This window comes from Dethiosulfovibrio salsuginis, assembly GCF_900177735.1.
GTDB lineage: Bacteria > Synergistota > Synergistia > Synergistales > Dethiosulfovibrionaceae > Dethiosulfovibrio > Dethiosulfovibrio salsuginis.
In genome coordinates, this window is sequence record NZ_FXBB01000002.1 from 1 (window position 1) to 115343 (window position 115343).

Sequence of the window (115343 nt, forward strand, 5' to 3'; positions counted from 1 at the left end):
AGATTATGATGCTCTAGAATAGAAAAGAACGCTAGCAATTTTAATTGATCTTTGACTGGCTAGAGGTTAAATCTACTAAGTTACCAGCTATGAGAGCTGGCCATGATCAACTACGGAGGAATCCTGAGCCCCTTCAACGCCTGGCTCATAGCCAGAGGGCTGGTGACAGTCCCGATCCGAATGGCCCAGCACTCTCGAACCTCCATTGAGGTCGCCCGGTTTCTGGAGGGGAGCCCTGCGGTCCGCTTCATCTGGTATCCCGGCCTTGAGAGCCACCCACAGCACGAAAGGGCGAAGGCGATCATGAGGAACGGATATTCCGGCATGATCGCCTTCGATATAAAAGGGGACGAGGAAACCCACTGTCGCTTTTTGGACCAGCTTAAGCTGATCACCCACGCGGTGTCTCTAGGCGACAGCGAGAGCCTCATGGTCTACTACGACAAAAACAGCGACAAGCTACCCCACTATCCCGACGTATTCCACCAGGACTTCTTCCGGTTCAGCGTCGGCCTTGAGGACCCGGAGGACCTTATAGACGACCTCAGCCAGGCATTTAAGACCTGCGGGTTGGGCTAGATTCCCTCCAGGGCAACAGAGTCTTGACCGAAGGAAGATAGCATTATATCCTCTTACAAAGGCTTAACGACAGAAGATTCTGAATCAGCCTGAGAGCCTATCGAGGAGGTGTTTTTATGAGGCTGGAGTTCGTAGATTGGACCATCATAGTGGGATATTTTGTGGTTGCTCTTGGGATAGGCCTGGCGTTTCGGAAGAAGGCAGGGGGAAGTATGGTTGAGTACTTCGTATCAGGTAGGTCTCTCCCCTGGTGGATAGCTGGGACATCTATGGTGGCAACGACCTTCGCCGCCGACACTCCTCTTGCGGTAACCGGCCTGGTTGCTAAATTTGGGCTTGCGGGAAACTGGTTCTGGTGGGCCTTTGCCCTTGGTGGAATGGTTACGGTGTTCGTCTACGCTCGGCTATGGAGAAGGACCGAGGTGCTTACAGACGTAGAGCTGGTGGAACTCCGATACGGTGGAAAGCCTGCGGCATTTCTCAGGGGATTCAGGGCACTTTACATAGCCCTGCTGATAAACCCCATTATCATAGGGTGGGTAACAGGAGCGATGCTTAAGGTGTTAAAACATACGGTCCTGTCAGGAGGGGAAGGCTCTGGCCCCGGCGACTGGTCCATCATAATAGCGATGCTGGTGGTTGTCGGAGTCTACAGCACCGTTTCCGGTATGTGGGGGGTCGCTGTCACCGACTTTTTCCAGTTTATACTGGCCATGGCGGGATGTATCGCATTGGCGGTGGTCTCCGTGTCCTCCCTAGGCGGCATCGGCGGCATGCGTCACTCTATCGTCACCAACATAGCCGGAGGAGAACAGATGTTTCGATTCCTGCCCGACTTCCGTGGCAGCGACCCATGGATGCCTATAGGGGTTCTTTTGGTCATGCTGTTCGTCCAGTGGTGGGCATCCTGGTATCCCGGTGCCGAACCGGGAGGAGGGGGCTTCATAGTCCAGCGAATGGCCTCCTGCAAGAACGAACGGCACGCCGTATGGGCGACTCTGTGGTTTCAGATAGCCCACTACTGTATTCGTCCCTGGCCCTGGCTGCTGGTCTCCTTTGTAGCGGTGGCCCATTATCCAGGGCTCAGAGAGATGGCCGATCCTGGCGTAGGCTTCCCTATGGTCATACGGGACTTTGCCCCGGCAGGTCTGAGAGGCCTTATGATAGTGGCGTTTTTTTCCGCCTATATGTCCACGATGAGCACCCAAATCAACTGGGGAGCTTCCTACCTCGCCAGCGACTTCTACAAAAGATTTATAAACCCCAACGCGTCGGACTCCCGTCTGACAGAGGTATCTAGGATGTCCTCCATTTTCATCCTGATTACCGGCGGCGTGGCGGCCTGGATCATGAAAGACGTATCGGTGGACCAGGCATGGAGATTTCTCGCCAGTCTAGGCGCAGGGACGGGGGCGGTTTTCATGCTTAGATGGTTCTGGTGGAGGATAAACGCCTGGACGGAGATCTCGGCGATGATATCGTCGGTGGCCTTCTACACCGTGATCAGCCGTCTTTTTCCCATGGACGAGGAATACCGCTTAGCTCTGGTGGCGGTTCTGACGATAGCGGTCTGGCTCGTGGTGACGTGGATCACTCCGGCGGAGGACGAGGAAACCCTTTGCCGTTTCTACCGAAAGGTTCGCCCCGCTGGCAAAGGATGGCAACCTATCGCCAAGATCTGCCCCGACGTTATCTGTGACTCCGATCTCGCCCTTTCCGTAACAGGGGCGATAGCGTCAGGGATGGTGGTTTATCTGCTGTTGCCTGGTGTTGGCTTCGTCATTTTTAGGGATTTCTCAAGGGCCGCCCTGTGCGTCTCTGGAGCCCTTGCCTGTGCGACTTTGGTCTGGTTCGTGCTGTTGAGGATGTACCCTGCGGAGCGGTGAAATTTATAGCCAGTGGAAATATCCAAAAACATATCCTAATCGATGAAGAGGTGAATTTGGTGGATCAAAGGGAAAGGATGCTCGCGGGGCTACCCTACAAGGCTTGGATGGACGGACTTGCGGAGGAAAGGCTTAAGGCGAGGAAGCTGGTTCAGCAGTTCAACACGTCCGAGCCGAAGGATTTCGCCAAAAGGACGGAGCTTATCGGCAGGATCCTGGGCAAGGTCGGGAAAAACGCCTATATCGAGCCGCCCTTCAGGTGCGACTACGGCAGCAACATAGAGATAGGAGACGATTTCTACGCCAACTACAACTGCATCATACTGGACGTGGCAAAGGTGACGATAGGAAACAACGTGATGCTGGCCCCTAACGTGGCGATCTACACCGCCGGACACCCGATCCACCCGGATTCCAGAAAATCGGGCTACGAGTACGGTATCCCCATAACGATAGGAAACAACGTGTGGATCGGCGGCAACGTGGTGGTCAATCCAGGGGTCAGCATAGGACACAACGCAGTCATCGGCGCCGGTAGCGTCGTCACAAGAGACATACCGGACAACGCCATAGCCGTGGGCAATCCCTGCCGGGTGGTCCGGTACATCACCGAGGAGGACAGAAAATACTATTTTAAGGATCTAGAGTTCGACGTGGAGGATTACCGCTGATCCAGGAAGGGGAAAAGGCCAAAATATGAAGGAGCTCGCCAATATATCGGTCTACCCTTTCGACATAGAACCCTTCGGAGGCTGGGAGAACGTCGTCCAGTTTCACCGTTCACTTGGGCTGGACGGCCTGGAGGTTCTGACGGCCTTCGACGGGACGAATGGAACCCCACCGGAGGCTGTGACAGCGGTCCATTTTCCCTTCTCCATGGACTGGATGGTCCCCTGGCTTGGGGGAAACCTGGAGGGGTCTTTCTCCCGAGAGGAGATACTCTTTTTCTACGGCGGTTCCTGCCCTGACGACCTTATCGATAACCTCCGAGGCTATATACGTGACGCAGCAACCTTGAAACCGGCCTACGGGGTCTTCCACGTCACGAACAGCTCGGTGGAGGAGGTCCTGACCGGCCGCCGGGTCAACGGCTCTAAGCTGGTCCTGGAGCAGGCCGCAAAGATGCTGAACGAGGCGGTCTCGGTCTTTCCCGGAGGAGAGCCTCCGGTGAGGATGTTTTTCGAGAACTCCTGGTGGGAGGGGCTCACCTTCACCGACCCGGAGGAAACGTCGTCCTTCGCGAGCTCCCTTTCCTTCTCGAACTGGGCCTTTCTCCTGGACACGGGACATCTTCTGAACACCACCACGTCCTGCCGGTCGGAGGAGGAGGGGGTGGACTATATTTTGGACGTGGTTGGAAAGCTGCCCTCGGAGGTTCGAAGAAGGATAGAGGGCATCCACCTCAACCTCAGCCTGTCCGGCGAGGCGAGGGAGGCCCAGGGGTTGCCCGGATACGCTTCTGGAGATTTTCAGGCCAATCTGACCAGAGCCTGGGAGAGGATTTCCATGACGGACCAACACCGGCCCTTCACAACGCCCCATTGCTCTCGACTGCTGGACCTCCTTGAGCCCGACTACGTCACCCACGAGTTCATCTTCGACAACCTCGAGGACCGAAGGGCAAAGATAGCGACCCAGAGGCGAGCGCTGGGAACATGAGGGCTGGCTAAGAGATCGGAAGCCTTGAGCCTACTCACATCAGAGGAGATTTTGTCTGTCAGCCTCCGCCCATAGAAATGGAGCGTGGCTTTTTAGATAGTCCGAAGAGATATCTTCGTTTAGGTAGTCGTCGTAGTACTTTGTCCTTACTTTTCTGCTCCAATTTTCATCGAGACCAAGGCGATCGATGGTTCTTTGGACCTTTTTTTTGATTCGATCCTCTAGGTTCGGTTTTGGATATATCCGTCCGGTGGTCAGCTCAAGACGGAACCAGTCGTTCTCTACCTCAAAGGGGTCGAGAACATCGTCGCAATCGCCTTTACGACTGTTTATCCTTGCGCACGCCAGCCTGTAATTGCTCCACTCGTAGGCCAGGTCTGGGCGCTTCCTTTTGGATACGAAATGATCCACCGAATTGGCTCCTGTGATCCTTTCCACGTATATCGCCAGATAGGCGCAGATGCCTCCATAGAGAAAATGAAGGTCATCGAGGCAATTTCGCCAATACGGGGGCAGCGTTTTTTCTTTCGGTCGTGGGACATGGGAATTGATTTCGTTTTTCTTCATAAAATTAATCCCCTTTTGCCTCACCTTTTTGTCGAAGCTTTCCGGTTCCGGTTTAGGGTTCACCTGGATCATCAAGACCATCCTTTTCTCTCAGCCACGAAGTTCCAACGAATCCAGAAGGGATCGGTGTCTGACAGAACTGCTCTGAGACGGTCGTATAGCTCTACTACCTTCTCTTTGTCCGCCGTCTCGTCGCTCAAAACCTGAGATGCCTCTTCCATAACACGTTCCGCTTCAAGGGAATAGCTCGATTTTAGGTCGAAGGCCTCGCTCGTGAGCCAATCCGATATATCTCCTTGACGCACGAAATCCCTTTTCAGCAAGGATACTTCGCCCTTCACCATATCCAGATCGAACCATCCGTCTTTTTCGGGGTCGAACAGGGTTTCCGCCGATGCCATTATTAGGGGAGAGTGGGTCACGGCTATGAGCTGGGTCTTCGCTTCGGAGTTGAGCTTCTCCATAACATCCATTATGGACCTTAAAATGGTCCTCTGCCATTTAGGATGAAGGTGAGACTCTACCTCGTCCACTAGAAAAATGGCATTGAGCTCCGGCTCTTCGCCTAGAAGCTCTTTCGCCTTGAGGTGCTCTTCCCAGCACCATACAAGGAAATAGGCCAGGGCGATGATCCTCTTCATCCCGGAAGAACAGTGTACTACAGGGACGTCCTGACCGTAGGGCATCTTTATGGTCGGCATGTCCCGAACATCGTCCAGGCTTATCCTGGTAAGTTTCCCCGGTTCAAGCTTTTCGTCGGAAGGGGGGGATAGTACCTCCAATACGGAGCTCAATATGTCGAAAGGTCGTCCTTTTTCTTTCTGCCATCCTGCCCAATCCCTTATCAGCCCGTTGCAAAGCCAGGTTCCGTCCTCTCTTTCAAGTCCGTCCCATACGTCTTTGGGGCTGAAGATGTAGGCCGATGGACGCTCCTTTTCCTGCTGCTGTCCTTTCTCCTTCCAGTAGTTCCTGGCGGGATCCCACACGGCGAAGCTGCCGTCCACCATGGCGTAGAAAACCAGTCCCGGCATTCCCGGTCTGCCCCGTAGAACTCTCCAGCTTTCCAACTGGGCACTATATTCGAAGTTTGTAGCGATATCCTTGGTCTTCCCTGAAAACGAACATTTTATTATTGCCTTTTCCTTTTTTTTCGTAGGGAGGGCGATTTTTCCTATCGACAACTTAGAATTCAGCTCGGCCGGCCAGCTTCGAGTCATCGCCCACCAAGCGATATCCAAAAGAAAGCTTTTGCCGAGGCCGTTATCTCCGGTGATCAGGTTCAGCCTCTCCCCGAACTCTAGCTCCATGGATGGAGACGGGCCTATGTTTTTCGTGGAGATCTTTTTTATCACAGCGTATCCTCTCCTAACGGCGTACAAGGGAAATATGATCTAAAGCACAGGTTACCACTATACACCAACTCACCTCTTCATTCCGTACAGCTCGCTATCGTCTATTTCAATCCCTCTCCCGTCCTTTTCCCGATTCTAAACCATTGGCGAGGACCGAACAAGGAGAACACAGGGGAGCCGGATCGTTCCAGCTCCCCTGTGTCTCCTACCGCCCGGTATCGGGAAAGGTCATCGTGGTAAATCCCGTCTTTCGAGTGAGTTACCCGGTCGCCTCTAAAGCTCGACCGTCGTACCTAAGTTTTCCCTCTCCGCCTTGGAGAGAGCCAAAGCGGCACAGGCCAGGTCCTGTAGGGCTATGCCCGTCGAGTCGAAAACGGTGATCTCGTCCCTATCGGTTCTTCCTGGCGCTCTGCCATCTATTATCTGTTCCTGTGCTCCCTCGCGGAAAGAGGCGGCTCCCTCGATATCTCCGTAGGTCAGACGTCTTGAACATATCTCATCCAGAAAGGCCGCCCTGTCCTTTCCCGTCAAATGAAACAGCTCGTCGATCGAGATAGAATCGACGCAGGTCTCGGCGATGTTGTATTTCGCTCCGACCTCGTATGAGTTCATCCACTCCTCGACCTTAAAAGGCTCGATCCTCACGTAAACTCCTCCTCAGTGGTTTGGTCTAACCCTAAAACAAAAAGGCGTTCACAGCCTGCCTTGTAGCACACCTCTCGGAGTGCCGTACCTACGGCAAAGCTATGAACGCCTTTAAAATCCTCACCCGGTGATGAGGACAGGGTCGCATATTACATTGTAGACCATAATAGCACGTAAATCGCCCTTGATAAAGGGGGGACGAACGCCCTCAGCGACAATCTCATCACTTCCGTTGGCCCCAGCTATGAGTCTCCATGGGGAGAGGGGGCGGCAAAAATAGTTAGCTTGAGCTCGCTGTCGTCTATGAGGGCAAACTCCGGTCGCCTACCTGAGAGGGCTTCGCTTTCGGTGATTATAATAGGAACTCCCTCTCCCCTTTTGTCCATAATAAAACTCCTCTGGCTGTTAGGGGCGTCGACGTTCATAGGACAGCGAGCCAGCAGGGAACTTATGAGCTCGTTTCGAGCGGACTGTCTCTCCGAGATGCTTTCGATGGTCATGGTGTTAGGTATAGAGCCAGGGGAGAACAGCTCCAATCGATCGGAAAAAACGTGCAGACGAATTTTAGAGCCGTAGATAGAGTAATCCCTGTGGGCTACGGCGTTCACGATAGCTTCGAAGACGGCGTTCATGGAGAACTGGGGAGTCTCTATTCTGTTGGGGGCCTTTATCGCAAAGACCTTCATGTTGCTCTCAACAAACTTACAGCCCTCCCTTATCTGGACGTCCAGGGGACCGGTTATGTCCTTTGCATCGAGCTGGCGAGCCTCCCCTCGGGAGGTTCCTCTGTAACAGACCGCCTGGATGAAGGCGCTGGACATGTAGATGTGAGGTGATTTTGAGGCCATCAAAAGCCCTCCTACCGTAGCCCTAGGCGCGCCATCTTCGTCCTCGGAGATCATCTTCATCTTCTCCAGAAAGCTCCGATCCTCTTTGGGCGACAGAGCCGTCCTAAAGCGGTTCCAGAGATCGGGCTCCAGGTCGCTCAGAGAGGTTCCAGGAACGACCTGCTCGTCGAAGCGAATCAGCCTCGCCTGGCTACGTTGCTGAAAAAGTCGAGCCAGTACGTCAGGACGCATTTCCCTCTTAGAGCTTCCTATACGACGAAAATAGCCGTTAGGGCTTTTATGTACGAACAGGCTACGGGGAACATCTATCCTGAGGATGGCGACCTCATCGCCTTTGCCGTCGGCTATGGCTACCTTTCTGATCACACAGTCCAGAGGTGGGTCGATAGAGTCGTTGCAGATAGACCGAATCCAATCCTCCAGGAGATCCAGTTTTTCCAGAGGTATACCCTCTATCTCCCTGGTCCTGTCGTCCACCCCCAACACCACCACGCCGGAGACGGTGTTCGCCATCGCCGCCAGCTCGTCGGCCATTCCATCTCTATGAGGACCGCTTACCCTGTTTCCGCTGAACTCCACCTTCTTAAGTTCCAAAACAGAATCCTCTCCTAGAGCTATTCTGCTTAGCAGTTCTTCCGCTCTATCGGTGATCATTTTCAATCCCTCCTCCACGCTTTATACGCCAAATCACCGCTATCGGTTTGGCCTCCCCTATTGTAAACTCACATCGTGATATGACAAGAAGATCCCACAGGAGGCATACATGGACGAGCAGACCATTCATTTCTACGACAGAAACGCAGAAGACCTCCGGCGAAGCTACGACTCAGCGGACCTAACCGACCTCCACGACCTCCTCGGTTATCGGCTGCGCCCAGGGTGGGACGTCCTGGAGATAGGCTGTGGAACCGGAAGGGACGGCCTGTTTATGGCTTCCCTAGGGTGCAGGATAACGGCGGTGGACGGAAGCTCCTCCATGGTTGACCTGACAAGACAGACATTCTTGAAAGCTGGAGAGACCTGCTGCGCCATGGAGGCCGCCCTTCCCCTGCCGCCTGGGCACGCCCTGTTGGGTAAAGCCTTCGACGCCGTCGTCTCCATAGCCATGCTGATGCACGTCCCAGAGGGAGACATGGTACTCCTGGCCGAACAGATAGGGTCCCTCCTGAAACAGAAAGGCCTGTTTATCTGCTCCTTCTGCTCCGGCGAGAGGCAAGGAGACGATAGGCTCTACGTGAATCGGGATCCCGATCAGGTCAGAGGGCTGTTCGAGCCGACCGGCTTCAGGCTCCTCAGCCAGGGGCAAAACCGAGACGGCATGGGCCGGGACCTGCTCTGGCACACCATAGTGTTCGAGAGGATCAGCCATCTGAACGCCTAACGTATAGCACAGGGGGAGCCGGATCGTTCCGGCTCCCCCTGTCTCTATCGGCAAAAAAGTTCCCTCTCCATGACCTCTATTATCATCTTGGCCGCCATGGTTGGAGGTGTCTCGCCGCTCTCGACGAGCCTCTGTATCTCCGACCGCTTGGCCGATATGGCCTGGTCCTGGGCCACCCTGTGATGAAGATATTCTTTCACCATGGTGTCCATCCACTCCATGGCCTGTCTGGAACGCCTGGTTCGGAAGTAGCCAGACCGCCCCATCTTCTCCTTGAACCGGAGGACCACGTTCCACACGTCCTCGATTCCCTCTTTGGTTATGGCGGAACAGGTGTAGGCACCGGTGGTCCAGCCCTCGGTGGCGGGCCTGAGGTAGTGGAGGATCTGCTCGTAGTCCGCTCTGGTGACGAGGGCCTTCCGGCGGTTGTCGCCGTCGGCCTTGTTGACCACTATGGCGTCCGCCAGCTCGATGATGCCCTTCTTTATCCCCTGGAGATCGTCTCCCGCCCCTGTGAGGACCAGGACCATGAAGAAGTCCACCATGGACCGGACGGTGGTCTCGCTCTGGCCCACCCCTACCGTCTCGACCAGTATGACGTCGTAGCCCGCCGCCTCGCAGAGCAGCAGGGTCTCCCGGCTCTTTCTGGTGACCCCTCCTAGGGTTCCGCTGGAGGGAGAGGGCCGGATGAAGGCCCTTGGCTCCCTGGTAAGGTACTCCATCCTGGTTTTATCCCCCAGGATGGACCCTCCGGACACCGAGCTGCTTGGGTCGACCGCAAGGACCGCCACCTTATGCCCCGCCTCACAGAGGGTACAGCCCAGGGCCTCTATGAAGGTGCTCTTTCCAACCCCTGGCACTCCGGTTATCCCGACCCTAATGGCTCCTCCTGTGTGGGGCAGGACCCTCTGGACCAGTTCCTGGGCGGGATCGAAGTGTTTGGGGGCGTTGCTCTCTATGAGGGTTATGGCCCTGGAGAGGATCATCCTGTTCCCCTCCAGTATCCCCCTCTCGTAGTCGTCCAGGGTGAGCTTTTGCCTGGCGGGAGCCTTCGCCGTCCCGGTGGTTCCGGCTCCGTCTTTTACTCCCTCTACCCCGGTCATCACCCGGCAGGAAAACTGGGAGTCCCCGTCTTCAGGGACCCAGTCGGGCCTGTAGGTGTCGTAGGCCATATCTAGGGGAGATCCTGTTCCGCCAGACGACGATTGAGGATCTCCAGCATTTCCTTGGCCGCCGCCGGTATTATCGTTCCGGGACCGTAGATAGCCGCTGCTCCGTTTTCTCTCAGATATTCGTAGTCCTGAGCCGGTATAACCCCTCCGGCTATGACCATTATGTCCTCCCGTCCTCTTTTCGCCAGCTCCTCCATGAGCTGAGGAAGGAGTGTCTTGTGTCCCGCCGCCAGGGAGCTCATTCCGACTATGTGGACGTCGTTGTCCACAGCCTCCTGAGCTGTCTCCTCGGGGGTCTGGAAGAGTGCGCCGACGTCCACGTCGAAGCCCATGTCGGCGTAGGCGGTGGCCACCACCTTGGCCCCTCGGTCGTGTCCGTCCTGGCCCATTTTGGCCACCATTATCCTGGGACGTCGTCCCTCCCGTACCTCGAAATCGGCGGTCATCTCCCGGACCTCTTTTATTATGTCCTCGTCGGCGAACTCGGTGCTGTATACGCCCGAGATGGACCGAATGATAGCCTTGTGTCTGCCCGAGACCTTCTCAATAGCGTCGGATATCTCTCCCAGGCTTGCCCTTGCCCTGGCGGCGTTCACCGCCAGATCGAGGAGGTTGCCCTCGCCGGTCTCCATGGAGTAGGTTATGGCGTTGAGGGCCTGTACCACCTTGTCGTTGTCCCTCTCGGATCGAAGCTTCTCAAGCCTTCGGATCTGGGACAGTCGGACGGCAGTGTTGTCCACCTCCAGTATGTCGATAGGGTCCTCCTGTTCAAGCTGGTGGAAGTTTACCCCGAGGATCTTCTCCTTGCCCGAGTCGATGTGGGCCTGCCGTCTGGCGGAGGCTTCCTCTATCCTCATCTTGGGAAGGCCGGTCTCTATGGCCTTGGACATTCCCCCAAGCTCCTCGACCTCCTGGATGTGTCCCCAGGCCCGGCGGATAAGCTCGTCGGTCAGGGCCTCCACGTAGTAGGACCCTCCCCAGGGGTCTATGACCTTACAGACGCTGGTCTCGTCCTGGATGTAGAGCTGGGTGTTTCTGGCTATACGGGCGGAGAAGTCGGTGGGCAGCGCTATGGCCTCGTCCAGTGCGTTGGTGTGGAGCGACTGGGTGTGTCCCAGGGCCGCCGCCATGGCCTCCACGCAGGTCCTGGCTATGTTGTTGAAGGGGTCCTGGGCGGTCAGGCTCCATCCCGAGGTCTGAGAGTGGGTCCTGAGGGCCATGGACTTGGCCTTCTTGGGATCGAACTGCTTGACTATCTTCGCCCAGAGCATCCTGGCGGCCCTCATCTTGGCGACCTCCATGAAGTAGTTCTTCCCTATGGCCCAGAAGAACGAGAGCCTCGGAGCGAAGTTGTCCACGTCGAGCCCCGCCTCTATGCCGGTGCGGATGTACTCCAGACCGTCGGCAAGGGTGTAGCCGAGCTCTATGTCGGCGGTGGCCCCGGCCTCCTGCATGTGATAGCCCGATATGCTTATGCTGTTGAACTTAGGCATATGCTGGGAGGTGTAGGAGAATATGTCCCCTATGATCCTCATAGACGCCGCGGGGGGGTATATGTAGGTGTTTCGGACCATGAACTCCTTGAGTATGTCGTTTTGGATGGTTCCGCTCAACAGGGAGCGGTCCACTCCCTGTTCCTCCGCCGCGAGGATGTAAAAGGCCATGACAGGAAGAACGGCGCCGTTCATGGTCATGGAAACCGACATCTGACCGAGAGGTATGCCGGAGAAAAGTATCTCCATGTCCAGGATGGAGTCCACCGCCACCCCCGCCTTCCCCACGTCTCCCACCACTCTGGGGTGATCCGAGTCGTAGCCTCTGTGGGTCGCCAGGTCGAAGGCTATGGAGAGCCCCTTCTGTCCTGCCGCCAGGTTTCTGCGGTAGAAGGCGTTGCTCTCCTCGGCGGTTGAGAACCCGGCGTACTGCCGGACGGTCCAGGGCCGAGTGACGTACATGGTGGAGTAAGGGCCCCTCAGGAAAGGGGGCAGTCCAGCCAGGGAGTTCATGTGTCCAAGGCCCTCCACGTCCTCCCTGCGATACAGGGGTTTGAGGTCTATCTGCTCCATGGTCTTGGCGACGATGGAGTCGTAGTCCCTGCCGGTGGACCTCTCCAGATCCTCCCTCCAGGCGGCGAGGTCCGAGGGATCGAACCCCTTGGGGTTGCATTTTATCTTCGTAAAATCCGGTTTTATCGACATTATGCTATTCCTCCTGCCCTCTGGAGGGACTCCAGAACGGCGTAACAGTTGGCCTTCACGTGGATAAAGTCGTCCACTCCAGCCTGGACGTAGCTCTCCTTGAACTCCGGCGCGGGCGCTCCCGCCAGGAGGACCGTCATGGTTGGAGCTCCCTCCTTTATGGCCTTGGCCAGAGGGGGAACAAGCTCGGGATAGGTGTCGTCGGTGGAGCATATGACCGTGGCTGTCGCCCCGGATGCTACCGCCGCCTCTGCGGCGGCCTCCACCGAGTCGAAGCCGTCGCTCCTGATCACGTCGAAGTCGGCGACCTCCATGAAGGACGTGCTGAAGTCCGCCCTGCCCTTGTGCTGTTTGAGCGGTCCCATGTTTGCCAGGAAGACTGTGACCTTCCTGCCAGCCAGGGCCCCTTCCTCGGTCTTCTTCCTCAGTGCCTCAAACCTCTCGGTCCATCGGTGAGGCGATATAGGCTCAACGGTGAGGTCTCCGGAAAATCCGTCGTTAAGGACCTGCCGAACCTCGTACAACGTGGCCCCAGCCATGAAGGTCTCCATGAGGTTTTCCATAAAGCCCTCGGGGTCTCCTGCCATAGAGTCCAGCACCTTGTCGAGCTTGTCTTTCCTGTGGACCTCGTCGGTGAGCTCTCTGTAGCCCTCCACCGAGGCGGCTCTCTTGGCGGCTATCTCTTTGAGGTCCGGGGTCGTCCCCTCAAGGGGCTTTTCGGTGACGTTGGGGTACATGTTCGTCCCAACCGCACGGTCGGACCTCACGTCCAGCTTTTTGAGCCTCGACTGAAGAACCCCGTCGATCTCCCTCTGGACGTAGCCAGACTGAAGGGCCTTTATCATGCCCCCCTCGGCCTCTATGGCCTGCATGGCCTCCCAGCTGCTTTCAAGAAGCTGGGAGGTGAGCTTCTCGACGTAGTAGGAGCCCCCTGCCGGGTCTATGGGCTGGGTGAGGTTGAACTCGCTCTGGAGAAGTATCTGGATGTTTCTGGATATTCTCCTGGACTGTTCGGTCCCTGGCCTTATGGCCTCGTCGAACCGCCTCACCCAAAGGGTGTCGGTCCCACCTACGACGCCGGAGAATGCCTGGGACGTGGCCCGAAGGACGTTTACGTAAGGGTCGTAGACCGTCTGGGTGAACCTGGAGGTAGAGGCGAAGATGTCCATCTTGGCCGAGTCTCCACTGCCGCCGAAGGCCCTGACAACCTGGGACCAGAACACCCTGGCCGCCCTGAGCTTTGCTATCTCCATGAAGTAGTTGGCCCCTAAGGAGAAACTGAACCTCATGGCGGAGGCCGCCGAATCCACGTCCAGGCCCCTTATCTCCATGGCCCTGAGGTACTCTATGGCGGTAGCCATGGAGCAGGCCAGCTCCTGCACCCCGTTGGCCCCTCCGTCGTGGTAGACGTCCCCTCTAATAAGGACGGTCTTCAGGCCGGGGGCGGCCTTCCTGGACCAATGGATCGTCAGGGCTGCCTCGTCCATCAGCTGGTCCATAGGACAGGGGATGGATCCGTCCTGGGCCAGAGATCCGATAGGGTCGGCTCCGACGCATCCGCTCCACAGGGCGAGGTTCGAGGCCCTTCCCTGAGATCTGGCCCTACCGGCGAGGAGAGCGAGAAGGGGGGCGGAGGAGGGACCGGCGTAAACGTGGATCCCGTTCTTGGACAGGTCCAGGTCCGCCATTAGGTCGTCCACGTCCTTCAGGGTCGAGAGGGACAGGCCCCTAGGCTCCGACTCACCGTCCGCCCAGGCCGGGGACGTTCCGTAGGTGGTGGCACGGTCCAGTATGAGGTGGAGGGAATTGGACCCTCCGGCGAGCTCCTTTTTCACCGCCTGGTTTGAATCTTCCGGCAGGACCTCGTCGCAGCTTTGGGCGATAGCCCAGGGCCTTTGGATATAACCCGCCGCCGAGGTTCCCCTCAGATAGTCCTCTCGGCCTGGAAGGGTGTCCAGCGTCAGTCCCTCCAGGGAGGACTCCATATAGAGTGGCTCCAGGGTTATCCCTTCGTAGGTCTTAGTTAAGAGTTTTTTCTCGAAGGGAGCTCCTTTCAGCGCCGCCTCAGCCTCGGCCTTCCACTCCTCGTACGACGTAGGAGGAAACTCGTCGAAGGACACAGGAGGAAAAGGTCGCGGTTTTGCCTGTGCTTCCAGATCCATAGAAATCAACCTTCCTGAAATAGAGATAGTTACAGCCAACAAGCCTGGGCCTGGGGATAAAAAAAGAGACCACCTATACGGGCGGTCTCTGGGTACGACACTACGCAGGAAGGAACGGTCCTTCCCCATCTCAACTCGGTCCGCCCGCGCAGACTACGGTTGCTCCTGTAGACCGGTCTCCTGACTTCCGTTCATCCTACTTCCCTATCTTCCCGGATCGCTCCAGTGATACAGAGGATTTCGTCACGGTTACAGTGGCGGGGCCGCCCCGGAATCTCACCGGGTTCCCGATCATCTACAGGCACAGTTTCAATTGGCACCTTATATTAGCCCTAAGCCTTGAAGGCTGTCAAGGATCAGTTTCAAGATAATCTATTTTCGTTACAGGAGTTCGGCGACCTGACTTTAGAAAATATGTTATATTATAATGTGCAGACTTGTGATGTGCCCATCTTTGGGCCTGGACGTCCTCTCCACAGGGGAGGCTTTTTTAGATAAGGAGTGGATACATGCGAAACCTGAAAACGATCTTCGCCGTTATTCTGACGACCATAGCGATCTTTCCGTCGGCCCGTCTGGAGGCTGTAGGCAACGAGGTCATCTTCACCGACTTCAGCTGGGACAGCGCCCAGTTTCACAACCGGGTCGCGGGCTATATTCTGGAGAAGGGGTTCGACCGGAAGGTCCGGTATTCTTTCACAGAGGAGATGCCCGGCTTTTTGGGCCTCGAGAGAGGCGACCTCCATCTAGCCATGGAGACCTGGGTGGATAACTCTATATCCTTCTGGGACAAGGCTAAGGAGCGAGGGAGGATAGTCGACCTGGGCAAAAACTACCCCGACGCGCCTCAGGGCTGGTACGTGCCGGCCTACGTGGTTAAAGGGGACCCTAAAAGAGGTATAGAGCCCCTGGCGCCGGACCTTAAGTCGGTGTCGGACCTGCCAAAATACTGGGAGGTATTCAAGGATCCCGAGGATAAAGGCAAAGGACGTTTTCTCAACGGTCCGACCGGATGGCCTGTGAGCGTCAAAAACGCCTCCAAGCTGGAGGCCTACGGCCTGGACGAGACCTACTCCAACTTCTACGCCGGATCCGGCGCGGCCCTGGCGGTAGGCATAGCAGGAGCCTACGAAAAGGGACAGCCAGTCCTGGCCTACTACTGGGAGCCAACCCCTCTGCTTGGCAAATACGATATGATAAAGCTGGAGGAGCCCCCTTACGATCCTGAGGTATGGAAGGGATCAGGAGCCTGTGCCTTCCCAGCCTGCCGGGTGCTGAAGACCGGCAACGCCGCTTTTTTAGAGAGCGAGCCGGAGATAAAGGCCTTCGTAGAGGCCTACGCAACCTCTTTGGAGCTCACCAGCACCGCACTGGCTAAGATGGACGCCGAAGGTATGACCCACGACGAAGCGGCCAGGTGGTTTTTGAGGGAACACCCCGATCTGTGGGCATCCTGGGTCGACGAAGAGGTCAGGGTAAAGGTCCTCGCCGCCCTGAAGGCCGACGGTTAGAGCCATGTACTCAACCAGATTCGATCCCCTGCCCCCTCCGCCGTTTTGCGACCTAAAGGGCAGCCTTGATAAACTGATCCACTGGTCCAGCCCTCTCCTGTCGGAAGGGGAGATAGAGGCGTCAAAGAATGCCGCCGACTCCTTTGGCGAGGGAGATGGCCCAGCCCTCCAGGCAAAACTGGACGGCCTGAGGACCGACGGCGACGCCGTACTGGACCTTGTCCCCTACTGGAAGGGCTGGTACCTCAGACAGAGGGACGCCCTTCCGGTAAACGTAAACCCTTTCTACCTCTTCGACGCAGACTCGGTTCCCAAGGAGGAGGATTTCTGTCGCTTAGCCGCCAGGCTCACACTAGGGGCGGCGTCCTTCTGTCTCGACCTGGACGAAGGCCGAGTTCCACAGGAGAGCCTAAAGGGCTTTCCCCTCTGTATGAGAGGCTACGACCAAATGTTTAGATCCTCAAGGGGGGCCTTTAGGGGAACCGACAAAATCGTAACCGGAGACCCCGACTCCCTGGAGGGCAGGAGCGTCTTGGTGATGGTGAAAGGACGGTTGCACCTGCTGCCGGTCATATCCTCCGGTGGCTCACTCCGAGGACTGGACGACCTCACCGAGGCCCTCAGATCCCTTGTGGAACGGTCCACCGAGGACGAACTGCCTATAGGGCTGATGACCTGCCCTCAAAGGGACGAGGCCGCCGACATAAGGTCCGCCCTCACCGAGGACGAGGCCAACGGAAAAACCTTGAGACAGGTCGAGGGAGCCCTGTTCGCCCTCTGTCTCGACGGAGAGTGCGGCACCGGAACGGAGAGGGCCGCCAGGCATTTTCTATTCGACCAAGGTGAAAACCGGTGGTTCGAGAAGTCCTTCCAGCTCATAGTCACCTCCGACGGCCTAAGCGGCATAAACTTCGAGCACTCCAGCAGGGACGGAACCCACATGGGCCCCCTTGTCCGGGAGATCCAGAGCAGATCTCACAGGCCCTTTCCTCAGGAGGACAGGCCGGAAAAGGGCCTTGACCTACACTTCGACCTGTCCCAGGAACTGCTGGACCGGCTTAAATCGGTCAAGGAGGGCTGTATGGCCCTCAGGGAATCGCTGATCCAACGGCCTTTCCTGTTCGAGCGCTACGGAAGGGAGCACATGAAGGCGGCGGGAGTGAGCCCCGACTGTTTCGTTCAGATGGCCATGATGATCGCCCAGAGGAAGCTCTGGCCCTCCTGGATGAGCGTCTACGAATCGGTCCAGATGCGCCGATTCCAGGGGGGCAGGACCGAGGGAACCAGGCCAATAACCGCCGAGGCGGTGGCCTTCGTCCGTGCCTTCGAGGCGGGGGCGGACAGGGAGACCCTTAGGGCCGCCCTGAAAGACGCCAGCGAGGCCCACAAGGGCAGGATATCCCTATGCATGGCGGGACAGGCCCCGGAGGGACATCTAGCTCTGCTCCGACAGGTCTGGCTGAAATACGGCCCCTCTATGGGGATCGACGACGAACCGGAGCTCTACCGATCTCCATCCTGGCTCAAGATGACGAAAAACTACCTGTCCTCCAGCACCACATCGGGGGAGGGGCTGGCCCTGGCGGGCTACGGCCCGGTGGAACAGGGAGGGCTGAGCGCCAGATATCTATCTCGGCCCAACCGACTGGTCTTCCACATAGGCTCCTGGAGCTGCGACGGCGACCTGGCGGAGCGTTTCACCCAGGCCCTGGACGGTGCGTTGAGGGATATGGAGGACATATAGAGTACCGGCGGCCGCACCTTAAGAGGTGCGGCCGCCGGTCTTTTTCGGTGATAAGATCATATTAGCCAATAATCAAGCTCTCCGGTAGAATAGTCTTCAGTTGACAGTACCTCAGAAAATCTGTTTACAGGACAAAGGAGGGATTTTCGTGAACCAAAGGTGGACCATCTCATTTAAGGGACTGGGCCTAATAGAAGAGGGCTCGGTCAGGATTGCCCCTCTCATGCTGTTTACAGGGGACAACAACTCTGGGAAAAGCTACGTAATGGTTCTGCTGTGGGGAATAATAGCCCTTGGGAGAACCCTCTTTCCCGATAAAATCCCACAGAGCCGATCTTACCAATCATGCCAACGTTGGCTATCGGAAAAGATCTCTTTCATGGAAGAGAATAACATCGAAGGGATAAAGATAGAGCCTCAAGACATGGACCTCTTCGTAGAATGGTTTAGCGAAAACCTAAACAACAAAAGAAACTACCTCTCCAGCCAGCTTTTTGGCGAAGACAGAGTAAAAATTAAAGAGCTCAGCGTCGGTGACTACTCAAGAGAATCGTCTCTGGAACTCAGGATAGAAAAAAACGGCCAACATAACAACCGCTACTCCAGCGGTAAAAACCACGTAAGGTTCCCTATGTGGGAGGAGACGCCTGGACCGTTGGAAATATATCGAATGATACAATATCTTGCCTGGAAAATCGTCATCGGTGACCTTGGGGCACCGCTGTATCCTCCCCAAAACATGCTTGCTATACCGGCGGGAGAGATACTCTATCTTCCTGCGGCCAGAACAGGCTTTACCTTAATGAGAAAAATGCTGGCATCAGCGGCCTTTGGCTCTGGAGGAGAAAACATGAACCTCCTCCTTCCAGCAAGACGATTTATGCAACGGTTTTTAAACATCTCCTTCGAGCTGAAAAAGAACGACTACTCCTCTTTTGCGGATATCCTGGAATCGGAGGTTCTGCTCGGACACATCGGAGAAAACAACGCTCCCCTGCCGGACTACAGCTACTATCCTGCGGGGAAAGATGGGGACTCCATACCCCTTTGGCTGACCTCCTCTCTTGTGACCGAGATATCCCCTCTGTTGCTCTTCCTGCGGAGTGGAGACCGCTTTAACTCCCTGATCATCGAAGAGCCTGAAGCACATCTGCACCTGGAGATGCAAAAGGCGCTGGCCCGACTGCTGGTTCGTCTGGTAAACAAAGGTCTCCCAATCTGGTTTACCACCCACGGAGACACCTTCTTCCAGCAGATGAGCAACCTGGTAAAAGCCTCCTCCGTCGACGGAGAAACCCTCAAGGAAATCTCCCTTGATAGGGATGAAACCATCGAGCCTAAAGACGTCTCAGCCTTCTACTTTAAGCGTCAGGTCGACCAGAGGGGAAAAACGACAACCAATATCGACAGACTCACCGTAGACGAAGGCGGCATAGCAGGACCGGCTTTCACCGACAGCATTCTATCCCTTGCGGAGGAAACCTTCTTTCTCAAAAAAGCCATAGAGAAAAGGGAAACGGACGATGAAGATTGATCGAATATCAAAGGACTACTATTCCATCGGAACAGAGCTCTGGGCAGAGAAAAAGGAACAAACCGGTAAAGCCAGGATAAAAATAAAGCTACCTTATGAAGGGATCCTTTTTCAGTACGACCATAAAATTGCCTTTCTTTTCGACCACAAGAAAAGAGCTGATGGAATAGTTTTCGCAAAGAATTCGGAGGGTTGGGCTCTCTTTATCCTGGAAATAAAGAAAACCGTTGGTGACACCGAGTGGAGGAAGATAAAGGATCAGTGGTATGGAGCCTGGCTCCACGCCAAGGCTATTTCGGGAATCCTAGAGCTGGACTTCCCAAAGAACGTCAGTTTTGTCGTAGCCTATGAAAAAGAACGGATAGTGAAGGAATCCAGCGATCCGATTCTCTTAAAACTGCAGACACAAGAAAACCATCCTGAGGAAAGCAAAAAATACCTGGAGTGGACTCAAAGCAAGGCAGAATTATCGGAAATCGGAAACGTTAGCTTTAAAAAAATAACTCTTAACGACGGAGAGGGGCTCTTCGAGCCGATCCTCGACTGATCCTTAGGAAAAGAGCCTGCCCAAACCTGGGCAGGCTCTGCGCTAGCTACACCTGAACGATCCCCCTGATCTGATCCAGGGTTATGTAAAATATCTCCGATATTATCCGGTCCAGAGTCTCTTTCGGAGCAAGGCGGACCGCACCGACCAGGGGAGCTAACTCTTCCTTTGAAAATCGCTGAGATAGCAGACTCAAAGTCAGTTCTGCCCTCTCAGCCCTAGTTTTTTCTTCCATTTCTTTTCCTATTTTTCTTCCTATTTCTTTAACTTCTTGGTCTAGCTTCTGCTCTAGTTCTCTTTCTATTTCTTTAACCTCTTTTTCCATTTTCTCCTCAAGCTCTTTTTCTATTTTCTCCTCAAGCTCTTTCCCTATCTTCTCCTCAAGCTCTTTCTTTATCTCTTCCCTCATGTATAGCTCTAAACTGGTAACGTAAGGCACTTTTTTCACCTCCAGCATGGAACGAACGTTACGGCCAAGCTCATAACGCCTGTTAACATCCTCGAAAGAAACTATCCAGTCGATAAAAAAGCACAGCGACTCTATCTGATCGTTTGTAAAACCCTTTCGGATCAGCCGCCTTATCAGAGACAGCTGGAACACCATCTTCGTGCGATCATCGGATTTTCGGATCCTATCGTGAAGCTCAGGGAGATGGAAAGCGACCATAGGACAAAATCAAACAAGATCACACCCCCTCTTGGCTCTATCATAGCACCAAAAATCAGGCCCTGTGACCTAGCGTTACGGGATACGTTCACTCGAAATCCGATCGTATCTTTGAGAGCTGATTCCAGAGTCGCTCCTTCACCATGGAGATGGTTATGGCGGACTGGCTCTTGTGGATAGCGTCGCTCTCTCTCACCACCGTATCGAGAACCGACTTTATCAAGGTAGAGGGCATGGAGATAGCCCCCTCATCTCCCATAGAGGGAATCGACAGGGGAAAGAGGAAGTCTCCCGCCTTTCGGAGCCATCGAAGATCGACCCTGGAGAGGGTATAGCTTTTTTTACCACCTATCCTCTGATCCATAAAAGCCTTGGCGTCGGAGAAACGCTCTTCGTCTCTGTGCCCTGCGGACACCAGGGAGCCCACCAAAGAGGAGGCAAGCTCCATCTCTAACAGCAGTTGTGCCATCTTCGCCTTATGGTTTATATTTAAAATTCTCTCGCTGATAACGTCGGGGAAGGGGCCCTGACCGGGATCCCTCCGCTCCAGCGACAAAAGCCTCTGGCTCAGGCGGTGGACCTCTTCTTTCGGAACGACCTGAGGGACGACCTTATCGATGGACCTAAGGTCCTCAAAAGAGGCCACCGTCCGAACCTTTTCTCCGTCGAACAGGGCAAAACCCGAAAGCACCCCAGGACGGGCCTTAAAGACCTCCTCCATCAAGGCTATCCCCGAGGGAACCTGAAAATCCTGACAGATATGTTCAAGCAGGCGATCGAAAACCCTATCTCCGTAGGTCGCGAAGTGGAGGGGCCCCGGAAGGCCCTCTACGCCCCTCTCGAACAGATCCCTGTCCACTGTGAGACAGGTTCCATCGGGTATGCCAAAAATCCCTCTCAGGACGAACACCTTATCCTGGGTCCCAGAGGCGACCTGCCCTCCTAGCTCCTTCAGGTAGGACGACTCTACGATGGACTCCCATATATCCTTAAGATCCACCGGCAGGACCTCTCGGTCCCAGATCCTCTCCCAGGACCGATAGAGATCGAACCGCTCTCTCGGCCCCATCTCCATCCTCTCCACCTGCTCCCTCTGCTCGATAAGCCTTGTTTTAGAGCTCTTCTCAAGCTGCTCGACGGTGATCCTACCTGAGGCCAGGTCGTCAAACTCCTCTGGAGAGACAGGAAGCAGAGAAAAGGGCATCGTCCCGACCATGGACATGGCCTGGGAAAACCTGCTCATCAGCCGGTCGTATATGATCCTCTCCACCGAATCGACGTAGCACAGGTTTAGCACCTCGATACGGTCGTGCTTCTGGCCTATACGGTCGATACGGCCCACCCTCTGCTCCACCTTCATAGGATTCCAGGGCAGATCGAAGTTTATAAGCATATCGGCGGTCTGGAGGTTCAACCCCTCCGCGGCGGCGTCGGTGCACAGCAGGACGTCTATATCGCCGCTTAAAAATCGCCTCTTCACCGTCTCTCGGTCGACTCGCTCCATGTCGCCGTTGGACTTAAAGCAGCGGCACTCTCTACCGGAGTAGGTGCCCAGCCTCATCTTACGGTCTTTGCCCCTTATATGGGAGATAAGGTTCTCCAGTGTATCGACGTACCTGGTGAAAATAACCGTCTGGGCGACCCTTCCGTCGAACCTCCGTCTATCGAGAACCGAAAGGAGATACTGGACCTTCGAGGGAACCTGAAAGGACAGGTCCTTTATGGTGTCCAGCATATCCCTAAGCCTATCGGCCTCCCACTTTAGATCCTGAACGGTTCTATCCTTGAGAAGGTCGGGAAAAACGTCCTCCGGTGACTCGTCGTCCTCCAGGAACGGCTCGTCGAGAAGTTCCTGCTCCAGCTCCTCCACGGTCTCGTAGTGTCCCAACGATCGCTCGACCTTCTCCAGCCTCCTCTCCAGGGATTTAAGAAGGGCGTGGACGCTTGAGGCGAACCTCTGCCTCAGAAGGCTCAGGTAAAAACCTAGGCTTTTTTTCCTGCTCTCGTCGGCCTTTCCGCTGGAGATCTTGTGGAACAGATCGGAACAGTACCGTTCCAGATCGTCGTAGACTTTTTTCTCCTCCGGCGAAAACCTTATGTCCGGCACAGGGAGAACCTCCCGGACCGCCAGTTTCCGGTCCAAAAGCCCTCTATCGCCGTAGACCCTCAACAGCTCTCTTGTGTGACGAAGCATCACCCTGGAAAGAGGGGCCACAGCAAATAGGTATCGCTCCAAGGTGCTTAAGTCGTCCCTGGACAGCCTCCTGCCGCTCCAGAGCCTCTTCAAAGATTCGTCCAGCCTGCCGCCGCTGAAACATTCCCTCAAAAACCAGCTGTAGGTCGGATCCTGAGATGAAATTGACGACGACACCGCCTGGAGAAAGTCCCTTTCGTCGCCATCGGAAAGCCGACCGTCGTCCCTAAACCTCTTCAGCGAGTCGTAATAGCGGTCCACGAGGGAGGGAGAGCCGCCAAAGGCACCGACCCGACCGGTGAGCTTGAGAAGGTCGTAGGCCTCTATCCAGCTTAGCTGCATCGGTGTAGCGGTGGCCAGAGACAGAGAACTTGTCCTCTCCCTCAGCAGGTCCCTGACGGTTTTGTACAGTCCGCCGTAATCGGGAGAAAACCGGCAGGGATCGAAAGGGGGAATCTCCCTTCGCCGGGCGTAGTGGGCTTCGTCCAGTAGCACCAGGTCGAAAGGGGGAGCCCCTTTTATCGCCTGGACCCTGTCCTTACGCTGCAATATCCCCGTGGAGACCAGAGAGAGAGGCTTACTCAGGGGATCGGACCTCAGGTTGTCCACGTTGAAGTCAAGATAGAACTTGTCCGCCATCTCCCTTCGCCACTGCTCCACCAGCCCGGCGGGAGCGGCTATCATGATCCGCTTCGCCACCTTGGACAGCACCAGAGAGCGAAAGGCCAGCCCCGCCTCTATGGTCTTTCCCAGCCCCACCTCGTCGCAGAGCAAATAGCCCATAGGCCAGGAATCGACCAGCCTTCGGGCCACCACCCTCTGGTGGGGCCAAGGGGCCACAGGGGCGGTCTCCATGCCGACGTAAAGCCCTCCCGGCAAAGTCGGACCGGCCTCTATCAGCGAAAAGCGAAGCCACTCCAGAGGACTGGGGGCAGGCCCGGTCAAACCGGGCTTGCCGTCGAGCTCAACAGGTCGGGAAGGACTCCTGGAAAAGGATATAAGCCTCTCACGGACCGCCTCTGGAAGAGGCAGGACCCTGAGATGTCTGTGTTCATCTCCCCATATGACCTCAAAATCCTCTCGGTGTTTCCCGATCCTTCCGGCACTGGGACCGGCCCACCAATCGGCCTCCAGGGTTATGTTCTCGGCGTTGCGGACCAGGGCGGTTCGAGACTCGTTGAGAGATCCCGAGGCCATGAGCCAACGGTGGTGGCGATCCCGGAAGAGGGCCCACTTTTCGTGGACGTACCCTCCCTCGGGAGAGTCGAAAGGAAGGGGCTCTCTTGTTCCAGGGCGAACCCTGAAGGCCACCTTGACCTCTAAAACCCCTCTTGCGACCATCCAGGCCAGAAGCTCTACCCCCCGGGATTCCTCCTTTGGCCAGCGATGGCAGTCGCCAAGGCGGTCCTGAAGCCGAAGGGAAAGCCTCTCCTCGTCGCCCTTTAAGATAGCCTCCACGTCGGCGGGGTCCAGATCGGCACCGACTATAAGCCTCATAGAGCCCCCTTCCTCGGAGAAGGAGGAAAAACCCTGAGAGGCCACCGCCAGCGAGGAAGAGGTGAAAAAACCGGCGACCCTCAGGTATTCCTGCGAACGAGACAGGGCGGGAACGTAAAACTCCCTCAGTATATCGACCTGAGAGCCGTCGGGACGGACCTCGGAGGTTCTGTAGGAATCCTGCCAGTGGAAATCGGTAAAACCGCCCGATCTGCCCGAGGCCATCTAGATCACTCCTTCAGTCCAAACAGTATAAACTCCGCCTCCTTGCGGAGGGTTTCGTCTCCCACCTGATCGGCCCATATCCTGAGCAGATCGACGACGGTGGACCGGTTGTCCGAGCCGTTACGCTCCAGATATCCCCGGGCGACCGGCACGTCTCCCTCCCGATAGGCCATTATCAGGCCCTGAAGGACGTCCCACTCGGTCTTAGGCGACTGGACACGACGGGCGGACCTCTCCTCCGGAAGGGCAATCCTCAGAGAGCTGCCCTTTTTCACCAAAGGGGCGAAGTAGCCGTCGTCGGCTCCCTGGGCGGACCTACGTCCACCTATATCGTCGTTTATGCCTATAAATCGGCCATCAGGGGAATAGCCGCCGTTTCTCACCTCAAGGGCTATACCCAGCGATCGGGAGAGGTTTAGGGCCTCGCTGTAGGGAAACTGGCCCAGGCCGAATATGCCGAGCATAGTCAGGGCCATTCCCGCCTCAGGGGAGAGGTCCTCCATCTTGAGATGTCCTCCGGTGATTCGGGCCATTCTGTTCTGGGCCACCACCTGGGAAGCCTCGTTCATGGCCCTCACAGGGGAGACCCTTTCCTCTCCGTCCATAACCGGCCAGTTCTCCGACAAAACCCTGAGGGCCCTGCCGTAACTGCCGACCATCTCGTCTACCGGGTTCAGCCTGAGTGCCCGAAAATCCTCCAGCCCCTGGGACACCGCGGACCGTATCTCCTGCTGCACCCCAACCCCTCCGAAGCCCGACCAGAGAGAGGGCTCCCTCTCCTCCATGGACCTCTTGCGGCAGGAGATGAAGATAGAGCTTACCCCTGCAGCCATTTCTTTATGATGGATATCTCTAGCTGACTCCGACTCAACCGGCATAGAGGAGGTTATAACCCAACCGTTCTCGATCAGGGCGATAGTCAAGGTCTCCCAGGCGTTCTGGCTCTTGTGGGTGAACATCATGGTCATTATGCCGTCGTCTTTCAGAACCCTCCGGGCCTCCTGAAAGATCTCCCCCATCGTCCTCTCGTAGGCGGCCTTGGCCCCGGCGGCCCCTCCGTCTCGGTCGGGGTTCGCCACCGCCTCGTCGGCTTTGTTGGTGAGCCTGTTTCGGTAGAGATCGGGATAGAGGTCGAAAAGGGTCCGTCTCTGCCAGACGTAGAAGTAGTCCGAAAGCTCGGCGTACTGGACGTTGTTGTAGTAAGGGGGGTCGAAACAGATGACGTCCACCGACCGATCGTCAACCGACTCCATATGGGCGGCGGTTCCGTTGACGATGGTCACAGGAGGCTTTCCACCGGTGGCCTTTCTGATCGGGTCCGCCAGCTCCGCTATGCCTTTATAAGCATCAATAACTTGGGATAAGCCCCAAGCAAAGCCCGAGTTTTCACCAGAGAAAATCAGCTCTCCCATGGTCCACTTCAAGGAAAAATCATGCCTGGTAAATGTATGTGCTATTACACCTCTGCTAGCGTGCCACAACGTCTGACGGCTGTTGTAGTCCAGGCCCTTGTCTATGGCGAACTGGAGGTAGGTCACCACCGCCCTCCCTCTCTCCTCCCCAAGCTCGGACAGAATGCGAGGTTTAAGGGAGTTGAGCTCCTCTATGAGGGTCAGGTGGCCCAGAAGCTGCCTGGGAGTGAACATATCGCACCACCGGGACATGCCGTATATAGCCGGTCTCATATCGTTGCCCTGAGGAAAGCTTTCCGTCGGGATCAGGCCCATGTCGTCCCATCGGTCCCAGTTGGCCTCAAGGGTCCTCTGTGCCTCGTCCAGAGCCGCCAGGTCCGCCTGGTTCGGCGGTCGGAAAAACCGCACCTTCTCCGTCTTTATCTGGCCCGCCTTGGCTCCGGTTTTATAACGCTGGATATCTCCATTGCCGTCCAGCTTAGGCTGATACCTGACCGCCGCCACGGCGTAGAGGACGTCTTTCCACCTTCCGTGAGGCGATTCCCCCCGGGCCTGTCTTTTTATCTCGTCGGCGTCGATGGTCTGTCGGCAGTGGACGCACTGGCCGACCCCTCTGGCCACGGTGGACAGCTCGGGGTTCTGGCCCTCAGGGCCTTTTCCCTTTACGACAGGGTAGGTCTTGAACCGGACCTTTCCCCCGGAGGGAGAGCCGTCGGTGATAACCTCCACCCCCCACTTATCGCCGCTGCCTTTCGCCAACCAGCAGGTGTTGAGCAGCGGAGCGTCTCCACCACAGTGAGGACAGATTACCTGGCGGGTGAAGAGGATTCCCGTTTGATCATACTCTTTCCCGGAAAATTCCCTAAATAGGTCCTCATCGTCGCCACATATTTTTCTTAATACCTGAACCTCTTGTCTAGGAATCTCGGAGAAAGGCGTTACGAACTCCATTTTCAAGGACACTGCATCGACAAGTTTTTGCCCCCATCGTTCAATGTCCTCACACAGGGACACCCCGAACTTAAAAGGGAAACTAAGAGTCCCATGAAGAATTGCTGTGGCAACGGGGTTTAATTCATTTGCCACTACATCGCAACCACATCTCAACCCCTCAAAAGGGATTGAGCCTCCCCCAGATGTTAAGTCAAGAATCTTTTTGCCCTTCAGCATAACGCTTGGGGATTCCGTAAAAGCCCTTGTATATCCATAGAGATTTTCTGGATTCCACTTTATGGAGGAACCAAGGATAGAAACGACCTCTTGTCTTTGGGCAAACTCAATCCTTTCTTTTATGTGATAGGGATCAGCAGGCACTTTACAGACCTCCATCTTTTCAGGGAGATCACAATTATTTAGCTCCTCAGATTCATTTTTCCATCTTAAGAGCACTGCATCTTTTGCAAGAGAAGAGGAAGCTTCTTCTAGTTTGGAGATCATCGACCTGCATTGAGAGCGTCTGAGATTCTCAGCGTTCAAAAAAGGCATTAAGCTGGTACTAGGAATAAAAAGGTCACCGGATTTTTCATCGATCTCGACCAGGTCCAGCACCTTTCCGGTCAGCACCCACTCCTGGTCGCCTATTCTGACCACTCGTTTCTCTATGCCAAGCTCCTGGAGAAACCAGTCCGGGTCGGTGTCCGCAGGGAGGATCGATCCCAGTATGGCCGCCCTGCTGGGGGTCAGAGGTCGACGGGCCCACCAGACGTGGAGAAAGTATAGAGGAGGTAAAGCAGAGCTGGCACCTCGTTCCCTCTGGGTCTCCGCCCCAACCTGGTGGCAGGGGAATCCCGCCTCTATGAGCCTTAGATCGTGGTGTTCGGTCAAAGTCATCAATTCCCTTCCTTGGTCCTTATGTCCTATTCCAGCCTGAGCCGGTCGAGCATCTTCGATACCTGCGGGTCGTGGGGCTGACCGGAGAGGAGTATTTTAAGCCCTGTCCTGGCCCAGCGGTTGGCGGCGGAGCCGTAGTCGGTTATGCGGGAAAACCAGTAGGCTCCCTCTTCCCGGGAGAACCGGGCAACCCTCCGGGCCAGAAGCTCCACCCGGTCGAGCTCTTTTATCCTCTCCTGAAGCTTGAAGATCAGCGCCAGCTTATAGCCCGCCTCGTCGTCCAGAGGTATATTGCCTCTAAACTCTATCTTACCTCCCTCTAAAAAACCTCCAAGGTCCAGGGGGATTCCCGATCCGTCGGTGACGTAGGAGAGCACCGACTTTATTATCGGTATGGTCCTTTTGAGAGACGGGCCGTATATGGTTCCCCTCTCTTTCAGTTTTTTCTGTGAACCGGCCTTTCTCTCTTTTATCATCATCACAGGGGAGGGCCTGTCCCTGTGATCGGTGACCCGGAGGATCCAAGGTGCGTTTTTTACCAGGGGCCTCAGGCTTTCGTCGTAGAGCACCTTAAAGTCCAGTCCTGGATCCTTCAGCAGTTTCTGTCTCGTCATCTATTTTCCAGCTCTCTCTCCTATGGCTTCTATCATGGGACAACCGTCCTCGGGGGATTTTATCTCAATAAAGCCTCTGGTGTCGCTCCCCGGCGTCACCAGACCCTGCAATGTCTCGAAAAGCTCCCTAAGGCTCTGGATGGCCTTAGGGGTCGCGTCGGATATGGTTAGGGATATCCTCCCTCCACCGGGAAGCTCCCATTCGTTTATCTCAAAACAGTTCACCACCGAGGTCGCCCCTCTGCCGTAGAGCCGGGGCATCTTCCTGAGGAGATCCATAAGGAGAGGGTCGTCACCTTTAAGCGTAAGGCTGATCTCCCTTTTACCTTCGTCCAGGCTGACCCACCCTTTTTCCACCGCCTTGCCTTTCGTTATTATGACCGTGTCGGCGGTTATGGCGTAGGTGGCCACGTTGTCCTTATTCACCAAAACAACCGGAGCTCCGTCCTGTCCCGAGCTTACATCGTAAAGGTAGGCGTTTCCCTGTAATACCTGATCTATTATGGAGTCCTCTACATCCCTCTCGTCGGTGTCCTGTCTCCATTCGGTCACTTTTTTGTTAACCTGGCCGACACGGATTTCTCCTCGGTTCAGAACCTCGTCCCTGACCTTTCGCTGGACGTCCTCTTTTTTAGGCCCAGAGTCTTTGCCCCAGCCCCTTTTTTTGATTCCCTCAGTGGTTATCAGGGAGTAGTCTTTGTCCCCTATCGATACGTGAAGAGGCATAGGGGTCTCGACGGAGAAAAGCTCCTCCGGCAGGGCCGTGTCGTCGTCGATCCTGCCGACAACCCCCCAGGCCCCTTTTTCGACTCCCTCCCTGATGATCTGTTCCAGCAGGTCGAAGGACTCAAGCACCGGCCAGTTTCGGTTTACGAAGAAGTTGGAGCGTATCTCCCCTATCGGGGCCATGTCTTTACCTCCCAGAAATAGCTGTTTTACTATGTCCAGGCCCTTGCCGTCCAGGCTGGAGCGGGAGAAGACTTTCATGTCCTCCATGAGGGCTTCCCTGATCCTGTGGACGAAGCCCTCTCCTCCCTCGCCTCCGGCGGTCTTTATCTCCTTTACCTTGAATATGCCACCCCCTGAGGGGATCACTAACCTGTTGTACGACTGGGTTAGCCTGGTCCTCAGGTCCTGCTCTTTTGCCCTGAGCTGCTCTTTCAGGCCTCTCTCCCGGATCTGTTTTTCCGTTATGCCGTACTTTTGGTAATCCCCCTCCAGCTTTTTCATGGCGAGGATCTGTTTTGACATCTCGAATAGCTCCATAGACCTCCGATTACGGCGTTCTTCCTCATCGGGAAACAGAAGGCCGTCGGATCCGGTGTTTTTGACCGAAACCGTCTCGGGGAGAAGCAAAAAGACCATGTTCTGGTTTTTTCTGGGAAGGTTGTTTCCCCTCTGTGTTATAAAGTCCTCCGGTCGAATATCGTTGATGCGAAGGGATATCATGCAGAGCTGGGGCTTGTCTCCGCTCTCCGGGACGTCCTCCGGGGAGGTTACGTCGTTGTGGACTGCGAATCCCATAGAGCCGTCTTTTACCATCTCCCTGGCCTTTGACTCGAGCTCGGTGAGGATCTGGTCCTGGGTGATAGACCCACGGATTCTGGATATGGCCACGTTTAACGTCGGCTCGGTGCTGGCGTAGTATCTGCCGTTTTTGAAGTGAAGATAGTAGGCTCGACCGTCCAGTGCCTTCAGGGCCTCCTGAACCTGGCTCGGGGGCAGGAGGGGATAGGATATGTTCATGAAGGCTTCCTGTTCGGTCAGGCCGAAGATCCTGCTGTCCAGACCCTGGTCCTGGCCTGCGAGGCTGTGCAAAAAGATGGTCCGCCAGGAATATTCGTGCATAGGGATCTTGTCTGGATGGGGGTTTTCTTCGTCCGCCAGTTGGGCGTTGCTCAGTTTTCCCTCCAGGTTTTCGGTGTCTGGAGCCCCTATATCGGCGTTCAAAACCGGCAGAAGACCGTTGTTCTGGGTTCTGCCTATGATCTCGTCGGCGGTTCTGACGTCGTGAAAGTCAAGGTGGCAGCCGTGGATCATGGGGACGTTCAGGCGGTTTTTCCATATGGACCTGACCGCCAGTGACAGGACACGAAGGACCCCTCTGGTCCCCTGAAAGGTCTCTAAGGTGGCCAGTTTTTCGTTCAGAAAGTCTATAAGTGTGGGATGGAAGGGATAGGTCCCTAACATGACGGTCCGGTACTCCTCCCTCTGAACCTCCTCGGGGAAGTAGCGACCGTTTTTTTCGTACATCTGGACGTATTGGGCGATGGTGGATCTGGCACCCTCCTGGTCTATGGAGACGAAGAGCCTTTTTCCCATAACCGACGATAGTTCGTTGCCGTGTACCGGAACCACCACCGACTCGTCCCTGGAGACCACGCTGGCTATGCCGCTGGAGGCACGCTGAAGCATGGCGGCGGCGTATTCCTCGCTCACCTCCCGGTCCGACTCCCTCTCAAGCATTTTTTTCAGTTCCGAGGTATGGCTAGCGAAGGCGTCGGAGGATCCCGCCAGGGTTATGACTATGGCTATTCCGGGGTTTTTTCGGGCGTAGCCAAGAAAGGCCATCAAGAAAGACCCTATCATGTCCTGGGCGTCGGGATAGGCGACGTTCCACCTAGCGACGTACTGGGCCAACTCGTCTATCATGACCAGGGCTTTCCTGCCGGAGAACACCTTCTCGAAGAAGGCCTCGTCCGGTGCGTCTTTTTTGCCAAGGTATAGGGAGAGCTGGTCGCAAAGCTCGTGGCCTCCCATCTGAAAGGCCAGCTCGTCCCAGAGCCCGTATGGACGGACCTCGGTTCCCTCGTTTTTCCTCACGGCGAGCTCGTCTCCGCACATGGCGACCACCGCCACCTCTTCCGGCTCGGGCAGTATGTCCGACGGGAAGGGGGCCAGTAGGGGCAGCACGGTGGATGCCAGATCTTTGCCTCTGTAGGCAAGATGGGTGCAGGCTATGAGGGTGTGGGTTTTTCCTCCTCCGAAGGAGGTCTCAAGCCTCTGGAGGGAAGGGGCGGTGGTGTCGCCTTTTATCCGGGAGAAGACGTTTCTTAGGACCGTTTTAAGGCCGTAGGTGGCGTAGGTCCCTTCGGAGAAAAACTGTTCTCCGTCGCTGTAGATGCCGTGGGTCTGTGCTTTCTTTCCTTTATAGTGGTTTACGACCTGGCTCAGTGAAGCGGTGAATATGTCCAGGTTTATATTGCCCTCAAGAAGGTCCTGCCGAGGTTTGCAGTTTTCTAGGACACCCAAGGTTCATTCCTCCTAGCGTAGTTTTCTTTCCTGTATATGGATAAAGCAAAAAATATCGTACAAAAACCCTTTATACGCTACACGAAAAACGCCTTATAGTCCATAGGGGATTGTCCCTATAAGAGTACCGGCGGCCACAGCCTAAGAGGTGCGGTCGCCGGTTTTGTGGTTCTGTCTGTGCCAATCAGGGCCCACCGAGTGGAGGGCCTTCACTACCTTGGGATCGTAGAGGATCCCGCTGCCCTGGTCGAATAGCTCCAGGATCTTCTCCAGGGGCCAGCCCTCTTTGTAGGTCCTCCTGCTGGATAGGGCGTCGAAGGCGTCGGCCACGGCGACGATCCTTCCTGCCAGGCTGACCTGGTCTCCTGAGAGGCCCTCGGGGTAGCCGCTTCCGTCCAGTTTTTCGTGGTGTTCCAGAAGGGCCTGTCTGGCGGTGGAGCTCAGTTTAACGGTTTTGAGTATGTCCCTTCCCAGAGAGGGATGTTCCTTTATCCTGGCGAACTCATCTTCGGTTAATTTAGCGGGTTTTTGCAGTATGGCGTCGGGGATGCCTATTTTTCCCACATCGTGAAGTGTGGCTCCCAGAACCAGCTCCTCGACGAAGTCGGAGGAACATCCTAATGCGACCGCTAACTCTCTTGAGAGGGAGGCGACCCTCTCCGAGTGTCCCCTCGTCTCGGGGTCTTTGGCGTCCACCGCGGCGACCACCGCCTTTATGGCCCCTTCCACCGCCAGAAGCCTCTCTTGCTCCCTCTTCAGAGCCACGGAAAACCAGGAGACCGAGAGTATCATTGCCATGGCGCTCCTAAGGTCCTCCCTGGATACGTTTTTAAACCAGCCCAGTACCACAAGCCCTTCCCAGCCCTGGGCGGGCTTGACCAGTAGCCTATAGGGGGGGTCGCCTCCGGGAATTTTTAAAAGAGACGATGAGTCGTCCAACGCCACAACCGCCCCACTGTGGGACAGGTCCTGGGCGTCTTTCTCGGAGAGATTTTTCTCCAGAAGCCTTATGGAGGTCAGCTTCTCTATCTCCGGCCACACCCGATCCAAAATCCCCTCAGGAGATCGCTCCGCTCCGCCGTTCCACGAGTCGGAGGTGATGGAGGACAGCACGTCGGTGTAGATAGAGCCCATCTTGACCGACCGGGACATGGAGATCGCCCGAATAGATGCCACCGTAACGTAGGCCAGAAACAGCCCCCAAAGAGCGCCTGTCGTGGGGATCCACATATACAGGACCTCGAGGGTGAAGTAGGGCAACACCAGCACCACCGCCACAGTCGCAAGAAGGGCCATCCAGCTCCAGGAAAAGGCCATAAGCCCCAAAAGCCCCCCGGCCAGGGAGGCCAGAGAGGCCCATATCCCTCCGGCCCAGGTAGGCAATACCGCTATGGCCCTGTCCTGAAGGAGGTTGTGGATGGAGAGGGCCACAAACAGGGCACCAGGAACCGACCTGACCCGTCCGTCTCTGTACATGGACAAGGTGTCCTGAACCCCTAGCCCTGCGGCGTTTATCCCGACCACGACCAAGGACCCCTTGAATTTGTCCTCCGAGACCCGGCCCCTCAGGACATCCACGTACTCGTAAACCGGTATATCCTTGAGGTCAAAGGGGGAGAGAACCACCCCTCCGTCGGGAGTCATAGGGAACACCCTGTCCCCTAGGGTCAGGTAGCTGTAAAGAGGTCCGGTCTCTAGACCGACTGTATCCCCTGTGTGAGCCATGGCTCCCGCCAAGGTTATAGAGGGCAGAGACCGACCTTCTACGTTCCACAGAGGATAGGAAAACCGGTAAAGTCCGTCCACGTCTGGGGCCACGTTGGCGACCCCTACGTGTTTAACGGAACGATAGAGCTGCTCATAGGGCGGTATAGGCTTTGTTCCCTCTCCGGTGTCCGAGAGGTGTATGGCCAGCACGCAGTTGCCGTGGTCTCTGACCTCACCGGCCAGGAGAAGATCCTCCGATAGGGAGGAGCTTTCGGGAAACAGAAGGTCAACGACGACGGTCTTAGCCTGAGACAGCTTGGTTAAAAGCTCCCCATGGGTCGATCTCGGCCAAGGCCAGGAGCCTAGATCCTGAAACGAAGGCTCCTGAGCCAACACCGCCACCAAAGAGGTGGAGGAGCAGGACGAGCTCAGGCTGTCTATGTACCGGTCCATCATGGATCGGTTCGATTTCATCAGAGGGGCGGGGTTCCAACAGGCCAGGCCTCCTCCGACCGCCGCAATGGCGAACAGGGCAATCGTCCAAGGCAAAGAGAGGAGACCTGGTTTTCTCATAGATCGACGGGGACCTTAAGATAGCAGATAAAAGCCTCTTTTTTTCCTCTAACCGCGGCGGTTTTCGCTATGACGGTGACCTTACAGGGAACCCGGAAGTCGAATCCGTTCTCCTCTATGAGGGTCGCTGCCCTGTCCGGTACGACGATAGCCCCGTCAGGGTCCAGGAATACCCCTTCCTTCAGTATCAGGGCCTTATCGGAGGTCGCCCAAGCGGGGGAAGCCCCGAAGATACGGTCAAGCGTCGACTGAGAGCCTAGATCCTTTCTGAGCTTGAACATCCCCTCCTGGACGAAAGAATCTCGATCTACGTAGGATACGCCGTAGACCTCCTTACCTGAGGCAGATCGAACCGATATGACCATAGAGGGGTCGAAAGGTTGGGCACCAAGATCTATGACCAACGAATCAAACCCTTTACCATCGTAGGAAACGGTCTTTTTAGGGGTAAAGCCCGGAATCTCCTGGACAACCGCCCCTCTCACCGCCTTCATGGGGATAGCGCCCCAGAGCGAATAGATTTCGCCGTCCCAGTTGGAGCTGAGTATCTGGACTCCTTTTATTGCCCCCTTGACGGAGGAGACCACTTTGTCTTTGACCATAAAATCCACCATGGTGGTGGTGGACTGGATTCGGACGCCCTGGATAAACTCCAGGAGGTTTCTCTGAAGGTCCACCATAGCCGCCCTTTTAGCCAGCAGCTGCCCTCCGGCAGTTCCTTTGGAGGGGTCGGGGACCACCCCCTGCCCCATGGCTATAACCCTGTCCTGTTCCCACAGGACACCGGTTGGAAGCTCGTTGGAATAGCCGGGGAGAGCACACAACAGGAACAACACAAACGTAAGTAGATATTTCAGAGACCCTTTTACAGCCACCTAGACCACCTCCTTTTAAATTATACTAACCTATGAACCGATACGGATACAAGGGCCATATGGCATATAAGCTACATCTGGTGCATAATATAGTTGGGTCTCTAAAGCGAGGAGGTGGGGCGATGGCAATGTACGTCGTCTCCGTGAAGGATCTTGAACCTGGCATGATGGTGGCTCAGCCCCTGATAAAACAGGGAGGGGTTCCGTTGGTCGCCCAGGACGTGGTACTGACGTCGCCCTTGATAGAGGCTATCGGTCGCCACGGGTTTCAGCAGGTCCTAATCAGAGAGGGAAACGAACCCAATGAAACGCCCCCTTCACTGGTGTCCCCCGACACCGATCGAGAGGGTAGGCGAAAGGTAGAGGCCGTCTTTTCTGAGGTCATAAGCAAGATGACCATCTCCAACAGAGATGTTGAGGTGCTATCCAACCTGATGTCCTCGGTTATGGAGGAATTATCCAGAGGAGGCCCGCTTTTTCTGGGGAACCTCAAGGCGATCGAGGACATGGACAGGGTGACTTTCGATCACTGCTGGTCGGTCGCGGTGCTGTCACTGGCCCTGTACCGAAAGGCGGTGGAGGAGGCATGGGTTCCCCTGGGAAGCTTTCAGGACGGCGTCAACCTGGGACTGGGGGCGGTCCTTCACGATCTGGGCAAACTTAGGGTTCCACCGGAGATACTCAACAAGCCCGGGAAGCTTGACGACGAAGAGTGGGAGACCATGAGGCTCCATCCCTGGTATGGCCTTGAGTTGCTCAGAAGCCAGCCTAACGTGATGCCCATGGCGAGGGGAATCGTGATCCACCACCATCAGAGGCTGGATGGAAAGGGATACGGCCCGAGACAGAGCGAGAATATCCTGTCCGGCGAGGCCATACCTAAGGCTGTGAGGATAGTTTCCGTGGCGGACGTCTACGACGCTCTTGCCACCGATCGGCCATATCGCCCAGGGTTCTTGCCATGGGAGGTCTTAAAGCTAATGAGGTCTTCGGTGGGAACCGCCCTGGATCCTGTCGCCTTCGGACTGCTCGAACAGGTCGTTATACCCTTCCCCGTCGGGTGCTTCGTCCTGATGAAGGGCGGAGAGATCTGCATGATCACCCGTTCGGGCATGGACCACGAGAGGCCCTCCCCAAAGGGAGCACCCTGGGCCAGGGTTTTAGCGGTTATGTCGTCCAAAAAGGGCAGGATTCCAGGAGAGGTGTTCGAGTTCCTGTCCGACGAGGTCCTCCTAGGAGCCACAACTTTAAGAGGCCTTGCCTGGAGGGTGGCCAGGGAGCTTTCCGGAGTATCGGAGGATCTCGCGTCAAAACTCAGCATCTCCCGCTGGGCGATCCACGCCCAGTGGAAGGAGCGGATCGCCAAGGCCTTCAGTGGGGAAGTCCCTCACTGAGCAACCTGACAGTGGCCTTAGCCAGCAAAGCAGCACCGATAGGGAGGGCACCCTCGTCTAAGTCGAAGTATGGACTGTGGAGAGGGGCGGCCCTCCCTTTTGTCCTGTCCTCTATACCTAAGGTGAAGTAACACGACGGGAAGAGCTCGGCGAAGTAGGCGAAGTCGTCGACGCCCATGGAGGGACGGTCTATGGGCACTACCCCTCTGTCTCCCAGGATCTCCCTGGCGCAGGAGGAGACCACGTCGCACACCTTGGGATCGTTTATAAGGGGCGGATATCCCTGAACGAAGGAGATCTCCCCGTGGGCGCCCATGGCCCTAGGAACTTCCTCCGCAACGGTTCTGACCTCCGTCCTCAATCTCTCCCTAAGCTCCCTGTCCACCGTCCTGATAATCCCCTCCATCCTTATCTCCGAGGCCACCACGTTTCGGCCCCTTCCGCCGTGGATGGTTCCCACGGTGAGGACCGCTGAGTCGACCGGGTCGGTCCTCCTGCTGACGATCTGCTGAAGGGCGGTGACGGTCTGACAGGCGATCGCCAGGGCGTCCACCCCTCTGTGGGGCTCAGCGCCGTGACATCCCTCTCCCCTTATGACCAGGTCGAACATATCGGAAGCCGCCATGGCCTTTCCGGGATTGACACCGATAGTTCCGGTGGGCAGGGATGGGTTGACGTGGAGCGCCAGGGCGGCAATGACGTTTTCCCCCTCCAGCAGGCCGTCGTCTATCATCGGTTTAGCCCCACCGGAGGTCTCCTCCGCTGGCTGGAAGGCGAATATCACCTTTCCCCTGAAGTCCTTTCTGGCCGACAGTATTTTAGCCGCCCCTAGGGCACAGGCGGTGTGGCCGTCGTGTCCACATGCGTGCATCCTGCCGGGGTATTCCGACGAGAAGGTCAGTCCAGTTTCCTCCTGTATGGCCAGGGCGTCCATGTCGGCCCTTATGACCACCGTAGGGCCAGGGCCAGTACCCTCTATCCACGCCCCCACCCCTGTCCCAGCGAAACGGCGGTGAAGTACGCCCATGGAATCCAGCTCCCTCTCCACCGTGGACGCCGTCTGCTCCAGATCGAAGTCGAGCCCAGGGGACCTATGGATCTCCCTGCGGACCTCGGTGAGCCATTCGCCTATTCCTCTTGCCTGAACCATAGTATCCATTTTACCATCTCCCTTTTCCCCGGTTGACAAAAGAAGCGACCAGGGGATATAATTCCCTCCAATAGCATATCGTTAAAGGCGATGAACCGGAAGCCCCTCATGCAAAAAGCGAACGACCAGAGAGAGATCTCCACCGGCTGGAAGGGATCTTGGGCGCTGCATGGTGGGATAAGGTCCGGCGAGCTGGTGCCGAAAGGCGGCCTTAGGCCGTCGTAGTAGGTGTCCCGGTCGGTCTCCGTCATAGGGCCATAAGCGGGATATCGGAGGATATCCAACCAGGGTGGTACCGCGGGTCTTCAGCCCGTCCCTCGATGAGGGGCGGGCTTTTTGTCGTACCCTCCGTCCTGGTATTTCTCCGTAGTCCAATCAGGGTGGTACCGCGGGTTTCGGCTCGTCCCTATCTCAGGGGCGAGCTTTTTTGTACAATTAGGATATCATAGGAGACCGAGGACAGGTTCGTCCTCGGGACGTCAGAAAACCTAGGAGGGAAAGAGATGTTCAGAGGCACCGGCACAGCGCTTATAACCCCCTTTAACGAAGGGGCTTTCGACGAGGCAGCCTATCGTAAATTCATCGACTTTCAGTTAGAGGGAGGGGTGGACGCCCTTATAGTCCTTGGCACCACAGGAGAGGCCCCCTCTGTGACAGAAGAGGAGCGGGCACGGATAATATCCTGCGCCGTCTCCCACTCAAATGGCAGGGTTCCTGTCATAGTCGGGACCGGCAGCAACTCCACAGCCCACACCGTCTCCATGAGCGTTCAGGCCCAGGAACTGGGTGCCGACGGGGTGCTGGTGGTGACACCCTACTACAACAAGCCAACCCAGGAGGGGCTGCACCTCCACTTCAAGGCGGTGGCGGAGGCTCTGTCGATCCCGGTGATAGTCTACAACGTCCCTGGCAGGACGGGATGCAACATACTTCCCGAGACGGTGGCCAGGCTTCTGGATACACCTAACATAGTCGGCATAAAAGAGGCCAGCGGCGATATGGCCCAGGTGGACCAGCTCATTAGGCTGGTCAAGCCGGTCCGTCCCGACTTTATGGTCTACTCGGGCAACGATGACCAAGCCTTTCATCTGGTGTGCAGCGGAGGGGACGGAATAATCTCGGTGCTGTCCAACGTGGCCCCAAGGGAGATGTCCTTCATGGTTGACCGAATACTGGCGGGAGATCTGGAGGAGGCCAGAATCGAGCACCTCAGGCTGTTCCCCCTCATGAAGGGCCTTTTCGTCGAGAGCAACCCTATACCGGTCAAGTACGGTGTCGCAAAGCTCGGCTATTGCACCGAGGAGATCCGACTGCCCCTGACGACGGCGTCCCAATCGACCAAGGACAGGGTGGACAGGGATCTGGAAAACCTGGGGATCACGGGATGAAGTACGGCATAGTGGGATCCTCCGGCCGGATGGGCCGGGAGCTTATAGAGGTATTCGGGCCGGAGAACTGCGTGGCCACCATATCCCTGGAGGACGAGACCATTCTGGACTCTCCGGAGGTCATAGTGGATTTCTCCAGGCCCGAGGCCCTGAAGAGAACCCTGGAGGTCTGTCGTGAATACCGTTCCGCCTTAGTTCTGGGGACAACAGCCCTCACAGAGGATCACATGGTCCAGGTCAAGGAGCTCGCCCAGTCGGTGGCGGTGGTCCAGGGATATAACTTCTCCGTAGGGATAGGGGTTCTCAGGATGATACTGAGACAGTACGCCCCGGCCCTGTCTGAGTGGGACGTTGAGATATCCGAGACCCACCATATCCACAAGGTGGACGCCCCATCCGGGACGGCCATCACGCTAAAGAAAGAGGTAGGGAGGGACTGCCCGACCCACTCCCTCAGGATGGGAGGGGTTCCAGGGGACCACTCGGTGAGCTTCGCCAACGAGGGCGAGGTTCTGACCTTGACCCACCGGGCCATCTCCCGAAAGGTCTTCGCCATGGGGGCCCTCCAGGCCGCCAGGTTCGCCATCGGGCAACAGCCCGGGCTTTACGATTTTGAGGAGGTAGTTTCATGCGCACTGAAGAGGTGATCCGTCTCATAAAGGAGTCGATAAAGAAGACCCCCGTCACTGTCTACGTGTCGGGCAACCTTGAGGGAATCTCCTGGGGAGAGCTCCGCTTCGTCGGAGGCAAGGACTTCGGGGTGATCCGGGGGGACAAGGCCCTGGTGGAGTCGATCCTTGAGGCCAACAAAGAGGCCATAACCGACTTCGAGATGGTGGTGGAGGCCAGGAACTCCGCCGTTCCCATGGCGGACCTGACCCGTTACGAGGCCAGAATCGAGCCAGGCGCGATCATCAGGGACATGGTGGAGATAGGCAAAGGCGCGGTAATCATGATGGGAGCGGTCATAAACATCGGGGCCGTCATAGGCGAGGGCACCATGATCGACATGAACGCCGTCCTAGGCGGCAGGGCCACGGTGGGCAAAAACTGTCACATCGGTGCCGGTGCGGTCCTGGCGGGGGTAATCGAGCCTCCCTGTGCTATGCCGGTGATCATAGGCGACGACGTCATGGTAGGAGCCAACGCCGTGATCTTCGAGGGGGTCCAGGTCGGAGCCGGTGCGGTTGTGGCCGCAGGGGCGATAGTGACGAAAGACGTCCCTCCAGGGGTGGTTGTCGCTGGGATCCCAGCTAAAGTGATCAAAAACGTCGACGGCCAGACCGCCGACAAAACCCGCATCGTGGCGGACCTCAGGGAGCTTTAAAAATGGCCCTGGTGGTCCAGAAATACGGCGGTTCGTCGGTTGCCACGGCGGACCACATAAAGGCGGTTGCCGCAAAGGTGGCGAAAAGGGTAAAGTCCGGGGACAGGCTGGCGGTTGTGGTCTCCGCTATGGGGGACACCACCGACGACCTAATAGCCCTGGCGGGGAGTGTAAGCTCCACGCCGAGCCCCAGGGAGATGGACATGCTCCTGTCCACAGGGGAACAGACATCGGCGGCGCTGCTCGCCATGGCCCTCCAGGATATGGGGATATCGGCGGTGTCGCTGAACGCCTTCCAGTTGGGAATAGCCACAGACGGAAGATACAGCGACGCCCGAATCGTCGATCTGGACCTCACAGGGCTGAAAGAGAGGCTTAAAACCGCCGAGGTGGCGGTGATCACCGGCTTTCAGGGGATATCCCCAGGAGGGGACGTCACCACCTTAGGTCGAGGGGGCTCGGACACCTCCGCCATAGCCATAGCGGCAAAACTGGAGGTCCGCTGCGAGATATACAGCGACGTCGAGGGCATATACACCTGCGACCCCAGGATGGTCCCGGAGGCGAAGAAGCTGTCCCACGTGGTCTACGACGAGATGCTTGAGATGGCCGCTATGGGGGCAAAGGTGCTTCACTCCAGAGGTGTGGAGATAGCCAAAAAATACGAGGTGGAGCTCTACTGTGGCTCCACCTTCTCGGATAGGGAGGGAACTATGGTGGTCAGCGCGCTTCCAGAGTGGTTGGAACAGCCGGTGGTGACAGGTATAGCGGTGGATATGGATCAGATGAAGGTGACAGTGGAGAACCTCCCCGACGGGGTAGACCTTCTGACTAGGCTCTTCGGCTGTCTCGCCGCCGACGGGGTGAACGTGGACATGATTTCCACCGTATCCGCCGGAGGCAGAACCTCCATAACCTTCTCGGTGGTGTCGGGCCACATATGCCAGGTCAGGACCTCGGTCCGCCAGAGCCTCGAGGGCATAGAGGGCTGGACCCTGTCCGACGACGAGGCGGTCGCCAAGGTGTCGGCGGTGGGGGTTGGCATGAAGACCAGCTCCGGTGTGGCCGCCAGGTTCTACTCCGCCCTTGACGGTGCGGAGGTGGAAGTGCTTTGCACCACCACATCGGAGATAAAGATATCGGTGCTGGTGCCAAGGGATCAGGCCAGCGCCGCCGCTAAAGCACTGGTATCCGAGTTCGACCGCAAGGAATCAGACTGATGCTGGCCCCTCTATACGGTCCTCTGCCTCTGGCGGTGGAAAGAGCGGAGGGAGTGGAGATTTTCACCGACAAAGGGGTTTTTCTGGACTGCTACGCCGGGATAGGGGTCATGGCCATGGGGCACTCCTACCCTCCTTCGGTGGAGGCGGTGGCGGAGAAGTCCAGCCGTTATATGCACCTCTCAAATTACTTTCAGGACCCCGATGGTCTGAGGATGGCCGAGACCCTGCTGGCGCTGGACGGAAGGGACGGCCAGGTGGCCTACTCCAACTCAGGGGCGGAAGCCACCGAAGCGGCGATAAAGGCGGTGAAGGTATTAAGGCCGGGAAAAACGGTGTCGTTCAGGGGCAACTTTCACGGCAGGACCTGCGGGGCCCTGTCTTTAACCTGGGGCCCTACGATCCGAAAGCCCTTCGAGCCCCTGCTAGGGGACGTGGTCTTTCTGCCTCAGGAGGGCGACAGCCTCAGGGACTTCTGCCGTGCCAACGACGTCTCGGCGGTTTTTCTGGAGACCTTTCAGGGAAACAGCGGGGTCATCCCCTGCCCGGAGGACCTGGCTGATGCCATAAGGGAGCTACACCAGGAGGGGCGATTCCTGCTGGTGGCCGACGAGATCCAGTCGGGCATAGGCAGAACGGGAAAGGGATACGGCTATCAGCACTACGGCCTTAAGCCCGACCTGGTGACACTGGGGAAGGGGATAGGTGGAGGGCTGCCCCTAGGGGCCCTGATGGCCTTCGGCCACAGCCCCTTCAAACAAGGCGACCACGGCTCCACCTTCGCCCCTAACCCTGTAGCCTTAGCGGCAGGGCTACCGGTGGTGGAGGCCATGACCGAGGACTTTCTGGCGGAGGTGACGAGGAAGGGAGAGAGGCTTCGCAAGGGCCTTGCCGGGCTCCCCTGGGTCAGGTCGGTGCGAGGAGCTGGCCTGATGATAGGGGCCCTAACCGACTACGCTCCAGGGGTCTCTAAGATGGCCTTCGATAGGGGGGTCCTTCTGAACGTAGCGGGAGGAGCCATAAGGTTCCTGCCGGCTCTGAACATCTCCGACGAGGACATAGACCGCATGCTGGAGGCCCTCAGGTTCTCCCTCTAGTGGGAGAGCTTTTGGGCCAGCCGGTCCAGCAAAGCGGAGAAGGCGAACACCAGGACTATCAGGACCACCGACAGGGCGGCAGCCTGGGAGAACATGAGCTCGGTGATGCACTCCAGTATCCTGACGGTCAGGAGGTTCCACCTCACCGACACCAAAAATATCAGTGCGCTGACGGCGGTCATGGAGACGGCGAATATCGCCCTGGCCCCTCCAAGTATGGAGGGCAGTATCAGAGGGATCACCACATCCCGAAAGGCCCTGCCCCTTGAGGCCCCGAGGTCCATGGCGGCCTCCTCAATGGAACCGTCGATCTGGGCCATTGAGGCCATCATCAGCCTGACCGCCGGAGCGCCGTACCTAAAGACGCACAGGGCCACCATGACGGTCATGGTTCCGGTGAGGACTAAAGGTCCCGAGTTAAAGGCGGAGACGTAGGCGATGCCTACCACAGTCCCCGGAAGAACCGAGTTGAGAAGTGATGTAAACTCCATCCAGGGAGACCGGCCGTTCACGACGGAGAAGGCCACAGCTAGAGCTAGCAGTGTCCCTATCACCGTTGAGATCGACGCAAGGAGCAAGGTGTCCCCGATGGACCTCATGCCAGAGGTGAAGGCGTAGCGGTAGTTCTCCAGGGTCAGACTGTGGTCCAAACCCCAGGCCTCCACGAAGGACCCGGCGAATATTATGCCGTAGAGGTAGAGAACAAAGGCGGCTATGGCCCCGATAGGCAGCAGCACCGACCAACGGCCCACCGGTCCAAGCTGAAACGCCCTGGAACCTCTGTCTCTCCCTGTGACGGTGACGAAGCTCCTATCCCTGGTCCAACGCCTCTGAAGGAGGTACACCAAAAGGGCAGGGGCCATCAGTATTAGGGCCAACGTCGCCCCACCTCTAAGGTCGTACATTCCGGTTATCCTCAGATAGGCCTCGGTGGTCAGGACGGGAAACCTGTGTCCTCCCATGACCATAGGGGAGGCGAAATCCGCCAGAGACAGGCCGAACAGCACCAAAAAGGAGTTGCCCAATCCAGGTATGGACAGTGGAAGTGTGACGGTGCTGAAAGCCTGCCAACGGGTCGCCCCGAGGTCCATGGCCCCCTCCTCCAGGTCGGTGCTGGATCCCTCCATAACTCCCCTCAAGGTCAGATAGGCCAGAGGAAAGTAGGTCAGCAGCTCCGCCAGCCAGGTCCCGATAAAACCGTAGATATCCATATCCGGCAGAGACAGCAGCTTTGGCACGGTCCCCCCCGGGCCTAACGTGAGGGTCAGGGCTATGGCGGTGGTGAAGGGAGGGGATACCAGAGGCAGCACCGTTATGGCGGTCATGGCCTTTTTTACCGCCCCAGGCAGGGCCATCCTGGAGGAACCGAAGGCGAAGAGAAAACCCAGGGCAGTCCCTGAGGCAGCCACGGCGGTGGCAAGGCTCATGGAGTTAAACAGTGCCTCCCAGGTTCCCCTTTGGGACAGGGCCGATACGAAGGGCTCCAGGGACGGGCCACCGTCGCCCATTATCACCGACGACAGAAGGCGGCCCAGGGGATAGACCACGAACACCCCCAGAGCCGCCCAGATCGCTATTTTTACCGAACTACCTCTTCCACCCATTTCTTCACCAATCTCTCCCTGTTCTCCCCGGCCCAGGCTATGTCCATGGGAAGTATCTTCATGGAGGACATGTCCAGCTCCGCAGTGGCAGGCGGCACGTCGGGGTTGGTTGGGATCAGGTTTATCTCGTTCTCGCCGTAGAGCTTCTGCATCCTCTCGCTTGAGGCCCAGTCGAGAAAAGCCCTTCCCAGGTCGGGGTCTTTAGCCCCTGCCACCAGAGCCATGGCCTCTATTCCGGCCACAACCCCCTCTTTGGGGTAGCTGATGACCACATCGTATCCCTTTTGGACCATCTCAAGGCCGTCCACCAGGAAGAAGATTCCCCCTGCCGCCTGACCTCTGGCAACCGGAAGGGCTCCACCGGCGCCGCTTTTTGTGTAGGTCTGGACCGACGAGTCCAGCTTAACCTGATATTCGAAGGCCTTTTCCTCGCCCATGGCCTGTACCAGGCTCAGGATGCGGTACATGGCGGTTCCGGAGGTTCTGGCATCGGCCATCTGGAGCTTTTTGCCGTAGGCCGGGTTCAGAAGGTCCTCCCAGGAGGCCGGGGCCTCAAGGCCCTTGTCCTTCAGGAACTGACCGTTGGTCATAAAGCATATCGGGTCCAAAGCCACACCGGTCCAGTAGCCGTCTTTGTCCTTGAACTCAGCCGGTATTACCTCCGACCCCTTGGGGGAATAGGGCTCGAAAAGGCCTTTGGCCACGCCGTCCACAAAAGCCTCGGCCATATTTCCGAAAACCACGTCCACCTGGGGGTTGGCCTTCTCCGCCTCCAGTCGGGCTTGAAGCTCACCGGAGGAGAACCTTATCCACTGGACCTTTACCCCCGTATCGGCGGTGAAGGCGTCGAAGATAGCCTTGGCGTAACGCTCGGACCATATGGTGTAGGCCCGTAGGGTCTTGGCCTCACCGTAGGTGGCCATAGAGGTCAGCCCCAGAGCCACCAAACAGGCTATGGCGATGCTTTTTACTTGCTTCCTCACTTAAATCATCCCTCTCTTTTGGAGCACCTCTAGAAACTTAATTTTAAGTTCCCTCGGAGAGACCGTCCCGCCTACGCCCTGTTTGAATGGCTACGTCGGAACGATCTCTCCGGGGATCAGCGTTTTTAGAGATTCCTTTGAGTTGTCCCCTAGATTGTATCCAGAAAGGAGAGGGGTTTCTATATCCAGATACCGTTACAAAGTAACGTAAGTGGTCTAGGGCAGTGCCACCACCAGAGAGGGGTCGAAGGACAGATCCACCGAGTCCCCCTCCTGCCAGACCTTTATGCCAGGATAGAAGTTCTCCATCGCCAGGAGGGACTGGCCGTCGCCGAGCCTCAAGGTGTACTCCATCCTGTCGCCGCTGAAGACCACCTGGGTCACGGTGCCACCCAGAAGCCCTCCCCCCTGCGATAGGGACAGGGTTTCGGGACGAAGGACCAGTGAGACCTTCTCTCCCTTCCGATAGCTCTTGCCCTCGAGGAGCCTGGCGGACAGGTTACTGCCTCCGGTGGATATCCGGGAGGTCAGGCCGTCCAGGTCGTCCAAGGTCCCCTCGAGTATGTTGGCCTGGCCTATGAAGTCCGCCACGAAGGTGCTCTCCGGGGCGGTGTATATCTGAAAGGGTGTCCCTATCTGCTCCACCTGGCCCTTGTTCATTACCATTATCCGGTCCGCCATGGTCAGGGCCTCTTTCTGGTCGTGGGTGACGTAGAGACAGGTTATATCCAGCTGCTTCTGGATCCTCCTTATCTCGGTCCTCATATGGATACGGAGCTTGGCGTCCAGGTTTGAGAGGGGCTCGTCCATGAGGAGGACCTTCGGCCTCATCACCAGCACCCTCGCCAAGGCCACCCTCTGCTGTTCACCACCGGATAGCTGGTTGGGGTAACGCTTCTCCACCTGGGACAGCCCCACCATCTCCAGGCCCTGGACGACCTTCGTCTTTATGTCCTTCGCCGACTCGTTCCTCATCCTGAGGCCGTAGGCCACGTTGTCCCCTACGGTCATGTGGGGAAAGAGGGCGTAGTTCTGGAAGACGAAGCCTATGTGTCTTTTGTTCACCATTACGTCGGTGACGTCCTGGCCGTCTATGAGTATCCTCCCCGACGTAGGGGTCTCGAAACCGGCGACCATCCTTAGGGTGGTGGTCTTTCCGCAGCCCGAGGGCCCTAGGAAGGTGACCAATTCCCCTCCCTTTACGTCCAGATCCAGCTCTTTAACGGCGTGAAAGGGGACGTTGTCCTTTACGAAAGTCTTGGCTATTTTGCTGAGTTGAAGAGATACGGCCATCAGAGAGTTCCTCCCTGTCCTTTATAGGTATGTCCTGTGGCCCTGGCCAGAAGGCCTAGAAGACCGCTGAATACGAAAACCATGGCTATGAGCACTATGGAAAAAGCGCAGGCGTTGCCGAACTGGAGCTCGGTCATGCACTCAAGTATCCTGGTGGTGAGGAGAGACCAGCTGACGGACACCAGAAATATGGTGGCGCTTATGGCGGTCATAGAGTGGATAAACAGATACTTCATTCCCGCCAGCACCGCCGGGACCACCAGAGGAAAGGTGACCTTCCGGAAGGTGGTTATGGACGACGCTCCCAGGCTCATGGATGCCTCCTCCATGGACCGGTCAATCTGGTGAAGGGAGGCTATCACCGCCCTTATGCCCGCCGAGTCGTAGCGAAACACGTAGGCCGCCACTAGGATGGCCATGGTGCCGGTGAGCATAAAGGGCTTTCCGTTGAAGGCTATGACGTAGGCTATACCTACCACCGTCCCGGGCAGGGCGTAGTTGAGGAGGGAGACTATCTCCATCAGGCCGTTGCCGGGAAAGGGCTTTCTCTGGGTTATGTAGGCTATGGCCACAGCCAGGAGGGCCCCTATAGGTGTAGCGGTAAGGGCTATCATGAGGGTGTCCTTTATGGCCTTCTGGCCGTGGTCCACCACGTAGACGAAGTTCTCCAGGGTGAACGAATTATTTACCCCCCAGGCCTTTGTAAAGGCCCCGGCCACTATGAGAGAATAGAGGAACAATATAAAGGCGATCACGGCGCCGCAGGCTATAAGGACCGACCACTCTGTTATAGGCCCAAGTCCCTTTGTGGTAGTCCTGGCACCGGACTTTCCTGTGACGGTGACGTAGCTTTTCCTGGAGACCCAGAAACGCTGGAGCAAGAACACCGCCAGAGCTGGGACAAGAAGGACGAACGACAGAGCCGCCCCTCCCCGAAGGTCGTAGAGGCCGGTTATCTGGAGATATGCCTGGGTGGGCAGCACGGGAAACTGGTGTCCCGCCAGAACCAGTGGAGTAGCGAAGTCCGCCAAGGAGCAGGCAAAAAGGAGCAACATCGAGTTGGCTATCCCCGGCACAGACAGAGGCAGAGTTACCGTCCGAAAAACCTTAAAAGGCGATGCCCCCAGGCTTAAGCCTGCGTCCTCCAGGTTTGGGTCTATACAGGAGAGCACCGCCGCTATGGTCAAAAAGGCGACGGGGAAGTAGGTCAGAGACTCGGATATCCAGGTTCCCCAGAACCCGTAGAGGCTAAAGGCCTTTATCCCCAGCATCTTGAGGAGAATGCCGTTAGGGCCCAGGGATAGGGTCAGGGCTATGCTGCTGGTAAAAGGCGGCGATATGAGGGGCAGTACGGTGATAGCCCCTATAAACCACCGGATGGGCCTTGGCATGGAGATCTTTGTCACAGCCAGGGCGAAGAGGAACCCCAAAAAGGTTCCTGTCACAGCGACAGCTCCAGCGAGCCTCAAACTGTTGAAAAAGGCCAGTCGGTCGTACCAGTTGGTCATAACCGCAGCGATGTTGGCCCCTGAGAGCTGGCCCTCCACTATGAAAGTCATTGCGAGCAGTTTTAAAAAAGGATACAGGACGAAGACGCCCAAGGAGACCCATATTGCAGCGACCACAGGGATCAGTGACCTGTCCATATTAGCCGATCTGTTCACGTGAAAACCCCTTTCCTGAGGGCATCAAAGAGAGAAAGGGCTCGACGGTAGCTTTCGAGCCCTCTCGGAGACTGTAACCTTAAACTAGCGGATGACCTCGTTTATCCAGCGGTCCACGTAGGCCTTTCTCTTCTCCCCTTTCCACTCCGTCGGAACGGAGAGAAGGGTCACTTTTGAGACGTCCAGGGCCGGGTTTGAGACTTTGACCGACGACAGGACCGGTATGTAGTTTATGCTGTTGTCCACAAGGAACTGGGCGAGCTTCTCGCTGGTGGCCCAGTCGACGAACTTTTTGGCCTCGTCCAGGTTTTTGCAGCCCTTTATAATTCCCGTGGACTCTACACCGTACGAAACTCCCTCTTTAGGATATGATATAACTACAGGGTAGCCCTGTTGCTGGATCTCCAGGGCGTCGACGATGTAGAATATACCGCTGGCGGTCTGGCCCTGAGCTATGGGCATGGCACCACCGGCGCCGCTTTTGGTGTAGAGCTGGACGTTACCGTGAAGCTTCTTCTGATAGTCGAAGGCTCCGTCCTCGCCGTAGACCTTCACCAGGCTGTATATCCGCTCCGTGGCGGTGCCGGAGGTCCTGGCGTCGGCCATCTGGAGGTTGTTGCCGTAGACCGGATCGAGAAGGTCCTCCCAGGAGGTAGGGGCCTCTATGCCCTTTTCCTTTAAGAAATTGGTGTTGGTCAAAAACACCAGGGGGATTATGCCGATCCCAGTCCAGTGTCCATCGGGATCCTTGAACTCCACCGGAACCTGGTCGAAGTTGGCGGACCTGTAGGGCTCGAAGACCGACTCGTTCATCCCAGCGACGTATGTATCGGCGGGGCCACCCCAGAGCACGTCCACCTGGGGGTTTCCCTTCTCCGCCACTATCCTGGCCAGGGCCTCACCGGAGGAGAATCTCATGAAATTGACCTTTATCCCCGTCTCGTCGGTGAAGGCCTTGAAGACCTTGGCGGAGTATTTCTCCGGCATTATGGTGTAGACGTTTAGGCTGGCGGCGCTTGCCCCTGCAGTGACTATGAGTCCTAAGGCCAGGGCCATAAGGACTTTGGACATGGAACGACCTGCGAATAACATAATAAAATCACCCCTGAAATAGTAGTGTGGTGTATCCCTCGTTGGATACTATCCCTTTTCCGTCTTTCGGGCAAGACGGGAAAGGGCAGAAAAACTTTTCCAAAAAACGAAAATACCTAATACAGAAAGGGGCGATCCCCTTGGCACAGGAGATTGTTCTTTCCGCTCTGCTGGAGAGATGGAAAAAAGACGAAGGGATAAAGGTCCTATGCGCCGAGTACCTTAGGGACTCGGAGGCCTACAGAAAGATCGGCGAAGTTCAGGACCGGGAGGAACGGGTGGAGCTCAGGAAGCTCTGGACCGCCATGTCAGATCGTTATTGGGTTCTTCTTAAATCTATCCTTATGGTCATGGCAAAAGAGGGCCCCGAGACTCTGTCCTTCGGTCCCAAGGAAAGGCTCCTTCTGGACGGAGGTTTCCTGTCCCCTGGAGTAACGTCCTTCAACGAAGCTCTACCGACGTGGCTCTCTCAGGATAGACCTCAGGACATGTTCCAGTATATGACCTTCACCGAGTACTGGCAGGACTTTTACGCCGGCCTATACAACAAGGAGAAACGGTCGGGAATGGAAGTATTCGGAGACCGGATGAAAGACTACAAGACCAGCACCGACAACGCCATGAAGAGAGCCTCTCTCTCCCTAAAGACCATCCTTCCTCAGGTCCCGGACTGCACCAAGGAGAAGGCGGAAGAGCTGGTGGGCAAGCTGGAGAAGAACCTGGAGCCCTTCCTGGAGCGACACATGAGGACCAGAAAATTCCGAGAGATGGAGAAAAAACAGTGCGACGAGACCATCGAGAGATCCAACTTTTTCTCTTTCGCCAGAAACGAGATAGAGTCGCTCATAACCAAGGCATCCAGAACCATCGACGGCTTCGGAGACGACGAAAGGCGCCGATTCAAGGGCCTGGTGGACGACGTGGTATTCTTCGGATCGGTCTACATCCACATCCGCAACGAGGCGGATAGATGGGACAGGACAAGAGACAGAAACGCCGCCAAGTTCGCCACTGAGAGCGAGGGAGACAGGCTGGTACGGCTGGAGGAGGCCATAAAGGGCAAAGGAGAGATGGCTGGACAGATGGCCCGTATGGCCAGGACCGACACGTCCCCTCTCTGTCAGCAATCGGTCCAGAAGCCTATGACCTTTCAGGAGGTCTCGGAGATACTGAAACGGCTGGTTCACCTCGACGAGGACATGCTGAGAGTACCGAGGGTGAGGATGTACGGCATACCTCGGGTGGTAATAGTTCCGGGACAGGGATACGGAGCCTACGACTGGACGGACAACAGCTTTATTATGCCCCTATTTCCCAGCCACAGCGCCGAGAAGGCGGTGGCCTACTCTCTGGCCAGCTTCCGCTGGGACGCCGACGAGGACAGGGAGTTCAAAAACACCTACGAACTTCTTAAGGAGAACAAAGGCAAGTCGATTAAGGGACTGGCGTCGTCTTTCTCCAACGACTACTACCTATGGCTGACCAAAGAACGGTATGGCTTCAGGGTCCTCCCCCGAGAGGTCCGAGACTGGTTCAAGATAAAGTTCGACTCCGAAGGGGTGAAGTAACTTTTTTGAGTTATAATAGTTCGGTTACGGGTATAACGCTTAAACGGGAGGAATGCCTATGTTTTTGTTCCTGGAGTCTCAGGACGTGGTTGCCCTGGACAAGGTGATCGCCCTAGTGAGGGACGAAGAGGGCACCGCAATCCACACCGACGACGGGATCGCGCTGCGCTCGGCCTTCCGGCCCGAGACGCTTAGACGACGCTGTTTTCCAAAGCGGATATCCAAGGTCGCCCGGATGGGAGGAGAGTTTTTAGATGACTAACAACCATTCTCAGTACACCGCTCAAAGCATCCAGATACTGGAGGGCCTTGAGGCGGTCAGAAAAAGACCGGGAATGTACATAGGGGACACCGGAGTGCGAGGGCTCCATCACTGCGTATACGAGGTGGTGGACAACGCGGTGGACGAGGCCCTGGCAGGACACTGTGACGACATAGTCGTAACGGTCCACACCGACGGCAGCGTCTCGGTATCGGACAACGGAAGAGGCATCCCGGTGGATCCCCACCCGTCCAACGGGAGGCCCGCCTGTGAGGTCGTCCTCACGGTCCTACATGCCGGAGGTAAATTCAACAACGACAGCTACAAGGTTTCCGGCGGACTTCACGGCGTAGGCGTGTCGGTGGTCAACGCTCTGTCCTCATGGCTAGAGATAGACATATGCAGGGACGGAAAGGCATGGGCCCAGAGGTTCGAGAGAGGGATTCCGGTAACCGACCTGGAGGGAGGCTACGACACCCACAAGAGAGGGACCACCGTCCACTTTATGCCCGACGACGAGATCTTCGAGGAGGTTACCTTCTCCTCGGAGGTCTTGAGCAGTCGATTCAGGGAGATGGCCTTCTTAAACCCAGGGCTTAAGATAACCCTCAAAGACGACAGGGAGGAAAAGGAGTGGACCTTCCTCTACGAGGGGGGACTTTGTTCCTTCGTGGAATACCTGAACAGGGACAAAACATCCCTGTTTCCCAAACCTGTGGTGATATCCGGGGAGAAAGACTCTATCTCCGTGGACCTAGGGCTACAGTACAACGACGGCTACCACGAAAGACTATTCTCCTTCGCAAATCTCATCAACACCATAGAGGGAGGAACCCACGTCATAGGCCTTCGGTCCGCCCTCACCAGAGCTATAAACGAGAGCGCCAGGCGGAACAAGGTCCTGAAGGAAAAAGACGCCAACCTGACGGGAGAAGACCTTAAAGAGGGCCTTACCTGTGTCATATCCATAAAGTTGGGCAACCCCCAGTTTGAGGGACAGACCAAGACCAAGCTGGGCAACAGCGAGGTCAAGGGCATAGTTGACTCGGTGGTCTACGAGGGGCTCCTTACTGCACTTGACGACGATCCCGTGATCCTTAAGCCGGTGGTGGAGAAGGCCATAAAGGCCAGACAGGCCAGAGAGGCTGCCAAGAAGGCCAGAGAGCTCGTCCGAAAAACCGCCATGACCGGCCTGAACCTCCCTGGAAAGCTGGCGGACTGCTCCGGCAAGGACCCGGAACACTGCGAGGTCTATATAGTCGAGGGGGACAGCGCAGGGGGCAGCGCCAAGCAGGGAAGGGATAGGAGCTTCCAGGCCATACTGCCCCTTAGGGGTAAAATCCTGAACGTAGAGAAAGCCAGGCTCGACAGGATCTTGAGCAGCAACGAGATCCGAACCATAATCCAGGCCCTAGGATGCGGCATAGGGGAGGACTTCGACCTCTCCAAGCTCCGCTACCACAAGATAATAATAATGACCGACGCCGACGTAGACGGAGCCCACATAAGCACCTTGCTCCTGACCTTCTTCTACCGCTACATGAAGGAGCTCGTTGAGGGAGGATACATATACCTGGCCCAGCCGCCTCTTTATCGGGTGCAGATAGGCAAACACGCCGAGTACCTTTTCAGCGACAAGGCCCTCCGGTCCTTCGTGGACAGCCGACAGGACACGGGGAAGAAGATCGGCGTCCAGAGGTACAAAGGACTAGGGGAGATGAACCCAGAACAGCTATGGGAGACCACCATGGACCCAGGCAACAGGGTCATGAAGAGGATAGAGGCCAACGATGCCCTGGCGGCGGACCAGTACTTCAGCATCCTGATGGGAGACAAAGTCGAGCCAAGGCGGGACTTCATCCAGTCCCACGCCCACGAGGTCCAGAACCTGGACGTCTGATCCCAAAAAAACCGAAAGGGAGCGCGCTTCTTAAGTGCGCTCCCTTTTCTGTTGCAAAAACACCTCGAACTATTTATAATTGACGGGACAGAGCTTCGCTCTGACACATCACCGAAAGGAAGTGATCTGCCGTGAAAGTCTTCAACCGTAAGTCCGGGATCATGCTTCTGTCGTTGCTACTTATCGGGATCGTCGCCACAGCGTCCTGCGCGGTGACCGTCAAAATGTCCTACAACGGCCCTCCAAAAGCTGAGGACAACGCCGTCCACGCCTTCGCCGAGAACTTCAAAAAGCTGGTCGAGGAGGGAACCGAGGGACGAGTTACCTTCGAGCTCTATCCAGACAGCCAGCTGGGGACCGAGGAGGAGAGGATGGAGCTCCTTATGAAGACCGGGCTCAATCAGCCTATGTCCAACATAGCCTCCTTCGCCGGGGTGGCCCCGGTGTTCCCGGAGATATACGCCTCGTCCATACCGTTTATGTTCAATTCCTATAAGGCGGCCCATATATTCTTCGACAAGAGCCAGTACTGGAAAAAGGCCCAGGAGGAGTTCCGCAACAGGACCGGCGCGGTGCTGTTGGAGGCAGTCGAGGAAGGCGGATTTTTGGCCTTCACGAACTCCAAGAGAGCTATCCATGGCCCAGACGACTTCAAGGGCCTCAAGTTCAGGGGCATGGACGAGGGACAGCTGGCCATATACAGGGCCTTCGGAGCCAGCGGGACCCCCATCCCCTGGACGGAGCTCTACATGGCCCTCAAGACAGGGGTCGTGGACGGTCAGATGAACCCGGCGATGTACATAATCATAGGAAGTCTATTCGAGGTCCAAAAACACATGACCTTGGCCAACATACAGTACTCCGACCAGTTTTTGGTCATGAACGGCGACCTGTTCGACTCCCTCTCCGAAGGGGACCGTAAGGTAGTGGTCGAGGCCGCCAAGGAGGCCAACCGCATCAGCCGCATGGAGGTGGAGGCAGCGGACTCCAAGCAGGTGGAGTACCTGCGGGAGAAGGGCATGGAGGTGTACTCTCCTGACGAGAAGGAAATGGACCAGTTCAGGGAGAAGGGGCAGCCCGAATACATAAAATGGCTCAAGACCAAGGTCAGCCAGGAGTGGATGGACCTGGCGGTACAGTGCGCCGACAGAGCCAACGAGGCGGCTAAGGAGTAATCCGGTGGGCAGTTGGAGGGACCTCGGAAGGATCCAAAAGCTAGCGATCGCCATGGAGAGGCTCAGCGCGCTGGTGGCGGGTTTTCTCCTGCTGATCAACGTAGGGGATATAGTGCTCGGCATACTCTTCCGTTACGTCATGAAAAGCTCGATCATATGGACCGAGGAGGTCGCTCGATACTCTCTGGTCTGGCTTGTGATGCTTGGGGCCGCTGGAGCTCAGGCTAAAGGGGATCATATGTCCATAGACTTTCTCACCCCCCGTTTTCCGAGGTGGCTCAAAAAGCTCTCCTATGTGGTCAGAATAGGGGTGCAGGCGGTTGTGCTGGTCCTGCTTATCTGGCTAGGCAGTAAAAACGTCGCAGGAACCTGGACAATGAAGACGATGGCCCTAGGCATCCCCAAGGCGATCCCCCTCATGGCGGTCCCTATCGGCATATCCATGCTATTGGTGCAGCTCCTGCTTCAGGAGCTGCACCGCCGCTCCGACGGAGGTGATAAGCCATGACAGGGTTACTTATCCTTGGGGGCTTCTTCCTCCAGATGGCGTTGGGAGTACCGCTCTACGCCTCGCTGCTATTCACGGGATTTTTAGGCATATTGACCACAGGAAATTTGACCCTCCTCAGGGCCATTCCACAGCAGTTCTTCGGGGGAATGGACGTGTTCTCCCTTATGGCAATTCCCTTTTTCATCCTGGCAGGGAGCCTCATGAACCGCTCGGGGCTGACCGACCGACTGATCGACTTCAGCCGTCTGCTGGTAGGGTCGGTCCGGGGAGGGCTGGGCTACGTCAACGTGGTCGGAGGGATAATACTGGCGGGGGTCAACGGCTCAGCGGCGGCGGACGCCTCGGCCTTAGGTTCAATTCTGATACCTGCAATGGAGAAAGAGGGGTTTCCAAGGGCCTACGCCGCCGGTCTGACCGCCGGTAGCTCGCTGATAGGCCCTATCATACCGCCAAGCATATTCATGATAATCTACGCCGCTATGACCAACACGTCCATAGGTGGACTGTTCGCCGCCGGGGTGGTCCCGGGGTTGGTACTGGGGCTGGCCTTTATGGCCATGAACTGGTTTTTCTCCAGGCGGTACAACGTCCCTATGACCGACACCGCGGCGGTAAGGGCCAGGGCTAAGGTCATACTGAGGCGGTCGGTGGCGGCCTTAGTCGCCCCCTTCATAATAGTCGGAGGGATAGTGACCGGGGTGGTGACCCCTACCGAGTCAGGAGCCCTGGCGGTAGTCTACTGTCTGTTGGCGGGTATAGCTATAACCAGGGAGCTGACCTGGTCGGGCCTTACGGATTCTATCTACGAGACAGTCCGGCTCACCAGCGCGATCTTCATGATAATGGGCGCCGCTACGGTAGTAGGGTGGTTCCTGAAATGGGAGAGGGTCACCCAGAAATTCGCCTCGATCCTAATAGGTATGGGATTGCTCGAACACCCCTGGCTGCTTCTGATAGTTCTCAGCTCCATAATCTTCGTCATAGGGATGTTCATGGAGGAGGTGGCGGTGCTTACTTTGCTGACGCCCATTTTCGCCCCTCTAGCGGTGAGAGCGGGAATAGACCCCTTCCATTTCGGCATAGTGATGACCCTGAACGTTACCATAGCCCTGATAACCCCTCCTGTAGGGGCCTGCAACTATATAGTGGCTGCGGTGGGGAAAGTTCCGCTAGGAGACCTTTTCAGGGAGATATGGCCCTTTATAGCGGTGGCCATGACGGTGCTGCTGGCCATAATATCCTTCCCGGCGATAACGGTCACTCTGCCCAAAATACTGGGACTTTAAGGACAGGAGTGGAAAAATGACGAATAAAATACCGCCCCTGATCGAAAGTGGGGAACCTCTGGTGTCCGCCAGCCTATATCCCGAGAGGATACTGTCAAGACCCCAGTATTTCATCCAAGGACTAAAGGGTAGCGTGCCCGAGTCCTTCCTACGATTGGGGGTATATGAACGGCTGGTAAAGGCGGCGGATCGGCTTCCCAAGGGATGGAAGTTCGTCCTGTTGGACTGCTGGCGGTCGCCGGAGTTACAGGGAGAGCTTTTCAGGACTATTAGCGGCGAGATATCCAGGGAGCACCCGGACCTTTCGCCGGAGGAGGTGGAACGAAGGGCGAGGATATTCGTAGCCTACCCTTCCGTGGAACCGGACAGAGTATCGGGCCACTGCACCGGTGGATCGGTTGACCTGACCCTGGCGGACGATAAAGGACGGGCCCTCCCTATGGGGTCGGGATTCGACGAGACCTCCGAGAGGTCCTACACCGACCACTACGACGGGCTACCGGAGGGAGAGGAGATAAGGCATAACAGGGGGCTGCTGGTGGACCTCATGGAGAACGAGGGATTCTCCAACTACCCTAAAGAGTGGTGGCACTTCGATTACGGCAACAGAAACTGGGCCATAAGGACAGGGGTGGATCACTGCATATACGGCTTTATCCGTCCTGAGATGAGATGGCGCTGAGCCTGTGTACAAAAAAAACGGTAGCTTCCACCTTACGACGAGGTGGCGCTACCGCTTCTTTTAACCTTTTAAAACCCTCTCCAAAGCACCCCAGACGGCGTCCTCTTTGAAGGGCTTGACGATAAAATCCTTGGCACCAGCCTTTACCGCCTCTATGACCATTTCCTTCTGTCCCATGGCACTCACCATAACTATCTTGGCAGCAGGGTCCTTCGCTATGATACCCTTGACCGCCTCGATACCGTTCATGTGAGGCATGGTTATATCCATGGTAACTATATCTGGACTATTCTTTTCGTAAGCTTCGATGGCCGACTTGCCGTTATCCGCCTCCGCCACCACCTCGTGCCCCATCTTTGTCAACATATTGGACAGCATCATCCTCATGAAAGCCGCATCGTCTACAACCATTATCTTGGCCACGCTATTCCTCCTTCCCAACTCTCCAGTTTGCACCTACAGTATATCAGGCTATTCTTTCTAAGTCATGAACCGGTTGACCCTCATCAAGCGGGAGTCTATACTATTTTCCTGTCCATCACCACTCAAAGAAATCAAGAATATTCCTCTAAGGAGTGCTTTCAATGATAGCAGTCGGCATAGATATGGGGTCGGTTGGCACTAAGACGGTGCTCTTCGACGGAAAGGTAGTTGACAGCCACCTTGAGCCCACAGGATGGAACCCAGCTGAGGCTGGACGAAAGTCGGTGGAATATCTGCTTGAGAAAAACCGCCTTACAAAAACCCTCTTAGGGCCAATAGTGGCAACAGGTTACGGCAGGAAGAGCCTGACCATAGCGGAAAAAGCGGTCACCGAGATAACCTGCCACGCCAAGGGAGCCTATTTTTTGGACAACCAAATCCGCACCATTTTAGACATAGGTGGGCAAGATAGCAAGGTCATCAGGCTGGACCAGAGCGGAAACGTAGTTGACTTTATGATGAACGACAAGTGTGCCGCAGGCACAGGCCGTTTTCTCCAGGTAATGTCCAACCTGCTGGAGTACTCCATAGAGGAGCTGGGATCTATCCCGATCGAGGGGGACATCCAGAGCATCTCCAGCATGTGTACCGTCTTCGCCGAATCGGAGGTGGTCAGCCATCTGGCGAAAGGTGTCCGTAAAGAGGCGGTCGCCCTGGGCCTGCTGGACTCGGTGGCGGTCAGGGCCTCCTCCATGCTGGCCCGGATCGGCATAGCCCCAGGTCTGGCCTTCACAGGAGGGGTATCCCGATGCTCTTCGTTGGTCTCCATGATTCGCTCCCACACCGGGCAGGACGTAAAGACATACCCTCAATCTCAGTTCGCCGGAGCGCTGGGAGCGGCGCTGATATCTCACGATATGATATAATCCCCATGCTCTAAAAGAATATTAGAGGGGGAATTTTTATGTCCAAAATCGACCAGATAATGGCGGAAGTGGAGGCCCACCTGAAAGACGGCGTCCTCCAGGTGAAGGAGTGGAAGGAAGAGGGCAAGCCGGTGGTGGGGACCTACTGCACCTTCGCCCCTTGGGAGATAATAACCGCAGCAGGGGCCATCCCTGCGACCCTTTGTGCCAGAGGAGAGGAGCCTATCGCCGCGGCGGAGGAGCACCTTCCCAGGAACCTCTGTCCTCTCATAAAGTCCAGCTACGGCTACGCCCTCACCGACAAGTGTCCCTATTTCCATTTCTGTGATATGGTCATAGCGGAGAGCACCTGCGACGGCAAGAAAAAGATGTATGAGCTGATGGAGAGGCTAAAGCCCCTCCATCTGATGATGCTTCCTCAGACCGCCCAGGGAAAGGCCGCCAGGGATACCTGGCGAGCCGAGGTAGAGAGGCTGAGATCCAGGTTGGAGAAGAGCTTCTCGGTAAAGATCACAGACCAGGATATCTCCAGGCAGATAGAGCTGAGAAACAGGGAGAGAGTGGCCCTCAGGTCCATGTGGGAGCTGTCTAAGATGGATCCACCGGCCATAACGGGCAAGGAGCAGTACATGATCTCCGAGTACTGCGAGTTCCACTTCCACAAAGAGGAGCTTGTCCCGTGGCTTGAGAAGGTGGTCTCGGACATAAAGGAGGCCTACGACCAGGGAGAGAGACGGGTCGACGGCAAGGCCCCCAGGATCCTCATAACCGGCTGTCCTCTGGGAGGGGCCCAGAAGGTCATCCACGCCGTGGAGGACTCGGGGGGAGTTATAGTCTGCTACGAGAACTGCGGCGGAGTAAAGGAACAGGGATTCCTGGTTGACGAGGACCGTCCTCCTATGGAGGCCCTGACGGACAAGTACCTGAACATCGGATGTTCCGTCATGACCCCAAACAAGTCCAGAATGGAAAACCTGAGAGCCCTTATGGAGGAGTATAAGGTCGACGGAGTGGTGGAGGTGGTCCTCCAGGCCTGCCACACCTACGCAGTGGAGACCTACGAGGTGAGAGAGCTGGTCAGGTCCACAGGACGGCCATACCTTTCGATAGAGACGGACTACTCCAAGAGCGACGTTGGACAGATATCAACCAGGATCAGCGCTTTCCTGGAGATGATCTAAAAAAACCAAAGAGAGATATGAGCGAGTTTAAACATGAAGAAACTGTCGGTTATAGCGGCAAGCCTGGTAGCCTGTGCGGTCATGGCCGGATCCGCCATAGCCCAGGGATCCAGCGGAGAGGGCATGAAGGTCTGGTTCGACAGCGGCGGCCCGGTAGGAGGCCCCTACAACACCATAGTGGCCAACGGAGCCAAACAGGCCGCCACCGATTTAGGCTGCGAGCTGACCTTGGTCTACTCCGACTGGAGCCCCGAGAAAATGATAGAGAACTTCAAAAACGGCCTTGCGATGAACCCCGACGGCATGGTCATCTACGGCTCCCCCGGCGATGACGCCTACGAGCCCCTCGTCAGGGAGGCTATCGACAGAGGTATAGTGGTCACAGCCATAGACACCGAGCTGCCCAGGCTTCAGCCCATGTTTCAGTCCAAGGGGTTCGGCTACATCGGTCCCGACGGCTGGAGGCAGGGGGAGGACCTGGCAAAGGAGATCCTTCGTAGAGGGGATTTCAAAGAGGGAGACAGAGCCTTCGTATGGGGACTGAAGAGGCTGGAAAACCGTGGCAGAAGGGCGAGGGCCATCATAAAGACCTTGGAGGACGCAGGGCTCAAGGTGGACTATCTGGAGATCTCGCCTGAGGTTGACAAGGACACAGCCCTCGGGACCCCTATCATCACCGGCTACCTCTCCAGCAACCCCGACTGTAAGCTCATGATAATGGACCACGGGGCGCTCACGTCCCAGGTCGGCAACTATCTCAGGGCAGCAGGGGTCAAACCGGGAGAGATCTTCGCCGCGGGCTTCAGCCTCTCTCCTGCCACCGCATCGGCCATAGAGGAAGGCTACCTCACATTGGTGTCGGAGCATCAGCCCTACCTTCTGGGATACCTGTCGGTGCTTCAGGTGGTCCAGACCAAGAAATACGGCTTCGGCGGCCTGGTGGTTGACACCGGCGGCGGCTTCGTATCGGCGGAGAACGTGGACAAAATAGCCCCTCTGGCAGCTAAGGGGATAAGATAGGCAAAATAGGGTAAACTGACAGGGGACGGACCTTTCCGTCCCCTGAACCTTTATGTGGAGGTGGAATTTTGGAGGCGATGGTGGAGATGAAGGGCATCGGCAAGTCCTTTGGTTCGGTGGAGGCCCTTAGACAGGTGGACTTTCGGCTCAACCCAGGGGAGGTCGTCGCCCTCTTAGGGGACAACGGAGCGGGAAAATCGACGCTCATAAAGATACTTTCGGGGTTTCACAGCGCCGATCGGGGCTCTATGATGGTAAAGGGCAGGGAGATAGACTTTAAAGCCTACGACGTTACCGTCGCAAGATCCCTGGGGGTGGAGACCGTCTATCAGGAGAGATCTCTAGGGGAGAGACAGCCCCTTTGGAGAAACGTCTTCATAGGCAGACACAGGCTGAACCGCTGGGGGCTCATAGACGTGAAGAGGGAGAAGATGGAGACCATGGAGCTCCTCTCGTCGGTGCTGGGCCTCAGAGGGGCCGGACTCAGCCCGGACGCCAGCGTCGAGACCCTATCTGGCGGCGAGAGACAGGGACTGGCCATAGGCAGGGCAATGCACTTCGGGGCGGACATAATAGTCCTGGACGAGCCCACCACAGCCCTTGCCCTGAGCGAGGTGGGTAAGGTCCTGTCGTTTATAGGATCCATCAGGGAGGACGGGCGGTCATGCATCGTCATCAGCCACGATCTTGGGCACGTCTACAAGGTGGCCGACAGGTTCGTCCTCATGGACAGGGGATCGACGGTGGGGGACTACAGAAAAGGGGACATAACCCCGGAGGAGCTGATGGCGAGGATGATAGGCCTTAACGGCGAGGTGAAACCATGAGATGTCTGTGGGAGTCCCATAGAAGGGGCATACTGGTCACGTTAGGCCTTATCGGCCTTTTAGTCCTGTTCGCCATCGCAAGCCCTAGGACCTTTCTGAACCCCAGGATATACCGATCCTTTCTGTCCACCATACCTGTGACCGCAATTTTGGCCCTGGGCATGACCCTGCTGGTGGTGGTCGGAGAGATGGACCTGAGCTTCCCCTCTGTCTGCGCCGCCGCGGCCTACGTCTTCGCCGAGGCCTTTTTAGCCACAGGATCCGGGGCGGTGGCCTTTGGCCTGGCCATAGCATCGGGGGCCATAATGGGATGGATAAACGGCCTCATAGTTGTGAGGATAGGGGTCCCTTCCATAATAGCCACAATAGGGACCCAGTTTTTCTGGCGAGGGCTCATACTCCTCCTGTCCGACGGAATAGCCCTGAGCCTGGCGTCGGTCAGGGGCACCGATATCTACAGTCTGTTTGTGGGCCGGATGGCAGGAGAGATTCCGGTACAGTCCCTCTGGTGTCTGGCTATAGCTCTGGGGCTGGCTCTGCTGTTGAACCGCCACCCTTTCGGAGACTCGCTGCTTTTCATAGGGGATAACCGAAAGACCGCCGCCATGATGGGCATACCGGTGGCGAAGGTCAGGATAAAGGCCTTTATCCTGATGGGAGTCCTCTCCGCCTTCGCCGGGATCCTGGCGACCCTGGAGCTGGCCAACTGGTGGCCCACCCAGGGGGAGGGCTATATGCTACTGGTGTTCGCCTCGGTCTTCGTGGGAGGGACGTCGGCCTACGGAGGCGAGGGAACCATCTACGGAACCCTCATCGGGGCTATAATAATAGGGATAATAGAGGCAGGGATAGTCAGCGCCGGCCTTGCGGGATTTTGGACCAGGCTGGTCCACGGCCTGATAATCGTCGTATCGGTGTCCATCTACGCCACCATGGCCAGGAGACCTCAGGATATGTAACCTTAATAACCTAAAAGAACAGGAGGATTTTTCGTGAAAGCGGACTTTTTAGACTCCCATAATCGCCATTGGCTGGACGGGGAAAAGCTATTCAGGTATGGGCGATGGGCCAATGCCGATCATCTTTATGGTATCGCTGCGGAGTGTGGATTGAAGGCCCTTATGAAACTATTCGGTATGGGAATCGACATATCAACAGGAGCCCCTTCCGCAAAAGACGACAAGGTCCATATCCCAAAGATATGGAATAGATTTGACTCCTACAGATCAGGCATACAGGCAATATCCTATAGCTTGCCAGAGAACCCCTTTAGAGATTGGGACATATCCCAGCGATACACCAATGAATCCTATTTTCAGGAGTCAAACGTCAGACCTCATCGGGAAGGCTCCCTTGTGGTCCGCAAGTAAACGGAAAAGGCGATCATGGAGGGATTAATGTGATAAAGGTCTCTTTTGACGAGATAACAGACGTCCTCTTGGATATTTTTAGAGCCAACAGCGAGGCCCTGCCGGCGATATCTCCCTTTATAGTCAACAGAGACCTCTACGGAAAGGTCAGCTTAGTATTCAGAGAAGAGATAGAAGATCATCCTCAGACTAAAGAGGCCATCGAAAAAATATCAACCCTTATGGCTGAGAAGCTTGGCAACCACTGCGCTCCCTCCGATCGGATAGTTTTTTTCGAGCCCTCTCTGGACTCCGTCAAAATCGGTGGAGTATGTCACAGCATGGAGGAATTCCCCTCAGTCACAGTAGTGGATCGGGTCACCTGTGAAAGCGACTGGACAAAGATAGAGCCTGAAAAATCAGGATGTCCTAGGATAGTCTTTTTCTCCATAAAAGGGGGAGTCGGACGCTCGACGGCTACAGCTATAGTTGCCTGGGCTCTGGCTCAGGGGGGGAAGAAAGTCATGGTAGTGGATCTGGATCTAGAGTCCCCTGGCCTATCAAGATCCCTTCTTAGCGAAGATAAGCGACCTAGGTTTGGCGTTACCGACTGGCTGGTCGAGGATCTTGTTGAAAATGGCGATTTAGTGTTTAAAGACATGGTAGCCACCAGCGACCTCTCCTACGATGGAGAGATTTACGTCGTTCCAGCCCACGGTGATAAACCTGGCGAGTACATATCAAAACTGGGAAGGGTATGGATGCCAAAGACAACACCGGAAGGCAAGAGGGAGGCATGGCCGAGGAGATTAAACCGTCTCCTTCTGGATCTAGAGTCCACATTGGAGCCGGACGTAATACTAATAGACTCAAGATCGGGTATAGATGAAATAGCCTCCGCCTGCATCACCGACTTAGGAGCAGCTGGAATACTGCTATTTGCCCTGGACGGAGATCAAACATGGTCCGGCTACGAAGTGCTATTCAGACACTGGCTAAAAACCGGCGTGTCGGAGCTAATAAGAGAGAGGCTTCACGTTGTCGGAGCTATGATTCCCGACATAGACAAGGGCGATTATTTTAGGGAGCTACTTGAAAACTCCTGGAAGATATTTACCGACAATATTTACGACGAAATACCTGCCTTGAGCTCTCCCGAAAATGGGACAACGGAAGGGATCTATCCATTTAATTTTGACGAGGCGGACGAAACAGCTCCTCACTATCCCTGGCCGATAAGGTGGAACAGGGGATTTTCCTCGTTGAAGTCGATTCACTCAAAGATAACCACCATAGATAAGACACAGGTAAATGGAGTCTTCGGGTCTCTCGTCGAGGGCGTACAAAAAATCCTAGACACAGGAGGACCTCAGGATGATCGACGTTAATTTAATCAGAAGAGCCATCGTATCCGCCCTTTCCGATGGAACATCCAACTTCGGGACGCCTCCTGAACCGGCAAAAATCTATTTACCTAGAGCTCATATCAAGTCACTGAACCTTGAGGCAAACCTAGTTATAGGATCAAGAGGGGTCGGCAAGTCCTTTTGGACGTCGGTGCTAGGATCGCCAGAACTACGTAAATCGCTGAGTTCCTCCGTGAGACACATGGATAATACGGAGGTAAGAACAGGCTTTGCGTTAAACGGAGATATAAAGTCCTATCCAGACGGCGAAGCCTTCGCCCATCTGATCGAACAAAAACAGTCCCCCTACAATATATGGCGAGCTGTTGTAGGGAGATGCATAGCTAGCTTTTTAAAGATAAATATCCCAGCGAAAACGTGGCTGGAGTCGGTCCAGTGGGTCAGGGAAAACCCTGAAGACCTGGCTAAAATCATGGAAAAAGCGGATGAGGAGCTGGAATCCACGGGAAAAAAGTTACTGATACTTTTTGACGCCCTGGACCGATCCTGCAACGATTGGCAAACAATGGACATGGTGGTCAGGGATCTACTAAAGGTCATATTATGGTTAAAATCCTACAGCCGGATCCACGGCAAAGTATTCCTCAGGAAAGACCAGCTTGAAAGGACCATAACCGACTTCCCCGATTCCTCGAAACTACTGGCGACAAAGACCGAGTTAACATGGCAACATCACGACCTTCATGGTCTTCTGTGGCAGATCCTATGCAACGCACCGGACGAAAAAGGCGAAGCCATAAGGAATATATACGGCACTGTCATGGGAGCAAAGCCGGATAAAAATGGGGAGATCTGGCAAATCCATCAGGAAGCAAAGACAGAGGGAGAGTTGCAAAGATCTCTTTTTCAGTCCATCGCTGGGGCATGGATGGGGAAAGATCGACGTAGAGGGGCCCCATATATATGGTCGGTAAGACATCTCGCCGACGGAAAAGGACTTACCTCACCTAGATCTTTCCTGGCAGCCATAAAGGAAGCGGCAGAGGACTCTATAGAACACTATCCTTCCTATGACCTCCCACTTCATTACGAAAGCATAAAAAGAGGGGTAGCCAGAGCCTCTCAAATCCGAATAGAGGAGATAGCCGAGGATTATCCATGGGTTACTAAACTGCTTCGACCTTTGAAAGGCATCTTACTGCCCTGCCCCTTTAATGCCATAGAGGAAAGATGGGTGCGGAGCTTTCCCTCTGGAATAGACAAGACAGCCAGAGACCGCCTTCCGCCGCAACAGGCAGAAGAAGGATGGAAGTCGGTACTTCAGGAAATAGAGACTCTGGGCATAGTGGAAACCATGAGGGACAACAGGATAAATATGCCCGACCTCTACCGTATCGGCTTTGGCCTGGGGAGAAAGGGTGGAGTGAAGCCTAAAAGAAAGGAATAGTAGCTGAGCCGTCGGGATTTCCCGACGGCTCAGCTTAAAAGGCCAGTATCGATTCAGGGGGAAAGGACAGCCCAACAGGCTCACCTACACCGGGCCCATCGCCAGCGGCCTCCACCGTCAAGGTCTCCCCGGACTCCAGGACGACGGAATAACGAACCGAGGGGCCCATGAAGGTCCTCTTCGACACCCGACCGGAAAGGGCCCCCTCCCCGGACGGGACCAGCTTTATGGCTTCCGGCCTCAACGAGACCTCCCCCAGATTCGGCAGTATTACCCTGTTTACCCTGCCCAGGAAGTCGGCGACGAAGGGTGTTGAGGGCCTTCTGTACAGCTCCTCCGGCGATCCCTGCTGCTCTATCTTCCCGGCGTTCATCACCACTATACGGTCGGCGATGCCCATGGCTTCCTCCTGGTCGTGGGTCACGAACACCGTGGTGACCCCCAGCCGCTCCAACACCGACCGAAGGTCCTCCCTCAGATCCGACCTGAGCCTGGCGTCCAGGTTGGACAGGGGCTCGTCCAGAAGGAGCAGCTCCGGCTCCACCACCAGGGCCCTGGCCAGTGCAACCCTCTGCTGCTGCCCACCGGATATCTCCGAGACCTTCCTGCCGCCGTAGCCCTCCAGCCTGACCAGCTCCAGAATGGTGGACACCTTTTCGTCTATCTCCGACTCCCTCAGCTTCCTTCGTCTCAGGCCGTAGGCGACGTTTTCCGCCACATCCAGATGGGGGAAAAGGGCGTAGTTCTGGAACACCATTCCTATGTTTCTCCGGCCAGGCGGCAGAGGGGAAATATCCCTTCCTCCCAGAAATATCCCACCACGGTCGGGCTCCAGCAGACCGGTGGTTATCCTGAGGGCGGTGGTCTTTCCGCATCCCGACGGCCCAAGGAGACAGCATACCTGTCCCACGGGAACCTCAAGGCTGAAGTCCTCCAGAACCGGGGTTTCACCGTAACTCTTGCTGACCCTCTCCAGACGAAGGCCCTCTAGGCCGCCCTTCGCAGGCTCTCTCCCCAAGATGTTCCACCTCCTTTGCTCTTTGACGATATGACCGTTATCCCGGCGATACCGGCCAGTGACAGGGCTATCATCACAACCGACATGGCGGCAGCTGGCCCTATCTGTCCCTTGTACACCGCCTCGAACACGTCGATGGACAGCAGTTTAGTGCCCGGGGAGACTATGAATATCAAAGCCCCAACCGCCTGGACCGACGCCACGAAAGAGTGTAGGGCCGTAACCACCATGGCGGGCCTCACCGAAGGCAAGGTCACCCTGAAAAATGTGCCGACGGCGGAATCCCCTAAGGTCGAGGCGGCGTCCTCGATGGATCGATCCTGCTGCTCCAGGACGCTGACGCCGGACCTTATACCCAAGGGTAGCTCCCTGACCACCGAGAGGATCAGGACCAAGGTCCAGGTCCCAGCTAGGAGCAGAGGAGGCCTGTTGAAGGCCAGGATATAGGCCACCCCGAAAAAGGTCCCAGGCACGGCCACAGGGGCGGTGGACAGCAGATCCAGAAGCCTCCTTGCCGTACAGGATCGGGTTATGAGCCAGGCCCCAGCCATCCCTGCGGTGGCGGTAACGGCGGCGGTGGCGGAGGCGAAGATAAATGTGTTCACCATCCCTCTAAACCCCCTCTGGAACCCCTCCTGAAAGTGGGCCAAGGTCAGGCCGAAGTTGGCTCCTAGATGCTTGGTGAAGGCCGCCAGAAAGACCGACAGAAGGAGCATATAGACCAGGGTGGAGAAGGCCATGGAAAGGGACCACATGGTTGCGGCTATGGCAGGAGGAAACTGGATATTCTTTCTACGTCCGCCCACGGAGCGACGAAAACCCTCTCCGGCTCCTTTGACCTTATTAAAGATCCAAAAGGCCACCAGACACACCGACAGGAGCAGGACGTTCATAGTGGCGGCGATCTCCAGGTTATAGGAGCCTATCAGCTGTGAATAGGAGGCGGCGGCCAGGTTGGTGAACCGACCGCCTAAGAACAGGGGCGTGCTGAAATCGGCCATGGACTTCATGAACACCAACACCATGGAGGCCAGCACTCCTGGCCTGAGGAGGGGCAGGGTCACGGTGCTGAAGACCTCCCACTCCGAGGCCCCTAGGGTCCTGGCGGCGTCCTCCGCCTGATCGTCGATGGAAAGTATGGCCGCGGACATTATCAAAAAGGCGGTGGTGGTCAGATTCATTATCTGGACCAGCACCACGCTGTGCCAGCCGTATATGGACAGGTTCAGCCCCAGGAGCTTATAGGTTATGAGGCCGTTTCGACCGAACAGGAAGATATATGACAAAGAGGCGACGAACCCCGGTATGACAAGAGGAACCACAGCAGCGGTCCTGAAAAGCCCCTTAAAGGCCATGGAGGTCTTGAAGGAGACCAGGGCAAGACAGCTCCCCATCAAGGTGGAGGCCACGGCGACGAAGGCCGCGACCGCTCCGCTCTGCCACAGTATCTTTACCATGTGGGGTTTAGTGAAAAAAGCCACCATGTTGTCCAACCCCAGGCTTCCTTTGTGGGAGAAGCTCCTCATGAGGACCATGACCGACGGATAAAGGACGAAGAGCAGCAAAAAAGCCAGGAACGCCGTGGGAAGTAACACGGCGTTCCTCCTTGAGTAATAGGTCATGCCACCTGGACGATCAGTTCAGGTGAGGATAGCGGCTTCCAAACTCCTCGAGGACCGAGTCCCTGGCCTCTCCCCACTTCAGGTGATCGTAGGGAACCAGGTTCAGGTCCTTCAGGCTGGGGACTCCGGAGGACGGCTCGATATCGGTGGCGGGGACCCTGGGGCTGGCCTCCATGAGGACCTTCTGTCCCTCCGGGGATAGCGACCAATCGACGAACTTCTTCGCACCCTCCATGTTTTTTGTGCCGGCGACTATGGCCACAGGGGAGGGCCAAGCCAGGACTCCGTCCTCAGGGAACACCGTGACCACCGTAGCGTCGGGGTTGTTCATCTTTATGCTGTGAGGATCGGGAACAAGACCCACGGTAAACTCGCCCTGGACCGTCTTGGTTCCGGGGGTGCTTCCGCTTTTCTCCAGGAAGGGGATGTTTCCGTAGAGCCTGTCCAGATAGCTCCAGCCCTCTTTTTCACCGAAAAGCTGTAGTATGCCCGAGACGGTGGTGTAGGCGGTACCGGAAGTCCTGGGATTGGAGGAGATAACCTCGTCCTTAAAGGCGCCATCCGCCAGATCCTCCCACTTGGAGGGGACCGCAAGCCCTCTGGACTGAGCCCTGTCGGTGTTAACCAGAAGCCCTACCACGACCAGGGACACGGCGGTCCAGTAGCCCTCAGGGTCCCTGAAAGCCTGGTTTACCCTCTCGGAGTTAGGGGAGAGATAGGGAACTATCAGGCCGTCGGCCTTGGCCTGGATGAAGGCGTCGGAGCCACCGCCAAGCCAGATGTCGGTCCTTGGGTTGGCGCTCTCCGCCTTCAGCCTGGTCAGGACCTCGCCGGACGACATAGGCAGGAACTCGACCTTTATGCCAGTGGCCTTCTCAAACGCCGAGGCTATAAGCTCGGGCTTGCCGTAGGCCACGTACATGTTCAGCTTGCCCTCATCTGCGAAGGCCCCTGACATGGACGATATGAGCACCGTGATGGTCAGGGTAAAAATAGATATCCTTTTTATCATGATTATTCCTCCTTTTTATTCTGTGTCGCAAGGAGGATTATATCAGAATCTCTGGTTTGATCCACAGGCGATCGACTATTTCGACTTGACCTTAAAGTGGAACAAGCCTCTACCGCTCGTCGAAATTGAGACTCCAGCTTAGCCATTTATAGACATCCTAACGGTCTCGGCCACGACATCGGAAACTCGTCCGCTATAGGCAGCCAAACCACCCCAGCCCGCCACGGTCTCGTCATCGTCACTAGGATCAAGGGATGAGATATCTTTAGAGTAAACCCGGTCTCCCTCGTAATAAAAGCTATGAGTCCTGAAATCGAGCCCCAAAGCCTGAGTTATCATCTTGGAGATCCCAGGATTGCTATAGGGGAGATCGAGCAGTTGGGATATAAGCCTGATCTTCGAGCCCTGATCTATCCCCTGCCCCTTGATCGCATCGATAGCCCAAACGATATCCAGGACATTGGAGGAGTGAGTAGTAACCGTGCTTTTTACATACTCCTGATCCTGAGAGAGCTTGAAAAGCTGCAAAAAACGCTTTTCCCCGTTCCCTGAGCACCGACCAGAAGGGTAAGATCTCCAAATTCAACGGATACATCTGCAAACTGACCTACATTCAAAACGCTGAACTTCATACAGTCCCCTCCCTCATCGGGGAAAATATACCCAAGCTCCGACAGGTGTGTCGGGGCCCTTGTCTTACAGCCGTAATTTTTCCTGGATAGCGTCTTTAAGGAGGTCTGAGTAGTTCAGTCTAGCCTGATCCGCCTGGACCTTCATCCACATAGGAATAGTTGTGGTTACCTTTGTGGCTTTGTTATGCTTGGCGTAGCGATAGGGAGGCATGAACACCTCTATTACCACTAGGTATTCGTTCTCACCTAAACCTGTGGCAAGTTCTTTTACAGGGGAAGGCTCAGGGATGATCTCACCGCTTCGCTCCATGTCCCATAGATGCCAGGAGAGGATCTCCTTGGCCTTTTTAATCCCATCGGCCTCGCTGTCAGCACAGGAGACGCAACCGGGAAGATCGGGAAATTCGACAGCATAACCGTCGTCATCGCAGGTAAACACAGCAGGATAGATATACGTATCTTTCATAATTTTGCCTCCTTTCAAAAAGGATAAATCACTTTAACCTAGCCTGTTTTAGAATACTGGCAGCTGTCTTTGGGTGTAGATCTTTCTTGGGATGAGGAACAGTAACCCTACCTGGCTTAACAGCGTGCTTGAAGTGATGATGGCTACCTTCTACATCGACTAGAAACCAGCCATCATCCTTAATAAGTTTGATAATCTCCCTCGAACTGTAAGGCATATCGTCGCCTCCTCTAGCCCCTTCATTCTACACGTATATTCACACGTGTCAATAAAGAGCGTAACGATAGGAGAACAGACAAGGACGATTGCTAAAAAAAGCCGACGGTCCTAATGGGCCGCCGGCACAGTCGCCGTCACAACGATTACAGCTTGGACCCTATCAGCTTTCCCAACCTCTCGGTTCCGAGGCGGATATTATCCTCGGTTACACCTCCGAAGCTTATCCTCATGCAGTCGCTTCCCATTCCGTTGCCCTCTATGAAGAAACCCTCTCCAGCCACGTAGGCGACCTTTACGTCCGGGTTCGACGTGGCCTCCACGAGCAGGTCGGTGGTGTTGATCCCCCCTGGGATCTCAGCCCAGGTGAAAAGGCCTCCGTCGGGGAAGGTCCTCTTGGTTCCCTCGGGGAAGAATTTGTCTATACACTCTATCATCACGTCCCGCCTATGGCGGTAGAGCTCGCACATCGCCCTGTGGTGCTCGGGATAGTGGCCCCTCTTGAAGAACTCGGCGCAGACGACCTGGGGAAGCATAGAGGTGTGGGAGTTGGTCGCCGATTTGGCATCTATTATCTTGGCGGTTATCTCCGGCTTCGCCAGGACGTAACCGAGCCTGCTGCCAGGGGAGAATATCTTCGAGAAGCTGTTGGCCAACACAGTGTGTCCCGTCTCGTCAAAGGACTTTATCGGCGGCAGGTCCGTCCCACTGTAGCGGATGTCCCGGTAGGGATCGTCCTCCAAGATTATGACGTCGTGCTCGCTCCCCAGCTGGGCTATTTTTTTTCGTCTCTCCAGGGAGAGGGTTCTGCCCGTGGGGTTTTGGAAAGTGGGGATGACGTATACCATCTTGGGGCGATATTTCAGTATCTTGGCCTCCAGATCGTCGGTCACCATTCCGTCGTCGTCCATGGCGACGCTGACGCACCGGGCCTGGAACATCTCGAAGATCTCCACCGACTGGACGAATGTGGGCGACTCCACAAGTATGACGTCCCCTGGCTCGATGTAGAGCTGGCAGAGGAGGTTCATGCCCTCCAGGCCTCCGGTGGTTATTACCACCTCGTCGGGATTGGCCGAGACTCCCTTAGGGGTCAACAGGTGTTCGACGACCACCTCTCTGAGGTCCGCCAGTCCTGGCACAGGGCCGTACTGCAACGACTCTATACCCCTTTTCTCCCTGGTCATGACGTCGTTCACTATTTCCCGAACCAGCTCAACCGGAAGGGCTTCCTTCGCCGGGGCCCCTCCTCCGAAGGAGATTATCCCAGGATCGTTCATGGCCCCGAAGAGATTCCTTATTATCGCCGCAGATTTAGCCATCTGGGCCATACGGCCCGCAAACTCTGGCATGGTAACACCTCTTTTCCAGGATTTCGGGCCATTATACAGCCTACGAGCGAAAATGGCCCCTTCTAAACCACTTTTAGAGCTTTCAAGGCGGTCACCGCAAGAGCTCGAGAATAAAGTTTTATAAACATAACTCTTTGTCGCTCTTGCTCAAAAAAACCTCTCATCTGACTCATCCCAAAATATACAAAGTATTTCCCTTTTCCCGTTTGTTTCCAGGCCGTTCTGGTGTTATCATTGGTACAGCATTGGTTATGCTATTCCAATCACATAGTCCGGTTTTCCACGAACACGGAAGGGGAGGAACTACATGGACAGTTGCACGTGTTGCACCAACAAGGGGTACGATGATCTCGGGGCGTTCATCGATGCCCTGCCGAGCAAGAAGGGGGAGCTTATAACCGTTCTCCACCAAGCTCAGTCGATCTTCGGCTACCTGCCTAGAGAGGTCCAGGAATTCATCGCAGAGAAGCTGGACCTGCCTCTGGCCAAGGTATACGGCGTCGTCAAGTTTTACTCGTTTTTCACCATGACACCTAAGGGCAAGCACCCTATCTCGGTGTGCATGGGAACCGCCTGTTACGTAAGAGGGGCGGAGGATGTGGTCCACGAGCTATCCCGCCAGCTTGGCATTCCGGTCGGAGGGGTCACTGAGGACGGAAAATTCTCCTTGGACACCCTGCGTTGCGTGGGAGCCTGCGGCCTCGCTCCGGTGGTAATCATCGGAGAGAAGGTCTACGGACGGGTCGACGCCAAGAAAGTGGCTGGAATACTGGCGGAGTACGCCGAGTAGAGGGGGTTCGGTCATGACAAACATCAAATCTCTGGACGAGCTTAAGAAGTTAAGGGATCAGAAAAGGGCTGCCACCGATCTCAGGGAAAAGGGTCAGAACATCGAAGACCTCATCGAGATCAAGGTGAGCATGGGAACCTGCGGCATAGTCGCAGGGGCCAGGGAGACCCTTTCCTCCATGATGGAGATGGCGAGAGACAAAGGCCTTGATAACGTGGTCTTCACCCAGACCGGCTGCATGGGCTACTGCCACAGCGAGCCCACGGTGGAGATAACCCGTCCTGGACAGGACCCTGTGGTCTTCGGAAACGTCGCCGGGGAGCGAGTAGCCGAGATAGTCGAAAAATACATCCTCAACGGAGAGCTTGTGGACGGGATAATTCCGACCGCCTACAAGACCATCCACGAGTAAGCCAGGTTGAGGGGGAGTTTTTCGATGAGCAACGTAAAAATGCACGTGTTGGTCTGTGGTGGAACTGGCTGTCTTTCCTCAAGAAGTCAGGAGATCATAGATAACTTCAAGAAGTGCCTCGCCGAGCGTAGGTTGGACCAGGAGATCAAGGTGATCACCTCCGGCTGTTTCGGCTTCTGCGAGAAAGGACCTATCGTCAAGATAGCCCCGGACAACACCTTCTACGTCAGCGTCACCCCGGAGGACGTGGAGGAGATCGTCGAGGAGCACATAGTCAAGGGACGTAAGGTCTACAGGCTTCTCTTCACCGATCCTAACACCGCAGAGCATGTCTCTGACTCGAAGCACATGGACTTCTACAAGAAGCAGATGAGGATAGCCCTCAGAAACTGCGGCTTTATCGATCCTGAGAACATAGACGAATACATCGCCCAGGACGGATACTTGGCTCTAGGCAACATCCTTGAGTCCATGACCCCAGCAGAGGTCATCGATGTCATGAAAAAGTCGGGCCTCAGAGGCCGTGGGGGCGGCGGCTTCCCCACAGGGCTCAAGTGGGAGTTCGCGTCAAAGTTCCACTCCGACGACGGCAAGTACGTCATATGCAACGCCGACGAGGGAGACCCGGGCGCTTTCATGGACCGGTCCATCCTCGAGGGAGACCCTCACTCCATAGTTGAGGCCATGACCATCTGTGGTTACGCCATAGGGGCCAACAATGGCCTTGTCTACATCCGCGCCGAGTATCCTCTGGCGGTCAAGAGGCTTCGCAGAGCCATAGAGGATGCCAGAAATAGCGGCCTTCTTGGAGATAATATCCTGGGAAGCGGCTTCTCCTTCGACATAGACATCCGCTACGGGGCGGGAGCCTTCGTCTGCGGCGAGGAGACGGCACTGATCCACTCCATGGAGGGAGAGAGAGGCGAGCCGACGAGCAAGCCGCCCTTCCCAGCGGAGAAGGGGTTCTGGGGCAAGCCCTCCAACGTCAACAACGTCGAGACCTTCGCCAACGTTCCAGCCATATTCCTTAAGGGAGCGGACTGGTTCTCCTCTATAGGCAGCGAGAAGAGCAAGGGAACCAAGGTCTTCGCCCTGGCGGGCAAGGTAAACAACGTCGGCCTGGTGGAGGTCCCCATGGGAACCACACTCAGAGAGGTTATCTTCGAGATAGGCGGAGGTATCAGAGACGGCAGGAAGTTTAAAGCCGTCCAGACCGGTGGCCCCTCCGGCGGATGTCTCACCGAGAAGGACCTGGACACCCCCATAGACTTCGACAACCTCCTGGCCGCTGGATCGATGATGGGCTCGGGCGGTATGATCGTCGTCGACGACACCGACTGTATGCCAGCGGTGGCAAAGTTCTACCTTGAGTTCACCGTCGAGGAGTCCTGCGGCAAGTGCACCCCCTGCCGGGTGGGCAACAAGAGGCTCCACGAGATACTGGAGAAGATCACCGACGGCAAGGGCACCATGGAGGACCTCAAGACCTTGAAGGACCTGTCCAACGTAATAAAGGACACCTCCCTCTGCGGACTGGGACAGACCGCTCCTAACCCGGTGCTGTCCACCCTTAACAGCTTCTGGGACGAGTACGTGGCCCACGTCAAGGACCACAAGTGCCCTGCGGGAAGGTGCAAAAAGCTGCTCTCCTTCACCATAGATCCCAGCAAGTGCATAGGCTGCACCATGTGCGCCAAGATATGTCCCGCCGGAGCCATCTCGGGATCGGTGAAGAAGCCTCACGTCATCGATCAGGAAAAATGCGTCAAGTGCGGTGCCTGTGTGGACACCTGCAAGTTCGGCGCAATTTTAAAGGGATAACCGGAGGGAGTGACCAATATGAGCAAGATGATAGACCTGACCATCGACGGCAGGCCTGTATCGGTTCCCGAAGGGAGCACCATACTGGACGCCGCCAAGAAACTGGACATAAATATCCCAACCCTGTGTCACCTCGACCTGGAGGGGACCCCTATGGTCAACAAAGCGGCCTCCTGCCGTATCTGCGTGGTGGAGGTAGAGGGACGACGCAACCTGGCTCCATCCTGTGCTACTCCGGCCACCAACGGCATGGTCATAAAGACCAACACCATCAGGGTCCTGAACGCCAGAAAGACCGTAATGGAGCTTCTGCTCTCGGATCACCCGAAAGACTGCCTGGTATGCGCCAAGAGCGGCAACTGCGAGCTACAGGACCTGGCGGAGAAGTTTGGCCTCAGGGAGAATCGCTTCGAGCACGGGGCCCAGAGCACCTACGTCAAAGACGTATCCCCGGCGATCGAGAGGGACATGAACAAGTGCATCATGTGCCGCCGCTGCGAGACCATGTGCAACGAGGTTCAGACAGTAGGGGCCTTATCGGGAATAAACAGAGGATTCGACGCGGTGGTATCGCCGGCCTTCGAGATGCCTCTCGACGAGTCGGTCTGCACCTTCTGCGGTCAGTGTGTGGCGGTATGCCCCACCGGAGCGTTGGTGGAGAGGGACTACACCTGGAAGGTCATAGAGGCCCTTGCGGATCCCGATAAGGTAGTGGTGGTACAGACCGCTCCCGCCGTCCGTGCGGCATTAGGCGAGGAGTTCGGCTACGAACCGGGGACCTTGGTCACCGGCAAGATGGCCGCAGCACTGAGGACCTTGGGATTTGACCACGTCTTCGACACCGACTTCGCCGCCGACCTCACCATAATGGAGGAGGCCAGCGAGTTCTTAGACCGTCTCACCAGACACCTGGAGGGAGACACGTCGGTCAAGCTGCCTATACTGACCTCCTGTTGCCCCGCCTGGGTCAAGTTCTTCGAGCATCAGTATCCCGATCTCATGGACGTGCCCTCCACGGCGAAGTCGCCTCAGCAGATGTTCGGTGCGATAGCCAAGAGCTTCTACGCCGAGAAACTGGGAATCCCCAGGGACAAGATGGTCGTCGTATCCATCATGCCCTGCCTGGCCAAAAAATACGAGTGCGCCAGAGAGGAGTTCTCCGTCGACGGCAACCCCGACGTGGACCTGTCCATCACCACCAGAGAGCTGGCCCACATGATAAAGCAGGCCAACATCGACTTCAGAAACCTGCCCGACGAGGACTTCGACGATCCGATGGGAGCTTCCACAGGAGCGGCGGTCATCTTCGGCACCACAGGAGGAGTCATAGAGGCGGCGGTCCGCTCGGCGGCCGAGTGGGCAACCGGTCAGGAGCTGGACAAAGTCGACTTCGAGTCTCTCAGGGGACTTGATGGATGCCGTGAGGCCAAGATCCCGGTGGGGGACCTGGTCCTTCACATAGGCATAGCCCACGGCCTGGGCAACGCCAGACGACTTCTGGACGCCGTGAGAAACAACGAGGTCGAGCCGTTCCACGCCATAGAGATCATGGCCTGTCCCGGCGGTTGCGTCGGCGGAGGGGGCCAGCCCTATCACCACGGACACATGGAGATAGTCGCCAAGAGGGCCCAGGCTCTCTACCGAGAGGACGAGGGCAAGCCCATCCGCAAGTCCCACGAGAACCCCTCGATCAAGGCCCTTTACGAGGAGTATCTGGGTAAGCCTCTAGGCGAGAAGGCACACCACCTTCTTCACACCCACTACTTCAAACGGCACAAGATCTGATTCGACGATGAAGGGGGCGGCTCTGAGAGGAGTCGCCCCCTTTTTTTGTTAGAAAGAGGAGGAGCCTCCCTTGTCGGCACAGTTAAGAAGCCCTAGCGAACAATCGGCGGTAATAGGCATAGATACAGACAGATGCAACAACTGCCACGCCTGCATCGCCGCCTGCCCAGTCAAGTTCTGCAACGACGGAAGCAACGACCACGTCTCCATAAACCATCAGGCCTGTATAGGCTGTGGAAAGTGTATAGAGGCCTGTCCCCAGGGAGCCAGATACGGAATAGACGACTTCCAGCCCTTTATGGACTCCATTAAAAAGGGGGAAAAGGTCCTAGCTATAGTCGCCCCTGCGGTATTCGCCACCTTCGGAGACGACGCCTTAAGGCTTAACGGATGGTTAAAGTCCATCGGGGTGGACGGAATCTTCGACGTCAGCTTCGGAGCGGAGCTGACGGTGAAAAGCTACGTAGATCACGTCAGGAGGGACAGGCCCAGAACCGTCATAACCCAGCCCTGTCCCGCCATAGTGTCCTTCGTGGAGATCTATCACCCCGAGCTGATACCGAACCTGGCCCCTGTGGACAGTCCTATGGCCCATACGGTGAAGATGATCCAACGGTTCTTTCCCCAGTACAGAGGTCATAAGGTGGCGGCTATATCGCCCTGTCTGGCAAAAAAGCACGAGTTCGATTCCATAGGACTGGTAAACTACAACGTCACTTTTAACTCTATAAACTCTTTTCTACAAAAGGCAGGGATCTCCCTTCGCTCGTTTAAGGAAACCGCCTACGACGGCCCCTCGGCGGAGAGGGCTGTCCTCTTTCCCGCCCCTGGCGGCCTGGTCCAGACCATGGAACGGGAGGTTCCAGGAATAGGCGACAACGCCAGAAAGATAGAGGGGCCCGAGGTGGTCTACGACTACTTCTCCAGCCTCAGAAGCTCCATAGACTCAGGCGATTCCCCTCTGGTGATAGACTGTCTGAGCTGCACCATGGGATGCAACGGAGGGCCTGGAACCCCCAGGCTCGATCTGCCTATAGACACCCTTGAGGCCAGAGTACACCGAAGGGCGGAAGCGGCGAAAAAAAGGCACGGAGGTTCCTGGAGACTGGGGCTAAAAAGGTGGCGATTCAAAAGACAGGTAGATCGCCACTGGGAGAGAGATCTTTACAGGAGGGCCTATTCCGATCGATCTCAGGCCTCAAAGATATCCATCCCCGATGAAAACCAGCTCAAACAGGTGTACATCTCTATGGGAAAGAGTTCGGAGAAAGACATCTACGACTGCGGGGCCTGTGGCTACGGTTCCTGCGAGAAAATGGCGGTAGCCATCTTCAACGGCCTGAACAAGCCGGAAAACTGCCTCCACTACGTGGTACACAGCCTGAACGAGACAAAAACCTTGGTGGAGCAGGAGAGAGCGGGGGCCGACGCCAGGGCGGAGGAGAAGAGCAAAGAGGCCACGGAGGCCAGAATCAGGATAGAGAGGGACATGGAGAGGAACAGGCTTCTGGCAGGGGAGGTAGCGGAACATATCCTCACCCTGGAGAGAGGCATAGACCAGGTCTCTGAGATGATGGGGACATTAAGCGAGCTTTTGGCCCAAAATCAGGAATCGTCGTCGGAGCTGACCATAAAGGCCACCGAGGCGGAGAGGCTACTGGACACCTTCCCGCCGATAATCGGCTCCATAAACGCCACGTCCATCAGGACCAACCTCCTGGCCCTGAACGCCAACATAGAGGCCGCCCACGCCGGGGAGGCGGGAAAGGGCTTTTCCGTCGTAGCTATTGAGGTTGGAAAGCTGGCGGAGAAGGTCCACGAGGAGGCGGAGAAGATAACCCCCGCCACCCAGAACGTCCAGAGGATATTCGAGGTGGTCAAGGGACACGTATCAGAGGTCACCGACGGAATATACCGATCCAACGAGCTGACCCAGAAAACCGAGGAGTCGGTCCAGACCATGAGGGAATCGGCAAAACGGATCACCTCGGAGATATCCCACCTTTACAGCGACACCGCCGCCAATTAGAACCGAAGAGGCAGGCCCTGGGGCCTGCCTCTTGTCTATACTTTTTTCGCTCTAAAGGTCCAAGCTTGGGAGGTTTCCTTGGGAGTCATGGAGATACAGCTGTGGCAGAACCAGCGAACGCCCTCTTTTCTCAGTTTTTCCAGGTTGTCACCGTATCGCCCTCTACCGGTGTCGATCCTGTTGACCTCGATGAAGCCCCCCTCCTCGAGGGAAGTGGACAGCCTTCCGCACAGATGTCCCGACCAGTCTCCGGGGATAAGTGTCATGGCCTCCATGAGCTCCATGATCTCCGGACCTACCAGGTCGGAAAAGACCTTAGGCCCGACGAGGTCCGTCGTGGCGGAGGACTCGGCCAGAGAGATAACCGAGACTCCTCGGGTCACGGCCTCCTGGGCACAGGCCAGAGAGTAGGCCGATATGGACCTAAGAAGCCCCTGAACCGCATCTCTGTCCTTCCTGATGGCCTTGAACAGTCCCCTTGGCTCGACCAGGTTCATCATGGTCGTGAAGGGTCCCGTCAGCTTGAAGGCCGTCGATAGCCCCCTATCCCCCAGGATCGACAGAGCCCTCATGACCTCCCCCATCCTTCCCCTTTGGGGGTCCCACTCCAGCATGGAGACCTCGTCAAGAGAGTTCCAGGGGTTTTCCCTTATGAGAGGGGTGGAGGTGTGATCTCCCAGCTTGACCTTCGCTCCCAGGGCCTCCGATTCCACGGTGGAGCAAAAGGGAACTGAACAGTAGACGTCGCCTTTAAGCTCCTTTATGGCTATGGCGAGATCTGCCATTATCGCCCCATCGGTATGGACCTCCGGGAAGGGGAACCGTGACGCCAGAGGCTCTGGGACCGGTCCCTTGGCGTTTACCGGACAGGCCCTCATCTTGATACCTCGAACTGGAGACATCTGGCGAAAAGCCTGTCGTAGCCCTCGAGGACCGAAAGCTCAAGGTAGTCCACCTGCCCGGCCAGGGATTCCGCCCTCTTTCTGGCGGACCTGGACAGGAGGCACATCATAGAGCCGGTTCGGGAGGTGTTTCCGCAGTAGCGGATGCGGTCTTTCAGCTCTTTAGGGATCAGCCCCGACCCTGTGAGGCTCTCCACAGACAGATGGCGACCGAACTGACCTGCTATAAGCACCTGGTCCAGGTCGTCCATGGTCAGGCCCTTGGCCTCCAGCAGGGATAGGAATCCCGACAGTATAGCTCCCCGAGCCAGTTGGACCTGCCGGATATCCCCCTGGGTAACCTCTATGGGAGGGCTCTTTTGGAGCACCAGACGCCTAGCTCCATCCTGATCGACCACCAACGGCCCTTCTTTCAGCCTTCCGGTCTTTCCAACCATGCCGAGCCTTACGACCTCCGAAAGTACGTCCAGTATGCCGCTTCCGCAGAGGCCAACCGCCTCAACTCCCCCTATGACCCCAAAAGAGACAGACCCGTCCAGTGACACCGACTCTACGGCCCCTTCGGAGGCCCTCATACCGCAGCTTATGTTCATCCCCTCAAGGGCGGGGCCGGCGGCGCAGGAGCAGGAACTGAGCTCGCCGTTTATGGACAGGACTATCTCGCCGTTGGTCCCTATGTCGATAAACAGCCTGATTCCCCTGTCCTCCTCAAGCTCTGTGACCAGCATACCGGCGACTATGTCCGACCCGATATAGGCCGAGACGCCTGGCAGACAGTAGACCATGGCCCCGTTGCCCAGGGTTAACCCCACCTCCTCGGCGGAGAGCGAAAGGCCCTCTCTGACCACCGGGGAGAATGGGGCCTTCCCTAAAGATCCCGGGTGTATCCCAAGGAGCAACGATTCCATCGTTGCGTTGCATCCCACCGCCATCTCGTAGATCCTGTCCCTGGAGACATTAGCGTCCACACAGACCTGGTCAACCAGGCCGTTGAGACAGGTCACTATGGCGGACCTCATATCCTCAAGGCCCCCGTCGGAATCGGCGTGATGGATCCGAGAGATGACGTCCAGGCCGAAGTCCTTCTGTGGATTGATCGAGCCCGCCGACCCCAGAACCTTTCCGGTGGAGAGGGAGACCAGAGACACCACTACCGTGGTGGTTCCCACGTCAACCGCCAGGCCGTACAGGTCGTCCACCTCCGAGGGAATCAGGTCTATGACCCTCCCCTGGTGGGACACCGCCGTGACCTCCTGGGCCCTAAAGGCCTGAGGGATCCTCCTCAAAAGAGACAGAGATGCCTCCGTAACCCCAATACAGGACCTCAGGTGATCCAACAGCGATTTTCCGTCCCTGAGGGTTGGTATAGGGAGCTTTATAGCGCGAAAGGACACAGCCGGATCCAGCGAGATAGGAGGCATATCCCCTTCCTCTAAGACCGTCAGACCCCTCTCGGCCTCGCCGTATGGTCGAACCTCCAGGTCCCCCTGGGGATAGCATAGACAGGCGAGACGAACCCCATCCTGGATCTCCTGATCCGTCAAAAAGGTCCTCTCCTCCTCGGAGATCGGCCCGCCACCGTTCACCAATACCCTGCACTTGCCGCAGGTACCCTTGCCACCGCAGGGGCTTTCCACCTTGACTCGGCCCCTCCTCAGAAGATCAAGCAGGGAGGGACCTGGAACGTAGTCCCAGGTGACTCCCTCGAACGTTATGACAGGCAAATCAGGCCCTCCTGTTGTTCTTAGCCACGTCGACCATGGTCCTGACCTGGTCGAGGGCGGTCATCGCCCCTATCCCACAGGCCGGGGCCAGGACGTGGATGCCCTGGTTCAGGCTGGACTGACAGAGGAGCCGAAGCTGGCCCGGGGCGGCGGTCTCTATGGCGAGGGTACTAACGTTCCCCATCAGGGATTTCCCCTCCACGTGGCTGGCTATATCCCTGGCTGAGGATATGGAGTCGAAGCTGATACAGTCGCAGTGCAGGTCGCCCAGAAGGTGGGCCACTCCCTTAAGTCTTCCGCAGATGTGGACGATGGTTCCCTTCGCCAAGGGGGCCAGGGAATCGAGGATCCGGTTAAGGTATGGGATAGCGAAGGTCTCAAAGGCCTTTGGCCCAAGTATCTCCCCGGTACCGCTGGGGTCCGATATGGTGAGGACATCGGCCCCAGCCTCGAGCTGGGCCCTGCCGAAGCGGATCAGTTCCTCGGTAACCCGGTTCATAAGTCCCTCGACGTGGGAGGGGTTCTTTCGGATGTCCTTGTAGAACACCGCCGGATCGACCAGCGACGTCGCCAGGCTGACCGGCCCGGTCAGGTTGGCTATCACAGGGACCTCCGTCCCTCTGCTTTTAAGTATGGATATGGCACGACAGACCTCCAGGGCCCTGCCGGAGGAGGGGTCTATAGGTGTGAGGCGATCCCAGTCCTGAGACCGGTCTATGACGTAGGAGGTCACCCTTGGCTCGTGGATACGGTCCCCCATGGAGACGGGAGCACCCATGGACTGAGCCTCCACCGTCATACAGAAAGGGACACCGTAGTTCTCGAAGCCTCCGTTAGGATAGTGGCCCGACGCCAGCTCCGCCATGGCCTCCCCTGTGAGGTGGGCCTGGGGCCAGGGACGCTTCGTCAGGTCCATCACGTCCTCGACCACCATGTTCATCATGCCCCCAGGACATATACAGGGAGGACGGTCGACCTCCTGAAGGTGGATGGCCCTGGTCAACCGCTCCAGGGGGGAGAGATCAGCTGTCATACCTGTCCATCTCCAGTGCTCTGTCGATTTTATCCTCCGTCAGAGGCCAGCCCAACTCTCTGGCTGTGTCCATCATGACGTCTATGTTCTCCACGGGAGTCTCCACCGGCAGGCCACAGCCCGACATGAGGGCAAAGCCCTTAGGCGACCGGAAACCGTCTTTTATGTCCCTGAGACAGGCCTTTCTGACCTCCTCTTTGGTGCCAGCGAACACCACCGACGAGGGGTCAACCTTTCCCATTATCTTCATCCTGTCGCCCACTTTAGCGACGCAGTCGGGCAGGCTGACCACGTTGTCCACGCTCAGGGCGTTAAGCCCCATGTCCGCCAGGTCCTCCCATATACCGTCGGTCTTGCCGCATATGTGCATGGAGGTCCCCATCCCCTTGGACTTTATGTGCCCTAGAAGCTTTCCCACCGCAGGAGCGGCGTAACGACGGAAGTGGGTCGGGCTGACCACCGTGCAGGAAGACAGTGGCTCCGCTATGGATATTCCCATCCCTCGATCGATAGCGGCGTCCACGTATCTGACAGTGCTCTCCAGTGAAAGCTCGCAGAGCCTGTCCACCGACTCTGGGTCCCTTATCATCAGCCTGGTCATGTTTTGGACCCCAACCAGGAAGAAGGCGGTGGTAAAAGGTCCGACCACCAGGGCGGTGCAGGGGACCTCCGAGCTTATCTCCTCCACCACCATCTCCATGGCTTTCAACTGAATCGGAATACGACAGGCCTTTTCTGGGTCTATAGGCTCAAGGCTGTCTATTTTGGACACCGAGTCGATAGCCGGCTCCAGGAGATCGGCGGTGTCGTCGTCTGGGAACTTTATCTTTGCCCCCATTGCCTCGGCGACGGTGAACAGGTCGGTGAAGACCTTGGCGCCGTCCCCTCCGAAACGGCGATGGGTCGCTATGACAGCGTCCGCCAGGGCCCTGGGATCGTGGTTGAACTGGGATATTTTGCATCCCGATATGCGAGCTATGCCGTTTGACAGGTTGGGGTTGCACTGAATACGGTCAACCGGCTGCCCTGCCGCCATAGCCTTGCCCCTCTCAAGAGGGGTCATACGGTCCTTAAACTGCGGCACGGTTCAGGATCTCCCTCTTCGATATCACTAGCTCCTTTGCCAGTCTCGCCGCCGCCGATGCCTCCGGGGCGTAGCCGTCGGCGCCGATCTTCTGGGCGAAGCTTCGTGATATCGGCCCACCTCCCACCATGACCACGGTGTTATCCCTCATACCGTGGGTTTTCAGGAGCTCCACAACCACAGGCATGTTGGGCATCGTGGTGGTCATCAAGGTGGACATACCGACCAGGTGAGCCCCAACCTCCTTGGCCTTATCCACAAAATCCTTAGGGGGGACATCCCTCCCCAGGTCGAACACCTCAAACCCCACTGTCTCCAGCATGACCTTGAAGAGGTTTTTACCTATATCGTGGGTATCTCCCTCGACGACCCCCACGACGGCTCGCAGGCTATCGGAGGAGTCCTCCTTCTTCAGGTGGGGCTTTAGAACCTCCAGCCCTGAGTACATGGCGTCGGAGCAGAGCAGAAGCTCCGGTATGTAGTACTCCTCCTCCTCGTAAAGTCGCCCCGCCTCGTCCATTCCAAGGGCCAGACCAGAGGCTATGCCGTCGTATGCGTCAAACCCAGCCTCGACGAAATCCCTGGATAGCTGCTCGGAAGCCTCTTCGTCCATGTCCACCACCGATTGAGCCAGTTGCTTGAGCATTCCTTCCTTTTCCATCTTTATCCCTCCCCGATACTTTAAGGCATAAAAACTATGCCTTAAATAGTATACGCCTAGGGGAAAGGGTCTAGCAACCGAAGAGGCAGGCCCCCTCCCTCAAAAAAGGCTATAATGGAGGGCGATTGAGAAAAGGGGGATACCATCATAGGGGAAAAAACTAGCTTTTTAGGGACCGAGCCGGTAGGAAAGCTTCTTGTGAAGCTGTCGGTTCCCGCCATGACCGGAATGCTGGTAATGGCGTCCTACAACGTAATAGACACGATTTTCGTAGGTAGAGGGGTCGGCCCTCTAGGACTTGGGGCGGTGGCCGCAGCCTTTCCGATACAGTTTATAGTCCACGCTCTGGCTATGCTGGTGGGAGTGGGAACCGCCTCTTTGGTCTCCCGCTCCCTGGGAGCAGGGGACCTGGGCAAGGCGGAAAGGGCCCTGGGGAACGCCCTTATCATGGCCCTTTTAGCGGGGGTCGCCGTATCTTTACTTGGCAGGAATATCCTGCCCTTCCTGTCGGACCTCACAGGGGCACCGGAGGAGATCAGGCCCTTCCTCCACGACTACTTAGGGACGATCTTTCTAGGCTCTCCGCTTCTGGTATCGGGGATAACCATGAACTGCGTCATAAGGGCGGAGGGCAACGCCAAGATCGCCATGCTCACCATGGTTCTTTCCGCATTGACCAACATCGCCCTGGATCCCGTCTTTATCTTCGTCCTAAAGATGGGGGTCAAGGGAGCGGCGACCGCTACGGTGATAGCCCAAGGGGTGACGGTCTCGTGGGCTCTAGCCCACTACATCGTTCCAGGCCGTAGCTCTATAACCTTGAAAAGAGAGAACGTCAGGCTCAGGCTGGGAATCGTGAAAGAGGTTCTGGCCGTAGGGGGCTCGGAGTTCGCCAGGATATCCGCCCAGTCGGTGGCGGGGCTTATAATACTGAACCGGCTAAGCCTCTACGGAGGAACCGACGCAATAGCCGCCCAGGGGATAGTCCAGAAACTGATGAGCCTCAGCATAATGCCTATATTCGGCATAGCCCAGGGACTTCAGCCGGTGGTGGGTTACGCCTACGGAGCTACAAACGTCCTCAGGGCCAAAAGGGCGGTGGAGCTGGGGCTTATAGGGGCTTCCGCCATATCAATAGCCACCTCCATAGTGCTCATAGCCTTTCCCGATCCTATCGTAAAGGTGTTCACCGACGACCCGGCCCTACTGGCCATGTCCAAGCGATTCATCAAAATAGCCCTGTCGTTTTACTTTCTGGTGGGGTTTCAGGTAATAGGGACCGCCACCTTCCAGGCTCTGGGGCTCGCCAGACCGTCGATGATAATGTCACTGAGCCGTCAGGTCCTGTTTTTGATCCCTCTGGCCCTGGTCCTTCCCCCTATATTCGGCCTTCAGGGTGTGTTTTTGGTCTACCCCACCGCCGACCTTGGTGCGGCAGCTCTCACCCTGTGGTTTTTGATTCACTACAGAAAGAGACTTTTAGGGGAAAAAGCCTCTGGAGAGTTTCTCCAGGGAGAGGTTTAGAGAAGGAGTGATATTATGGATTTCGACGACCTTATAAAGACGAGGCGTAGCGTCAGGAAGTACCGCCCGGACCCTGTCCCGGAGGACATGGTGGAGTCCTGCCTAGAGGCAGCCAGAACCGCTCCAAGCGCCTGTAACTCCCAGCCTTGGTTCTTTCACGTCTGCCGCTCCGACAAGGTCCGGCGGGCGGTGGCGTCGGCGATGAACTCGGGGATGTACGGACAGGGGATGAACCGATTTATCGACCAGGCCCCGGTGATAATAGCGGTGGAGACCTTAAAGAGGGCGAAGCTGGCCCCCTGGCTGGCGGGGCTGATCAGAAACGTCCGTTACGAGATGATGGACGTGGCCATAGCCACCGACCACCTGACCCTCAAGGCGGCGGAGCTCGGCCTAGGAACATGCTGGATAGGGTGGTTCAACGAGAGAGCTGTCAAGTCCGCCCTGGGCCTTGAAAGATCCGCCCATCTGGACGTCATGATAACCCTGGGCTGGCCCGACGACAGGACCAGGGCTAAGAGCAGAAAGGAGCCGGACCAGGTCCGGCGATACCTTTAGAGGGGGATCGACACCATGTTGAGCACGCCAAAAGCGGAGAGGATAACCCTGGTGGTCTACGGCCTCAGAAACAGCGGAAAGTCCTATCTGACCAACAACCTACTTAGGACCGAGGCTTCCATAGTATCGGACAGGCCTGGGACGACCACCGACCCGGTGGTACACGCCATGGAGATGGGCCCGTTAGGGCCCGTGTCGGTGGTTGACACCGCCGGTTTCGACGACGACGAGGACCAGCTGGGCTCCATGAGGGTGGAGAGGAGCTCCAAAAAGCTCGACGTGGCGGACCTGGTGCTGTTCGTGACCAGGTCCGACACCCCACCTACCGACGGAGAGGTTAGCCTTGCTGAGAAGCTGAGGGAAAGGGGGGTTCCCTGCCTGGTGGTTCTCACCTTCGCCGATTCGGGCCTGTGCGACGAAAAGCGACACTTCGCTCCGGCTTTCAGGAAGATATCTGTGGACAACCACACGGGCCAAGGGCTGGAGGATCTGGACATGGCCCTTCAGGGGTTCTCCGCCCACATAGAGAGGGAGATAACTCCCCTTGAGGGACTGGTACAACCGGGGGAGACGGTGCTTTTGGTAACCCCTATAGATGCCTCCGCTCCTAAGGCCAGGATGATACTGCCTCAGGTGGAGACCATAAGGGACATTCTGGACAAAGACTGCACCATGGCTATCTCCACGGAGAAGAGGCTGAGCCAGTGCTACAGTGGGCTCAAGGAGAGGCCCTCGTTGGTCATAACCGACAGCCAGGCCTTCTCGGAGGTCGGGGCCATCCTGCCCAAAGACCAGCTCCTGACGTCATTCTCCATAGTTTTCGCCAGGAAGAAAGGGGACCTGGCCTTTTTCGTGGAGGGACTGACCAGGCTGTCGGAGGTCCCCTCAGGGGGCAAGATACTCGTGCTCGAGGCATGCAAACACCACAGGATGAACGACGACATAGGGACTGTGAAGATACCTAATATCTTCAGGAAGAAAGTCCGGTCCGACGTGACCTTTGAGCTCAAACAGGACATGCCCTCGAAGGAGGAACTAAAATCGTACCATCTGGTGATCAACTGCGCCGGATGTATGGTCACCAGAAACGACATGATGAACCGGATAGAGACCCTCCGGGAGGCGGGCGTTCCGGGGACCAACTACGGCCTATTCCTGGCCTGGGGAAAGGGCCTCCTTCCCCGTGCCCTTGAGCCTTTCCCGGTTGAACACGCTCTCTACAGGGGGTTCTCATGCTGATGACCGACAGGGAGACCGCCATACTGGTGGCCCAGGCCGACAGGGTCAGGCGGGAAAAGTACGGCGACGGGGTGTGGGTGAGGGGGCTTCTGGAGTACACAAACCGGTGCAGCCAAAACTGCCTATACTGCGGCCTTAGGCGGGATAACAGGGAGATCCGCCGCTACTCTATGGACGAGGACGAGATCCTGAAGGCGGCGGAGAGAGGGTACAGGGCGGGGTTCAGGACCCTGGTGCTCCAGGGGGGCGAAGACCCCGACTGGACCGCATCCAGGCTCTGCCGGACCGTTGAGTCCATAAAGAGCCGTTTCGATGTGGCGGTGACGTTGAGCTGCGGCATATTCGGGGCGGAGGACTATCGGTCCATGGCCTCGGCGGGGGTGAACCGCTTTCTGATGAGGTTTGAGACCTCCGACCAGGAGCTCCACCGAAAGCTGAGAGACGGTGTAACCCTTTCAAGAAGGATACAGGCCCTGTCTGACCTGAGGGAGGCGGGGATAGAGCTGGGATCGGGCTTCATGGTGGGCCTCCCTGGTGAGACCGAGGAGATCCGACAGGGCAACCTGGCCCTGTGTCGGGATCTGGGGTTGGATATGGTGGGGATCGGTCCTTTCATCCCCAACCCCCAGACGCCCCTGGGCCAGTGCTCTCCTGGGGCGATGGAGGATGTGGTCAAAATGACCGCCCTCCTCAGGTTGACCCTCCCTTACGCCAACATCCCAGCGACCACCGCCGCAGGTTCCCTGTGCTCCAACGGCAGGGAGGCCATGCTAGGGGCGGGGGCCAACGTCCTTATGCCCAACATAACCCCTCCATGCTACAGGGACCACTATCAGCTCTACCCCGGCAAGACATCCCTCAAGATGGACCATCTGCCGGAGCTTGAGGAGATAGACCGCTCTCTAAGGGAGATAGGTCGACACATGGACATGGGAAGAGGGGATTCCCTTTCGATAGGTTTAAGGTCGTCATAGACGATGACGGCCGATAAGGCCCTCCTGTCGTCCAGCTAGCTCTACAAGGGTTCCGTTTTCCCGGCCCAGGCCCGACACCCCTTCCAACAGGGCCATAACCGAGTTCTCCAGGTCCGTGGCCCTCGCCATGGACCTTTTTGCGACCTCACACAGGCTAGAGAGCATAGAGGAGACCTGACCGTTGCTTCTGGTCTGGTTCTCAGAGCTATCCAAAACCTCCGCCGCCTTAGCGCTCACGTCGGCGGCCTCGGCGGCTATGGCTTCGAGAGCCTTATACAGCATTCGAGATCTCTCCAGGTTGGCCTGACCGACCGAACCTCCGTCGGAGGCTATTTCACTGAGCTGACCGACCCCTCTGACCATAGACGAGGAAAGATCCCTGATCCTCTTGGCCGCATCCCGGCTCTGCTCCGAAAGGGCCCTGATCTCCCCTGCTACCACCGAAAACCCCTTTCCCGCCTCGCCAGCTCTCGCTGCCTCTATGGCGGCGTTCAGGGCCAGCAGGTTCGTCTGGTCCGCTATATCCCCTATAGTCGCCACAAAAGCCTCGATTCCCTGAGCTCCCTGCCTGAGGTCCTCGGAGATATCGGACACCGAGAGAAAGTCCTTGGACATGACCTCCACCCCTTCACCGTTTTCCTGAGCGAGGCCTCTGGCGGTACGAGCCTGCTCAAAGGTTCGATCGGAGGATCTCTTGGTCTCTTCCGCTAAATAAGCTACCTGTTTGGCTCCTTCGGTCACCGAACAAGCTCCCTCTTCAGCGGTCTGGACCGCCTCTATGCTGTCCCCCATGGACTCCACCAGCACAGCACTGGCCTCCTGAAGCCCTGCGGTAACCGACTCCACTCTTACAGCTATGGCGGAAAGACCGGAAGAGCTGGACATTATGCTGCCGTTACCCTCTTTCAGCGATCTCAGGACGTCCCTCTGAAAGTCTATGAGACAGTCCAGTGCCTGCGATACCCTGGAGAGTTCGTCGCTTCCGGTCATCGAACACCTTACGGTGAGGTCCCCCTGGATGGCCGCCTCGGCGACGGAGGTCAAAAGCCCTATCTGGGACATGAATTTTCGACAGAATAGTCCCAGACCTACGCCTAGCAGGACGACCGCCACGGATACCAGCGTCCACCGGATTCGGTCCATTCTACGGAGAGGTGCGAACACGGCGTCTCTGTCGGACACCATTATCAAAGACATTCCTCTCGGTAGAGGAAAGGAAAATATCTGTGATGCCTTACCTTCCGACCTCAGATCCAAACCGGACGGAGAGTCTTTGCCGTGAAGGTCCAACGCAGCTGACAGCACCTTTTCCTCCGCCGAGCCCGCCAGCACCTCACCGGAGGATCCCAGGAGAATCGCCCCATCCGAGGGAATCACCGCATCAAGGGCGGATATAGGTATGTCCGCTCCCATAACCCCTAAAAGCCTGCCTTCCTGGTAGAGAGAGTAGACCGGCACCGACAATGTCATAACCGGCTCATCGAGCCTGGGAGAGACCCAGGGAGAGGAAAGCACCGCAGAACCGGAACTCTCCGCAGAAACGTACCAATGTTCGACTCTTGGGTCGTAATCGTCCTCGGAAAACCAGTCCCCTCCGTCCAGGAACTGACCGCTTGGCAACGCTAGGTACAGGTCTGTAAGCCCCATGGGACGAGAGGCCTCGGTAAGGTTTCTCATGTAGTTTCCCGCGGTCCCCGGAAGTAGCCCCAGGTCCTCTATCATGAAAGAAAGGTTGTTAGCCCCGGTGGTGACCACGTTCTCCAGGGATTTAAACCAGTTTGAGACCGCCGCTGCCGCTCCTCTGCTCTCACGGACCTGACCGCTGTCCAGAAGATCTACCAGGGTAGATCTGGCTCCCTGGGAGGAGAAAAAAGCCAATGCCGCCATGGAAAAGCATACCGATAGGGCCATCGTTACGAGCCTTTTTTTAAGGGTCATGACAATCCTCCTCCCAAGCTATCTCCGTGAAATCTTCGTTCCTGGACCCACCCGCTTCGACCGGTCTCGTAGGTCAACTGTTTAGCTCTGTGCTTTAAACAGGCGGCTATCTCCGATATTTTGGCGGGATGGAGGTCTTTTCCCAAATTATCCTTCTCTATCACCGCTAAACTGAGGGTAACAGGGGAAACTTTACAGACCTCCCCCTTTCTGCTAACCGACGAGAAAAAACCTCTCTCCCAGTCCTCTTGGTGAAAGAAGTCTCTTTTTCGTCTATCGAACTCTCGGCACACCGAATCCAGACATCCCTCGGGCAGATTTCCCGTCACCACCGCCACGAAATCGTCTCCCCCTACGTGTCCCAGGGAGACTCTGCTTCCCAGCTCACTGAAACCCTCCTGAAGCACCGAGGCGGTGAGCTTTATAAGACCGTCTCCATCGATAAAGCCGTAGGTGTCGTTGTACTCCTTAAAACGGTCCAGATCGGCGTATATCAGGGCGAAGGACGAATCACAGCCTTTACATCTGGATATCCACCGCTGAATTTCCTGGTTTCCCGGAAGGCCGCTCAGAGGATTGCACGTCAGAGCCTGACGGACCTCTATCTCCGCCGACCTGGCTATGACCTGCTTCATGGTCACGGTCCCCATATAGTGGCCCCTGGTGTCCACGACCACCACTGGATCGTAGATAGCGTCTGGACACCGCTCCATAGCCAGCTTGGAAAGATGCCGGACCGAGCAACTGTGTCCCACGGACAAGAAGTTTTTCTTCGCCGCCGCCTCTACCGGCCTGTTCTGGAATAGATGGAAGCCGTAGGCCCCTCCCATCTTGGACGCGAAGTCGTTTCTGGTTACCAATCCCACCGGGGTCTTGCCGTCCAGGACCACTCCGTGGTCGAACTCGGGGGTGTTTTTCATGACGTACCAAAGGTCCTTGCAGGAGATCTCGTCCCTCTGCATGGCCCTGGCCCTGGTTGTCATGGACAGGAGCCCGTCCGGGGCCTCGCCCTCGCTGGCCTGGAGGTCGTCCCATATGGACTGAACCATATCCCTCTGAGAGTGGGAGACCTCGAAAGGCTCACAGGAAGGCTTAGCGAAAAGGTAGCCCTGGACGAAGCGAATCCCCAGCCTCATCAGGGTCTCAAGCTCCTGTCTCGTCTCAACTCCCTCGGCGATAATCCTGGACTCGACCTGAGAGGCCAGCCCCACCATCGATCGGACTATGTGCTGCTTTCTGGGCTCCTCGTGGATATCCCGAATGAGGGCCATGTCCAGCTTTATGTAGTCCGGTATACAGGATGCCAGCATTATAAGACCGGAGTGCCCAGCACCTAGGTCGTCTATGGCTATACGAAAGCCCTGTTCCTTCATCTCCTCGACCCGCCGGGATAGGAGGCCATAATCGGAGACCTCCTGTCTCTCGGTAAGCTCTATCACCACCTGAGACGATCTGACGCCCATCTGTTCCACTATCGAACGATTAAAAGAAGAAGGAAATTTTCCATTCAGAAAAACCGAGGGAGTCACGTTTATAAACACCCTTCTGTCCTCCGAATCGATCACCGTAGAGAGTGTTTTAAGGGCAGAGTCTCGACAAAGTTCCTCTAATTCCCACAGAACCCCCATTCGCTCCGCCCTGTCGAACAGCTCGCAGGCCGATTCTACCGGAGGGCGGCCCCGGGAGAGGAACTCGTATCCCCACACCTGACCGCCGAAGAGATCTACAACAGGCTGAAACACCGTCCTAACCCCCTCGCAACAGATCGCATCGTCCATCAACATAACGGCCAAAAAGACCACCTCCCCTAGGATCATAGAGGAGGTGGGTTTCAGTTCGGTAACGGTTGTGTCACATGTTTATCTTGCTGAGTGGGAACCTATAAAAGCTCGACTAGGAAACCCTGACGGGCATGGACGACTTATCCTCCAGCTTGAAGGTTGCGACCATCTTTCTCAATTCCTCCCCTAGATGGCTCAGGGCCTGGGAGTCGGATAGCAGTTCCTTGGCGACCTCTGTGACCTCGTCGAGCCTTTCGCCGAGGGCCTCGGTGTCCTCGGCACCCTCGGATACCCTGGTGGATACGTCCTGGACCGCCGAGGCTATTTCCTCGCTGGAGGCGGCCTGTTCCTGGGACACCGCCGCCAGGTCCTGGGTCGCCTGGGCGATCAGGTCGAGCCTCTTTATCATCTGCTCTATTTTAGCCTCGGTGTCCTGGGCCATGGACCTAGATTCGACGGAGCTTTTTGCGTTGTCGTTGACCGATCTGAAGACGCTCTCCAGATCGGCGGCTATGGTTGTGGCCATTTCAGCTATGTTGCCCGCCGCTCCCGCCGATTCCTCCGCCAGCTTTCTGACCTCTTCAGCTACTACCGCAAATCCCCTACCGTGCTCTCCTGCCCTGGCGGCCTCTATGGCGGCGTTTAAGGCAAGCAGGTTTGTCTGGTCCGCTATTCCACCGATCTGTGAGACGAAGCCCTGGACCTGGTTTATCCTGTCTCCTAAGGCCTTTACGGCGGCGGCGGAGTCCTCCGCCTCTTTCGACGAGCGAGCCACCATAGAGACTACCACTCTGACAGCCTCCACTCCCTCGTTGCCTGCCGCGGTAGCCCCTTCGACCTCCTCGGCCATCTCGGAGCTCTTACGGGCGGTCGCCTGGGCCCCTGCCGCTACCTCCTCCACCGAGGCGTTTATCTCCTGCCCTGCTGCCGCTATGGACTGCATTCTATCCCCTAGGGCGTCGGACCTATCGCTGGAGGCAGCTATAGCGGAGGTTGACCGCTTCATGGAGGACGCCAGTTTCTCCGACTGGATGTCCAGGGTTTTTGAGGACTTGGCTATGAGGGTCATAGAGGCTCTGAGTTTCTCGGCCATGAGGTTCAGAGCCTGAGCCATCTTTGAGAGTTCGTCCTTTCCTGTCGCATCGAACCGGACCGTCAGGTCTCCCTGGGAGAAAAGCCCCACCGAGTCGATCATCCGTCCCATAGGCCCGGTGATGGCCTTAGCGATGAAGATCGCCATAAGACAGGAAAGAACAAAGGCCCCGAGGGCGAAGGAGACCATAAACTTGACCGCACCGGCGGCGGAGCCCCGGGCCTCTCGGTCGATCCTACCCGCCTTCTCTCCTAAGTATTCGGCGATCTCTCCGATATCCCCGTCAAAGGCGATCAGATAGGGGTCACCGTTTTTATTAAAATCATCAAAGGCTTTGGCGTTTTCGTTTGCCATGGCCAGCTTCAAGGTCGAGGCCAGCCCTTTTCTGGCCATCTCCAGGTTCTCCATGACGGAGGCGAACTTACGTTTCTCGAAATCGTCCAGATTGGTTTTACCGTAGTTCTCCAGGTTCCGGTCGTTTATAAGCCGTCTTCTCTCTATATCCTCAAGAAGCTGTCGGTTTTTTGCGGGATCCTCGGTGATCATAAGGGCGTAGAGATCCGCCTCTATCGCCCTGGTCTGGGCCCTGGTGTCATTCAGCCAAAGAATCGGCAAGGTCATATCCCGATAGCTGGTCTCGAGAGCGACAGAGGTGGCCCTAAGGTTCCTCCAGCCTATAAAAGTAACCAGAGCCAGGGCCAGGGCGAACACCACGGCAAGGATAGAGATCTTAAGCACCGTCGAAATGTTTCTCATAAACCTCACAAAAATCACCGTTCCTCTCTTAAACAGAAGCTAAAGGTCTTTATGGGGGATCCCGTTGAAGAAGGGGGTCTCCGAGGGATGAAGCACCGCAGCGGCGTAGGTCGAGTCCCCTAGCCGAAAGGGGTACATAAACATATTCACATCGACTTTATGGCCTACCTTGTGGAGAAAACCTACCCTAACCGGCCCAGGAGGACATAAATTGCCGGAGAATAGGTCGGACAGGCTTTTTTGAACCTTTTGAGTGAACTCGGGGTGAACTTTTTTATGCAGAGAGCTCCCCAGAACCTCCTCCTTGGTGTAGCCCAGAAACTTTGTGACCTCGCAGTTCCAGAGGACACACCTCCCGTGGGAGTCAACTGCCAGTATTCCCGCAGGGGCGGCGGCCAACAACGAGGACGCCAACTCCGGCGGCTCCACAAAGGAGGATATCGCTCCGTCGCCGGAGGTAGACACCCCCTTACCGGCGAAAAAGTAGCCCTTTCTGGGCCTGGTGACGATCCTCTTGGGCCTGCTAGGCTCCACCTCGACCTTCGACCTGAGCTGGTTTACCGCCCACCGGACGAGGGAGGGGTTGCCCGTACCGGGAGGAAACTCCCATACCATCCTCAAAAGGTCCTCCACCGAAAGGACTTTGCCAGGATAGCGAAGAAAGGTGGAGAGAAGCCGAAACTCCATGGCGGTGAGGTTAGACCACCTCAGGCCGTTCCATACCGATCTGTCCCCTATGTTGACCATCATGTCCTGGGTCTGCAACAGCCCTTTGCCCTCTATGGAGACCGGGTTTTTAGATCCTCCCCGGCGGATCAAAGTCTCCACCCTGGCGCAGAACTCGTCGGGATCGAAAGGCTTGGACATATAGTCGTCCGCTCCGGCCTCGAGGCCCTCTATTCTGTCTCTGGCGTAGGTCCTGCCGCTCATGACCAGCACAGGAAGATCGACGAGAGAACCTTTCTCCCTGATGGCCCTAAGATAGGGAAGACCTCCCTCCCCTGGGAGGTTCAGGTCCAGCACCAGCAGATCGGGCACCCAGCGACCTATCGCCGGTCGTAGCTCTTCAACGCAGGAAAAACATCGAACCTCGTGACCGAGGTCCTCCAGACAGTCCGCCAGCCCCCTTCTGAGCCCAGCGTCGTCCTCTACTATAGCTATCTGAGACATGGTTTTATTCCTCCTCAATGGCTTTTAGGCACCTCTAAAAACTCACCTTTGAGTCCCCTCGGAGAGACCGTCCCGTCTACGCCCTGTTTCGCCCAATCGTATACTCGACCTGCCTGTTCCGTACGAACCGCCTCGGAGGGCACGTCCTGTGCCCCCTCGGCTTGGCGCGACGTCCTGTCGCCCCATTCGTTCTACACAACGGCAGGTCGAGTATACGGGCTCAAATGGGCTACGTCGGAACGATCTTTCCGAGGAGCGGAGTTTTTTAGAGATGCCCTTTTATCTTCGGGAAATGGAGCGTAACCGTGGCCCCTACAGGAGCTCGATCCCTAAGCTCCAGCTTGCCTCTATGGTCCGAGACGATGGCCTGAACCACCGCAAGACCTAGCCCAGAACCGGAAAGGGGACGATTTTTGATCCTCTCCTCAGGTGCCCCCTCCCCTGGGGGAAACCCCTCACCGTCGTCCTCTACGGATACCACGACCTGATAGTCCTCCACCTGAGAGGTAACTCGGATACTCCCCGGATTACCCGACCGGTCTATCGAGTTCCAGCTGTTCACATACAGGTTCACGAACAGCCTAAATAGGTCGTACCCGTCACCGAGAACGGTGGCGTTCGGCGGAACGTCACATGAGAAGGAGACCTCCGACGAGCCCAAGCCTCTCGATACCTGGACCATCCTCCATGCCTCACGGCACACCGCACCTATGAAAAGAGGACGGAAGGACCTTTGTGCCCCTCCGCCGACCTCGGGCAACTGCTCTATAAGCCTCTCTATCTGGGTGGCCCCGTCGCTGATGTCCCCTAAAGACCTCCTGAGAGAAGGGGTATCCAGAGGCTTTCGATCCTCTAACTTTCTGATGTGCCTCTTGGCGTGGATCTGAATCGCCGCTAGAGGGGTCCTTATCTCGTGGGAGAGCTTCCTTATAAAGCTAAAAGAAGGATCGCTGATGGTTACCCTTTGATCTGGACCAGTTACCCTCTCTCCAGAGGCTATAACCGCCTGCACCACCTTGGATATCCAGGGAAGATTTTTCTCTATCCACTGCCTTGAGAAGACCCTGACCTCCTTGAGCTCGGAAAGATACTCATAAGGGTCTATTTCGTACCTGGAGATGAGGGATAGAATATGGTCATCGGCGGGCCTTTTATCCATAAAAAAAACGTGGCCAAAAACTATAGCCTCGGGCCTGTTTTTCACCAGGACGGGACAGGAAAAGGTGTCGAATCCCATAGGACAGCGACTGAAGAAAATCCCTTTTTCCCAGTCCAAGGTGAAAAGCTCTCTGGCTCCGGTCCGACATAACTCTCCTCTGACGGGGTCATCGAGGTGCCACTTTAGACAGATAGAGGGAACGCCCGCTACGACCACCCTGTCCTGGGTGAGCCTTGGTACGAGGTCTATTGCCATAATGACCCCTAGAGGAAGGCCCGTCAGGTTATATAACCCTTCTACCGCCAAGCTCAGGACCTGACGATGAGATACTTGATTATCTGAGAAAATATTCAGCACCTCCCTGATATTTCCAACGTGATTATAGACTAAAGGTCTAACGAGTTGCGTTAGGAAAGGTTTGTATGCCGTGGATCCGTTTTTTGATACGTAATATCGGATCGAAAAGGAAATAAAACAGCTGGCCCTCTTAAGAGGGCCAGCTGTTTTATTTCCTTTTCCTCAAAAGTAGAGGGAGTCCGAGGAGCAGGACAAGATAACCGAGGTTGAAAGGGGATACTAGGCAACCACCGGATCCGGGAGACAGGGCGACAAGCTCGCCTTTCTCCCTTGAGAGAACCGTTGAAAGGCCGAAAATCCCGTCTTCCTCTCCATCCTGTATCAGGAATACCCCTCGACCAGAGCCATCGGCCAGAATACCGACGTAAGGGCTTTTTCCGTCGACCAGACAGACGGTCCAGCATATGTCATATACGGTTGAACCGTCTTTATCTTTCTTAGAGACCAAGAAAAAGTCCCCTGCTCTATCCCCAACCAGGGAAGGAAGCTCCCATCTATGGTCGCCTAAGATGACAAACAGTCCCAATCTACCCAGCACGTTTAGACTTCCTTCACCGTAGCCCGGAAGGTCGAGTTTTTTAAGCTCCGATTCGTACACCGACAGGGTTACGTCGAAAAACACCTTGTTTCCGTATCCTACCAACCGGGAGACCGAGAAGGACATTTGATCCAGTATATCCTTGGGCTTTACCCCTAAAAGACCGGAGAGCACGTCCGGGTGTATTGATCCTTTTTTAGGAACCGTAGCACCAAGATCTCCTGGTCCTACAGACAGGGTATCGGGAACCGATATATCGAGACTCATAGGGGCACCGACGTAGAGCCGTCCTTCCAGTCCAACCTTACGCAGAAAATCTCTGGACACAGGAGCCCCTATCTCCTCAAGACCCTTAGCCACCGTAAAGGTCTTTACGTCGCTGGAGACGGAGATCTCGAGACCAGTACCCCATATCTGATCCGCGGCCACTACCTGCCAGCGAAACAGGCCTGGGGGAATATCGTTAGGAATGGGCCATCTATGATCGTTGCCTTCGTAGACTTTAACCATCTCTCCAGATTCGTCAGCCCCCAGAAAGAGCCGATAGATCACGTCGGAGGTCTCGCTGTATTTGAAGTTCCAGTCCAAAGTCCCCGAGATCCCTATACGACCTTCGTCCATAGGAAAAGACCCTATAAACTCAGGAGGAAGGGTCTCTATAGACCTTTTAAGGTTGAGATGCCCTCCTGTGGCGACCTTGCCCTTAAGGCTTTCAAGGGGAGCGGCCCCTCTCAGAATCCTCCACCTTATGGTGTCCATGGACTCATCGGGGAAAAGGCCTCTCAAAAAAGATACCGCCCCTGATACGTAGGACGCCGCCATAGACGTTCCTGTCTTGGACTCGTACCGCTCCGTCGGACTGGGAAATCCCACCCCAAAGTCGTCAAGATAGAAAAACGACCCCGACGGATCGGTTCCAGAACTCCAACTGACCACTATCCGGAAACTGGCCTGTGTCCTCATCTTTCTCGGTATACGAGCCACTATTCTGCCAAAATCCAGATGATCGAGACCACCTTTGCCTATTCGGGCTATATCTAGCCACTCACCGTTCGGTTCAGTCCTACACTGGAGGGATACCCATTCATCGTCGTATCCCCAAAAACCACTGTACCATCCCCTTACGTAGGCCCCGGCGTAAATCTCAAGGTCCGAGGATACCGCGGAGAGGTCGAGAGGTTCTTTCAGGGTAAGATAGCCCTTCCCTCCGCCTGGTTTAAACGTCAGCTTCCAACTATTTTTGGGGCTACGGTACAGAGGACTGTTTCCCCAGGGGTCTAAACCATGACGGCCTAATTCCCAGTCACCCGACGCTATCCATCTACTGCCCCCTAGCTCCATTTCGTCAAAAAACAACGAACGATCCCCAGACCTCGGATCGAAAGGAATCCCTGGAAAGGTGCTGAGGATATCGGTGCCTGGAGCCGCCAGGAGAACCGACCTAAGCCCGTAGGAGGATTCATCGTTGAGGTTGCCATCCCTGTCCATATTGGCCACCGATATGACGTTAGGCAGATCGTAGCCCGAGGGATAGACCGGCTCTAAATCGTTGTCGTTAGAGGAGTTCCCCGCTGAGGCCACAAACAGCACAGACTCCACAGAAAGGGCCTCTATGGCCTCGTAGGCGGCCTGAGAGTAGCCTCCAAACTGGAAAGCCCCGTTGACCACCACCACCGGAACGTCCTTCCTCTTCATCTCCAAGATATAGTTAAGGCCCTTGACCACCGTTGCCACGTCCCCGTAACCTCCGCTGTCAAGGCACTTTACAGCCATGATAGATCCCTTCCAGAAGACCCCGGAGACCCCAAGCCGGTTGTCTCCTACTGCACCGATTATCCCAGCGCAGTGGGTCCCGTGGAAGTTATCGTCCATAGGATCACCGTCGTCGTTGACGAAATCGTAGCCGTGGAGATCGCCGGAGGAGGGATAGGGGTTGATCCACATATTGGACTTTAAATCGACGTGGTTATAATCGACTCCGCTGTCGAGAACCGCCACGACCCCTCCACCTTCGGTGGCGGTGTACCAGCTGTGTTGCCCCCCTATATCCCCTCCGGAAAGACCGCTATCCCTCAGAGCCCACTGATCTAGGAACAGAGGATCGCTAGGAGTAACGGCAAGGGACCTGACCCTGTAATTGGGCTCGGCCGCTAAAACCGAGCTGTTAGATCGCACTTTTTCGACAAGGATCTCCGTTGAGAGATCGGCCCTCAGAAGGTACCAATCCCCTTCTTCTCCTTCCATAAGGAAAGATAGTCTCAAGTCAGGGTCTTCAAAAAAGCCGCCTGACGGCTCAGATCCGCTCTTAACCTTTATCAACACCTCGCCATGAAGCCAAGGTTCCCCCAATCTAAAAACCTGGGCATCACAGGAAAAGGTGAAAGACACAAAATACAGACAAAACACAGAGAGAAAGATCAAAAAACCTCGATGCTTCATGATCGATTACCTGTTTATCTCTTTTAGGATCTCCTCGAGCACTTCGTGCCTGTCCTCGTAGGGGACCTGACAGGTTCCGACCCTGAAGTGACCGCCACCGCCGAAACGGAGCATGAGCTTGCCCACGTCCACCTCGGAGGTACGGTTCAGTATGGAGTGCCCCACGGAGAAAACGCAGAACTCCATCTTCTTCCCGTCGAAAACCCGAACGGAGATATTTTGATCGGGATATAGAGCGTAGATGACGTGACGGTTACCGACAAAGGTCTCTTCCTTGCCTATAAGGTCGGTGATAACTCCGTCCCCTTGGCTATAGCTGTTTTCCTTTAACATGTCCATGAAGAGCGGTATCTGTTCTCTGTAACGGCGGACCCTCTCCTGGACGTCCTCTAGGGCCAGAATATCGTCTATATCGTGTTCTCTCAGGTATTCCACCAGGTCGTCCATGAGCTGATAGTTGGATATAGTGTAGTCCCTGTACCGCCCGAGACCAGTCCTAGGGTCCATGACAAAAGACAGCATAACCCAGCCCTGAGGGTCAAGAATCTCCTCTCTGGAGAAGTCGGCGGAATCTGCCTTATCCGCCACTTCGACAAGGTAGGATAACCTGGACAGAGGACCATCGTCACCTCCATAGTAGTTGTATATGACCCTGGCACAGCTTTTAGCACAGGGATCGCAGGCACCGTCCCAATGGTGGCGGAACATCTCCTCCCTCTCCACCTCCGAGGCGTGGTGGTCGAACCACAGGCCACATCCCGGCAGATAAGGAACGTTGGCCAGGACGTCGTTGGAGTCGGCCTGGACCAAGCCGTCCTGGATATCCTTAGGGTGGACGAACTTTCTCTCGTCCATTACCCCCATTTCCTTTAAAAGGACGGCACACATTAGACCGTCGAAATCGCTTCTGGTTAAAAGACGCATTAATTATTCCTCCCGTCCGAGACTTATTCCTAAGGCAACTAAGGTCGATCCGGTACAGAGCAGGTTGAAGCCCACCAACATACCGACACCCCAGGCGGCGGCAAAAAGATCTTGCCATATGAGCATGGCCAGGGCGAGAGCGAGAAGGCCGCTGGCAAGTAGCCACAGCCAACCTTTAAGGCCCTTGAGTTTTAGGGCTAGAACGACTTTAAACAGCCCCTCTACAAAAAAATAGACGCTAAGAATCATCGTCAAGGTGATAACGCCGCTCAAGGGCTTGGCCAGAAGGATGATCCCGGTCATGAGGGCCAGAAACGCCCCTAAGATATCCCCCAAACCGCCTCTCCCCTGACGTCTCTCTCTGTAGCCACTAAAAGCCATCGCCGATCCCGCCGCAACCATCAACCATCCAATAAGCGTCTCTATGGCGATTGAGGCCATAAGAGGCATAGACACCGCCATTCCCCCGAGAAGGGCGAGAGATACACCTAGGCCGATGATCCAGCCCCTGCGAGAGCGAAGCCCTCCTCTGTCAAAGTCACCGAAGATAAACATGATTTGCCCTCCTCATCTTCTATGGTTAGACCGCTGTAAGGAGAGTATATCACGACGAACGATCGGGTAAGAGGTGTGATATAGGGGAACCTCTAAAAACTCACTTTCAAGTCCCCTCGGAGAGATCGTCCCGCCTGCGCCCTGTTTCGCCCAATCGTATACTCGACCTGCCTGTTCCGTACGAACCGCCTCGGAGGGCACGTCCTGTGCCCCCTCGGCTTGGGGCGACGTCCTGTCGCCCCATTCGACTACACGACGGCATGTCGAGTATACGGGCTCAAATGGGCTACGTCGGGACGATCTCTCCGAGGATTAGAGTTTTTAGAGGTGCCCATAAAAGAATTGCCTCTTGACACCCTCTCTTTAGCGGGGTAAAATAACCGAAATTTTTCAGACAACGAGGAAGGAGGAGCCTGCCATGACCTACAAAATAGACGGTAACAGCTTCAACGCCATAGTCGTCCTAATTATGGGCTGCGGGTCTTCTCCCGGTGCCCTCACTTTGTCGTGACGGCTTTTTACGGGAGCGGGATCCTTTTACATAGGATCCCGCTCTTTTTTTATCCCCAAAAAAATCAGGAGAGAAGGAGTGTTTGAGATGACTAGAGACAACAATTCCCATTTTTACCAGGCAGAGGAATTCAGAGGCCCATTTGTAGGCTATACCCTCTGCGACCCCACACCACAGGAGCGACGGTTCGCGGCGAACTTCGAGGTAAACTCGGTTCGTTACAGAGGCCCTTTCGAGGGCGTACGCTGACAGAACCTTCCTCACCCACTCGCGGGGCCTCCGGTAGGCAGACCGGGGGCTACATAAAGAAAGGCCCGAGATGTCCCCTCCAGGGAGTATCTCGGGCCTTTTATCTCATCTCCGAAAGGGCCTGTAAAACCGCCTTGACCTTTCCGCCAAGGTGAACATCTCACGATCTCCTTCCGAGTCGCCGTAGACGAAAACCGGCTCAGGAAGGCTTGGGAAGGCCCTTTTGATCCTACGAACCTTCTCCGGGCCTCGACAGTTTCGACCTTTTATCCTGCCGGTCAGAACCCCCCCTATGTCCTCAAGCTCGGTGGCTATAAGGGACTCCACACCGTGAGACCGACACCACGGCTCCAGCCAGTCGGACACCGATGCGGAGACCAGTGCGACCTGGTCCCCTCTGCCTAAGTGCCAAGACAGCCTGTCCTGGGCACCGGGCCTCATGGCCCGATCCAGATCGGACACAAAGTCCTCACAATGTGTTCTAAGCTCATCCCTGGAGACTCCAGCCCATAGATCGGACAGGAAAGCCTGCTTCATCCTATGCCGACGGTCTTGAGAGAGGCCGTGAAGGATCGAAGCCTTTAGGGCCGCCGATAAAACCTTTGGCAGGCCGAAGACCTTTCTGTGAAACAAAAAGCACGAATCACCTTCGATAAGGGTTCCGTCGAAGTCGAAAAGAGCTATTCCCATAGACTAAAGTCCGAACTCCTCCGGCGCGATACCTACGACCGCACAGATCTCCCTCACGACCGCTTTTTCCGAGTCGTCGAAGTTTCCGTCGGCCCCTCCGACGGAAATAGCCACCGCCACGGCGATTCTGGCCTCCTCGGGCTTGCTCTTGAGCTTGCCCATGGCGTTAAGGGCCTGGGCCTTGCCTATGGTGAGATCAAAACCAAACCCGGTCATAAAGTTATCGAAAGACTTAACCACGTCGGACATGCTGAAGACAGAGAGCTCCGGGCTGTTCTGTATAAAGCCCATCATCTTGGCCTTTTCCGACTGATCCACCACGCCGTCGGCGTAGGCCACCAAGGCACAGCCAGCCACTACAGCCTCAAGCATCTCCTTGCTTTTGTACTGCTTTATTTTGGTGGAAAGATCGCTGAACTTATCCTTGAAAATATTCAAAAACCCCATAACCTATCATCCCTTCTTCTCTCTAGTTAGTTGCTTTCTTACGTGAGGATCGCCTCAAAAGCTCGCCTATTATAAGGACCGGGCTGGTCCCGATAAATATCAATATCCAGTCCATAACCCCTAAGGGGACGGTCCTGAAGAAAGCCCCTCCATACTGGACGGCTAAAACCTGACAGACCGCTATACCAAAAGCTATTATCAAGAACGCCCTGTTCTCCGTTACCCCCGAAAAGGCGCTGACCGTTCTGCCGAAGACCCTGGCGTTGAACATATTCCAGAAATGGAGGATGACGAAGGAGGAGAAAAGCACCGTCAGCTCCCTATCGGTTACTCCACCTCGCTCCATGAAGATAAGCCATGTCACCATTATCAAGGCGAAGGTCCCTCCGGTCCAGGATATATTCTTGATCATGGCGGGGGAGAGTATAAACGCCTCCGGATCTCTGGGGCCAGCGGCCATAACATCGCTGTGAGGTGGCTCGGAGGCCAGAGCTAGCGCCGCCAAAGTATCCATGATGAGGTTTATCCAGAGCATCTGAATGACAGTAAAGGGCAGAGCTATCCCTATAAAAGGTCCTAAAAAAACCACCGTGAGGGCCGCCAGGTTTATTGTCAGCTGGAACAGTATAAACCTCTGGATATTGGAGTAGAGGCTTCTACCCCATTTGACCGCTCTGACGATGGAGGCAAAGGAGTCGTCAAGGAGGACTATATCCGCCGCCTCTTTAGCCACGTCGGTTCCGCTCATCCCCATGGCCAGTCCTACGTCGGCGAAGTTGAGCGCGGGGGCGTCGTTGGTTCCGTCTCCGGTGACCGCCACCACCTGGCCGTTATCCTGGAGGGTCTTGACCAACTTTCTCTTATCCATAGGACGGGCGCGCCAGATTATCTTGACCCTTTTGACCGCCTCTCTTGCCTCCTCCTCGGAGAGCTCGGAGAAGGTGGCTCCGTCCATAGAGACGACCTCTGGATCGTCGTCCTCCAGGACCAGACCACACTGCCTGCCTATCTCTACGGCGGTGGCCTTGACGTCGCCAGTGACTATTTTGACGTCTATGCCAGCAGAGAGAGCTCTCTTAACCGCATCGGGAACCTCGTCCCTGACGGGATCCATGATGGCGGCGAATCCGACCCAGGTCATGCCTTTAAGATCCTCGATTGCCTCCTCCGGCGACTCTCCGAGGTGTAGCGGCCTGGTTGCGAAGCCTAAGGCCCTCATCCCTCTGGCCTGAAGGACGGTTATCTCGTCTAGTATGGCCGATGGGTCCTGATCGCAGAGGGCCAGGACTATCTCCGGCGCCCCTTTGACGTGGAGGACATCGTCCACTACTGTAGCCATTAGCTTTCGCTCGGTGGAGAAAGGGAGGCGAGCCTGTATGCTATTCTGGTCCCTTATGGCCTGGCTATCGAAGCCCTGCTCCTCTATGGCCATAAGGAGGGCGCATTCGGTGGGGTTGCCCAGACAGGTGGACTTCCCAGACGAGTCCTCACCTATGGTGGCACTGGAGTTCATGGCTATGGATAAGGCCATAGCTTGGTCCAAGTCGAAGGAGGTCTCCACCACTTTCATCTCGTTTTTCGTGAGGGTGCCGGTTTTATCGGAGCAGATAACGCTGGCGGCCCCGATGGTCTCGCAGGCGTGCATCCTCCGGACGAGGTTATTGTCCTTCATCATGGCCCTCATAGAGTAGGCCAGAGAGAGTGTTACGCTCATGGCGAGCCCCTCAGGGACCGCCACCACGATAACGGTTACGGCGATCATAAAGTACTCGACCAGCGACCTCAGAACCTCCGAGGGCATCCAGAGGGAGGGCGATTTAGCGATAGAGCCGGTGAGGGCCAGGGCCAGGGCACCTAGGAGAAGTATTCCCGCCCCTATCCCTACCGTTACGATCCAGCTTTTAGCCCCTGAGGAACCTATAAAGGCAGGGACCTCTTTCTCGATTCCCGCAAGCTCAAGTCCATCGTAGAATATAGGGACCCATACCTTTGACAGGACCACCAGAAGGGCCACCATACCGACCCAGAAGAGCTTCCACTGTCCCTGATCGAGGACCAGTTCCCCTACTGAACTCCCTCTCCACACAAGGGCGGTGAACAGTCCAGCTGCAACGCCGAACCCTACGACCCCTATGAGCTTGGATAACCTCTCAAGCTGTTTGTTGAGAGGGGTGTCCTCTCCTGTGTCCTCGGTGGCAGCTTTAGCCGTTTTACCTATCTCCGTTCCGTCCCCTACGGCGGAGACCTTCATCACTCCGTCCCCTTCCCGTACGGCACAACCTCTGAGAAGGAAGTCAATGGGGTAGGCCTTGCCTCCGTCGGAGGAAGGTCCAGGGACGTCCTTTTTGACCGGCACCGACTCTCCGGTCAGCTTTGATTCGTCGACCCTCAGGCCGAGCCCCTCAAGGACGTGGCCGTCGGCGGGTATTTCCTCTCCGGTCTCCAGGATGACCACGTCCCCTACGACTATATCCTTCTTGGGAACCGAGGTTATGACGTCGTTTCTGAACACCTTCACAGGGGTCTCGTCCTGGGACGTCAGAAGCAGGTCGAATTCTTTACCTGCCTTAAACTCGTTGACGAAGGCCAGTCCAGTAGCGAGAAGGACCGCCATGGCGATTCCCAGGCTGTCCAGATACTCTCCGTGCATCGATCCGGTTATGAAGGAGATAACAACAGCGACCAAGAGTATCCTTATGACAGGATCCTCAAATTTCTCCAGAAAAAGCCTCCACCAGGGATCTCTTTCCGCCAGTGTCAGCACGTTAGAGCCGTGTTCAATACGACTTTGTTTTACTTCTTCGTTCGTGAGTCCTTTATAGGACATAAAAAACATCCGTTCCTTTCCGCTCGATTAGGCTTGATATAAAATCCACCGGACTGAGAAGGAATCTCCAGCCCCCTTTGAAACACCCTGACCTTACTACTTATTTTCTACCGGCCTTCCAGCTGAAGCCGAAGCGGTAGTGTTCGTCACAAGGTTTATGGTTATCGAAGTAGAGCTCCTGCTTGCTGAGCTCCAGACCACTCCCCTGGTTCTCGAAGAGCCCTACGGCACAGAACTTCTTTCCCGACTCGGGGTTATCCAGTTTTATGGTTATCTCCTCAGAGCCGGTGTTTATGGTGAGCCTGCCGTTGACCTCGGAGAACCGGGCTGTTCCCTCGTAGATAAAGGCGAAGATCAGGACCCTCTTTAGCACCTCCGGCCGAAATATGGTCATGTTCTCCCCGTCGCTGGAGGAACCGCTTCTGTCGTCTTTATCGAGGAGGATAAAGGGAGAGTCCGATTCGGACCCTAAATATCCCCCAAGGGGCTGTATGACCCCTTTATGGCCGTCTTTCATCTCGAACATACAGCCAAGGTCCAGGTCGACCTCCCCGCTACCTCCGCCGAGAAGGGAGGAGAAGAATCCCTTCTTAGGCTGTTGGTCGGTGCCCTTGCTGTCCCAGTTTAGGTTTATCCTTATCCTCTGGCCCTCTTTTTTCTCCAGAGAGAGGAGCTTTTTCTCTCCCCTTTTCTCCAGGGTTATCTTGCTGAGTGAGACCGACGACGCAGAGGGAGTTGGAGCGACAGGAGGTTCGGGAAAAGCCAGGTCCGGCAATCCGTAAAATCCAGCGAGAGATCCAAAGCCCTTAGGGAATCCCTGGGCCTCCACGGAGAAACGCCACTTGCCCGATTTTCGGTATATCTCCAGCAAAACTCCGTCTTTAGCCCCCTCCAGATCGGCCCCTAGATCGCAGGTATCGGAGAAAGAACCGCAGTCCACCTTCATAGAACAGGCTGAGGAAATTTGGGGGGACCGATAGGCCAGGGCGATCCTGTCCACAGAAGGAGGAACCGACGAAAGGGACAGGGATACCGCCCCCTCTCCCTTAAGGTCTAAAAAACCGGGGAAAGGGTTGTTCCAGGATAGGGCGACTTTATCCGGTCCCGAGGCTTTGGAGTTTTCGTCCAGCAGGAAACAGACCATATCGGCCTTAACGCCCAAGAGGGAGACACGAACCGTGTCTCCCTCCAGTACCTGCCTCTGTCCTTTTACCAGCATAGGCCGATCCTACTGGACCAGGCTATCCAGTTTCGACTTGAGCTCAGGGCTTATGGAACTGGCCTTCTCCGACAGGGCGAGAAGCACGGCCTTCTCTACGTCGTCCAGTTTTCCGTCCCCTTCGATCATGGCGACAAGCCACTTGCCCTCGTCGTCGTCGACGGAGCCCGGGCTTTTCTCGTCGTCCAGGAGGTAACTGACTATGGCCTCCACCATGAGATCCTTCCACTGAGGGCAGTTGGCCTTACCGGATACTGCGTCGTTGAGGGAGAACAGGAACTCAGCCTCCTCTTTATCGATAACTCCGTCCTCGAAGATGACTTCCTTTATACGAGCCACTTCCTGCTCGTCAATTACTCCATCCGCCAATATCTCATCGGCGAAGGCCTTCAGATCGACTTTTGACATATTCGTTACCTCCTTTAAACGTTCACGCCGTAGTTTCTGGCGAGAGGGGCGAGTCCGCCAGCGTAACCCTGACCGACTGCTCTGAACTTCCACTCCGCTCCGTGACGATAGACCTCGCCAAAGGTCATGGCGGTATCGGTGCTGGCGTCCTCGGAGAGGTCAAATCTAGCTATCTCGACGTTGTTAGTCTTGTTGACTATGCGGATAAAGGCGTTCCTGACCATGCCGAAGTTCTGCTTTCTAGTCTCCGCCTCGTGGATGGTTACGGTGAAGGCGAGTTTCTGGACGTCTCCGGGGACGAGATCCAGCTTTACGATCAGCGACTCGTCGTCTCCCTCCCCCTCGCCGGTGAGATTATCGCCGGTGTGCTCCACCGAGCCACAGCTTGACTTCAGGTTGTTGTAGAAGATAAAATCACTGTCTACTCTGACTTTATCTCCCTCTTTGAGCATAAAACAGGATGCGTCGAGGTCGAAATCGGCACCGTCGGTGGCCCTGGCGTCCCAGCCAAGTCCTACGGTAATTTCTTTGAGGCCAGGGGCCTCTTTCGAGAGGGATACGTTGCCGCCTTTGCTTAGGGATATTGCCATATTAAAATGCACCTCCAGTTATTTTTTTACAGCTCGCTACCTTTTAGCGGGAAGGAGAGGCCCCACCCACTGTCCGAACACCTGAGGGTTCCGTGTCTGGATAAGGATATTGCCCGGCCCTCTGAACCGGCAGACCAGCCCTTCACCGGAGGTAAAGGAGGAGATCCAGCCCGATGAGGACGCTTTTTCGATCCGGTAGTCCATGTGCTCCGGCCAGGCCACAAGATGTTTGTTGTCTATAATTATCTCCTGTCCCTGCTCCAGGGAGACAAGGTGTATCGCTCCGAAGGACTCCAGGAAGAGGACCCCAGTCCCCTGAGCCTTCAGAACGAAAAACCCCTCTCCGCTGAAGAGACCTTTGCTGAGGTTCTGGCAGGTGGTGCTTATATCGACGCCCTCGGTGGACGCTAGGAAGCCGCCCTTTTGAACCAGATAGGGAGTTCCGTCCATCTCCAGATCCGCTATGTCTCCAGGGCACTCAGGGGCAAAACATACCTTGCCGTCCCCTCTCGCCGCCGTAACCATCTGGAAAAAGAACGATTCTCCCGATAGCATCCTTCCGAGCGCCCCCAACATACCTCCGCTGAGGCTACCTTTGACGTCCATAGTGGTATCCATGTAGACCATGGCGTCGGACTGGGCCTTTATGGTCTGACCTGCTTTGAGATCCATAAGGAGCATTGGGAAAGCCCCTCCTCTATGGAGTATCTCGTAGGATAAACCTGAATGGTGCTCCATATCATCACCTCTACACTCTAAAGGATTATCGGATTCTTCACCGTCCTGGATTAGTATGACACAAACACTCCGGCCTAAGCAAGGGCAAATATGCTATAAGAAGGTTGTGCTATTCAACTCAGGTAGAGAACCTCTCGTTCTGGTATACTTAGCCAAAGGGAAAACGGACTTTAGTCCTCTTACGGTGATCCTTTGCGCTCTTACGATAGAGGCTTAGGAACCATAGTGGGGATAGCTATTCAGAAAGGATCGAAGTCTAAATGGAAAATATCGCCGACGTAATCAACGCCCAGATAGAGACTATCTTCAAAGACAAGGGATACCGTCCCTGCACCACCCCTGACGGCAAAATCTTAGTCGTAGATCAGGACTTCACGACCCACTATAAACTGGACATCTCCTTCAACAACAGCGACTTCAGCTGTATCGTCCTCAGGAGAAAGAACGGCTCTTTAGGGGATCTGAAAAACTTCAACGTCCCCTGGACGAGCGGAAAGGAGATCAGAGAGTTTCTCCAGTATCTGATCTCTATGGAATGAGGTTCTCTCATGAACTATAAGCTGAAAAAATCCATATATTTGATAGTTTTTATGGCTTTTTTTGTAGCAGGACAGGCCTCTGGAGACATGAGAAAGGCCGTCACCGCCTACAACGAGAAAAAATTTGACGAGGCCGCGGCCCTGCTGCTCCCGGAGGCAAAAAAAGGGACCGCCTTAGCCCAGAGTACGTTGGGGTATCTGTACGACCAGGGCAAAGGGGTATCTATGGATAAAGGCGAGGCCAGGAGATGGTACAAGGCCGCTGCGGAACAGGGAGATACAGGGGCCCAGTACAACCTAGGTCTGATGTGCCGAGACGGAGAAGGCGGCCCAGTGGACGTAGATCAGGCCGTAGGGTGGATAACCAAAGCGGCAAAAAAGGACCACGAGGCCGCCCAGCTAACCTTAGGGCTGATGCTCCTCAAGTCACAGGAGGAGAACCCTGAAAAAGCGTTAAAAGGGGTTGATTGGCTGAAAAAAGCGGCGGAAAAAGAGAACCCTTCGGCGCTCTACAACCTAGGAAGGGTCTTTCTCCATGGAGATCTGGTAGAGGAGGACCGCACAAAGGGCAGAGAACTGCTCCACAAGGCGGCTGAGAAGGGCCATATATACGCCCAGCTGGATCTAGGGCTCCTCCTGGAGGAAGAGGCAACGTCCACAGCACAGGAGGCGGAATACTGGCTAAACCTCGCCTCTAAAGAAGGGTACGACGACGCCCAGCTATCCTACGGACTTTTCCTAATACGTCAGGAGAGGGAGGAAGAGGGAGCGGACTGGATCCGCCGTGCCGCAGAACGAGGTAACCCACAGGCCAGATACGTGATGGGACAGATGTGCCGACAGAAGGACGGCTCCCTTAAAGAAGCGGTCTCCTGGTACTCTTTGGCCGCTAGACAGGGACACGGACCGGCTCAGTACGCCCTGGCGGTCATGTACGAGGAGGGCCTAGGGGTCGATAGAGACCGATCTTTAGCGGCACTGTGGTACAAAAGGGCGGCGGATAAGGGAGTCGCCGAAGCCCAGTATTCTCTGGGAATTATGCTAAGAGACGGCGAACCACTTCCACAGGACGACGAGGAATCGCTGAGATGGATAACCGCCGCATCCGATCAGGGGCTACCGGAGGCCCAGTACACTTTGGGCGTCATGTACAGAGATGGGGATGGTCTACCAAGAGACCCAGCCAAAGCCTTCGATCTTATAAGGGAAGCCTCCGAAACCGGATCTCCAGAGGCCCTTTCCTCTCTAGGGGTTATGTACCTACAGGGGATGGGCACCACGAGGGACGTAGAGGAAGCGATCAGCAACTTTGAGAAAGCCGGCCTTGCGGGATACGAACCAGCCCAGTACAACTTAGGGCTCCTTTACGCCAGAGGCGAGGGAGTAGAGAGGGATATGGCCCGGGCGGCTATGTGGTTCAGAAAAGCGGCCCTTCAGGGCCACTCGGACGCCCAATGTAACCTGGGAGTTCAGTATTTCCAGGGCAACGGAGTCTTAAAATTGCCGAACTCGGCGGTCTCGTGGCTCTCTCGAGCGGCGGCCCAGGAGGACCATCAGGCATTATTTAACTTAGGACTCATGTACGATGAAGGCATAGGGATACCTAGGGACAGGGAGAAGGCTATAGGCCTCTACGAAAGGTCCGCCAGATTGGGCAACCTGGACAGTATTTACTCCCTCGGATGCCTTTACGCTGGAGACGACGGAGGCCCTGTCAGAGAGATACCTGCCTTAAACCTCCTACACAGAGGAGCTACTATGGGGGACAGAAAGGCGCAGCTGAGGCTCGGCATAGCCTACAGAGACGGCAGGCTCCTGACCCCCGATCCCTCCGAGGCGGCCAAATGGATCAGGGCTTCCGCATCTCAGGGATCTCCGTCGGCCCAGTTCGCCCTTGGAGGTCTGTATCTAAAGGGAGAAGGGGTTATCCTAAGCCGCCCTGCCGCCATCCGGTGGTTTTCCAAAGCGGCGGAGCAAGGACACGTCCAGGCCCAGTACAACCTGGCTCTCTGTCTCAAAGAGGAAAAAGAGGACGACCAGGCGGTGCTTAAGTGGCTAAAGATGGCCGCCGCCGCCGGTTACGCACCGGCCCAATGCGATCTAGGACTGGCCTACCTGGAAGGCCAGTGGGTGCCAAAGTGCGACGAACAGGCGTTAAAGTGGTTCTCTATGGCGGCAAAACAGTCGTACACCCCAGCCCAGTATAACCTGGGGGTTCTATACCACTACGGAGGAACTACTCTAGAGCCCAATGAGGCGAAAGCCTCTAAGTGGCTTGACCAAGCGGCCCGCAACGGAAACGAAAAGGCCCATAAAATACTGAAGCAGATGACAGAGGAAGAAGATCAAGAAAAGCCCGACAGTCAGTCAATCCCATTGGCGGAGATCGTCGATATCCCCGTATCCAGCTCTCAGGGAGATATAACCCCCGATCTGCCGATCAAACCCAGTAAAGAAGAAACAGAATCGGGAGACCTTAAGGTCTCCCGATTCTGTTTCTTCTTTATATCGGCTCTCCAGAGATACTACTCTACCGAGATTGGCTTTGAGGATTCCCAGAGACCGTGGATATTGCAGGAAGAGGTAGCTATAAGGGTGCCTGCCGCGGCGAGCTTGAGTCGGACGGTGCCGAAGGTATCGGTGAAAACCGGCCCCTCGTTGGCCCCTTTTACGGAAGCGCCGTGGCCGTCGAACCTGAGCTCCGCCACCTCATACACAAACTTGTCCCCTTCGGGCTTGAAGTAGAGCTTTATCCAGCAGATATGGTGTTCTGTGGTGTTAGGATGAGCTATCTCTTTGCCCACCGAAAGGGTTACGTCGAAAAGCTCTCCGGCGGAGACCTTCTCAGGTGCCTCTATTACAGGAACGTGTTTCTCGCCTTTCCAATCCCCCGACTGAATCAATTCTCCGATTTTCACGTCACATACCTCCTTCTTCTCAATGCGAAAATTAACCGCTATAGGGAATCTCTAAAAACTCACCTTCGAGTACCCTCGGAGAGATCGTTCCGTCGGAACGATCTCTCCGAGGATCATAGTTTCAGAGATACCTTGTCTCTATTATGAACTCAAAAGCGAGCAAATGCAAGTGTTTTTGTAGGATTTATTTAGAGCTGCCCCAAGAGGACGCCGATATCCTGATCCAGTGGGATCTTCCCGAACTATCCAAAGCCCCTATACGATGTTTTCCAGGGGAGAGGGTCCAGAAAAGGGGCTTTGACGGCTCTGACTCGCCTATGAACCTGCCCTCGACGTACCACCACACCTTTCCCCTCGCCCCTTCTACAGAGAGGGGGACCCTGGGGGCCTCTCCCCAAGGGGGTATCACGTATACCGCCCCCTCCAGAGGGGAGACTATCCTGAAAGGAGGAAGTTTATCCTCTCCTAATCCATCGAGCTCCGGCGGCAAGACCGTTACGATCTCGCCACCTCTCCATCGATGTAAGGTGCAGGTAGAGGAGGGAGATACGCCGTCGATAAACCAGGCCTCCGTCCTGTGAGGGCAGGCGGAGTTAGGAGGAAGTCCCGACAGGGAACAGACGGTCCTCTGGGCCACTCCATCAGGGGCGGAGGGCATAGATCCCCCCAAAGCAGCCATGACCTCGACGAGCATCGGAACCGCCGCCGATAGGCCTACTAGCTCAGGATGGGGAGCACCTGTAGGGTCTCCCATCCACACCACCACCGTCCAGACCTCGTTCCATCCGATCGCCCAGGCGTCCCTCAAACCGTAGGAGGTTCCCGTCTTAAAGGCCATGGAGGCTTTTTCTCCCAGAAATCGTCTCGCCTCCTGGGATAGCCTGGAACGATCGGTCAATATAGATCCGGTTAGGTAGGAGCTCTCCGGTGAAAAGGGCGACTGGGCTGATTCTAACTCCTCTTGCTCCATAAACTTCAGGGGCCTGTAGCACCATGAAGCCAGAGTAAGATAGGCTTGAGCCATCTCGAGGGGAGAGACCTCGCAACCTCCTAGGATCAGGGAATCTCCGTAGTGAGCTCCATCTTCCTTAAGACCTTTAAAACCCAAATTTCTTAAACGGTGTAGAAATCTCTCAACCCCGACCATCCTCAGGGCCCTGACCGCCGGGACGTTGAGGGATTGGGCCAGTGCCTGGGCCATAGAGACGGGCCCCCGGTAGCGAAGATCGAAGTTTCTAGGAGCCCTTCCCGCCATGGAAAGAGGGGTGTCCGCCATGAGAGACGATGGGGAGAGAAGGCCGTCGTCCATGGCCATGGCGAACACAAAGGGCTTGAGGGCCGACCCTGGAGATCTGTTAGAGGACGCACAGTCCACCCACTCCCAAGGGGCAGGATCTCCAAAGCGACCGTTACCTACGTACCCTCTTATCGCCCCGGTCGAGTTCTCGACCACCACCGCCGAGGCGGTTATATCCCTCGGCAACTCCCTCAGCCCGAGATGGATTCTCCTGGACAAAGTGGCCTGTATACCTCTGTCCAGAGTGGATCGTCCCCCCTCCGGCCTACGGCTTAAAACCTGCGATACGAAAAGAAAGTTATCCCTAGGCAGAGAGATCCTTTCAGGCAGGGCCTCGGCCATAGAGAGAGCCCCCTGGGAGGGACTTATAATCCCTCTGGACACCAATCCCTGTATTATCCCATCCCTTCGAGCCTTAGCCCTCTCGGGGTATATATCCGGCCTGTATCTGGTCGGTCCTTTAAGCATGGCGACCAACAAAGCGGCCTCCGAAAGGGACAGATCGGAGGGCCTCTTGCCCCACCATCCCAGGGCACCTGCGGCGACCCCCTGAAGGTTGCCTCCGAAGGGAGCCTTGTTAAGGTAGGCCTCCAGCAGAGATCTCTTGTCCGAGGACCTCTCCAGCTGGACGGCCTGAAGAAACTCGATAAGCTTAGCGTAAAAGGACCTCTCCCTAGGTAAGGTCATCCTCACCAGCTGGCTGGTCAGAGTCGATCCTCCGGAGACGATTCTCCTGCGGTAGACGTTCTGGGCGGTGGCCCTGATAATCCCCAGCCAATCGACCCCTTTATGGCTCCAGAACCGTCTATCCTCCACCTCCACCAGAACCGTAGGAAGCCACTTCCCCATGAGGTCGAGGGATATAGGGATTGAGACCTGATCCTCGTCGTTAAGACCGACCCAGAGAGGGACATCCTCCCGGTCGATAACCCAGGGCGCAGGGGGTACGTAGAGGGCCTGACCGACAGGGAGAGGGGACACCACCCTGGATGCCCCCTCCCAAAGTATCGCCACAAGGGCGATAGTCAGAGCCCCATAGAACAAGGCTTTTTTCATTGCTTAATTCACCTTCAACCGTCCTCCGCCGCTCAGGCTTCGGATTCCTGGGTTATACATAGCCTCCACCGATACAGGAGGCAGGGCGAACTCGCCTCTGGAGGTGACCCTACAACGGTATCCCAGGGAGACCTGGCCATCGACCATATCGGGGAAGAAAAGGACTCGATCGAACCGAACCTCTCGCCTGGCCCCGATCGATTCCTCTCCGGGCTCAAGTGCGGGGTTCCAGACCTCAAAGCACCCCGGCAGGACGTCGACGACCACAAGGTTAGACATCGGACCGGTGGGGACTATATCTATCTTTACGGTTATCTCCTGGCCAAGCTCTAAGGGCTTGGAGAGATCCAGCTCGTTGCCCTCCCTATCTGTGAGGATACGGCGTACTTTTATGCCCTGGTCTTCCTCAGGCTGGGGCTCCATAGGTACCCCGGAGATCGTTCTGCTCCATAGGACCTCACCGGGGCCCTCGTTTTTAAGGCTCCAGGGAAGGTGAATGTCGCTGGAAATAGCAAGCTCGTCCCCGGTGGAGAGGGGGATCGACCTCTCTCCACCGGAAAGGACGGCGGAGAAGGGCTTTATGTCCACCTTAGAGAGATAGCTAGCCAGGCCGAGAACGGCGAACCCAGCCTCCTGGGTCGAAAGGGAACCGACGTTAATGGATCTTGCCATCTCGTTTGCCAGCAGTGCCTGGTCCGCCCCTCCAGGGGCCATGGCCTCCAAGGCCAATAACCTTATGGCCTGATCCCTGAGAGGGGACCGATAGGGATCTTTACCTACCGTCACCGCTTTGCCGAAAAGTGCCATGGCCACGTCTTTTTTGCCCGCCAGGCCGTAGGCCCCCGCCAGGAAGGACCTGCCCGCCTCGTCCATCTCGCCGACTTTCTCCGACAGCCACTCCATCCATCCGAGAGGGGCCTGGCCTGAAAGGGCCATAACGTAGGCTCCGTAGGCCTTCTGGGACAGGGAGAAGGTATCCTCCGATGGATCGGCGAGAAGGGCTCTCAGGAAAGAGCCGGACCGAATCGCCATACCGTCGGGAACCATAGCCCGATCTAGGAGGGCTAGAAGGTGAGCGGCGTAGACGCTTCCCCATCGATCGGTGGTACCGTTGGGCCATGACATAAAGCTTCCGTCGTAGAGCTGCAACCCCTGGAGCTTCACTATATTGTCCATCAAGAGATCGTCGAGCTCCTCCTGAGAGAGCCCCTCTATGGCCCTAACCATATCGGGCAGGAGGATTAACGGCCAGGTGGAGGAAACTGTCTGCTCCAGACAGCCGTAGGGATATCCCCTCAGGAAGGATACCACCGGGAACAGGTCCGCTTTACGGGATCCCGACAGGAACAGAGAGGAATCCATAGTGCCAGGGAACCACGAACCCCTTTCGTCGAAGACCTTAGTGCCTGCCTCCATGATACCGGTCTCCGAAAGGGTGACCCTGGGCATAGGAGGCCTTATCACCGTCTCCCTCTCCAGGGAGAAATCGAGACCAGGCCCTGTTACCTTCACGTTCAGCTCGC

Annotated in this window: 93 protein-coding genes, 1 pseudogene and 1 riboswitch (1 of these 95 running past the window's edge); of the genes and pseudogenes, 43 read left to right on the plus strand and 51 right to left on the minus strand. The window is 56.2% G+C overall.

The window, feature by feature from the left end:
• Positions 1 to 102 precede the first annotated feature (102 nt).
• From B9Y55_RS01700 to B9Y55_RS01715, 4 genes are all read left to right on the plus strand, one after another.
• Positions 103 to 579 (plus strand): PLP-dependent transferase, encoded by a 477-nt coding sequence (locus B9Y55_RS01700; RefSeq protein WP_085543629.1) that lies wholly within the window; start codon positions 103 to 105, stop codon positions 577 to 579.
• Between the two features lie 116 nt (positions 580 to 695).
• A complete protein-coding gene (locus tag B9Y55_RS01705) occupies positions 696 to 2465 on the plus strand; it encodes a sodium:solute symporter family protein (protein ID WP_085543630.1) in 1770 nt (589 codons plus the stop codon).
• Positions 2466 to 2524: 59 nt separating this feature from the next.
• Entirely contained in the window at positions 2525 to 3136 is a 612-nt protein-coding gene (locus B9Y55_RS01710; RefSeq protein ID WP_085543631.1) for a sugar O-acetyltransferase, read from the plus strand.
• A 25-nt stretch (positions 3137 to 3161) separates the two neighbouring features.
• Complete coding sequence (locus B9Y55_RS01715) at positions 3162 to 4124, plus strand: hypothetical protein (protein ID WP_085543632.1); 963 nt, start codon at positions 3162 to 3164, stop codon at positions 4122 to 4124.
• A 39-nt stretch (positions 4125 to 4163) separates the two neighbouring features.
• Here the strand turns inward: B9Y55_RS01715 and B9Y55_RS13335 are convergent, their stop codons facing one another.
• The 4 genes from B9Y55_RS13335 to B9Y55_RS01735 form a co-directional block, all read right to left on the minus strand.
• The gene (locus B9Y55_RS13335; protein WP_200806598.1) at positions 4164 to 4535 is read right to left on the minus strand and encodes an HNH endonuclease family protein; all 372 of its coding nucleotides are present in this window, start codon (positions 4533 to 4535) and stop codon (positions 4164 to 4166) included.
• 227 nt (positions 4536 to 4762) lie between these two features.
• A complete protein-coding gene (locus B9Y55_RS01725; RefSeq protein ID WP_085543634.1) occupies positions 4763 to 6043 on the minus strand; it encodes an AAA family ATPase in 1281 nt (426 codons plus the stop codon).
• A 273-nt stretch (positions 6044 to 6316) separates the two neighbouring features.
• Entirely contained in the window at positions 6317 to 6688 is a 372-nt protein-coding gene (locus tag B9Y55_RS01730; RefSeq protein WP_085543635.1) for a hypothetical protein, read from the minus strand.
• Between the two features lie 242 nt (positions 6689 to 6930).
• On the minus strand, positions 6931 to 8190 hold the full coding sequence (locus B9Y55_RS01735; protein ID WP_085543636.1) for an ATP-binding protein: 1260 nt from the start codon (positions 8188 to 8190) through the stop codon (positions 6931 to 6933).
• Between the two features lie 109 nt (positions 8191 to 8299).
• On the opposite strand from B9Y55_RS01735, the gene B9Y55_RS01740 reads away from it, so the two are divergent.
• Positions 8300 to 8917, plus strand: coding sequence for a class I SAM-dependent methyltransferase (locus B9Y55_RS01740; protein ID WP_085543637.1), 618 nt, complete (start codon positions 8300 to 8302; stop codon positions 8915 to 8917).
• Positions 8918 to 8961: 44 nt separating this feature from the next.
• Here the strand turns inward: B9Y55_RS01740 and meaB are convergent, their stop codons facing one another.
• The 3 genes from meaB to B9Y55_RS01755 are packed head-to-tail and all read right to left on the minus strand — an operon-like array spanning position 8962 to position 14449.
• Positions 8962 to 10089, minus strand: a complete 1128-nt coding sequence (meaB, locus tag B9Y55_RS01745; RefSeq protein ID WP_085543638.1) for a methylmalonyl Co-A mutase-associated GTPase MeaB — start codon at positions 10087 to 10089, stop codon at positions 8962 to 8964.
• 2 nt (positions 10090 to 10091) lie between these two features.
• A complete protein-coding gene (gene scpA, locus B9Y55_RS01750) occupies positions 10092 to 12287 on the minus strand; it encodes a methylmalonyl-CoA mutase (protein WP_085543639.1) in 2196 nt (731 codons plus the stop codon).
• On the minus strand, positions 12287 to 14449 hold the full coding sequence (locus B9Y55_RS01755; protein ID WP_159448188.1) for a methylmalonyl-CoA mutase family protein: 2163 nt from the start codon (positions 14447 to 14449) through the stop codon (positions 12287 to 12289). The genes scpA and B9Y55_RS01755 overlap by 1 nt, the downstream gene beginning before the upstream one ends.
• Before the next feature lie 153 nt (positions 14450 to 14602).
• Positions 14603 to 14763: riboswitch (cobalamin riboswitch) on the minus strand.
• A gap of 195 nt (positions 14764 to 14958) precedes the next feature.
• On the opposite strand from B9Y55_RS01755, the gene B9Y55_RS01760 reads away from it, so the two are divergent.
• The 4 genes from B9Y55_RS01760 (at position 14959) to B9Y55_RS01775 (ending at position 19785) form a co-directional block, all read left to right on the plus strand.
• Positions 14959 to 15960 (plus strand): ABC transporter substrate-binding protein, encoded by a 1002-nt coding sequence (locus tag B9Y55_RS01760; RefSeq protein ID WP_085543641.1) that lies wholly within the window; start codon positions 14959 to 14961, stop codon positions 15958 to 15960.
• 4 nt (positions 15961 to 15964) lie between these two features.
• Complete coding sequence (locus B9Y55_RS01765) at positions 15965 to 17704, plus strand: choline/carnitine O-acyltransferase (protein ID WP_085543642.1); 1740 nt, start codon at positions 15965 to 15967, stop codon at positions 17702 to 17704.
• Positions 17705 to 17852: 148 nt separating this feature from the next.
• Entirely contained in the window at positions 17853 to 19238 is a 1386-nt protein-coding gene (locus tag B9Y55_RS01770; RefSeq protein ID WP_085543643.1) for an AAA family ATPase, read from the plus strand.
• A complete protein-coding gene (locus tag B9Y55_RS01775) occupies positions 19228 to 19785 on the plus strand; it encodes a hypothetical protein (protein WP_085543644.1) in 558 nt (185 codons plus the stop codon). Before B9Y55_RS01770 ends, B9Y55_RS01775 begins: the two co-directional genes overlap by 11 nt.
• Before the next feature lie 46 nt (positions 19786 to 19831).
• Here B9Y55_RS01775 and B9Y55_RS01780 read toward each other — a convergent pair whose 3' ends face one another.
• From B9Y55_RS01780 to B9Y55_RS01810, 7 genes are all read right to left on the minus strand, one after another.
• Complete coding sequence (locus B9Y55_RS01780) at positions 19832 to 20386, minus strand: hypothetical protein (RefSeq protein ID WP_143340771.1); 555 nt, start codon at positions 20384 to 20386, stop codon at positions 19832 to 19834.
• Between the two features lie 154 nt (positions 20387 to 20540).
• A complete protein-coding gene (locus B9Y55_RS01785) occupies positions 20541 to 24368 on the minus strand; it encodes a DEAD/DEAH box helicase (RefSeq protein WP_085543646.1) in 3828 nt (1275 codons plus the stop codon).
• Between the two features lie 5 nt (positions 24369 to 24373).
• Positions 24374 to 27610 carry a DUF1156 domain-containing protein gene (locus B9Y55_RS01790; protein ID WP_085543647.1) on the minus strand — a complete coding sequence of 1079 codons (3237 nt, stop codon included), beginning with the start codon at positions 27608 to 27610 and terminating at the stop codon, positions 24374 to 24376.
• A gap of 26 nt (positions 27611 to 27636) precedes the next feature.
• Positions 27637 to 28224, minus strand: coding sequence for a DUF7680 family protein (locus B9Y55_RS01795; RefSeq protein WP_200806599.1), 588 nt, complete (start codon positions 28222 to 28224; stop codon positions 27637 to 27639).
• Positions 28225 to 31476 carry an ATP-binding protein gene (locus tag B9Y55_RS01800; protein WP_085543648.1) on the minus strand — a complete coding sequence of 1084 codons (3252 nt, stop codon included), beginning with the start codon at positions 31474 to 31476 and terminating at the stop codon, positions 28225 to 28227.
• A 141-nt stretch (positions 31477 to 31617) separates the two neighbouring features.
• Complete coding sequence (locus tag B9Y55_RS01805) at positions 31618 to 33732, minus strand: HD domain-containing phosphohydrolase (RefSeq protein WP_159448189.1); 2115 nt, start codon at positions 33730 to 33732, stop codon at positions 31618 to 31620.
• A 20-nt stretch (positions 33733 to 33752) separates the two neighbouring features.
• Complete coding sequence (locus tag B9Y55_RS01810; protein ID WP_085543650.1) at positions 33753 to 34631, minus strand: hypothetical protein; 879 nt, start codon at positions 34629 to 34631, stop codon at positions 33753 to 33755.
• Between the two features lie 122 nt (positions 34632 to 34753).
• On the opposite strand from B9Y55_RS01810, the gene B9Y55_RS01815 reads away from it, so the two are divergent.
• Positions 34754 to 36025 (plus strand): HD-GYP domain-containing protein, encoded by a 1272-nt coding sequence (locus B9Y55_RS01815; RefSeq protein WP_159448190.1) that lies wholly within the window; start codon positions 34754 to 34756, stop codon positions 36023 to 36025.
• On the opposite strand, the gene B9Y55_RS01820 is transcribed toward B9Y55_RS01815, so the two are convergent.
• A complete protein-coding gene (locus B9Y55_RS01820) occupies positions 36003 to 37214 on the minus strand; it encodes a M20 metallopeptidase family protein (RefSeq protein WP_234986088.1) in 1212 nt (403 codons plus the stop codon). The genes B9Y55_RS01815 and B9Y55_RS01820 overlap by 23 nt on opposite strands.
• A 51-nt stretch (positions 37215 to 37265) precedes the next feature.
• On the opposite strand from B9Y55_RS01820, the gene B9Y55_RS13580 reads away from it, so the two are divergent.
• The 6 genes from B9Y55_RS13580 (at position 37266) to B9Y55_RS01850 (ending at position 42207) form a co-directional block, all read left to right on the plus strand.
• The gene (locus B9Y55_RS13580) at positions 37266 to 37400 is read left to right on the plus strand and encodes a hypothetical protein (protein ID WP_268753268.1); all 135 of its coding nucleotides are present in this window, start codon (positions 37266 to 37268) and stop codon (positions 37398 to 37400) included.
• A gap of 278 nt (positions 37401 to 37678) precedes the next feature.
• On the plus strand, positions 37679 to 38563 hold the full coding sequence (dapA, locus tag B9Y55_RS01830) for a 4-hydroxy-tetrahydrodipicolinate synthase (protein WP_085543654.1): 885 nt from the start codon (positions 37679 to 37681) through the stop codon (positions 38561 to 38563).
• Positions 38560 to 39210: a 4-hydroxy-tetrahydrodipicolinate reductase gene (locus tag B9Y55_RS01835; protein ID WP_085543655.1), complete on the plus strand. Its 651-nt coding sequence runs from the start codon at positions 38560 to 38562 to the stop codon at positions 39208 to 39210. The genes dapA and B9Y55_RS01835 overlap by 4 nt, the downstream gene beginning before the upstream one ends.
• A complete protein-coding gene (gene dapD / locus B9Y55_RS01840) occupies positions 39192 to 39890 on the plus strand; it encodes a 2,3,4,5-tetrahydropyridine-2,6-dicarboxylate N-acetyltransferase (RefSeq protein ID WP_085543656.1) in 699 nt (232 codons plus the stop codon). Before B9Y55_RS01835 ends, dapD begins: the two co-directional genes overlap by 19 nt.
• Before the next feature lie 2 nt (positions 39891 to 39892).
• Positions 39893 to 41110 carry an aspartate kinase gene (locus B9Y55_RS01845; RefSeq protein ID WP_085543657.1) on the plus strand — a complete coding sequence of 406 codons (1218 nt, stop codon included), beginning with the start codon at positions 39893 to 39895 and terminating at the stop codon, positions 41108 to 41110.
• Positions 41110 to 42207 (plus strand): aspartate aminotransferase family protein, encoded by a 1098-nt coding sequence (locus B9Y55_RS01850; protein WP_085543658.1) that lies wholly within the window; start codon positions 41110 to 41112, stop codon positions 42205 to 42207. The genes B9Y55_RS01845 and B9Y55_RS01850 overlap by 1 nt, the downstream gene beginning before the upstream one ends.
• On the opposite strand, the gene B9Y55_RS01855 is transcribed toward B9Y55_RS01850, so the two are convergent.
• From B9Y55_RS01855 to B9Y55_RS01875, 5 genes are all read right to left on the minus strand, one after another.
• On the minus strand, positions 42204 to 43811 hold the full coding sequence (locus B9Y55_RS01855; protein ID WP_085543659.1) for an ABC transporter permease: 1608 nt from the start codon (positions 43809 to 43811) through the stop codon (positions 42204 to 42206). The genes B9Y55_RS01850 and B9Y55_RS01855 overlap by 4 nt on opposite strands.
• Complete coding sequence (locus B9Y55_RS01860; RefSeq protein WP_234986089.1) at positions 43787 to 44794, minus strand: ABC transporter substrate-binding protein; 1008 nt, start codon at positions 44792 to 44794, stop codon at positions 43787 to 43789. Before B9Y55_RS01860 ends, B9Y55_RS01855 begins: the two co-directional genes overlap by 25 nt.
• Before the next feature lie 216 nt (positions 44795 to 45010).
• A complete protein-coding gene (locus B9Y55_RS01865; RefSeq protein ID WP_085543660.1) occupies positions 45011 to 46087 on the minus strand; it encodes an ABC transporter ATP-binding protein in 1077 nt (358 codons plus the stop codon).
• Positions 46087 to 47751, minus strand: a complete 1665-nt coding sequence (locus B9Y55_RS01870) for an ABC transporter permease (RefSeq protein ID WP_327078427.1) — start codon at positions 47749 to 47751, stop codon at positions 46087 to 46089. The genes B9Y55_RS01865 and B9Y55_RS01870 overlap by 1 nt, the downstream gene beginning before the upstream one ends.
• 84 nt (positions 47752 to 47835) lie before the next feature.
• Entirely contained in the window at positions 47836 to 48843 is a 1008-nt protein-coding gene (locus B9Y55_RS01875) for an ABC transporter substrate-binding protein (RefSeq protein ID WP_200806600.1), read from the minus strand.
• 140 nt (positions 48844 to 48983) lie between these two features.
• Here B9Y55_RS01875 and B9Y55_RS01880 point away from each other — a divergent pair, with 140 nt between their 5' ends.
• From B9Y55_RS01880 to B9Y55_RS01910, 7 genes are all read left to right on the plus strand, one after another.
• Positions 48984 to 50411 (plus strand): hypothetical protein, encoded by a 1428-nt coding sequence (locus B9Y55_RS01880; protein WP_143340772.1) that lies wholly within the window; start codon positions 48984 to 48986, stop codon positions 50409 to 50411.
• Positions 50412 to 50469: 58 nt separating this feature from the next.
• Positions 50470 to 50673, plus strand: a complete 204-nt coding sequence (locus tag B9Y55_RS01885) for a hypothetical protein (protein WP_085543662.1) — start codon at positions 50470 to 50472, stop codon at positions 50671 to 50673.
• The gene (gene gyrB, locus B9Y55_RS01890) at positions 50666 to 52573 is read left to right on the plus strand and encodes a DNA topoisomerase (ATP-hydrolyzing) subunit B (protein ID WP_085543663.1); all 1908 of its coding nucleotides are present in this window, start codon (positions 50666 to 50668) and stop codon (positions 52571 to 52573) included. The genes B9Y55_RS01885 and gyrB overlap by 8 nt, the downstream gene beginning before the upstream one ends.
• 131 nt (positions 52574 to 52704) lie before the next feature.
• Positions 52705 to 53748: a TRAP transporter substrate-binding protein gene (locus B9Y55_RS01895; protein ID WP_085543664.1), complete on the plus strand. Its 1044-nt coding sequence runs from the start codon at positions 52705 to 52707 to the stop codon at positions 53746 to 53748.
• Between the two features lie 4 nt (positions 53749 to 53752).
• Positions 53753 to 54256: a TRAP transporter small permease gene (locus B9Y55_RS01900; RefSeq protein ID WP_234986090.1), complete on the plus strand. Its 504-nt coding sequence runs from the start codon at positions 53753 to 53755 to the stop codon at positions 54254 to 54256.
• Positions 54253 to 55545 (plus strand): TRAP transporter large permease, encoded by a 1293-nt coding sequence (locus B9Y55_RS01905; RefSeq protein WP_085543665.1) that lies wholly within the window; start codon positions 54253 to 54255, stop codon positions 55543 to 55545. The genes B9Y55_RS01900 and B9Y55_RS01905 overlap by 4 nt, the downstream gene beginning before the upstream one ends.
• Positions 55546 to 55561: 16 nt before the next feature.
• Positions 55562 to 56227 carry a M15 family metallopeptidase gene (locus tag B9Y55_RS01910; RefSeq protein WP_085543666.1) on the plus strand — a complete coding sequence of 222 codons (666 nt, stop codon included), beginning with the start codon at positions 55562 to 55564 and terminating at the stop codon, positions 56225 to 56227.
• 60 nt (positions 56228 to 56287) lie between these two features.
• Here B9Y55_RS01910 and B9Y55_RS01915 read toward each other — a convergent pair whose 3' ends face one another.
• Positions 56288 to 56650, minus strand: coding sequence for a response regulator (locus B9Y55_RS01915; protein ID WP_085543667.1), 363 nt, complete (start codon positions 56648 to 56650; stop codon positions 56288 to 56290).
• A gap of 161 nt (positions 56651 to 56811) precedes the next feature.
• On the opposite strand from B9Y55_RS01915, the gene B9Y55_RS01920 reads away from it, so the two are divergent.
• From B9Y55_RS01920 to B9Y55_RS01955, 8 genes are all read left to right on the plus strand, one after another.
• Positions 56812 to 57576: an acyl-CoA dehydratase activase gene (locus B9Y55_RS01920; protein ID WP_085543668.1), complete on the plus strand. Its 765-nt coding sequence runs from the start codon at positions 56812 to 56814 to the stop codon at positions 57574 to 57576.
• A 38-nt stretch (positions 57577 to 57614) separates the two neighbouring features.
• Complete coding sequence (locus B9Y55_RS01925; protein ID WP_085543669.1) at positions 57615 to 58757, plus strand: double-cubane-cluster-containing anaerobic reductase; 1143 nt, start codon at positions 57615 to 57617, stop codon at positions 58755 to 58757.
• A gap of 33 nt (positions 58758 to 58790) precedes the next feature.
• Complete coding sequence (locus B9Y55_RS01930) at positions 58791 to 59777, plus strand: sugar ABC transporter substrate-binding protein (RefSeq protein ID WP_085543670.1); 987 nt, start codon at positions 58791 to 58793, stop codon at positions 59775 to 59777.
• Between the two features lie 77 nt (positions 59778 to 59854).
• Positions 59855 to 60604 (plus strand): ATP-binding cassette domain-containing protein, encoded by a 750-nt coding sequence (locus B9Y55_RS01935; RefSeq protein ID WP_234986096.1) that lies wholly within the window; start codon positions 59855 to 59857, stop codon positions 60602 to 60604.
• A complete protein-coding gene (locus tag B9Y55_RS01940; protein WP_085543672.1) occupies positions 60601 to 61563 on the plus strand; it encodes an ABC transporter permease in 963 nt (320 codons plus the stop codon). The genes B9Y55_RS01935 and B9Y55_RS01940 overlap by 4 nt, the downstream gene beginning before the upstream one ends.
• A gap of 33 nt (positions 61564 to 61596) precedes the next feature.
• Positions 61597 to 61974: a hypothetical protein gene (locus B9Y55_RS01945; RefSeq protein ID WP_085543673.1), complete on the plus strand. Its 378-nt coding sequence runs from the start codon at positions 61597 to 61599 to the stop codon at positions 61972 to 61974.
• Positions 61975 to 62003: 29 nt separating this feature from the next.
• Entirely contained in the window at positions 62004 to 63341 is a 1338-nt protein-coding gene (locus B9Y55_RS01950; protein WP_200806601.1) for a ParA family protein, read from the plus strand.
• Positions 63328 to 64767 carry a hypothetical protein gene (locus B9Y55_RS01955; protein ID WP_085543674.1) on the plus strand — a complete coding sequence of 480 codons (1440 nt, stop codon included), beginning with the start codon at positions 63328 to 63330 and terminating at the stop codon, positions 64765 to 64767. The genes B9Y55_RS01950 and B9Y55_RS01955 overlap by 14 nt, the downstream gene beginning before the upstream one ends.
• Before the next feature lie 34 nt (positions 64768 to 64801).
• On the opposite strand, the gene B9Y55_RS01960 is transcribed toward B9Y55_RS01955, so the two are convergent.
• From B9Y55_RS01960 to B9Y55_RS01990, 7 genes are all read right to left on the minus strand, one after another.
• Positions 64802 to 65785 (minus strand): ABC transporter ATP-binding protein, encoded by a 984-nt coding sequence (locus tag B9Y55_RS01960; RefSeq protein ID WP_085543675.1) that lies wholly within the window; start codon positions 65783 to 65785, stop codon positions 64802 to 64804.
• Entirely contained in the window at positions 65755 to 67380 is a 1626-nt protein-coding gene (locus B9Y55_RS01965) for an ABC transporter permease (RefSeq protein ID WP_159448191.1), read from the minus strand. Before B9Y55_RS01965 ends, B9Y55_RS01960 begins: the two co-directional genes overlap by 31 nt.
• A 40-nt stretch (positions 67381 to 67420) precedes the next feature.
• Complete coding sequence (locus B9Y55_RS01970) at positions 67421 to 68419, minus strand: ABC transporter substrate-binding protein (RefSeq protein ID WP_085543677.1); 999 nt, start codon at positions 68417 to 68419, stop codon at positions 67421 to 67423.
• A 488-nt stretch (positions 68420 to 68907) separates the two neighbouring features.
• Positions 68908 to 69051, minus strand: a complete 144-nt coding sequence (locus B9Y55_RS13155) for an ATP-binding protein (protein WP_159448192.1) — start codon at positions 69049 to 69051, stop codon at positions 68908 to 68910.
• A 64-nt stretch (positions 69052 to 69115) separates the two neighbouring features.
• The gene (locus tag B9Y55_RS01980; protein ID WP_085543679.1) at positions 69116 to 69517 is read right to left on the minus strand and encodes a type II toxin-antitoxin system HicB family antitoxin; all 402 of its coding nucleotides are present in this window, start codon (positions 69515 to 69517) and stop codon (positions 69116 to 69118) included.
• Positions 69518 to 69545: 28 nt separating this feature from the next.
• A complete protein-coding gene (locus tag B9Y55_RS01985) occupies positions 69546 to 69734 on the minus strand; it encodes a type II toxin-antitoxin system HicA family toxin (RefSeq protein ID WP_085543680.1) in 189 nt (62 codons plus the stop codon).
• A 145-nt stretch (positions 69735 to 69879) separates the two neighbouring features.
• Positions 69880 to 71085: an aminotransferase-like domain-containing protein gene (locus tag B9Y55_RS01990; RefSeq protein ID WP_085543681.1), complete on the minus strand. Its 1206-nt coding sequence runs from the start codon at positions 71083 to 71085 to the stop codon at positions 69880 to 69882.
• 307 nt (positions 71086 to 71392) lie between these two features.
• Here B9Y55_RS01990 and B9Y55_RS01995 point away from each other — a divergent pair, with 307 nt between their 5' ends.
• The 5 genes from B9Y55_RS01995 (at position 71393) to B9Y55_RS02015 (ending at position 77922) form a co-directional block, all read left to right on the plus strand.
• Positions 71393 to 71875: an NADH-quinone oxidoreductase subunit NuoE family protein gene (locus tag B9Y55_RS01995; protein WP_085543682.1), complete on the plus strand. Its 483-nt coding sequence runs from the start codon at positions 71393 to 71395 to the stop codon at positions 71873 to 71875.
• 13 nt (positions 71876 to 71888) lie between these two features.
• Entirely contained in the window at positions 71889 to 72287 is a 399-nt protein-coding gene (locus tag B9Y55_RS02000) for a (2Fe-2S) ferredoxin domain-containing protein (protein WP_085543683.1), read from the plus strand.
• A gap of 24 nt (positions 72288 to 72311) precedes the next feature.
• Positions 72312 to 74108 carry an NADH-quinone oxidoreductase subunit NuoF gene (locus B9Y55_RS02005; protein ID WP_085543684.1) on the plus strand — a complete coding sequence of 599 codons (1797 nt, stop codon included), beginning with the start codon at positions 72312 to 72314 and terminating at the stop codon, positions 74106 to 74108.
• An 18-nt stretch (positions 74109 to 74126) separates the two neighbouring features.
• Positions 74127 to 75893 carry an NADH-dependent [FeFe] hydrogenase, group A6 gene (locus B9Y55_RS02010; protein ID WP_234986091.1) on the plus strand — a complete coding sequence of 589 codons (1767 nt, stop codon included), beginning with the start codon at positions 74127 to 74129 and terminating at the stop codon, positions 75891 to 75893.
• 70 nt (positions 75894 to 75963) lie between these two features.
• Entirely contained in the window at positions 75964 to 77922 is a 1959-nt protein-coding gene (locus tag B9Y55_RS02015) for a [Fe-Fe] hydrogenase large subunit C-terminal domain-containing protein (protein WP_085543685.1), read from the plus strand.
• Between the two features lie 35 nt (positions 77923 to 77957).
• Here B9Y55_RS02015 and B9Y55_RS02020 read toward each other — a convergent pair whose 3' ends face one another.
• The 5 genes from B9Y55_RS02020 to B9Y55_RS02040 are packed head-to-tail and all read right to left on the minus strand — an operon-like array spanning position 77958 to position 83326.
• Positions 77958 to 78824 (minus strand): uroporphyrinogen decarboxylase family protein, encoded by an 867-nt coding sequence (locus B9Y55_RS02020; protein WP_234986092.1) that lies wholly within the window; start codon positions 78822 to 78824, stop codon positions 77958 to 77960.
• A complete protein-coding gene (locus B9Y55_RS02025; protein ID WP_085543687.1) occupies positions 78797 to 80548 on the minus strand; it encodes an ASKHA domain-containing protein in 1752 nt (583 codons plus the stop codon). The genes B9Y55_RS02020 and B9Y55_RS02025 overlap by 28 nt, the downstream gene beginning before the upstream one ends.
• Position 80549: 1 nt before the next feature.
• Complete coding sequence (locus B9Y55_RS02030) at positions 80550 to 81581, minus strand: uroporphyrinogen decarboxylase family protein (RefSeq protein ID WP_085543688.1); 1032 nt, start codon at positions 81579 to 81581, stop codon at positions 80550 to 80552.
• On the minus strand, positions 81571 to 82665 hold the full coding sequence (locus B9Y55_RS02035; RefSeq protein ID WP_200806602.1) for a uroporphyrinogen decarboxylase family protein: 1095 nt from the start codon (positions 82663 to 82665) through the stop codon (positions 81571 to 81573). Before B9Y55_RS02035 ends, B9Y55_RS02030 begins: the two co-directional genes overlap by 11 nt.
• A complete protein-coding gene (locus B9Y55_RS02040) occupies positions 82652 to 83326 on the minus strand; it encodes a corrinoid protein (RefSeq protein ID WP_085543690.1) in 675 nt (224 codons plus the stop codon). Before B9Y55_RS02040 ends, B9Y55_RS02035 begins: the two co-directional genes overlap by 14 nt.
• A 198-nt stretch (positions 83327 to 83524) precedes the next feature.
• Here B9Y55_RS02040 and B9Y55_RS02045 point away from each other — a divergent pair, with 198 nt between their 5' ends.
• Genes B9Y55_RS02045 through hydE form a run of 4 tightly spaced genes read left to right on the plus strand, consistent with a single transcriptional unit; the run spans position 83525 to position 87621 of the window.
• A complete protein-coding gene (locus B9Y55_RS02045) occupies positions 83525 to 84850 on the plus strand; it encodes an MATE family efflux transporter (RefSeq protein ID WP_085543691.1) in 1326 nt (441 codons plus the stop codon).
• 15 nt (positions 84851 to 84865) lie between these two features.
• A complete protein-coding gene (locus tag B9Y55_RS02050) occupies positions 84866 to 85408 on the plus strand; it encodes a nitroreductase family protein (RefSeq protein ID WP_085543692.1) in 543 nt (180 codons plus the stop codon).
• 15 nt (positions 85409 to 85423) lie between these two features.
• Entirely contained in the window at positions 85424 to 86647 is a 1224-nt protein-coding gene (gene hydF / locus B9Y55_RS02055) for a [FeFe] hydrogenase H-cluster maturation GTPase HydF (RefSeq protein ID WP_085543693.1), read from the plus strand.
• Entirely contained in the window at positions 86647 to 87621 is a 975-nt protein-coding gene (gene hydE, locus B9Y55_RS02060; protein WP_085543727.1) for a [FeFe] hydrogenase H-cluster radical SAM maturase HydE, read from the plus strand. Before hydF ends, hydE begins: the two co-directional genes overlap by 1 nt.
• Here hydE and B9Y55_RS02065 read toward each other — a convergent pair.
• The 8 genes from B9Y55_RS02065 to B9Y55_RS02100 form a co-directional block, all read right to left on the minus strand.
• Complete coding sequence (locus B9Y55_RS02065) at positions 87616 to 89559, minus strand: methyl-accepting chemotaxis protein (protein WP_085543694.1); 1944 nt, start codon at positions 89557 to 89559, stop codon at positions 87616 to 87618. The two genes, hydE and B9Y55_RS02065, sit on opposite strands and share 6 nt — an antisense overlap.
• Positions 89556 to 91343, minus strand: a complete 1788-nt coding sequence (locus tag B9Y55_RS02070; protein WP_234986097.1) for a GGDEF domain-containing protein — start codon at positions 91341 to 91343, stop codon at positions 89556 to 89558. The genes B9Y55_RS02065 and B9Y55_RS02070 overlap by 4 nt, the downstream gene beginning before the upstream one ends.
• 109 nt (positions 91344 to 91452) lie before the next feature.
• Positions 91453 to 93189, minus strand: coding sequence for a methyl-accepting chemotaxis protein (locus B9Y55_RS02075; RefSeq protein ID WP_143340773.1), 1737 nt, complete (start codon positions 93187 to 93189; stop codon positions 91453 to 91455).
• A gap of 39 nt (positions 93190 to 93228) precedes the next feature.
• Positions 93229 to 94359 (minus strand): response regulator, encoded by a 1131-nt coding sequence (locus tag B9Y55_RS02080; RefSeq protein ID WP_085543697.1) that lies wholly within the window; start codon positions 94357 to 94359, stop codon positions 93229 to 93231.
• Between the two features lie 265 nt (positions 94360 to 94624).
• Positions 94625 to 95773 (minus strand): ATP-binding protein, encoded by a 1149-nt coding sequence (locus tag B9Y55_RS02085; RefSeq protein WP_143340774.1) that lies wholly within the window; start codon positions 95771 to 95773, stop codon positions 94625 to 94627.
• A gap of 250 nt (positions 95774 to 96023) precedes the next feature.
• On the minus strand, positions 96024 to 98675 hold the full coding sequence (locus tag B9Y55_RS02090; RefSeq protein ID WP_234986093.1) for a S8 family peptidase: 2652 nt from the start codon (positions 98673 to 98675) through the stop codon (positions 96024 to 96026).
• A 183-nt stretch (positions 98676 to 98858) separates the two neighbouring features.
• On the minus strand, positions 98859 to 99776 hold the full coding sequence (locus B9Y55_RS02095) for a DHH family phosphoesterase (RefSeq protein ID WP_085543700.1): 918 nt from the start codon (positions 99774 to 99776) through the stop codon (positions 98859 to 98861).
• A 3-nt stretch (positions 99777 to 99779) separates the two neighbouring features.
• Entirely contained in the window at positions 99780 to 100331 is a 552-nt protein-coding gene (locus tag B9Y55_RS02100) for an HdeD family acid-resistance protein (protein WP_085543701.1), read from the minus strand.
• 598 nt (positions 100332 to 100929) lie between these two features.
• On the opposite strand from B9Y55_RS02100, the gene B9Y55_RS13160 reads away from it, so the two are divergent.
• On the plus strand, positions 100930 to 101091 hold the full coding sequence (locus B9Y55_RS13160) for a hypothetical protein (RefSeq protein WP_159448196.1): 162 nt from the start codon (positions 100930 to 100932) through the stop codon (positions 101089 to 101091).
• A gap of 105 nt (positions 101092 to 101196) precedes the next feature.
• On the opposite strand, the gene B9Y55_RS02105 is transcribed toward B9Y55_RS13160, so the two are convergent.
• The 7 genes from B9Y55_RS02105 to B9Y55_RS02135 all read right to left on the minus strand — a co-directional run bounded on the left by B9Y55_RS02105 (position 101197) and on the right by B9Y55_RS02135 (position 108010).
• Positions 101197 to 101781 carry an HAD family hydrolase gene (locus B9Y55_RS02105; RefSeq protein WP_085543702.1) on the minus strand — a complete coding sequence of 195 codons (585 nt, stop codon included), beginning with the start codon at positions 101779 to 101781 and terminating at the stop codon, positions 101197 to 101199.
• A 3-nt stretch (positions 101782 to 101784) separates the two neighbouring features.
• Positions 101785 to 102219, minus strand: coding sequence for a tellurite resistance TerB family protein (locus B9Y55_RS02110; RefSeq protein ID WP_200806603.1), 435 nt, complete (start codon positions 102217 to 102219; stop codon positions 101785 to 101787).
• Between the two features lie 31 nt (positions 102220 to 102250).
• Positions 102251 to 105064, minus strand: coding sequence for a calcium-translocating P-type ATPase, PMCA-type (locus tag B9Y55_RS02115; protein ID WP_085543704.1), 2814 nt, complete (start codon positions 105062 to 105064; stop codon positions 102251 to 102253).
• A gap of 91 nt (positions 105065 to 105155) precedes the next feature.
• Positions 105156 to 106274: a TerD family protein gene (locus B9Y55_RS02120; RefSeq protein ID WP_085543705.1), complete on the minus strand. Its 1119-nt coding sequence runs from the start codon at positions 106272 to 106274 to the stop codon at positions 105156 to 105158.
• 9 nt (positions 106275 to 106283) lie between these two features.
• A complete protein-coding gene (locus B9Y55_RS02125) occupies positions 106284 to 106682 on the minus strand; it encodes a tellurite resistance TerB family protein (RefSeq protein WP_085543706.1) in 399 nt (132 codons plus the stop codon).
• Positions 106683 to 106696: 14 nt separating this feature from the next.
• Positions 106697 to 107272 carry a TerD family protein gene (locus B9Y55_RS02130; RefSeq protein WP_085543707.1) on the minus strand — a complete coding sequence of 192 codons (576 nt, stop codon included), beginning with the start codon at positions 107270 to 107272 and terminating at the stop codon, positions 106697 to 106699.
• A gap of 36 nt (positions 107273 to 107308) precedes the next feature.
• Entirely contained in the window at positions 107309 to 108010 is a 702-nt protein-coding gene (locus B9Y55_RS02135) for a TIGR00266 family protein (protein WP_085543708.1), read from the minus strand.
• Positions 108011 to 108270: 260 nt separating this feature from the next.
• Between B9Y55_RS02135 and B9Y55_RS02140 the strand changes: the two genes are divergently transcribed.
• Together B9Y55_RS02140 and B9Y55_RS02145 are read left to right on the plus strand one after the other, a co-directional pair.
• Positions 108271 to 108549 carry a hypothetical protein gene (locus B9Y55_RS02140; protein WP_085543709.1) on the plus strand — a complete coding sequence of 93 codons (279 nt, stop codon included), beginning with the start codon at positions 108271 to 108273 and terminating at the stop codon, positions 108547 to 108549.
• A gap of 87 nt (positions 108550 to 108636) precedes the next feature.
• Positions 108637 to 110838 (plus strand): annotated as a pseudogene (locus B9Y55_RS02145) (tetratricopeptide repeat protein); the annotation flags it as partial.
• Between the two features lie 236 nt (positions 110839 to 111074).
• Here B9Y55_RS02145 and B9Y55_RS13415 read toward each other — a convergent pair.
• From B9Y55_RS13415 to B9Y55_RS02160, 3 genes are all read right to left on the minus strand, one after another.
• Entirely contained in the window at positions 111075 to 111467 is a 393-nt protein-coding gene (locus B9Y55_RS13415) for a class II SORL domain-containing protein (protein ID WP_085543711.1), read from the minus strand.
• A gap of 184 nt (positions 111468 to 111651) precedes the next feature.
• The gene (gene pbpC, locus B9Y55_RS02155) at positions 111652 to 113820 is read right to left on the minus strand and encodes a penicillin-binding protein 1C (protein ID WP_085543712.1); all 2169 of its coding nucleotides are present in this window, start codon (positions 113818 to 113820) and stop codon (positions 111652 to 111654) included.
• A 3-nt stretch (positions 113821 to 113823) separates the two neighbouring features.
• Positions 113824 to 115343, minus strand: the final stretch of a protein-coding gene (locus tag B9Y55_RS02160) for an Ig-like domain-containing alpha-2-macroglobulin family protein (protein WP_159448197.1). The gene runs 3661 nt beyond the window's last position; only the last 1520 of its 5181 coding nucleotides appear in the window; its start codon lies off the right edge, out of view — the gene reads right to left on this strand; its stop codon occupies positions 113824 to 113826.

Coding starts and splice junctions, on each gene's coding strand:
- B9Y55_RS01855 (WP_085543659.1), bottom strand. CDS start 43,811: ATGGGTGGAAGAGGTAGTTCGGTAAAAATAGCGATCTGGGCGGCTCTG.
- B9Y55_RS01755 (WP_159448188.1), bottom strand. CDS start 14,449: ATGGATCTGGAAGCACAGGCAAAACCGCGACCTTTTCCTCCTGTGTCC.
- B9Y55_RS01760 (WP_085543641.1), top strand. CDS start 14,959: ATGCGAAACCTGAAAACGATCTTCGCCGTTATTCTGACGACCATAGCG.
- B9Y55_RS01835 (WP_085543655.1), top strand. CDS start 38,560: ATGAAGTACGGCATAGTGGGATCCTCCGGCCGGATGGGCCGGGAGCTT.
- B9Y55_RS02070 (WP_234986097.1), bottom strand. CDS start 91,343: ATGTTGATGGACGATGCGATCTGTTGCGAGGGGGTTAGGACGGTGTTT.
- B9Y55_RS01850 (WP_085543658.1), top strand. CDS start 41,110: ATGCTGGCCCCTCTATACGGTCCTCTGCCTCTGGCGGTGGAAAGAGCG.
- B9Y55_RS01815 (WP_159448190.1), top strand. CDS start 34,754: ATGGCAATGTACGTCGTCTCCGTGAAGGATCTTGAACCTGGCATGATG.
- B9Y55_RS01775 (WP_085543644.1), top strand. CDS start 19,228: ATGAAGATTGATCGAATATCAAAGGACTACTATTCCATCGGAACAGAG.
- dapD (WP_085543656.1), top strand. CDS start 39,192: ATGCGCACTGAAGAGGTGATCCGTCTCATAAAGGAGTCGATAAAGAAG.
- B9Y55_RS01995 (WP_085543682.1), top strand. CDS start 71,393: ATGGACAGTTGCACGTGTTGCACCAACAAGGGGTACGATGATCTCGGG.
- B9Y55_RS01785 (WP_085543646.1), bottom strand. CDS start 24,368: ATGGCCTCGGGCAGATCGGGCGGTTTTACCGATTTCCACTGGCAGGAT.
- B9Y55_RS01970 (WP_085543677.1), bottom strand. CDS start 68,419: ATGATAAAAAGGATATCTATTTTTACCCTGACCATCACGGTGCTCATA.
- B9Y55_RS02050 (WP_085543692.1), top strand. CDS start 84,866: ATGGATTTCGACGACCTTATAAAGACGAGGCGTAGCGTCAGGAAGTAC.
- B9Y55_RS01990 (WP_085543681.1), bottom strand. CDS start 71,085: ATGCCAGAGTTTGCGGGCCGTATGGCCCAGATGGCTAAATCTGCGGCG.
- B9Y55_RS13580 (WP_268753268.1), top strand. CDS start 37,266: ATGAACCGGAAGCCCCTCATGCAAAAAGCGAACGACCAGAGAGAGATC.
- B9Y55_RS02135 (WP_085543708.1), bottom strand. CDS start 108,010: ATGGAGCACCATTCAGGTTTATCCTACGAGATACTCCATAGAGGAGGG.
- B9Y55_RS02040 (WP_085543690.1), bottom strand. CDS start 83,326: ATGGAAAAGGAAGGAATGCTCAAGCAACTGGCTCAATCGGTGGTGGAC.
- B9Y55_RS02115 (WP_085543704.1), bottom strand. CDS start 105,064: ATGTTTTTTATGTCCTATAAAGGACTCACGAACGAAGAAGTAAAACAA.
- B9Y55_RS01885 (WP_085543662.1), top strand. CDS start 50,470: ATGTTTTTGTTCCTGGAGTCTCAGGACGTGGTTGCCCTGGACAAGGTG.
- B9Y55_RS01920 (WP_085543668.1), top strand. CDS start 56,812: ATGATAGCAGTCGGCATAGATATGGGGTCGGTTGGCACTAAGACGGTG.
- B9Y55_RS02005 (WP_085543684.1), top strand. CDS start 72,312: ATGAGCAACGTAAAAATGCACGTGTTGGTCTGTGGTGGAACTGGCTGT.
- B9Y55_RS01935 (WP_234986096.1), top strand. CDS start 59,855: ATGGTGGAGATGAAGGGCATCGGCAAGTCCTTTGGTTCGGTGGAGGCC.
- B9Y55_RS02140 (WP_085543709.1), top strand. CDS start 108,271: ATGGAAAATATCGCCGACGTAATCAACGCCCAGATAGAGACTATCTTC.
- B9Y55_RS02010 (WP_234986091.1), top strand. CDS start 74,127: ATGAGCAAGATGATAGACCTGACCATCGACGGCAGGCCTGTATCGGTT.
- B9Y55_RS01905 (WP_085543665.1), top strand. CDS start 54,253: ATGACAGGGTTACTTATCCTTGGGGGCTTCTTCCTCCAGATGGCGTTG.
- B9Y55_RS01925 (WP_085543669.1), top strand. CDS start 57,615: ATGTCCAAAATCGACCAGATAATGGCGGAAGTGGAGGCCCACCTGAAA.
- B9Y55_RS01705 (WP_085543630.1), top strand. CDS start 696: ATGAGGCTGGAGTTCGTAGATTGGACCATCATAGTGGGATATTTTGTG.
- B9Y55_RS01765 (WP_085543642.1), top strand. CDS start 15,965: ATGTACTCAACCAGATTCGATCCCCTGCCCCCTCCGCCGTTTTGCGAC.
- B9Y55_RS02130 (WP_085543707.1), bottom strand. CDS start 107,272: ATGGCAATATCCCTAAGCAAAGGCGGCAACGTATCCCTCTCGAAAGAG.
- B9Y55_RS02020 (WP_234986092.1), bottom strand. CDS start 78,824: ATGTCTCCAGTTCGAGGTATCAAGATGAGGGCCTGTCCGGTAAACGCC.
- B9Y55_RS02095 (WP_085543700.1), bottom strand. CDS start 99,776: ATGCGTCTTTTAACCAGAAGCGATTTCGACGGTCTAATGTGTGCCGTC.
- B9Y55_RS01930 (WP_085543670.1), top strand. CDS start 58,791: ATGAAGAAACTGTCGGTTATAGCGGCAAGCCTGGTAGCCTGTGCGGTC.
- B9Y55_RS02125 (WP_085543706.1), bottom strand. CDS start 106,682: ATGTCAAAAGTCGATCTGAAGGCCTTCGCCGATGAGATATTGGCGGAT.
- B9Y55_RS02100 (WP_085543701.1), bottom strand. CDS start 100,331: ATGTTTATCTTCGGTGACTTTGACAGAGGAGGGCTTCGCTCTCGCAGG.
- B9Y55_RS02075 (WP_143340773.1), bottom strand. CDS start 93,189: ATGAGAAACATTTCGACGGTGCTTAAGATCTCTATCCTTGCCGTGGTG.
- hydF (WP_085543693.1), top strand. CDS start 85,424: ATGTTGAGCACGCCAAAAGCGGAGAGGATAACCCTGGTGGTCTACGGC.
- B9Y55_RS01955 (WP_085543674.1), top strand. CDS start 63,328: ATGATCGACGTTAATTTAATCAGAAGAGCCATCGTATCCGCCCTTTCC.
- B9Y55_RS01980 (WP_085543679.1), bottom strand. CDS start 69,517: ATGAAAGATACGTATATCTATCCTGCTGTGTTTACCTGCGATGACGAC.
- B9Y55_RS01940 (WP_085543672.1), top strand. CDS start 60,601: ATGAGATGTCTGTGGGAGTCCCATAGAAGGGGCATACTGGTCACGTTA.
- scpA (WP_085543639.1), bottom strand. CDS start 12,287: ATGTCGATAAAACCGGATTTTACGAAGATAAAATGCAACCCCAAGGGG.
- B9Y55_RS01910 (WP_085543666.1), top strand. CDS start 55,562: ATGACGAATAAAATACCGCCCCTGATCGAAAGTGGGGAACCTCTGGTG.
- B9Y55_RS01985 (WP_085543680.1), bottom strand. CDS start 69,734: ATGCCTTACAGTTCGAGGGAGATTATCAAACTTATTAAGGATGATGGC.
- pbpC (WP_085543712.1), bottom strand. CDS start 113,820: ATGAAAAAAGCCTTGTTCTATGGGGCTCTGACTATCGCCCTTGTGGCG.
- B9Y55_RS01795 (WP_200806599.1), bottom strand. CDS start 28,224: ATGACGAGACAGAAACTGCTGAAGGATCCAGGACTGGACTTTAAGGTG.
- B9Y55_RS01790 (WP_085543647.1), bottom strand. CDS start 27,610: ATGACTTTGACCGAACACCACGATCTAAGGCTCATAGAGGCGGGATTC.
- meaB (WP_085543638.1), bottom strand. CDS start 10,089: ATGGCCTACGACACCTACAGGCCCGACTGGGTCCCTGAAGACGGGGAC.
- gyrB (WP_085543663.1), top strand. CDS start 50,666: ATGACTAACAACCATTCTCAGTACACCGCTCAAAGCATCCAGATACTG.
- B9Y55_RS02105 (WP_085543702.1), bottom strand. CDS start 101,781: ATGGGAATAGCTCTTTTCGACTTCGACGGAACCCTTATCGAAGGTGAT.
- dapA (WP_085543654.1), top strand. CDS start 37,679: ATGTTCAGAGGCACCGGCACAGCGCTTATAACCCCCTTTAACGAAGGG.
- B9Y55_RS01865 (WP_085543660.1), bottom strand. CDS start 46,087: ATGGCCGTATCTCTTCAACTCAGCAAAATAGCCAAGACTTTCGTAAAG.
- B9Y55_RS02120 (WP_085543705.1), bottom strand. CDS start 106,274: ATGCTGGTAAAAGGACAGAGGCAGGTACTGGAGGGAGACACGGTTCGT.
- B9Y55_RS01875 (WP_200806600.1), bottom strand. CDS start 48,843: ATGTTATTCGCAGGTCGTTCCATGTCCAAAGTCCTTATGGCCCTGGCC.
- B9Y55_RS01715 (WP_085543632.1), top strand. CDS start 3,162: ATGAAGGAGCTCGCCAATATATCGGTCTACCCTTTCGACATAGAACCC.
- B9Y55_RS02085 (WP_143340774.1), bottom strand. CDS start 95,773: ATGGCAATAGACCTCGTACCAAGGCTCACCCAGGACAGGGTGGTCGTA.
- B9Y55_RS02080 (WP_085543697.1), bottom strand. CDS start 94,359: ATGTCTCAGATAGCTATAGTAGAGGACGACGCTGGGCTCAGAAGGGGG.
- B9Y55_RS13155 (WP_159448192.1), bottom strand. CDS start 69,051: ATGAAGTTCAGCGTTTTGAATGTAGGTCAGTTTGCAGATGTATCCGTT.
- B9Y55_RS01700 (WP_085543629.1), top strand. CDS start 103: ATGATCAACTACGGAGGAATCCTGAGCCCCTTCAACGCCTGGCTCATA.
- B9Y55_RS02000 (WP_085543683.1), top strand. CDS start 71,889: ATGACAAACATCAAATCTCTGGACGAGCTTAAGAAGTTAAGGGATCAG.
- B9Y55_RS01735 (WP_085543636.1), bottom strand. CDS start 8,190: ATGATCACCGATAGAGCGGAAGAACTGCTAAGCAGAATAGCTCTAGGA.
- B9Y55_RS13160 (WP_159448196.1), top strand. CDS start 100,930: ATGACTAGAGACAACAATTCCCATTTTTACCAGGCAGAGGAATTCAGA.
- B9Y55_RS01740 (WP_085543637.1), top strand. CDS start 8,300: ATGGACGAGCAGACCATTCATTTCTACGACAGAAACGCAGAAGACCTC.
- B9Y55_RS01845 (WP_085543657.1), top strand. CDS start 39,893: ATGGCCCTGGTGGTCCAGAAATACGGCGGTTCGTCGGTTGCCACGGCG.
- hydE (WP_085543727.1), top strand. CDS start 86,647: ATGACCGACAGGGAGACCGCCATACTGGTGGCCCAGGCCGACAGGGTC.
- B9Y55_RS02065 (WP_085543694.1), bottom strand. CDS start 89,559: ATGACCCTTAAAAAAAGGCTCGTAACGATGGCCCTATCGGTATGCTTT.
- B9Y55_RS02030 (WP_085543688.1), bottom strand. CDS start 81,581: ATGACAGCTGATCTCTCCCCCCTGGAGCGGTTGACCAGGGCCATCCAC.